Origin of the sequence: Roseovarius conchicola (assembly GCF_041403425.1) — a bacterium.
GTDB classification, from domain to species: domain Bacteria; phylum Pseudomonadota; class Alphaproteobacteria; order Rhodobacterales; family Rhodobacteraceae; genus Roseovarius; species Roseovarius conchicola.
In genome coordinates this window covers 55,405-148,242 of sequence record NZ_JBGEHK010000009.1, presented here as the reverse complement: position 1 = coordinate 148,242, position 92,838 = coordinate 55,405, and the positions used below count along the sequence as shown (strand labels likewise).

Genomic DNA, 92,838 nt, shown 5'->3' with positions numbered 1-92,838 from the left:
TCATCCCAACTGCCCCAGTCACGCAACATCGCCTCCTTAACTTCATAAGACGTCGTCAACGGACCAGGCGTCAGCAAATACGCCTCGCCCAATCGTGGAGAAGGTAACGGGGACTTGGTCATGAGAGGTATCCTCCGGCTGATCTCGCGGATAGAGATGGGGGCAATTGACTCATATGTAAAATCTTTGTTTTATATTGATCCATTAGTATTAGGTATAGATAACACGCCATGCGCTATAGCCAGCTTCGCGCCTTTCATCATGTCGCCTTGCATGGCGGCTTTTCCCGCGCAGCAGAGGCATTGAATCAGACTCAGCCAGCCTTGTCAGATCAGGTGCGCAAGCTTGAGCAATCCCATGACACGCTGCTGTTTCATCGCGACCACAAGCAGGTGCGCCTGACCGGGGCGGGCGAGGGCCTGTTCCGCCTCACAAAACAGTTTTTTGAGATCGAAAGCGGGATTGGCGAGTATCTGAGCCAGTCGCGTGCCTCGATCCATGGCACCTTGCGCATCGTGGCCGATTCGGCGCTGCATATCACCGATACGCTCAGCCGGTTTCGCGCCACCTACCCGGATGTGTTTGTGACGCTGCAAACCGGTAATACCGAGGACGTGGTTGCCAAGCTGCGCAACTACGATGCCGAAGTGGGCATCGTTGGCAATCTGGAATCGGGGCCAGACCTGACCACGCATCAACTGGGAGACTCGCCCATCATTGCCATCGCTGCCAGGAATTTTTTACCTAAGGGAACACGCGAAATGACCCTGTCCGCCTTGCGCGACTGGCCCCTGGTGTTTCGCGAGACCGGATCCTACACCCGCGCCGGCCTTGAGGCCGAAGCCGCCCGTCGCAAGCTGCGCCTGCGCCCCACGATCGAGGTGGACGGACGCGAAGCGATGCGCGAGGTGGTCGCCTCGGGGGCCGGCCTTGGTTTTGTCTCAGAGGCCGAATTTGGCCATGATACAAGGCTCAAGAGGGTGCCGATCACGGATCTCGACATTTCGATGACCGAAACACTGGTTTACCTCTCGGCGCGCTCGGATGTGCCGGTGATCCGGGCGTTCCTGCGCAATCTGGATGGCTGAAATCTGCATGAGCTCAGTCAAAAACCCACATTCTTGCCGTTTGCTCCCGAATTGGGCGTCCATTGAATCATTTCCGCATATATTCCCACAAAACCCACCATTCTTCTTGATCTGTCTCAGAAAAGCGGATTTGCTGCGGTCAGGGAGATTCTGGAGCGCAGCCGTATGACGGACAGTGCAAATACTTTTTTTGTGGTATTGGATCAGATCCTTTGCGATCTGACGGCACGGCAGACGGGCAGGTGTGCCCATACCGTGATTGCCACCAACGGAGCGCCAACACGGCGATGTCGCAGCGCAAGCCAATCCATATCGGCATTGGCAAACGCATCATGACACAGCAAACTGTCATTATACGGTCACATAACTTGGGCAATGAAAGCGGGCCCGGCGGGATCATATCGCCAAACAGCTTTTTCGGGGGGGGGGGAAGATACAGGCAATCACATAACCTGAAAGCAAACTTGAAACGGTCCAGCAGCAAGCCAGACATGTCGGCTACTCTGGTACCATTAGAGTCACTGATCGGGGTCCGTCTGAGACTCCGGACAGCACCAACGGGATGCATAAACGACATCCCGCAGAACCAACCTAAGTTCGACCAATAGGAGAGAAGATGAGAAAGATTTTATATAGTGGCGTGGCCCTGCTGGCACTTCCGGCAGCCGCCTATGCCAATTGCCCGGCGATTTCGGTCGCCGATATGGGGGGTATCGCTGCCGGCGCCTATCCGCATCAATTCGACCTTGTCGAATTCCAGGACGCTGCCGGGTGCACCATGGAGTTTTCCGAGCACCCCGACATCGCCAAGCTGAATGGCATGATCGTCGGCAATGGCGATCTGGCCCCCGTGGCCGAGCGTCTGCCGTCCGAGCCTTTGGTTGTCGTACCCTACGACAGCGTTGGCCAATATGGCGGCGTTCTGAACGTTCTATCGAACGCAACCGAGGCGGGCACATCCGACTTCCTGTCAGTGCGTCACGTCAACCTGGTGCGCTATTCGGATGACCTTCAGACCATCGTCCCCAACATTGCCAAGTCGTGGGAATGGAATGATGACTTCACCCAGCTGACCTTTACCTTGCGCGCAGGGCACAAGTGGTCGGATGGTGCACCGTTCACCTCGGCCGATGTCGCCTTCTGGTATGACAACCTGATGATGGACACGAATATCTTTGAGAAACCAAAGGATTACGTGCTTGTCGGCGGCGAACGCATGACGGTGGAAACACCTGATGACGTGACCGTAGTGTTCAACCTGCCCGCTCCCAAGCCGGGCCTCTTGACCCACTTTGCGACATCCTATGCGCAGGGCTTCCAGCCCAAGCATTTCCTGGGTCAGTTCCACCCCGACATCAATGCAGATGCCGACAGCCTAGCTCAGGGTATGGGTTTTGAGGATGGTTATGACGCGATCCGCGCCTATTACGGCAGCTCGGACTGGACGGACACGCCAACACCGATGTTGTCACGGCCTGAAATCGTTGGCGGTCTGCCCAAGCACACCCATCCGACGCTGGAAAGCCACATCTACATCACCGACACCACCGAAGGGCGCCGCCTTGTGGCCAACCCCTATTTCCACCAAGTGGATACGACCGGTCAACAGCTGCCTTACATTGGCGAGCAGGACGAGGTCTACATAAACGACAACGAAGTGCGGATCCTCAAGCTGGTCAACGGCGAAGTGGATTACAAATCGCAATCCGTGCGTCTGGAATCGGCCCCGCTGCTGTTGGAAAATCAGGAAGCTGGCAACTATTCTGTGCAGTTGAAGCCGACCGTGGGCATGCCCGCGTTCAGCTTTAACCTGACGTCGGAAGACCCGGCTAAGCGTGAGTTGTTCAACAACCTTGCCTTCCGCGAAGCGATGTCGATCGCGATCAACCGCGATGAGCTGAACGAGATTGCTTACTTTGGTCAGGGCACGCCCAGCCAAGTTGCACCCTTCAACCCCGAGCCGGATTTCGTTGATCCGAAATGGGCAAGCTACATGTCCGGGTTTGATCCCGACACGGCCAAGGCCAAGCTGGATGAAATCGGCATGGTCGATACCGATGGCGATGGCTTCCGCGAGTTGCCTAACGGCGACAAGGTCACTCTGAACATGCAGTTCTCCACCCAAGGCATCGCCGGTAAGGTTGTGGAACTGGTTGGCCAGAACTGGGCCGATGTGGGTGTGCAGACCACCGTTAAAGAGGTGACGCCGGACGAGTACCGCTCGGCACAATCCTCGAACAAGCTGGACGTGGGCTTGTGGCAGTACGGCGCGCCTCTGGCGATCCATCTGGGCCTGAACAGCTTCTTCCGTCCGCCGTTTGGCACCTACTTTGAGCACCGCACAGGTATGCTCTGGGGTGAGTGGCTGGACAGCGATGGTGCCACAGGTGTTGAGCCGCCTGACTATGCCAAGGCGCTGGCCGCAGACATCGACGCGTTCCAGTCGGCCGTTCCCGGCACGGACGAAAGCAACGCCCTTGGTGCGGCGCTCGTCGAGAACTTCGTGAGCAACCTGGTCATGATCGGCACCGTGAAAGCGCCCGAGCCGGTTTATTCCAGCAACAACCTCAAGAACTTCACCGAGTTCAAGACGTGGTCCTACGAGTATTACCGGACCTATCCGTACCGCGCCACACAATGGTGGCTGGACGAATAAGCACTTCTGGTGTGAAGTAGAAAAACGATCCGGGCGGAAGCTCTGCCCGGATCACAACAATCAAGACAAAGAGACACGGGGACAAACCCGCGCTCTTATCCAGACAGGGACAAAATATGCTGCAATTCAGCAAGTTCGTGGCGACAAGGGCGGTCATGGCTTTGATCACCCTGATCATCGTCTCGCTGGTCGTGTTCTCCCTGATGGAACTGGTGCCGGGGGATTGCGCCGAACGCTACCTTGCCTTCAAGAATACCCAAGGGTCGGGCATTTCGATGGCCGATATCGAAAACGAACGTATCCGCCTTGGCCTTGATAAACCGTTCCTGCAACGCTGGGGCTTGTGGATTTTCAATGCCTTCCAGGGGGATTTCGGCGACAGCTGTATCCTACGGGTCGATATTGCCCAGCTTCTTGGCGACAAGTTCTGGATTTCACTGGCGCTGTGCCTCGCCTCGCTGGCGCTGGCGTACACCATCGCGATCCCTGTCGGCATCATCGCTGCAGCATCCAGCAACGCAGTTCTGAATAACGGCCTACGCCTGTTCAGCTACCTGGGTCTGGCTTTACCAAACTTCCTGCTGGCACTGATGATCATGCTGATTGGCACTGTCTATTTTGGTGAGACGCTGACAGGGCTCTTTTCGCCCGAATTCCGCGATGCACCATGGAGTTGGGACAGGGTGGTTGATATGCTCGGTCACGCCTGGCTGCCAATTTTCATCCTTGGCTGGTCCGCGACGGCCTTTGCTCTGCAAACCGTGCGTGCGCTGATGTCGGACGAAATTGGCAAGCTTTACGTCACCGCCGCCGCGGCACGCGGGGTATCGGGGCGCAAGCTGTTGTGGCGCTACCCGGCGCGGCACGCGCTTGGCCCTATCGTTAACTCACTTGGTTTTGACCTCAACCGCATCTTCAACGAGCTTCCCATCGTGGCGCTGATCCTGACCCTGACCGAGGCCGGTGCCCTGCTGATCGAGGCGCTTGCCCGCTCGAACGATCAGCAACTGGCAGGCGCTATCATCTTCATGCTGACCGCTTCCATCGTGACGCTGAACTTCCTGACGGATGTTCTGCTGGCCGTGCTGGATCCGCGCGTACGCAAAAGCATCATCAGGTGAGCGATATGACAGATCAAACCACCATCCTTCCCGACAGCGATCAAAAGTCCAAAGAGGCGTATTTCACCGCCTCCCAAGGACAGCTGATCTGGGCCCGGTTCAAGAAACAACGCGCTGCCATGGTGGCCGCGATGGTTCTGGTTGTGCTGATCCTGTCAGGGATTTTTGCACCGTTCCTGTCACCTTATGATCCAACGATTGCGGGCAAGAACGATGAATACACCAACGGCGCGCCCCAAATCCCGCAGTTCTGCGATGATGCGGGATGTTCCTTGCGGCCCTTTGTTTACAGTGTGGAACGCGAGCGCTCGATGGCGACGAATTTCCGCTGGGTGACCAAGATCAACACTGAGGATCGCAAGTACATCCATTTCTTCGTCGAAGGCTGGGACTATAAACTGTTCGGCTTCATCTCGATGGACACGCATCTGTTCGGCGCACCGGAAGGCTTCGTACATATCTTCGGGACAGATTCCACCGGCAAGGACATCTTTTCACGTACGCTTCATGCGATCTGGACTTCAATGCAAGTCGGCTCGATTGGGGTGTTTATCGCCTTTGTCCTCGCCCTCGTGATCGGGGGGATATCAGGGTACTACGGCGGCTGGATAGACTCGGTCTTACAGATGATCACCGATGCGGTGCGAACGGTGCCCGCGATCCCACTGTTCATGGCCGTGGCCGCCTTCATGCCGCCCGAGATATCGGCCGAAGCCAGGTTCTTCTACATATCACTGATACTTGGGTTCATCGGCTGGCCCACGTTGGCGCGACGCGTGCGCACCCACCTTCTGACTGAACGCAATCAGGAATATGTGCTGGCCGCTCAGCTGTGCGGGGCATCCTCGGGCCATGTGATCCGCCGTCACCTGCTGCCCAGCTTCACCAGCTATATCATCGTCGATCTGGTGATTTCCTTCCCCTACATGGTGCTGTCAGAAACCGCGCTCAGCTTTATTGGCCTCGGCCTGAAAGACCCGGTGAACAGCCTTGGCGTCATGCTGCAAAACGTCACCAATGCCGATGTGCTGTTGAACTATCAGTGGTATTTCATCCCCGTCATTTTCTTCATCGCCCTCGTGATGGCCTTCGTCTTTGTCGGCGACGGGCTGCGTGACGCGGCTGATCCCTACTCGGATACGCATAAATGAGCGACCTGATTACCGTCCAGAACCTGACGCTGAAGTTCCGCACCGATGAGGGGCTGATCACTGCCGTTGAGGATGTCAGTTTTCGTGTCCGCAAGGGCGAGGTAATGGGGCTGGTGGGCGAGTCGGGCTCGGGCAAGTCGGTGACGGCCAAGGCGCTGATGCATCTCAATGCCAAGAACGCCGTCTACACGCCCGAAAGCAAAATCATCCTGCACACCGATGAGGGCGAGGTAGATGTACTGGCCCTGCGCAAAGCGTCGGAGATGAAGGTTGTGCGTGGCGGTGCGATCTCGATGATCTTTCAGGAACCGATGGCCAGCTTCGCGCCCGCCATTTCCATCGGCAAACAGATGATCGAACAGCTGATGCTGCACTCGGACATGACCAAAGCGCAGGCCAAGACCCATTCCATTGAAATGCTGGACCGAGTCGGTATTTCCGATCCGCATAAACGCGTTGATCAATTTGCCTTCGAACTGTCCGGCGGCATGCGCCAGCGGGCGATGATTGCCATGGCCCTGTCGACCCAGCCCAAACTGTTGATCGCGGACGAGCCGACCACAGCGCTGGATGTGACCATTCAGGCGCAGGTGATCGACCTGATGAAAGATCTTGTGACCGAGTTCGACATGGGCATCATCTTTATCACCCACGATCTGGGCGTGGTGGCACAGACCGCCGATTACGTTTCGGTCATGTATCTGGGCCGGTTGATCGAAAAGGGCCCCGTGCGCGAAGTGATCCGCGATCCGCGCCACCCCTATACGCAAGGGTTGATCGCCGCGCTGCCCAAGCTGGATGATCTGGAAAGCCCGTTGACCCCGGTTCCGGGTGATATCCCTTCGCCCCTGGAGCGCCCTGCGGGCTGTGTCTTTAACACGCGCTGCTCGAAAATCGTCGGTGATCAATGCATGAGTGAGCTGCCGGCAGACGTAAAAGTAGACCCCGTGCACCGGGTGGCCTGCCATATCTACAAGGAAGAGGGTCAGGCATGAGCAACGACATGATCATCTCGGCCCGCGACCTGTCGGTTGGTTTCCAGATCGGCAAGGGGATTTTCAACAAACATATCCTCAAGGCGGTGGATGGAGTCAGCGTTGATATTGAGGCCGGCTCGTTCTTTGGCCTCGTCGGTGAAAGCGGATCGGGCAAGACCACCTTGGGCCGCGCCTTTCTCAAGGCCGTGCCAATCACCAATGGCACCGCCACCTATGACGATGGAGAGGTCACGCTGGACTTGGCCACGCTGGATGGGTCCGATCTCAAGGATTACCGCAAGCGCGCGCAGTTGATCTTTCAGGATCCCTACGCCGCCCTGTCGCCCCGCATGACCGTCCGCGATATCATCGCCGAACCGCTTGAGGTGATGGGCCTGACGAACTCACGCGCTGAAACCGACGAACGCGTGCGCGAGATCGCCGCCAAATGCCGGTTGAATCTGGAACACCTGCGCCGTTTCCCACACGCCTTTTCCGGCGGGCAACGTCAGCGGATTTCCATCGCCCGCGCGCTGGTCTCTGGCCCTAAATTCGTGGTGGCGGATGAAAGCGTCGCGGCGCTCGATGTCTCGATTCAAGCCGATGTTCTCAACCTGCTGAAAGAGCTGCAGCGCGATCTGGGCATCACTTTCATGTTCATCAGCCACGACCTGTCGGTCGTCGCCCATACCTGCGATCATGTGGCGGTGATGTATCTGGGTCGTCTTGTCGAAAGCGCGCCCACGCGGCAACTTTTCGAGGCCCCGCGCCATCCCTATACCAAGGCGCTGTTTTCGGCCATTCCATCGCTTGATCCGGACGATGACAAGTCGGCGCAAAAGCTGGATGGCGAAATCCCGTCGCCAACCAATCAGCCGCCAGGCTGCAAGTTCCATACCCGCTGCCCTTTCGCGATTGATCGCTGCAAAACCGAAGAACCCAAGCTGGAACACGCCGATGGCACGGGCCACGAGGTTGCCTGCCATCGCTGGGTTGAGTTGATGGAACAGCACGCCCTTTAACGGAATTATTTTAGCAGGATTTTGCGCCCTATACGCAGTGTGATTGTGCCGGAAGCTCAAATCGTATATTATATGTATATACGTTTTCGCTTGCATCCGTGCGATAATATTGCTTTAATTGGTGAAATTTGCCCTCGCGCGTAAAAAAACAGATAAACCCACAGGCATGCCCATACTCGATTTTATCATACACCTTGCAGGGGCCACCATGCTGTTGCTCTTCGCTGTTCGCATGGTCCGCACCGGGATCGAGCGCAGTTATGGCAACCATTTCCAAAGCTTGATGACACGCCGGGCGGCTCCTCTGAGTTCGGCGGGGATCGGGCTTGGCATGGCAGTTGTGCTGCAAAGCTCGGCCGCCGTTGCCCTGCTCAGCGCCGGATTTGCGGGCAGTGGGGCGCTATCGTTTGGCGCGGGCCTTGCCATCGTGCTGGGCGGCGATCTGGGCTCGGCGCTGGTGGTGCGGCTGTTGTCCTTTCCATTGGATTGGCTGGTGCCAGTACTGCTGACGGTGGGCGGTTGGCTGTTTATCAAATCTGAAACCCGCAAATGGCGCCAGATGGGGCGTATCCTGATGGGCATCGCCTTTATCCTGATCGCCCTGCAATTTCTGCGCGCGGCCATGGATCCTATTCGCGACAGCGCCTTTCTGCCTGCCATCGCCGACTACCTGACCCAGGACTTCATAACCGCCTTCATCGTCGGCGGGGTTCTGGCTTTTGTGATGCATTCCTCTGTTGCCGCAATCCTGATGTGCGTCACGCTGGTGCAGATCGGCGCCCTCCCCTTTGAGGCGGGCTTGTCCTTGCTGCTGGGTGCCAATATGGGTGGGGCACTGATCCCGATCTGGCTCGCCCGCAGCATGAACGCAGCCGCGCGGCGTATACCCTTGGCAAATCTGATTGTCCGGGGCGGATGGGCCATCACAGCCTTGCTGGCAATCAACCTGTTGCCTACCGCCGATCTATTGACGACCTACGGCAGCGGCCCTGCGCTGATCTACGCGCATATCGCCTTCAACGCAGCACTTTTGCTAATCGCTCTGCCGCTTCTGACCGCACTTGACCAGCTCACCCAGGTCCTGCTGCCTGACGACGCGGATGCGCAGGACAACATCCTGACAGCCCCTCAATCCGCTCTCGATCCGGATGACACTGACACGCCATCCCTTGCGCTCGCCAACCTCAAACGCGAGGTGCTCCGGATGAGTGGGCTTTTGGAAGACATGTTCACCCCATTGCTCAGCCTCTATGACAAAGATGACCCGGACCGCATCAAGGCTCTGTGCGCCGCCGATATCGAGGTCAACAAGTGCTTGTCGGGCATCAGGGATTATGCGGCCTCCTTGCCAAGAGACACCTACAGCAAGGCGGAAAAACGCAACGCACGCGAGATGGTGGATTACGCCATCAGCCTTGAAAGCGCAGGCGATGTGATCGCCCACCGCTTTACCAAGCTGGCTGAAGAATTCCACCAGACAGGCGCGCAGTTCAGCCACGAAGGTTGGCAGGAAATCTGTGCACTTCATGCCAACATCACCAATAACCTGCGATTGGCCAGCAACGTGTTGGTTTCTGACGATCTGGAAAGCGCGCGCCTGTTGAACCTTGAAAAGGAAGAGGTGAAGCGCGCCGAACGGCATAGCCGCAAACGCCATGTCAAACGCCTGCAGAAGGGGACGCGAAACAGCGCCGAAACCAGTGATGTCCATTTGGAAACCCTCGTCGCCCTGCGCGAGTTCAACCGACATATCTCGGCCGTGGCCCATCCGATCCTGATGCAGAACGGCCAACTGCTGGAAACCCGCCTGATCGACGCTTTACCAGAGGCCGGATAGCGCCACAGGTTTCTTCTTGCCAGAAATATCCCCGCCGGAGGCTGCGCGACCGCACCACAAGACCAACCTGCACATTGCACGTCACATCGCAACTCGAGCCGAGGCGGGCGGCAAAGCCGGAAAACGATACAGCAAGCGCGCAGCCTCGCTGCGCTCCTTCAGGTCAAACCAGTATCGGCTCGGATCAGTTCAGCAAACCCGCATGGCGCAGGGCGTCATCGACCAGCCCCTTGGTCTCGTCCGTCAGCCCCGTCAGGGGCGAGCGCACTTCATCGCTGCACAGCCCCAATCGCGACATAGCGTATTTTGCCCCAACCAAGCCCGGCTCGGTAAAGATCGCCTTGTGCAGTGGCATCAGGCGGTCCTGATACTCCAGCCCTTTGGCAAAATCACCTGCCAGGGTTGCCTCCTGGAATTCAGAACACAGCCGGGGTGCCACATTCGCCGTCACCGAAATACAGCCGATCCCACCATGGGCATTGAACCCCAATGCCGAAGCATCCTCGGCCGAAAATTGCAGAAAATCCGTGCCACAGGTGCGACGTTGATCGCTGACCCGCACCATATCGGCGGTGGCATCCTTGACCCCGATGATCCGGGGCAGCTTGGCCAGTTCGCCCATCGTCTCAGGCGTCATATCAACGACCGAGCGGCCCGGAATATTGTAGATGAAGATCGGCAAGTCACAGCACTCATGCAGGGCCGTGTAATGCGCGACAAGTCCCCGTTGTGTGGGCTTGTTGTAATAGGGCGTCACCACCAGCGCGGCATTGGCCCCGACCTTGTGGGCGTGCTGCATCAGGCGCATGGACTCGGCGGTGTTGTTGCTACCGGCCCCGGCAATCACCGGCACCCGGCCCGCTGCGGCGCGCACCACTTCTTCGACCACGATATCATGCTCTTCGTGGCTCAGCGTGGGGCTTTCGCCGGTTGTGCCCACGGGAACCAGCCCATGGCTACCCTCGGAGATATGCCACTCGACAAGGTGTTTGAGCGTATCAAGATCCAGTTCACCGTTCTTGAACGGCGTGACCAGGGCAGGAAAAGATCCTCTGAACATGATACGCTCCTTTGCTGTTTCATCTCTCGGCGCGATGCGCGTTACCAGCGATCCCTCGCCCGTCTGCCACGTTTGTGAATGGACGATCCCGGCCTGCGCACCTAAGTTTCCAAGTGTCTATCCTTTGACTTGGCTGGAAATGCAAGAGATGTTGCGCGCCCTATTGGTGGTTTTGATGGTGTTTGGCACGCCCTTGCCCCTGCTGGCAGAGGATGTGCCACGCATTGCGCCCCGCCCTTTGGCCAGTGCACTGCACGCCATGCAAGACGGTCGGTGGGAAGCCGCGCGCGCCTTGGCTGCTCGGGATGGCCCCGCCGCCAGCACCCTGATCGATTGGCATTACTTCAGCGCAGGACTCGGCACACCGGATCAGGTTTTGACCTTCCTGCGCGATCATACCGACTGGCCCGGCCTTGCTGCCCTGCGCAAACGCAGCGAGGAAAAACTGGCCGAGGAAGGCAGCATCGAGCAAATCCTCGCCTTCTACGAAGACTACGCCGCCCAAACCGGCACCGGCGCACTCAGCCACGCCACCGCGCTTCTGGCCAAGGATCAGTTGGGCGAGGCCGAAGCCACGCTGGTGCTGGCCTGGCGCAGCATGGATCTGAGCACAGAAGAGCATGCCGCCTTCATGGCCGCTGATCCCGAACTGCTGGCCCCCCATCACGAAGCGCGCCTCGACATGACTCTCTGGCGGGGCCTGCGCGATGTCGAACTGATGCTACCGCTGGTTTCAGACGAAAAACGCGCGCTGGCGCAGCTCCGCCAAAAGCTGGATAGCCGCGTGCGGATGAGTGATGACGAGTTGGACGCGGTGACCGAGGCACAACGCCGGGATCCGGGCATCGCGCATGCGCTGTTCAACCGCTACATCCGTGGCGATGCCGACAAGGCAATTGATCTGGCCATCGCCCAAAGCCGGATCGAGGGGGGCCTTGGTCAGCCCGCGAAATGGGCGGGATGGCGGCGCGCCTTGGCACGCGATCTGATGCGCGATGGCAAGGCCCAGCGGGCCTATGATCTGGCCTCGGTGCATCAATTGGCGGAAGGGTCCGCCTATTCCGATCTGGAATGGCTGTCGGGCTATCTTGCCCTGACCTATCTCGACGATCCTGACTTGGCGCTGGATCACTTCCAACGGTTCCGGGCGGCTGTTGCCTCGCCCATTTCTCTGGGACGCGCCGGGTATTGGATTGGCCGCGCCCTGGAGGCCATGGAAGATGACGAGGCAGCGCAACTGGCCTATGCGCAGGGGGCCACGTATCAAACCAGCTTCTATGGTCTTCTGTCCGCCGAGCGCGCCAACATGCCACCTGATCGCACCCTCTCCGGTACCGAATTGTTTCCTCCTTTCCAGGGTTCCGAGCTGGCGCAATCCGATGTGGTTCAGGCCGCCATTCTGGCATTGGCCGCCGGACGGCCCAATCTGGCGGAACGATTCATCACCCATCTCGGCGCCAGCCTCAGTCGCGATGAAATCGGACAGTTGGGCAAAGCGCTGGATGAGATGGGCGAATCTCACTTGCAGGTCATGCTGGGCAAGGCCGCGGCCCGTCGCGGTATTATTGTCGCAGCGCCATATTATGCCCTGCATCCAATGTCAGATATAGCGCTGCCGGTTCCGGCCGAGCTGTCCCTGTCCATCGCCCGACGCGAAAGCGAATTTGACCCCATAGTGGTCAGCGGCGCAGGGGCGCAGGGGTTGATGCAGGTAATGCCCGGTACCGCCCGTGACGTAGCCCGCGATCTGGGGTTGGATCATGAACCCTCGCGCGTACTGTCAGACTGGGAATATAATGCCCGGCTGGGCGCGACCTATCTGGCCCAGATGGCAGACAAGTTTGATGGCAACATCATCATGATCTCGGCGGCCTACAACGCGGGGCCGTCGCGCCCACCGCAATGGATCGAGCGGTTTGGCGACCCGCGCAAGCCGGGGGCGATGGATATCGTGGATTGGATCGAACACATCCCGTTTCGCGAAACCCGCAATTACGTGATGCGCGTGGCCGAAAGCCTCGTGATTTATCGCGCGCGGTTGGGCAAAGAACCCCACCCCGTGCCATTCAGCGCCGAACTGACGGGCGCCACCATAGCGCCCGCCCCCCATTGATTAAGAACGCTCAGAAGGCTTTGGTCCAGCCGAGCGTCAGGGTCCAGTCGGTCTCCATTTGCGGGCCATTCAGATTCTGATAAACCGGCACACCGGCCTCGATCCCGAAACGGTGCCCACGCAGGGCCCCCTTCTGACCAACCAGATTGACCCCGGCATAAAGCGTGACGGTATCGCCGCCGTAATTCAGCGGATCGGCCGTTTGCACCGGCCCCATGATCAGAGGATCGCGACCGTCAATCGTGCCGACACTCTTGGCTTCAATCCGACCTGTCAGGCTGAAACCCGGCTTGGGTTGGTAGCTGGCCCACAGGCTGCCAGCCACTTCATCGCCCAGCGAGTAACCTTCGTCGTTGCTGCCCAGGCGGATCACGCCACGCAACTGCGCGCCATACCCAAAATCTCCGCTATGGCCCATGTATGTAAGCCCCGGCATCAAATCATAAGTGCCCGAACCAAGCTGCATCGCGTAAGGCAGGCGGATTGTCGGACGCATTCCCATCGGCGTCAGAACCTGGCCAGTTTCGGTGATCGAGCCGGTCGGCAGGCTAAGACCAATATTGAAGTTCAACTTATGATTACCCTGACTCATCACCCCGACAAGCGCCGAGACTTTCACGTCACCAATCCCTTCCGTTGAGGTGTGAAATCCACCGAGAACTGTGGTCCCTGCCCCACCCATATAGGTCAGGTGGTTCATGGATTTCTCGATATAGGGCACCATCGCCATCAGGGTCACCCGGTCACTGGCGGCATACATCGCGCCAAACATATGCATGTCCATGGTCATGTCCGTTGGCACAATGCGCAGCGTGGGCGGTTGCCCCGGCATGCCAAAAAAACTGTTGGGGATCGTCGTCGCGATCAGATCGTTTGGCACGTTAGATGACCCAATGCGATTGCCTGCCATATCCATGCGCATAAAACGATAGGACAGCATGACGCCGCCCTTCTTGTGGGCATGATCCCCCATCACACCGATTGGCCCGGGTATATGTCCGGCATGGCCCATCGCACCGTGATCCATACCGGCGTGGTCCATCATCTGGTGGCCTTCATGCCCGCTGTGATCGGCCATCGTGGCGGTTTCCATGGACTGCGCCATAGCGGTTGTTGCGCCGACCGACAGCCCCGCGCTCAGCATGAGCGCGCTGAATATCTTGAACGTCATTTTCACTATCCTTGCTTCGGAACCGTCGTTGAGGCGGCCCGTATTTCTGACTTGTCTTTTGAGAGGAGATCAGCCCAGCAAGGGGGGCGCGCGGGATTGGTTGTCGGTCGCACGTGTCAAACTGGCTGGCGCGACATCACCGATGGTGGACGATAGTTCGGTCACGATCAATGACCGGGGTGGCGCAATACTCAGTTCGGCCAGCGCAACCACGCTGGTGATACTGAAGAATGGGCAGGCGATGCTCGGGGCGTCCTCGCCCACCGGCTGGCCGTCTTCCATCGACACGTAAACGATCTGTCCGCCCGTGCAGATCGCCATCAATCCCGGCGCGGGGGCCGCCATGATCACTGGGGCGGCCACGATCCGCAATGCAAGGGTCATGGCAAGGATCAGGGCCATTGCCCCTTTCCATCCACACTTCACCTGACATCCCCAGCTACGCATCACGACCCCTCGTTTGCAGTCTGCTTAGGATGGCTTGGAGGGGGTCGCCTTGACGTAAGTCATATCAGATTGCCGTGGCCCTACCCGGCGCGTCGTTGTCGCCACAGGGTAAACAGGCCCGCCCCCACGATCATCGCTGCCCCGAGCGCTACGTTCAGCTGCACCGTTTCACCGAACACCGTTATGCCGATCACACTGACAAACATCAGTTGCAGATAGGCAAAGGGTTGAACCGCGCTAGCCTCGGCCACCTCGTAACACTTGATCAAAGTGTAATGCCCCAGTGCTCCGGTTATGCAGAGCGCACCCATCCACACCCAATCCGATGCGATCATCGGCTCCCAAAACCAGACGCCAACGCAAGTGACCGCCAAGGACCCCACTATGCCGGTCCAGAAAAAGCTGGTCGCGGCACTGTCCTTGCGCGCCACGTAGCGGGTCAGCAGGCCATAGACAGCAAACATCAAGGCGGCCATCAGGGGTACCACTGCCTCGATCTGGAACACCCCGAATCCGGGTCGCAGAATGACAATTACACCGATAAATCCGACCCCGATCGCCACCCATCTGCGCCATCCCACATGCTCGCCCAGGATAGGGCCGGAAAGGGCCGCTATCAGCAATGGGTAACAGGCAAACACCGCATGGCTTTCCACCAGCCCCAACAGGGTAAAGCCAAGCACCATCACGCAGATCTCGGCCACCAGCAACACTGCGCGAAACGCCTGTAGAAAAGGTTGTTTGGTTGCCGCAGCGGCCCGCACGCCCCCTGCCTTACGGCTGGCCACGGCAATCACGAAGGCCGCAAAAAACCAATAGCGGATCATCACCACCATATAGACGTTGTATTCCCCCGCCAGGTGGCGCGAGATGCCATCCTGCACCGCAAAAACGAAGGTCGTCGCGACCATCAGCCAGATGCCAAGGCGGGTGTCTTGTTCGGTCATGGGTTGGGCTTTCTGGCGGTGGTCATGTGCCGTTTACGGCCATAGCCCGGCTGCCGGGTCACGTCAAAACCTGCCTCGGCCAATCCACGCCGCACAAACCCCGCTGCTGTATAGGTCGCGGCCGTGCCGCCGATAACCGTGTGCGCACCCACCTCGGCCATCAAATCCGCATCCCACAATTCGGGGTTCTTGGCCGGGGAAAATCCGTCGAGATACCACGCATCGGCCAGCCCGTCCCACACCGGCAAGGTCTGACGGGCATCACCGATGATCAGGTGCAATTCGAAGTCCGGGCCGTGAATGAGCGGCGTCAGTGTGGCTGTGTCGGCGTCGCCCTCAAACACGTCAATCGGCAGGTCGGGAAACACCCGCACCGCGCGCGGCAAATCTTCCATCGCCATCGGAAAGGCTTCAAAACTGGTGAAACTCAGTTTGCCTTGCGTTCCGTGATCGCGAAACGCCTTCAGCGTGGTCAGAAAATTTAAACCTGTCCCGAAACCCAGTTCGGCCACGTGAAATCCATTACGGAACCGCGCGGGCAAGCCGTTACCGGCCAGAAAAACATGGCGCGTTTCCTCCAGCCCGTTCTCAAGGCTGAAATACGGGTCGTCAAACCGGGTCGAGACCGGCACATCGCCATCGCGCCAGTCCAGCTCTGCCCGCTGGTCCTGCATCCGTCAATCCTCTAAACGTGGAGTCACTCACCGCGACCATGCAGAGGAGCGCGCGTTTTGGCAATGCCAGATGTCACAGTGATGGGCGCCGGAATTTTTGGCCTCTCGATCGCGTGGTCCTGCCAATCGCTGGGCGCGAAAGTGCAGGTGATCGATCCGGGCGGGCCGGGCGCGGGGGCCTCGGGCGGGATCGTCGGGGCACTGGCTCCGCATGTGCCGGAAAACTGGAACGACAAGAAAGCGTTTCAATTTGACAGCCTGATCATGGCAGAAACCTTCTGGCGCGATGTCGAACAGGTCTCGGGCATCTCACCGGGCTATGCCCGACTGGGACGGTTGCAGCCCATCGCGGATGAACATGCTTTGACATTGGCCAAGGCCCGGGCTGAAACAGCCAAGGCGCTGTGGCAAGGCAAGGCCGACTGGACCGTGGTGCGCGCCGAGGACCACGATTGGGCGCCGCTTTCCCCTTCCGGCTGGCTGATTCACGATACGCTCAGCGCCCGGATGCATCCACGCCGTGCCTGCGCATCGCTGGCCGCGGCCATCACGGCGCGGGGGGGCGATATCCTACCCTCGGGCACCGCCAGAGGACGGGTGATTTGGGCCACCGGTGTCGCTGGCCTGGAAGAACTGACGGCCAGCCATACCCGGATCGTCGGCAATGGGGTCAAAGGCCAGGGCGCGTTGCTGCATTTCCCAGCCCATGATCTGCCACAGCTTTTTGCCGATACGGTTCACATCGTCCCACACGAGGATGGCACCGTCGCCATCGGCTCGACCAGCGAACGCGACTATGACAACCCAAGCACGACAGATGCCCGGTTAGACGATGTGATCGAAACGGCCATGCGTGCCGTCCCGCTGCTGCATGGTGCACGGGTGGTGGAACGCTGGGCCGGGTTGCGCCCGCGCACCCGATCCCGCGCCCCAATGCTGGGCGCCCACCCGCTGCATAAAGGCGCGTTCATCGCCAATGGCGGTTTCAAGATCGGCTTTGGCATGGCCCCGAAAGTGGGGCAAGTCATGGCGCGACTGATATTGGAAGGGCAGGACGATATCCCCGAAGGGTTCCGCCCGGAGGCATCGTTCTAACCTGCCTCGGCCTCAAGGCATTGTCGCCCATCAGGGCCTCGCACCCACATCCGGCCCTCGTTCCAGCACAGCTCGGCAATTTCGTAATCCATCAGCGGGGCCGTGGCACGAAACCGAAAGCTGTTCAGCTTGCCCATCCGACGCTCCGCCATTTGCATCAGCAGCTGGGCCAGTAATGGACCATGGACCACCAGCCCGTCATAGCCTTCCACATCCCGCGCATAGTCGCGGTCATAGTGGATGCGATGACCATTGAAAGTCAGCGCCGAATAGCGAAACAGCAAGGTCGTATTGAAACTGGCAGTTTCGCATTGTGTCTCATCCGTTGCTGCCAGCGGCGGTACCGGCCTGGGTGCCGTCAGATCGGGATCTTCACGATAAACCACGTCTTGCCAGTCGGTCACGCATAGCCGCCCGTCCTGCCATATCTCGTGGCGCAGAGTGACAAAGGCCAGAGGCCCGGTACGCCCGGTCTTGCGTGTGGCCCTTTCACAGACCGAACGTTTCTCGGCGTCTAGGCCAACGCGCAAGGCTGCGTGAAACTCCAACCGTCCGCCGGCCCACATGCGACGTGGCAATCCCATCTCAGGGATCAAACCACCAAGCTTTGGATGGCCATCCCGTCCCAAGCGTTCAGGCGGTTGCGGCTCCCAGAAGTAAAGCTGGTGGAAAAAGGCAGGCAATACATCACCGGCCGTGATTTGCGGTGTCTGACCCAAAGTCGCCTGCATTGCACGGGCACGGTCCGGGTCCATCACGTCGCGGATGGTTTGCATCTGTTCCCTCATGGCGGCAAGCTAGGCCTGAAGTCATGGAGGAACAAGACCATCATGCCCACAACCCTTTCGGCCCTTGATCACCTCGTGCTGACGGTCCGCGATCTGGACAAGACCCTGAGCTTTTACACCGACGTACTTGGCATGACGCCGATCTCGTTCGGCGAAGACGCAGCTCGCTGGGCGCTGGGTTTCGGGGCGCAAAAGATCAACTTGCATGTCGCCGGAGCCGAGTTCGAGCCAAAGGCCGAGTGCCCAGCCCCCGGATCGGGCGATCTGTGCTTTTTGTCCACCACCGCGCTAACGGAGTGGCAGACCCATTTAGAACGTCTGGGGATCACAATCCTTGACGGCCCCGTCCCCCGCACCGGGGCGACAGGGCCTCTGATGTCGCTTTACATCCGCGATCCGGATGGCAATCTGATCGAGATTTCCAACCCGGTTTAAGCAATCGCGGCGCGCAAATTGCTCATCTGGGCGTTCAGCATCTTGACCGACCCTTCGTCTTTCAACGCTCCATTTTCGTCAAAAGCGTTCATTGCCCCAGCGATCAAAACAGCAGGCCCCGGCACGATACGGGCCTGTAGTTGCAACAGGTTGCTCATCACCATGAAACGCGCCGTTTCGCCGCCGGTACGCCCGGCAGCAGCCGCGACAATCGCGATCGGTTTACCTGCCAGAACGCCACCCGGCACGCGGCTGATCCAGTCTGTCGCGTTCTTCAAGACGCCAGACATGCCCTTGTTGTATTCCGGCGAAGCGATGACGATAGCATCGGCTTGGGTAATCTGATCCGCCAACAGCTGTACAGCCCTCGGGATACCGCTGGCCTCTTCCAGATCGCCGTCATAAAGCGGCAATGCCAAATCTGCCTGCAGCACCTTGGCGGGGCCAAAAGCCTGTACGGCCTCGGCCAGCAACATACGATTATATGATCCTTTGCGCAGGGATCCCGAAATGGACAGAAGCGTAGGTGTGGACATGGATTTTCCTTTGATGCCGTGCAGTTTCTGGACGGAAATCTGGCGTGATGGCCTGTTAAAAGCAATCTGCACCCACACACATTAAGGTGCTTTTTTCCAAACATACTTACACTATCGCACAAAAAACCCCGGACGTATGACGCCCGGGGAAAATCCAGTTGGCCGTTACCGGCAGGGGAGGAATTCTTACCAGTCCGTTGGGCCTTTTTCGGCAAAGGCATGAACCAGGAAATCAATGAAGGCGCGCACCTTGGGCTGGGTAAAACGACCGGGCGGGTAAACCGCATAGATGCCTTGGGTCTCAACCGGAAGATCGGGGATCACGTCTTCGATCAGGCCCTTCTCCAACGCCTCAGCGTAGAGGAAGCTGGGCAAATAAGCGATACCAAGCCCGGAAATCGCCGCATTCAGAAGCGATTGACCGTCATTAACCGACAGGCCGCCAGCGGTACGCACCTGGCGTTTTTCACCGGATGGCGCGGTCAGTTTCCAGACCGAGCCATTGGACTGGCTGGAGTAATGCAGCAGCTTGTGATCGCTGAGATCGTCGATTTTCATCGGGCGCCCATGCTTTTGCAGATAATTGGGGCTGGCGATCATACGTTTGGTGGTCTCGGTCAGCTTGCGGGCCCGCAGGGAACTGTCTTCCAGCTCGCCAATGCGGATGGCCATGTCAAAGCCTTCGGAAATCAACTCAACATAGCGGTTATTCAACACCATATTGACCGTAATATCCGGAAATTCATCAAGAAATTCGCCCAGAACCGGGCTGAGGTGATTAACGCCGAAATCGGTTGCGACGGAAATCCGCAGAAGTCCGGAGGGATCAGATTGCATCGAGCTGACCAGCGCATCTGCCTCGCCAGCATCATTGAGTACACGCAGGGCACGATCATAATAGGCCAAACCAATTTCGGTCGGGCTGACACGACGCGTGGTGCGGTTCAGCAACCGTGCACCCAGACGGGCCTCAAGCGATGAGACGTGCTTGGAAACGGCGGATTTTGAAATCCCCATTTTGCGGGCCGCGTCGGTGAAGCCCCCCTGATCCACCACGGTGGCAAAGGCTTCCATTTCGGTCAGGCGATCCATTACTCGATACCTCTTCTCATATTTGAAACATGTATCGCGACAAAATCGGGCACAACTGCGGCGCATGCCCGACAATATCTGGGTTTTGTGAGGGATCGTTGAAGGCATGGAAACATGTCGCACCAAACCAGCGGTGCTTTTGCCAGATCGACAAGATGCACTACCCTTATCGACTCAACGATGGGAGGAACCAACAATGAAACATATTCTAAGCGCCACTGCGGTCGCCCTGACGCTGGGCCTGAGCCCGGCCTGGACTGGCGGTACACCTGCGCCCGAGGGGGCCGAAGTTTACTTTGTGAATATTGAAGATGGCTCGACTGTGTCTTCTCCTGTCACCGTGGTCTTCGGCCTCAGGGGAATGGGCGTGGCCCCTGCCGGTACCGAAAAGGAAAATACTGGCCATCATCATATCCTAATCAACCGAGCCGCTTTTGGCGAGGGCGCGGAAGACGCTGACATGATGGAAAACGGCCTGATTGCCGATGAGAACCATGTGCATTTCGGTGGCGGTCAGACCGAGGTCACACTTGATCTGGAGCCGGGCACCCACACCCTGCAGCTGGTTCTGGGTGATCTGAACCATGTGCCGCATGATCCCCCGATTGTCACCGAGGTAATCACCGTCACTGTCGAATAGGCGTTACAGGCTGGCCGCCAATCGCGTGCCTTGGTCAATCGCGCGCTTGGCGTCCAGCTCGGCAGCCACATCGGCCCCGCCAATGACGTGGGGCGTGACACCTTTGGCCTCCAGCGCGTCGGCCAGACTGCGCTCTGGCAATTGCCCTGAACACAGTACAATCGTATCGGCTTCGATCAGCTGCGGGTTTTCACGCGCCTCACCATGGCTGATATGCAGGCCGGTGGTGTCGATATGTTCATAGTTGACGCCGCCTACCATCTTCACGCCCTTCATGCGCAGCGCAGCCCGGTGAATCCAGCCTGTCGTCTTGCCAAGCCGTTTGCCGGGCGCTTCAGCCTTGCGTTGTAACAACGTCACCTGACGCGCTGCCGCCTCGGGCTTGGGTCCGTCGGCCGCCAAGCCGCCGCGATACTCCTCCGGGTCGGCAATCCCCCATTCTTCTTTCCACTCTTCCAGGTTCTCGGTCGGGCTGTCGCCGTCCTGTACCAGGAACTCGGCCACATCGAAGCCTATGCCACCCGCGCCGACGATCGCCACGCGCGGCCCGACCTCAGCACCATGGCGCAACACATCTATATAGCTCAGCACGTTTGGGCCATCCTGCCCATCAATGCCCGGATCGCGTGGGATCACACCTGTGGCGATAATCACTTCTTCAAAGCCGGTCAGGTCCTCGGCGCTCACCTCTTGGCCCAGCCGCGTCTCGATCTTCAGCGCGGCCACCATGGTTTCAAACCATGCGACCAGCCCACGAAACTCTTCCTTACCCGGGATCACCCGCGCCATGTTCAACTGTCCGCCCAGACGATCCGCACGATCAAACAGGATCACTTTATGGCCGCGTTCCGCTGCCGTCATCGCCGCTGACAAGCCCGCAGGCCCAGCGCCGACGATGCCAATGGTCTTGGTCGTCGTGGCCGGGGCGACAACCAGTTCGGTTTCATGGCAGGCGCGCGGATTGACCAGACAGCTGGACAGCTTTCCACTGAACGTATGGTCCAGGCAGGCCTGATTGCAGGCGATGCAGGGCGCGATCTGAGCGCCACGCCCCTCCGCTGCCTTGGCAACGAAATGCGCATCGGCCAGAAACGGGCGTGCCATGCTCACCATATCCGCCGCCCCCCCGGCCAACACATCCTCAGCCACCTCAGGGGTGTTGATGCGGTTCGAGGTGATCACCGGAATGCCCACCTGCCCCATCAGTTTCTTGGTCACCCAGGTGAACGCAGCACGTGGAACAGAAGTGGCAATCGTCGGTATGCGCGCCTCGTGCCAACCAATCCCGGTGTTGATGATCGACGCGCCCGCCGCCTCAATCCGCTTGGCCAGTTCCACCACTTCGTCAAAAGTGGAGCCGCCCGGAACCAGATCAATCATCGACAACCGATAAATTACGATGAAATCCGTACCCACCGCCTCACGCACCCGGCGCACGACCTCGATTGGCAGGCGCATCCGGTTCTCATAAGACCCGCCCCAGCGATCCTCGCGCTTGTTGGTATGGGTGACAAGGAACTGGTTCAGGAAATACCCTTCACTGCCCATAACCTCGACACCATCATAGCCTGCCTGCTGGGCGCGCACCGCCGCCGTGCCGATATCGGCGATCTGTTTCTCGATCCCTTCCTCGTCCAGCTCTTCCGGTGGAAAGGGCGAGATCGGAGACTTCACAGCACTGGGGCCAACGCAGTCCGGACTGTAAGCATACCGTCCCGCATGCAGGATCTGCATCGCAATCAGCCCATCGGCCTCGTGCACCCGGTCAGTGACGACTTTGTGGTTGGCGATATCCTGATCCGAGAACAGCCCCGCTGCGCCCGGAAACACGCCACCTTCGCGATTTGGGGCCATGCCACCGGTCACCATCAGGCCAACACCGCCGCGCGCGCGCTCGGCATAGAACTCGGCCACCCGGTTCCAGTCCTTGGTCTCCTCAAGCCCGGTATGCATAGACCCCATCAGAACGCGGTTCTTCAAAGTCACGTGGCCCAGATCAAGCGGGGCAAGAAGGTGGGGATATTGGCTCATGGCTGGCTCCTCTTCGCGCGCCACCATGCCCAAGCCTGCCGTCCTTGTCACCCCGGACGCCACGTTACGGTTTCTTCTGGCCATAAATATCCCCGCCGGAGGCATCCCGAGGCGGAGGCGCAGCCGACAACGAGACAAATATGCGCGGGCCGCAGGCACGCTCCTTTAGGAACCACACACCTCATCAAGCGCCGCGCGCAGGGCATCCCACTGGCGATCCAGCGGATAATGGTGGTTGCCAATAAACAGTCCATTGCGGTCGATATCGTCCGCATGTCGCAACTCACTGTGAATACAGTGTGGCATGTGTTTGGTGACCACCTCGTTTTTCGTAAAGTTTCCCGCCACGATAGGACGGCATTCCACTCCATGTTTGCCCAAGGCCGCAATCAGCCCTGCACGGTCAAATCCGGCATCGGGTTGCACCACCATGGCAAAGCCGAACCAGCTGCTTTCCCCAATCTCACGCTGGATGCGAATCTGCGGATAGCCCTGCATCAGCGCGCGGAAACCTTCGGCATTGGCGCGGCGTTCGCGTACGATCATCGGCAGCTTGGCGATCTGTTCCTGACCGATCGCCCCGCTCATTTCCAACGGGCGCAGGTTGTAGCCTGGCAGCACAAACTTGAAACTCTCCTCAAATGGATCGTCGCTTTTGGTGCCCGTTACATGATTTTCTTTCGGCAGGTGGCGCGTCCAACCGTGAGAGCGAACCGAGAGCATGATATGGTAAAGTTCTTCATCATCGGTCACCACAAGGCCGCCTTCCATGGTGGCGATATGGTGCGAGAAGAACGAAGAATAGCTGCCCACGATCCCGAATGTACCCGCCTGGCGGCCATCAAAGGTCGCGCCAAGCGATTCACAGTTATCCTCGATCACCACGATATCGCGATCCCCGATAATGGCATTGATCCGCGCGAAGTCATTCGGATTGCCCAACAGGTTCACCACCATGATGGCCCGCGTTTCTGGCCCGATGGCCGATTCCAGCGCATCAAGATCATAGTTTAGCGTCTCGACATCGATATCGACGAATTTCTGGATCAATCCATATTGATGCAGCGGGTAGTAAGTGGTCGACCAGCTGACTGCTGGCACGATCACCTCGGCGCCCTCGGACAAATTGTATTTCGAGTGATACCGCAGCGCTGCCACCATCAGCAGGTTCGCGGAGGACCCGGAATTGACCATCACCGCGTGGGCCGATCCCATCGCCGCTGCAAATTGATCCTCGAACTTGCGCACTTCGACGCCCATCGAGAACATGCCCGACTTCACTACCCGGTCGATGGCGGCATATTCCTTCTCGTCCCAGCTGGTGGTTGCCAGCGGGAATTGGATCTCGCTCATGCGTGATGCTCCTTGAAATGGGCGTAGGTCAGGGAAATTCCTTCTGACAGGCTCGTCTTGGGCGACCATCCAAACGCCTCTTGCCGCGCCACCGACACCAGCTTTTGTCTCATGCCGGTGGGTTTGGTCAGGTCATGGGTAAAGTCACCTTCCCAGCCGATCACGCGCGCAGCCTCGACGTAATAGTCATTCACCGAATGATCATGCCCCAGCCCGATATTCATGAAGTCGGGCAGGTCTTCGAACCGCTCAGCCGCGCTCCAGATGCCGTCTGCCAGATCACCGGAAAACATGAACTCGCGCCGTGCGGTGCCATCGCCCCAGATCTCAACCGTCTCGGCACTGCTTTCCTTCGCCTCATGCACCTTACGGATAATCGCGGGCACCAGATGGGACACGTTTGGGTCGAACTTGTCATGCAGACCGTAAAGATTGCAGGGCATCAGGGTTTTGTACGCCAGCGCAGGATTTTCCTCGCTTACAAAAGCACAGAGACGCGCAACACTAAGCTTGGCCAGCCCATACCCCTCGTTGGTCGGCTCCAACTGACCCTTGCCAAGGCTTTCTTCCTGCAATGGGTTGGGCGCATCATGGGGGTACATACAGCTTGACCCCAGATTGATCAGCCTCGGTACCCCGGCCGCCTGCGCCGCCTTCACAGTATTCACGCCCATATCCAGATTGTCGGTCAGAAACCCGGCTTTATGTGCCATGTTGGCCTGAATTCCGCCGACGCGCCCAGCAGCATGGATCACCAGATCGGGTTGCTCTTCTGCCACGAATGCCACTACAGCGGCACGGTCCAGCAGGTCCAGATCATCCGATGTCGGCGCTGCAATCTCATGCCTTGCGGCACTGGTATGATCCTGAATGGCACGGCCCACCATGCCGCGCCCTCCGGTCAGCAAAACCTTCATGAATGTTCTTGCGCGCGTTTCTGCGCTTCGGCCTCGGCTAGGTCCGAGGCAACCATCTCATCGACCAGTTGTTCGAAACTTGTCTCAGGCTCCCAACTCAATTGCTGGCGCGCTTTGCTGGCATCGCCCAACAATGTCTCAACCTCGGCTGGGCGGAAATACTGCGGATCGACGCGCACAACCACGCGGCCGTCGGCGTCTTTAGCGATCTCATCAACACCCTCGCCCTCGAAACTCAGGTTCATACCCAACTTCTCGGCGGCGCGCGCCACGAATTCACGCACCGAATACTGCTGACCGGTGGCGATCACGTAATCCTCAGGGCGATCCTGTTGCAGCATCAGCCACATCATCTGCACATAATCCCGCGCGTGACCCCAATCACGTTTGGCGTCCATGTTACCCAAGAGCAGTTCGTCCTGCATACTCAGCTTGATCCGCGCAAGAGCACGCGTAATTTTACGGGTCACAAAGGTTTCCCCGCGAATGGGGCTTTCGTGATTAAAGAGAATGCCATTGCAGGCATACATATCGTAGGCCTCGCGGTAGTTCACCGTGATCCAGTAAGCATAGAGCTTAGCGACTGCATAAGGGCTGCGTGGGTAAAACGGCGTCGCCTCGCGCTGCGGGGTTTCCTGCACCAACCCGTAAAGTTCAGAGGTCGAGGCCTGATAGAACCGGGTCTTGTCGCCCAACCCCAGAAACCGGATCGCCTCGAGCAGGCGCAGGGCACCCATGGCATCCGAATTGGCCGTGTATTCCGGCTCTTCAAAACTTACCGCCACATGACTTTGTGCAGCAAGGTTGTAGACCTCGTCAGGTCGCACCTTTTGTAAGACGTTAGTCAGCGACGAACTGTCGGTCATATCACCATGATGCAGCTGAAACTGACCGGTCGTGCCCGGCTCTCCTTCAAACAGATGATCAATGCGCGCGGTGTTGAACAAGGACGTGCGCCGCTTGATGCCATGCACCTCATACCCCTTGTCCAACAGGAATTCCGACAGGTAGGCTCCATCCTGTCCAGTCACCCCAGTGATCAGTGCTTTTTTCAATGCCGTACCCTCATACTGCTTTGCGCCCTCAGATACCGGATTGCCGCAACGTTGAACAGGCCCTCAAATACACCGCCCGCCATCCACTTCCATACAGACGCCGGTGATCATACTAGCCTCGTCGCTGCACAGATACGCAGCCGCATTGCCCATATCCTCAGGCGTTGAAAACCGCCCGAGTGGGATGGTCGACAGGAACTTCTCGCGCATCTCGGGCGTATCTTCGCCCATGAAGCTGGCCAAAAGCGGCGTTTCGCCTGCTACAGGGTTGAGTGCGTTTACTCTTATACCCTCAGGGGCCAGTTCCACCGCCATCGCTTTGGTTGCGGTGATCATCCAACCCTTGCTGGCGTTATACCAATTCAGCTTTGGTCGTGGGCTAACTCCCGCGGTGGAGGCCACGTTCAGGATCACGCCGCTGCCCCGAGCCTTCATTCCCGGCACAAAGGTGCGGGCGGTCAGGTAGACCGATTTGCAATTCACGGCAAAGACGCGATCGAAATCCTCCTCGGTGACATAGTCCAGCATCTGCGGCAGGTGGGTGATACCCGCGTTGTTCACCAGAATATCGGGCAGACCAAACGCCACTTCCGCGGCCCCGGCCATCGCCTGCACGCTATCTCCGTTCGAGACATCGACAGTGCAGGCCACGGCACCAAGTTCCTCGGCCAGTTGGGCAGCGCCGTCACCGTTCAGATCTGCAATCATCACCCGAGCACCTTCTGAGATGAATTTGCGCACGATGCCTGCGCCAAACCCGCTGGCACCGCCCGTTACAATCGCTGTTTTTCCCTGCAGTCGCATGAACACTCTCCTCTACGCCCTGTCATGCTCGGGCAGCGTTGGGCCAGGTGCAAGATTTTTCGTGAGAAACCCCTTGGCCTTCAGGCCTGGCGCGGGGCATCCCACGTAATCTGGTCAATACCCACCATGCGGGCAAAGCGGATTAGTTCAGCCTCGAATTTCTCCAGCCGGTTTGCACTCCATTTCACATGCGGTTCGGGCCAGAAGCCGGTCACGGTCAACTCACCTGACTTGCGATCGGCCTTAAGTTCGCATCGTCCGACAAAGCGATCCCCTTCAAGCAACGGATAGACGTAGTAACCCCAAATGCGCTTGTCCTTGGGCACGAACATCTCGTTTCGATAGTCAAAGCCAAACAGACGCTGCAATCGCATACGGTCCCGTATGGCAGGATCAAACGGATTTAAAATACGCAAGCGTATGGTTGGGGCCTGCGCTTGCGACAAACGCTGTTCAATATCGGGGACGGCCCAAGCCTCGCGCCATGTTCTGTCGGCGGATTGCACCTCAACCGGCACCAGCTTGCGTCGGTCCAGCCAACTGCGCGCTTCTTTAGCATTCATGGCGTCCCAGAACTTCTGAACCTCGCTGCATGTCCCGACACCAATCAGATCAAGCGCTTGATTACAAAGAGTATTTGCCTGATCCTCCGCGCTTGGCACATCACGTGGATCATAAGAGAACACCCGCTCGCCCAGATCATAGAACTTCACAAAATTCTCACGATGGCAGGTCGCCAACTCGCCTGCATACCACATCTGGTCCAGGGCTTTCTTATGCGGTGGGCGGGCCCACATCTCGCGTGGGCCTTCGATTTTTGTCTCGAACGCATGTGTCGACAGCGCACCTTCACTTTCAATACGCTTCCGTATGTTTTGAATCTCTTCCTGACCCAGACCAGACCGATACCAGTCTGCTGCCGCCACCTTATCCCCCAGACGGCGGAACTGTCGTTGCCAATTGGGCAGCACTTCGGACGGGATCAGAGACGCATCATGAGTGAAGTGTTCAAACAATTCTCGCTTGCGCAACAACTCCCAAACCATGCCTTCGCGATAGTTCTGATTACGGGTCCACAGGATGTGGTTATGCGCACGTGTGACATTGCGGATGGTATCGATCTGCAGAAATCCAATCTGACGGATCAGGGCCATCACATCGAGACGGCCCACCGGGGTCGGCGAGAGACCGGTACTCGACAGCCACAGACGGCGCGCGTCGCGATTGGTGATGCTGAGCCGCGCCAAGGGTCAGGGGGAGCTGAAATAGATCAGCGCATCGCGCAGCTCGCGGCCTTCCAGCGTCATCACCGTCTGCATAATCGTCCGCCCGGCCTCGCAGGCCTGACGATTGGTCACGCCTCTCGGATTTTCGAACATCCGGATCAGATTGCGCGCCTCGCCATCGCCGGTTCGCTTGAAAAGCTCTTCGCCAATCCTGGCTTCAATCTGCGCTGTCCTGTCCGGGCTCAGCCGCACGGCCTCTCGGGTCAGCCCCAAACGGGCAGCGTTGTATTGAATGCGGTAGTACTCTCTCAACGCGGGCGTATTCAGCCGTGCCGCGGCCCGTGCTGTCGCATCCGCCAGCCGACGATCAGACAGGCGTTGCTTAACGGCCAACCCGCATTCACGATAGGGCAGCGCTCGAAAGACGGTGTTCTCAACCCGATAAAAATATACCAGATCGCGGGTGGGCACATGCCCAATGCCACGATCAATCAGCGGCCCCAAAAGGCCCCCTGTCTCGGCGGCCCCTGGCAGGCTTCCGGAAAAAGCTCCAATCAGGCGATCCGCAACGAATCCCCCGATATCCCGGTCGCCAAAGACGCGGGCGTGCTGATCCAGGGCCAGTTCAAGATTCTCCCCCTGAAACCCCATTCGAATAAAATCTTGGCGCAGTGGCACAAACTCATCCATCCGTGCCAAAAGTCGGATGATGTCTTCGCGATTGGGTGCAACTTCCTGCGCATAAGCAACCGGGGTCAGGGCAAGAAACATCGCTGTCAGGCAGGCAAAAAGGCGCATTTCAGACTTTCATCGGGCATGAGACACGTCCGGCCGATCCAGAGTGCATCATCAGTTAAGGTGTAGCGTATTTGACCGGAATGGGAAGGCAGCGTGGATGTAGACCACGACCTTGTTATGCCGACAATGGCCGCACCCGGGGCAAAACAGGCACCGCATCAATCAGTTGTTGTGTGTAAGGATGGTGGGGATTCGCAAACACATCACCGGTCGCGCCTTGTTCCACGATCTTTCCCGCGCGCATCACCAGCACCCGGTCGGTGACATTACGTACGACGCTGAGATCATGGCTGATGAATAGATACGTCAAGCCGAACCGATCACTCAGATCCGCCAACAGATCAAGGATCTGCGCACGCACTTGCACATCCAGTGCGCTGACCGCTTCATCCAGAATGATCAGTTCGGGCCGGATGATCAGGGCACGGGCGATGGCAATACGCTGACGCTGACCGCCGCTGAACTCATGGATGAATTTACCTGCGTCCCCTGCTTGCAATCCCACGCTCTCCAGCGCTTCGGCCACCGCCTTGTCACGCTCGCCCCCCTGCGGGGGGTCGTCCAGAAGGTGGAACGGCTCGGCCACCGACCGGCCCACTTTGTGGCGCGGGTTGAAGCTGCCGTATGGGTCCTGAAACACCACCTGCATGTGGCGTCTGACCGCACGGCCAACCCCGGCATCAATGACCTGCCCCATCATCTCGATCTGCCCGCCCTGCAGCGGATCAAGCCCGAGAATGGCGCGGGTCAGCGTGGACTTCCCACAACCGGATTCACCGACAAGGCCAAGATTCTCGCCCTTATGAATATCAAAGCTGACCCCATCCACGGCCCGGAATCGCCCAGGTTTGCCCAGCCACCCAGCCCGCGGCACAGAATAGTCACGCACCACGTTGCGCAGGCTAAGCAAGGGTGTCGTATCGGCCTGAGCTTCACGCTGCGGCACATGGTCTGAGGCCTCCAGCAACGTTCGCGCATAGGGATGCTGCAAGCTATCGAACCGCCCGGTTTCCAGCACCTCGCCGTAACGCATGATCACGATCTCATCGGCCATATCGGCGACCACACCCAGATCATGACTGATCAGCATAAGGCCCATACCGTCCTCGGCCACAAGGCGTTTCAGCAAGGTCAGAACCTCGGCCTGCGTTGTAACGTCCAAGGCCGTTGTCGGCTCATCGGCGATCAGCATTTTGGGACGCAGCGCAATGGCCATAGCGATCCCGACCCGCTGTCGTTGTCCCCCGGAAAGCTCGTGTGGATAGCGTCCTAGCGGGAACTGGCTTTGCGGCAACTCGACCCGCTCCAACGCCTGGGCGGCGCGCGCCATCGCCTCAGATTTGCTGACATCCTCATGGATCAGAATGGTCTCGGCCACTTGCTTGCCAATGGTGTGCAACGGGTTCAGCGCCGTCATCGGCTCCTGAAACACCATGCCAATCTCACGCCCGCGCAGGGCGCACATCTCGGCCTCGCTCAATGATGTCAGGTCCTGCCCATTCAGACTGATCTGGCCTTGCATGTCAGACCCCTCGGGCAACAGGCGCATCGCGCTGAGTGCTGTCATCGATTTGCCCGATCCGCTTTCGCCGATCACCCCGGTGATCTGACCCGCCTCGACGCTCAGCGACACGTTCTTCAGAACCGGGAATCCGCCGATCGACAGGCGCAGTTCTTTGATCTGCAACAGGCTCATGGCGTTTGTTCCCGCAACCGTGGGTCCAATCGATCGCGCAGCCCATCGCCCAGCAGGTTCAGCCCCAGCACAGTCAGCAAGATCGCCATCCCCGGGAACAGCGCCATATGCGGCGCAAAGGAGATCATCGTCTGGCTGTCGGCCAGCATGCGCCCCCAACTGGGCAAGGGCGGCTGGGCTCCAAGTCCGACGTAACTCAGCCCCGCCTCGGCCAGAATACCAAGGGAGAACTGGATGGTGCCCTGCACGATCAGCAGATTGGTGACGTTGGGCAGGATATGCTCCCACGAAATCCGCAAAGGGCCTTTGCCCGCCACCTGCGCAGCAAGCACGTAATCACGGGTCCACAAGGACAGTGCCGCACCGCGCACCAGACGGGCAAAAACGGGGATGTTGAAAATGCCGATTGCGATGATCGCGTTCACGGCACTGGCTCCAAAGGCGGCAGTGATCATGATCGCGATCAGTAGGCTGGGAAAGGCAAAGATCAGGTCGTTGCCACGCATGATCACTTCATCCCACCAACTGCCGCGATTGGCGGCAGCGGCCAGACCCAGAGGCACGCCCAGCCCCATGCCAATCCCCACCGCCACCAGCGCAACGGCGATCGAGGTGCGCGCGCCAACCATGATCATGCTCAGGATATCGCGGCCAAAATGATCCGTGCCCAGTGGGTGCGCGATAGAGGGCGGTTTGATCTTGTTGGCGATGTCCACGGACGTGATGTCATAGGGCACCCAGAGGAACGAAATCAGGGCGGCCCCGGCAAAAAGCGCGGTCAGGGCGATGCCGATAATCAAACCAACTCTCATCGCCGCCCCCTGAGCCGGGGGTCAACCCAGGCATAGGCCAGATCAACGGCGAAATTCACCATGATCACCGCAAAGACCAGCAGCATCACAACCGATTCCACTACGATCAGGTCGCGGGCGGAAATCGCTTTGAATACCAACTGCCCGAGCCCGGGCAGAAAGAACACGTTTTCAATGATGATCGCGCCGGCCAGCAGGAACGAGAATTGCAGTCCGATGATGGTCAGCACCGGGATCATCGCGTTGCGCAGGGCGTGGCGACGCAACGCCTGTCCCCGGTTCAAGCCCTTGGCGCGGGCCGTGCGGATGTAATCCTCGCCCAGCGTGTCCAGCATGGCCGAGCGCATGACCCGCGCCAGAATGCTGGCCTGCGGCAAGGCCAGCGCGATGGCGGGCAAGGTCAGGCTTTTGAGGCCAACCAGCAGGCCATCCTCCCACCCGGCAAAGCCCCCGGCACTGAACCAGCGCAGGTTAATGGCAAAGACCACCACCATCAGCATGGCAAACCAGAAATTCGGAATCGCCACGCCCAGTTGCGTGGTGCCCATGACGGTGACATCCACCCAGCTGCCACGTCTGGATGCCGCCCAGATGCCCGCCGGAAAGGCGATCAGCGTGCTAAGGGCGAGGGCATACAGGGCCAGCGGCAGACTGATCCACAATCGCTCGCCAATCATCTCTGCCACAGGTGTGCGATAGGTGTAGGAAATACCGAAATCACCGACCAGCATGCCGCTAACCCAACTGACGTAACGCTCGATCATGCCTTTGTTCAGACCCAGTTCGTCCCGCAGGGCGGCCAGCGTATCCTCTTGCGCGTTCAGGCCCAACATGAAGGACGCCGGATCGCCCGGCACCACCTCAAGGCTGAGGAAAATCACTAGGCTGGCCACCCAAAGGCTGACGATCAGTGATCCGATCCGGTTGAGAAGATAGCGCGCCATGCGCTCACGTTAGGCGCGAGTACTGGGGTGGTCCAGCCTTGGTGGGTTGCCGGGATGTCACTGTTCCCAATAGACGCCGGTCAGATCGGTGGCCTGCGTCGGCAGATCGCTCCACAATCCGCGCAGCTTGGCGTTGGCGACTGTGGCGGTGGCCAGCTGAAACAAGTACCCGTTCACGTAATCCTCGGCGATAGTGCGCTGCATTTTCACAAGGATATCCGAGCGCATGGCCGGGTTGGTTTCTTCCGTCAGCGCGGTGTTTAACGCCTGAAAATCGGGATTGTCATATTGGAAGTAATAGTCAGGCCGTGCATAAATCCCGATATCGAAGGGTTCGGTATGGCTGACAATGGTCAGGCCGAAATCCTTGCCTTTGAACACTTCTTCCAGCCATTGCGACCATTCCAGATTAGTGATCTCGGTCTCGATCCCCACTTCGCGCAGCTGGGCTGCGATAATCTCGCCTCCGCGCCGTGCATAGGAGGGGGGCGGCAGCTTCAGCGTGGTGGTGAAGCCATCCGGGAACCCCGCCTGAGCCAACAACGCCCGCGCCAACTCGGGATCATGCTGGGAGACACCGGTCAGGTCCACGTAGTCCGGATTATGCGGGGCGAAATGCGTGCCAATCGGCGTGCCAAGGCCAAACATCGCGCCATCAATAACAGCCTGTCGATCAATCGCATGGGCAATCGCCTCGCGCACTTTGACGTTATTGAGCGGCTCCATCTGGTTGTTCATCGCCAGAATGGTTTCGCCCTCGGTCGAGCCAACCAGAACCTGAAAGCGCGGATCCGCCTCAAACTGCGGCAGGTTTTCCGGGGCCGGGAAGGTCGGGAAAGCATCGACATCCTCGGCCATCACCGCGGCAAAGGCGGCTGTCGGATCACTAATGAACTTGAAGGTCACGCGATCCAGTTGAGCAGGGGTGCCCCAATACTCATCATTGCGCACCAAAGTGATCCGGTCGCCCTGCACCCAATCGTCAAATCGGAACGCCCCTGTCCCAATGGGCTTGGATTTGATCTCGCCAATACTTTCGGGGGCCACGATCACCGCATCGCCCCAGGCAAGGTTGAACAAAAGGTTGCCATTGGGCGCCCCCAGCGTGAGGGTCACCGTCAGGTCATCGACAACCTCAACATTCTCAATCCCCTCAAACAGGGCCTTTTGAGCATTCTGGCTCATCTCGTCCCGGGCGCGGTCAAGCGTGAATTTGACGTCCCCCGCATCCATCACTGTGCCATCGTGAAACGTCACCCCGGAGCGCAGCGTGAAGGTGTAGGACAGTCCGTCATCTGAAATCTCCCAGCTTTCCGCCAGGCCGGGATTGACTGATCCGTCCGGACCAAACCGGGTTAAACCCTCGAAAATATTGGCGTAAACCACTTGATCAATCGCGCCGGCGGCAGCACTTGTGGGATCAAGATGCGGCGGCTCCAGCTGCTGACCGATCACCACTTCGCCCTCGGCCTGCGCCATCCCGGTCAGCGCAAAAGTAACCCCAAGCAAAACAGGTCCTACCAAGCGTATCATCACATCTCTCCTTCGTGACTGGGACGGGCCATGCCGGTGGCGCTCCGTCTACTCTTTCCGCAAATTCGAGCGCGATCAAGGGGGCGTATGCTATGCCAACGGTGGATTTCCCGCGTGGGGCTTGGTAAACGACGCGGCAATGCAGCATTAGACCCGGAGGGCCCCATGAGTGCCACCGCCCGCAAAACCGCCCCTATGCCCGATGATATTCGGGCCATGAAGGGCGGTGCACCGATCGTCAGCCTGACTGCCTATACCACGCCTATGGCACAAATGATGGATGGGGTCTGTGACTTCGTCTTGGTCGGTGACAGCGTTGGCATGGTACTGCACGGCATGCCTTCAACCCTTGGCGTAACGATGGAGATGATGACCCTGCATGGGGCCGCCGTGGCGCGGGGGCTGAGCCGCTCGATGCTGGTGATCGACATGCCGTTTGGCTCCTACGAGGAAAGCCCGGCACAGGCATTCCGCAACGCCGCTGCCCTGATGCGCGACACCTCGGCGGCTGCCGTGAAACTGGAAGGCGGCACCCATATGGCAGAAACCATCGCGTTCCTCGTGGCGCGTGGTGTTCCGGTGATGGCCCATATCGGTCTGACCCCGCAATCCATCAACACGCTGGGCGGCTACAAGGTGCAAGGCCGCGATGACCAACGCGATCAGCTGATGGCCGATGCCCATGCCGTGACCGAAGCTGGTGCATTCAGCGTCGTACTTGAAAAAGTGCCCGCCACTTTAGCCGATCAGATCACGGATGATATTGCCATCCCAACCATCGGCATCGGAGCCTCGCCCAATTGCGACGGCCAGATTCTTGTCGTCGACGACATGCTGGGCCTGTTCACCGAGTTCAAACCGAAGTTCGTCAAGCGTTTTGGCAATCTGGGGGAAGATGGCAAAGCCGCTATCCAATCCTATGCCGACGAGGTCCGCGCCCGCAGCTTTCCGGCGCCCGAACATACATTTTCCGACAAGGCCCCGAAATGATTCCGCCGATTATCCGCACTCTGAGCGAGCTGCGCGCGATCACCAAACCCTGGCAATTGGCGGATCAGCGCATTGGCGTGGTCCCCACCATGGGCGCGCTACATGACGGACACCTGTCCCTGGTGGCCGAGGCCAAGAAACATTGCGACCGGGTGATCGTGACGATCTTCGTGAACCCCAAACAGTTCAACTCGGAACAAGACCTTAAGAATTACCCGCGCACCGAGAATGAAGACGCCCGCAAGCTGGAGCGCTTTGATATCGACGCGATCTACTGCCCCGACGGCCCACAGATTTATCCGGACGGCTTTGCCACCACCGTCTCGGTCGCCGGGCTGACCGATGTTATGGATGGCGTCCACCGGCCCGGGCATTTTGACGGGGTGGCCACGGTGGTGACCAAGCTGTTCACCCAAACCTCGGCCACCGATGCCTTCTTTGGCGAAAAGGATTACCAGCAGTTGCAGGTCGTCACGCGTCTAGCTCGCGATCTGGACATCCCCATCACGGTACACGGCTGCCCCACGATCCGCGAGATTGATGGGCTCGCCATGTCGTCACGCAACCTGCTGCTCTCGGGCCGCGCCCGCACCAAAGCGCCGACCCTGTTCGAGGAAATGGAACGCATTGCCGAAGGTCTCAACGACGGTCAGCCCTTTGGTGATCTTCATACCGCCGCGCTGACCCAACTGGAAAAGTCCGGCTTCACGGAAGTCGAATATCTCGACCTGCGCGCCGCCGATGATCTGAGCATGCTAGACGCCCCCGACCGCCCGGCCCGCCTTTTTGCGGCTGCATGGCTGGCCGGTGTGCGCCTGATCGATAACATCGCGGTGGAATGAAACCTGCGGTTTTTCAAGATTGAGTCAGAAGATTTCGGTTCAAAGCCTCCACTTCCGGATGCAATAACGCTCGTCGGGAGTTGGAACGCGCAGCAACCAATCATTTCCTCGGACAGTCTAAAGAACTCGTTGCCTCCTTTTCGCGATCCTGGACATTTCCCGAGTAGCCAATATCGCTATCTTTGATGTAAGCTGAACTTAATAAAAACTGGAAAAAATCATCATTATCGACAGATTTTCTTCAGGTGTGGTGGAGAGAGTATGACCATTCGAAGGCTTCGCACCTTGGTGGCAATCGCCGAAGCAAGAACGTTCAGCGCCGCGGCTGATATCGTACACATCACGCATGCTGCCGTCAGTCAGCAGATGCAGTCGTTAGAGGCTGATCTGGGTATCACCTTGTTTGATCGACGTACCAGAACACCCCAACTTACCCCCGTCGCCCACCAAATCGTCGCAAAGGCCCGTACGCTGATTTCTGACTATGACAATTTGGTACCTTCCGTCTTGAACGATGGTGGATTGCACGGAGTGATCACGCTGGGGGTCTTGCGCACGACCCTCACTGGGTTGACGCCACGGGCGATGGCTGCTTTGAAATCCAAGTATCCTGAAATTGGCTTGCATATACGGCCGGGCCTTACAGCCACGTTGCTTGCCGAGATCGAGCGCGGCAACCTTGATGCGGCGATCACAACCAAGCCTCATCTGATGCCTGCGGGCCTCGTTTTTCGGGAACTTGCGCATGAACCGATGCAGCTGATCGCGGCCATGGAGGAACCTGGAAACGACCCGATCAACCTTCTGAAGACGCGACCCTTCATCCGGTTTGATCGCACCGCAGTGGTGGGGGCATTGATTGACAACTGGATCTTGTCACATCGCATTCAGGTCACCGAAACCATGGAATTGGACAGCCCCGAAGCCATTGCCAGCATGGTCCATGCCAATCTTGGCGTCTCGATTGTTCCGGACCTCGCGGTCAAACCACAGGATGCCGTTGCTGTGAAGCGCGTGAGCCTTGGGCCGGATGCCCCTCACAGAACGCTGGGCCTTGTGCATCGCGAAAACCAACTCAGGATGCAGGCCATCGACGAGCTTTACGAGGCACTCGCAGGTGTCATTCGTGCAGCAGCCCCTGACAAAGACGCGACCCTTACATGAGTTTCGAGTTCGCTTTCTACCTTGTGATAGGTGCATTGGCAGGCGGCTTCATCAATGGGTTGGCGGGGACTGGTACGGCACTTTTTGCTCTGGGGTTCTATCTTGTCGTTCTTGACCCGGTCAGAGCCGTTGCCATCGTGGCCTTCATGTCTGTCCTGGTCGGTCTGCAAGGCCTCTGGATTGTTCGGAGTGAAATCAGGGCTCAGCCAAAAAGGCTTTTGCGGTTCGTCTTACCAGGCCTCTTGGGGGTACCGATTGGCCTCGCATTGCTTGAAATGATCGATGCGGGAACGCTGCGCATCGCAGTTGCGGCATTGCTGATCCTCTATGGCTGCTATTTTGGCTTCCGCGCGTCCCTGCCATCGTTTTCCCGGCACACACCCTGGATTGATAGCTTGATCGGCTTCACTGGTGGATTCCTTGGCGGCGCCGCCGCTGTCTCGGGGGCTGTCCCACAAATGTGGCTTTCGATACGGCCCTGGACCAAGTCGGAAACCCGTGCGGTTCTCCAACCCTTCAACGTCACGATCCTCAGTACAACAGTCTGTCTGCTATTCTTCCAAGGCGCCTATGACCACACGACGCTCAGTGCCCTGCTTATCACCGTTCCCTGCGGACTGATCGCTGCACAAATCGGGATCACGGTTTTTGGCCGATTGAGTGACACTACATTTCGGCGTCTGCTCATCATCCTCACACTGATGATGGGCATCGGGATCATGGTAAGTGAAGTGATGTGAGCATTGCCTCACCGGGCTCTCAAATCACTTCATCGGTGCGGTCGTCACTTTCGCCATAGCGCTTCAGGACAGCAGGCTTTGTTCCCTCATAGACCCGTGCAACATTCTCGGCGATCTTGGCGTTTTCCCTTTCGAACAGGCAGTCGCCATTGAGATCAGAGGCGACGATAAACGGTCCCATCTTGTTACACTTGATCACCCACATGGCCTGCGCCAGACCCAGTTCTTCGTTCCAATGCACGGCCTCGACGCTTTCAACCCCGCGCCCCAGTAATGCGCCTGTGCCATAGCCCACTGTTGAAAGATAGACTGCGCCGTTTGGCACGAAATACTCTTTGTAGTCTTTCGACGTCATCCCGCCTTTGCCAACGATCAGCTTGGCCCCGGTTCTGGCCATCCACTCGGGTAACCACTTGGCAAAACGGAACGAGGCTGTCGCCGTAACAGCCCCCATGTCAAAGCTGCCATCTGCATTGATCCGCGCGGCAGGTGAGCAGTGGAAATTGGCCGCAGATTGCGATGGCAGTTCCATCGGGATGTTCGCCTGGTCTTCGAGCGCGCGCATGTAAACGCCCTCGCGCGCGGTGTACATGAGGCCATCGAGGTAAACGACATCTCCGAGGCGCAAGTCTGCGATGGCTTCGGGTGTCGGGGTCGTGGACAGGCGGACTTCACGTATTTTGCTGGTTTGGTGGCTCATTCCGCGGCCTCCTGTACGGGGTCCCAATCAATCGTTTCCCGGCGTTGATAGTCCGTGAACCAATCAGGGTCTGTACGGTGTTCAACGCGGCCATCCGCGTGAATACGCGCCACCGCGCGACGGGATGACAGGCAGAACGCATGTACCGACATCGGCATACCGCCGGTGTGGCAATACCCAACCTCGATGTTGCAATCGATAACCATGTTCTTGCCGACAAAGCCCATGGCCCCCATGCCAATGGAATTGCCAAGCTCTTTGAACTCGTCCTCCATTTCCGCGATGCGCGGGTCCGAGTTGCGCGAGCCAACAACGCGCAAGGTGGAGGCGCGCTTGCCAAGCGTCATACAGATGTCTTTCGATCCGCCCAGCCCGATTCCTATGATCGCAGGCTGGCAAGCCAAACCCCGCTTACCAAAGGCCATCAGGCTATCAAGATAGAACCGCTTGATCCCTTGAATGCCATCAGACGGAAACAGCATCCGGTAGTCGGTGCCAAAAAGACCACCCTTATGAACCGTGATCAGATCAACCCAAGCGCCATCCGGTTCAAAGCCATATTCGATCTCGGGCGCGCCGATGCCGACATTGTTGTTATGGTCGGTGCGCCAAAGGGGATGCACGCGATTGGGACGTAACGGCACGCCGTTGGTGGCATTGGCCGTGGCACGGCGCAAGGCAGCCTCAAGGGCGATCATGCCACCCTCGACCTGCGCTTCGTTCCCCATCTTTACAAACCACCGCGGCACGCCCGTGTCCCCGCACATCGCACGGCGGTCTTCCTTGGCGGCTTCATAGTTGTCGAGCATGGCTTTGAGGACGAAGGACGAAAGATCCCCATCCTCTGTTCTGGCCGCTTCCTGAAGCCCGTCAAGATAGTCTTGAGGGATTTCGATGGCCGCCTTGTCCATCAAGGTCTCGGCCGTCTGTTGGATCAGGTTTATCGGTATCATTGTGTTGCCACCAATGTTTCGGGTGCGTCTTCGGGCAAAACCGTCTCGCCCGGTCTGACGATTGTGAACTGAACGGGCGCGCGTCTGACTGCGATTGCACCATCCCGAAGCTGGGCGATGGTGAATTCACTGTCTTCCATTGGCCCCGGATCGGGAAAATCCTCGCGAAAATGTGCCCCGCGCGAATTCTCGCGTGCAATGCCCGCCTTCGTGATGACTTCGGATATATCACAAAGCGACCGCAGGTTCAGCCAGTCGTGCCACGTAAGGTTGAAGGCCAGGTTGCTGCCGTCAACGCCCACATCTATAAGCGCGTCGGACACTTCTTTGATCCCTTTCAGGCCTCGTTCCATGCCGGCCCTGTCGCGCATCACACCAACATTGTCCCACATGCAGTCCTGCAGCTGCTTGCGCGAAGGCAGCACAAGATCGGGTTTGCGGGTCAGCGGGTGAATCGCGCGCTCCAATTCTGCGGCAAGAACATCTTGATCGGGGTCGCGCAGCATCATGCGGCTCACATCGGCGCCCATGGTATCACCCGCAATCCCGCCATAGACCGTGGAATTGGCCACGCCGTTGCCACCGAGCCGGTTTGACCCATGCGCGCCACCCGCATCTTCGCCTGCCACATACAGCCCTTCCATCGCGGTGCGCGTATCGACATCAACCACCACGCCGCCCATGAAATAATGCGCCGTTGGCACCACCTCAACCTTACCTGCGGCCAGGTCAAAACCACTGTCAGCACATCGGTTGACCATGCCTTTGAACTTTTCGCGCACATTTTCCGGCCCCAGATGCGACATGGAAATGAATACGCCCTCCTGGTCGGGATTGTTGTTCTTGCGCATCTCGGCATAGATACCCCGGCTGACCACATCGCGGGTCGCACGTTCACCTTTGCCATCATAGTCAAACATAAAGCGCTGGCCTGCATGGTTGATCAGCTGGCCACCGGCGCCCCGCAAACCTTCCTCCAAAACCGTGCCGGTCATCCGCGTGTGATCGCCGGCAAGCAGACCGGTGGGGTGGAATTGCACCATCTCCATATCGCGCAGTTGCAGACCGGCCCGAAGCGCCATGGCCAACCCATCCATCGTCTTGTCACCCGATGGCGTGTGGTACTTGTACATGGTAGGCCCGCCACCCGTGCCCATCATGACGGTCTTGGCGCGGACAAGTCGGAACCTCCCCGTACGCATGTCGATCATCAAAACGCCTGCCAGCGCAGAACCGTCTTTCGTCGGGATAAGCCCGACCGCGCGATGTTCCTGCAACTTCTCGACACCGGAGGCGAGCACCTTTTCCATCAGCCGGTTGATGATCTCGATCCCCGTCAGATCGCCCTTGTGCACGGTGCGGTCAGCGGTTTGCCCGGCGAAGGCCTTCTGATGCAGTGATCCATCGGCGTTACGGTCAAAGAAGCAGCCGACCTCGTTTTCCAACTCGCGTATGCGCACGACGGCCTGCTCACAAAGCCGCCACGCCATATCCTGATTGGGCAGCCATTTGCCGCCATGGATCGTGTCCATGAAATGCCGCTCGACCGTATCACCACCGCCAAGGGCCACATTATAGCCACCCTGCACCATGCGCGTGCAGCCGCATTTCCCGATCAATCCTTTGACGGCGATGGTGATCTTGGTGCCTTCAGGTGCTGTCTGCTGCGCATGCAACGCCGCAAAGAGCCCGGCACCGCCGGTACCAAGGATCAGGATATCGGTATCGTGTCTTTCGATGTCTGATACGCGCATCTCAAATCGCCTTCAGGAAAAAAAGCGCGGCGATCAAAAAGGATGCGGCCGCGGCCCCTGCCGCCAAAGTCTTGTGTGGTGCCGACCACGGCAGCCACTCCATCGCCATCAGCCGCAGACCACCGAACATGTGGACAGCAAGCAGGAAGACCAAACCGAATTCAGCCAGTTTCATGATGCCTGCTTCGGTCAGATGCAAAACCCCATCCAACCGCGCAGGATCCTTCAGTGCCAAAGCCAACACCCAGAAATGCAGGGGCAAAAACAGGGCCAAGGCCAACCCTGACAGCCGGTGCAATACATAGGCCACCCATAGAGGATGCGCGCGCGATGTGATGCCCTGTGCCACCCTCATGCGAATGTCACGGCCCAGACGGCACGCGCTCCCATTGCGAAAAGGCCAAGCCCGGTAAGCCACATGAAAGCGTCAAGTACCGTACCTTTCAGCCCACCCCACTCAAACGCAATCGTACGCAGGCCGATGGCACCATGAATCGCAACGGCCACAACGAAAGTGCCATAGAACAGGAACCACCAGACCGACCCTTGCGTACGCCCGAGGATTTCTGCCGCGCTCAACCCACCCTGGACGGCGTAGATAATCACTGCGAGATGCCCCAGCACCAATGGTGCCATCAGCAAGGCCGTCACCCGTTGAAGCATGTAAAGGCGCAAGTTCAGCATCAGCGCCCCCTTCCGAAGAATGATTTTGCAGTGGCGCGTTTAAGGCCCGCGATCGCAGACATCGGATCAAGGTCGTTGGGGCAGTACGCCGTGCAGGACCCTATCGAATGGCAGTTGTGACAACCGCCCTTATCTGAAACGGCATCCAGAATGGCGCTACGCCCTTCATCCTTGGCATCGTTCAAAAGTGTCCAGGCGCGCTGCAATGCGGCCGGTCCAAGATAGTGTTCGTTCGCCGCTACGGTGTCGCACGCGGCATAGCAGACCGAACAATTGATGCATTCAATCCCTGCATTCGCTTCAACCCTCGCGGGGGCCGTCGCGTCGATAGGAGCGATTGGATCATCGCGGGTCAGCGTGCCGTGATGCACCCCTTCTGCTGCGACCCATCTGTCAAAGAAAGGGTCCATATCTACGGCCAGGTCCTTGATGACAGGCAGATTACGCAGCGGGCCAATGGTGACCGAGTTCCCATCCAGCACCTTGGAAATATGTGTCCTGCAGGTCCAGCGCGGGACGCCGTTCACCATCATCGCGCAGCTGCCGCACATGCCCACCCGACACGCGAAACGATAGCTGAGCGTGGGGTCGGCATTTTGCTGCACCCAGGATACTACATCGAGAACTGTCTGATTATCATAGGCAGGCACATCAAAAACGGTCTGAGAGTCCTGCGCGTTGCGACCACGATCAATCGTTACTTTGAACGTTTCTTCCGTCATAACGGGTGATGTCTTCCAGATGCCGTAAATGATATGAGACATCATAGCTGATAGCGGCCCCTAATAAACGCGAATAAAGCTTTCGGTTTTTGTTAGCACTGCTTGCACAAAGCTCGGGATAGAAAGGCAGACATGACAAAACAGCCTGAGTCAAACCTACAACACGTATTGGCCGCGCGTTATAGCGACGCGCCTGCGCTGGATGGAACAGAGCCGAACAACGGCTTGCTGCAGAAAATGGCGGCACGCGGGTCTTGCCGGGCATTCCTGGACCAGCCCGTTCCATCTAACTGGGTGGAAATGCTTTGTGCGATCGCGTTGGCTTCACCGACAAAAAGTGACCTGCAACAACGCGATATTGTGCTCCTCCAGTCGTCCGAAGTCCGACAGGGCCTCGCCGGTCTCGTGTCAGGTCAGGCTTGGATCGCAGATGCGCCGATGATGGCTGTCTTTTGCGGAAACAACCGCCGTCAAAGGCTTTTGCACGATTGGCATAGCATTCCATTCGCCAATGATCATCTTGACGCCTTTTTCAATGCGACGGGTGATGCCGCCATCGCCATGGGAGCGTTTATCACAGCGGCCGAGGCGCTTGGTCTTGGGTGTTGCCCGATCAGTGCCGTGCGAAACGAGGCCGCCGCCATTTCAGCGCTGCTTGGCCTTCCGGATCATGTCTTTCCTTTCGCCGGTCTCGCGTTTGGATTTCCGGCGCAGGCCCCCGTGGTTTCAAAACGCCTGCCTTTGCGCGTCACCTGTCACATTGACCAGTTCACAGAAGAAAAACTGCAGAACGCGGTGATCGATTACGACCGCGCGCGTGCCAAAGCCCAGCCCTACACCGACCAGCGCGCGACAGAGATCTTTGGCAAAAGCGATAGATATGCGTGGTCTGACGACAAGGTCCGGCAATATAGCCAACCCGAGCGTGAGGGTTTCGGCGATTACGTGAAAGCACGCGGATTCAAACTGGATTGAGATGCTGAAGCCGCGCGTGAGTGAGTGCAGTGATCTGTTGCACAAAGCTGCCATCGAAGCAGACGCTCTGCCTCATCCCAGCAGGTCATGCAGCGCCAGCGTCATCACCTGTGCCGATTGGACCATATCCTCGATGCCCACATACTCATCCGGCTTGTGAGCCAGATCCAGAATCCCCGGACCATAGGCGATACAATTCTTCAGCTTGCCAATCCGATCGATATGCTTCTGGTCATAGGTGCCGGGGCTGACCACATAGTCAGGCGCGCGCCCAAAGACCTTTTGCACCGCCTGCGCGACGGCCCCCACCACCGGTGCATCTTGCCGGGTCATCGTGGGCAGCACCCGGTGCAGTTCGCGCAGGTCATATTCAAACCCCTCGCGCCCGGCGCGCACCCGTTCCAGAACTGCGCGCATTTCGGCCTGAACCTCATCGATATCTTCTTCAATCAGAAAGCGGCGATCCACCACCATGCGGCAGCGGTCCGGCACGCAGGGCGAGGGCAGGCCAGTGTAATCCGCATCCTGTTCCGGCTCACCGCCATGAACCGAGTTGATATTGAGCGTCGATTGCTTGGCCCCGTCGGGCACCACCGGCATATCGGTGCGTTTCTGCGCAAGGGCCGGAAACAGGCTTTCCTCCATTTCGGCCATCACGGCCCCCATGTGACGGACCGCACAATCACCCAGAAACGGCATGGAACCATGTGCTATCTCGCCCTTTGTTTCAATCTCTGCCCACCACACGCCGCGATGGCCCAGACAGATGCGATCCTTGTTCAGCGGCTCGGGGATGATCACGTGATCGACATGGGCGTAATGCCCCTGCTCGGCCAGATAGGCAACACCGCCAAAGCCACCTGATTCCTCGTCTGCGGTGCCGGAAATCTCGATAGACCCGGCGAAATCGGGGCATAGGTCGATAAATACCTCGGCTGCAATGATACTGGCGGCCAGCCCGCCTTTCATGTCGCAAGCGCCGCGCCCATAGACGCGACCCTCCCTGACCTCACCACCAAACGGATCGGTGGTCCAGCCATGGCCCACCTCGACCACGTCGATATGGCTGTTGAAATGCACGCATTGCCCGGCGCGTTTGCCCTCGCGACGCGCCACTATGTTCCAGCGCGGATAGATGTCACTGTCGCCAATCGCCCCTTGCGCGCGGATCAACCGGGTTTCAAAGCCCGAGCGCAGCAAGCGCCGGTCCAGATAGTCACAAATCTCGCGATAGTTCTGCCCCGGCGGGTTCAGCGTGGGGATGCGGATCAGATCCTGAGTCAACGCCACCAGACCGCTTTGACGCGCCGCAATCTCTGATCTGAGCCTGTCTGCGATATCCATCTGATCCCCCATGACGATGACTATAGCGTCATGCTGGCCCGCCACGAAAGTCTAGTCATCAAACGGGGTTACCTGCGCCACGATCACGGCGTTTTCCTCTAACGCACGGGCCATCAGGGCGCGTTCATCCTCGCCAATCTCGTGCCCCTCGGCTTCACGCTCGGTCAGCGTGCCATAGCCCGTGACATCCAGCGGGGCCATATCGGCCTGTTTCAGGATCGCCACGGTTTCACGCACCGCTTCGGCTTCGTCCACGCCACTGGCGTAGATCATCAACGCCGCGCCCGTAGCGCCATCTGGCAAGCCATCTCCATCTTTACGACCCACCTCGACAAGCAGAGTATACACCTGTTGGCGCGAAGGTTTCTTGGGCTTTTTCTCACTCACGCCTGTGTCTCCACATCATCCAACGTACATCGCGCCTGCCTGCCAAATCTGCGTCCCGATGACAGGGTAGGCACAGCCGACAGCCTATCATGGCAACCCGGCTTCTTCTGGCCCCAAATATCCCCGCCGGAGGCTCCTGCCTGTTGCAGCATGCTCCTCCGGTTAGGCAATGATCAGTCGCGCAGCAGTTCGTTAATCCCCGTTTTCGAACGGGTCCGCTCGTCAACGCGTTTCACGATCACGGCGCAGTAGAGGCTGATGTTGTTCTTGGTGGGCATCGAGCCTGCGACAACAACTGAATAGGGCGGCACTTCGCCATACATGACTTCGCCGGTTTCGCGATCCACGATCTTGGTGGATTGGCCGATGAACACGCCCATGCCCAGCACTGAACCTTCACGCACAATGCAACCTTCAACAACTTCCGAGCGCGCGCCAATGAAGCAATTGTCCTCGATGATGGTTGGCCCCGCCTGCATCGGTTCCAGCACACCACCAATGCCAACACCACCGGAGAGGTGCACGTTCTTGCCGATCTGTGCGCAGCTACCCACCGTGGCCCATGTGTCAACCATCGTGCCCTCGTCCACATAGGCCCCAAGGTTTACGAAGGACGGCATCAGCACCACGCCCGGCGCGATATAGGCCGATTTGCGCACCACACAGTTGGGCACAGCGCGAAACCCGCGCGCAGCCCATTCATTGTCACCCCAGTCTTTCCACTTGCTGTCGACCTTGTCCCACCAGGCCCCGCCCTGGGCCGAGCCTTCCTGGCGCTCCATATCCTTCAGGCGGAAGCCCAGCAGAACGGCCTTCTTGGCCCATTGGTTCACATGCCAGCTGTTGTCATCCTGCTTTTCCGCGACGCGCAGCTGACCCATATCCAGCGCATTCAACGTATCCTCGATCGCCTCACGCGTCTCACCAGTGGTGGCTGGGGTGATGTTGTCGCGCGCCTCCCAGGCGGCTTCGATGGCGGTTTCCAGTTGACTGTTGGACATGAGGGGCCTCCCTAGCGTGTCATGATATCTCTTGTTGGCATGACCTATATGGGCCAGCCCCGCACAGCGCAATGCGGCAATGGCGATATCATCTGCGTCAAATCAATTGCACCGCGCGACCGCTGCTTTCATAGTCGCCCCATGACGCAGGCCTGCCCCACGCTTTTCTCGCCCCTCAAGATCGGGCCTATGACGGTGAAGAACCGGATCGTCTCAACCGGGCATGACACCTGCCTGCCCCATGATGGCAACGTCAATGAGGCGCTGATCGCTTATCATGCGGCGCGCGCAAAAGGCGGTGCCGGCCTGATCGTGACGCAAGTGGCCGGCGTGCATGAAACCGCGCGCTATACCTCGCATTTGCTTATGGCGACCGATGATGCGTGTATCCCCGGCCTGCACCGCCTGGCCGATACGCTGCACGCAGAAGGCTGCAAGCTGATCGTGCAACTGTTCCATCCGGGCCGCGAGATCATGGAAGTCGCCGATGGGACCGCCGCTGTGGCCTATGCGCCTTCAGTCAGCCCCAGTGAAAGGTTCCACACGATCCCCCGTGCGCTGTCGGTTGAGATGATTGACGAGATAATCGAGGGCTTTCGCGCGGGTGCCAAGCGGGTCAAGGCCGCCGGCGCAGACGGGGTCGAGATTATCGCCAGCCAGGGCTATTTGCCCGCGCAATTCCTCAGTGCGGCGATCAACCAGCGCACCGATGACTACGGTGGCAACCCCGAAAACCGCCGTCGGTTTCTGGTGCAGGCGATTGAGGCCGCAAGAGCAGGTGGAGGAGAAGATTTCGTCGTCGGGATGCGCATTTCGGGCGATGAGAAAGACCCGAACGGGCTAGAAGAACCCGAGGCGCTGGAGATTATCGCCGCCGTTGAGTCCAAAATTGATTATGTCAGCGTGGTGGCAGGCAGTTCGGCCACTCTCGGCGCAGCCATTCACATCGTTCCGCCGATGTTTGAGGCCAATGCCTATCTCGCCCCGTTCTCAGCCGCCGTGAAACAACGCGTTAACATCCCGATCGTCGTGACCGGCCGTATCAATCAGCCGCAAGACGCCGAGGCCGTACTCGCCTCGGGGCAGGCTGATATGTGCGGGATGACCCGCGCGATGATCTGTGACCCGAAGATGCCGGCCAAAGCCAGGGCCGGAAAGCTGGACCATATCCGCGCCTGTATCGGATGCAATCAGGCCTGTATCGGGCATTTCCACAAGGGCGTGCCGATTTCCTGCATCCAACATCCCGAAACGGGGCGCGAGCTGATCTATGGCGAGCTGATGCGAGCACCGAAGTCCAAACAGGTGTTGGTCATCGGTGGCGGCCCTGCCGGGATGAAAGCCGCCTCGGTCGCGGCGCGGCGCGGGCACAATGTAACCTTGGTTGAAGCCGAAACGCAGTTGGGCGGACAGGCCCGACTGGCACAACTGCTTCCCGGGCGGGCTGAATTTGGCGGAATCATCACCAACCTCACCCGCGAAATGGAACTGGCCGGGGTCGATATCCGCACCGGCACCCGGGCAGATAGGGAGTTGGTAGACCAGCTTGATCCGGACGCGGTCCTGTTGGCCACCGGCGCCAAGCCGCATTGGCCCCACGGGTTCGAGGCAGACGACGAGGCCCATGTGGTGGATGCCTGGTCGGTGCTGCGCAACGAGGTCAATCCCGGAGGTTCGGTCGTGATTGCAGATTGGCGCAGCGACTGGATCGGGTTGGGGCTGGCCGAAATGCTTGCCAGCGCGGGCAGCCACGTGCGACTGGCCGTAAACGGCACCCATGCAGGCGAACTGATCCAGTCTTATGTGCGCGACAGCATGGTCAGCCGTCTGCACAGGCTTGGGGTGGAAATCACACCCTACGCACGCCTGTTTGGGGCCGATGGTGATAGCGCCTATTTCCAACACTCCGCCAGCGGTGAGGCGATGGTCATGGAAGGGGTCGATACGTTGATTCTGGCTCAGGGTCACGCGCCCGAGGACGACCTAGCCGAGTCCTTGGCGGAGCGGCCGTTCCAGATGATTGGCGATTGTCTTGCCCCCCGCACGGCGGAAGAGGCGGTATTGGAAGGGTTGAAAGCGGCAGCCGCTCTCTGAGAGTTACGCCAGAGGATCAGGCGCGATATTGCCGCCACAGATCAATACGGCCACGCACTCACCCGGTTCAGGCTGATAGGCCCCGCTCATCAGGGCAGCAAGCGCGGCGGCACCCGCTGGTTCCACCAATTGCCGTGCCTCACGCCAAAGGGCGTGCTGGGCGGTTCTGATGGCATCGTCACTGACCAGAACGGTTGGAACACCCTTGGCCAGATCAAAGCAAATCCTGCCGATCTTCCGGGCGCCCAGCGCGTTAGCGGCCACGCCCGATACATCGACATCAACGGGTGTGCCCGCCTCCTGCGCGGCATGCAACGCGCAGGCTGTTTCCGGTTCCACTGCCACCACTTTGCGCCGCCCTGACAACCACGCCAAAGCACCCGCGATCAACCCGCCACCGCCAACGGCGATCAGCACGGTGTCGGCCTCCAACCCCTGATCTTCCCATTCCGCCATGCAGGTGCCCTGTCCGGTCACGGTGGCGGGGGCGTCATAGGCATGAATTTGCATAGCGCCGGTTTCGGCCTCATGTTGTTGCGCAGCCTCCAAAGCGTTCGAATAGGCCCCCGGCACCACCTGCAAATCAGCACCTAGACCTTTGATCAACGCGATCTTGGCAGGCCCTGCCATTTCCGGCACGTAAATCCGTGCCTTGTGGCCCAGTTGAGCGCCGGCATAAGCCACCGCCGCGCCATGATTGCCACCCGAGGCGGCAACCAGCCCGGCCTTGGGCACGGGGCAGGAAAGAAGCGTATTGAACGCTCCCCGCGCCTTGAAACTGCCCGTATGTTGCATCTGCTCCAGCTTCATCTCGATCGGATAACCGAGGCCAAATCCACTGGCCTGCATCACAGGGGTTTGCCGCGCATGTCCTGCAATGCGCGCTTGCGCCGCCCTGATCTCAGCTATCCAATCCATCCCTCACGCCCCTTTGTCTGGCAAATGCCTGCTCAAACCTATACGCCTGAATAAAACAGGCCAAAAGGGACAGATGATGAAAGACGACCGCAACAGCCAGTTCCGCGATGCCGGAACCGACCGCACCACTGCCGAACAGGTGCCTGATACGCCCCAAACCCGGGCCCCCGCTTACCGGCTGGCCTTTAACGACCCGGATTTCATGTGCCGGGAAGAGCTGCGGCCCGTGCGTCTCCAGTTGGAATTGCTCAAGCCCGAGATGATCCTGAACGAGCGCGGCATTGAAAGCACCGTTGTGCTGTTTGGCGGCGCGCGTATCCCAGACCCTGCGCACAAGGAAACCGCGCGCACTAAGACACTGGCCGATCTGTCGAAATACTATGACGAGGCGCGCGAATTCGCCCGCCTGATGACCGAGCGCAGCATGGCCAGCTATGGGCGCGAATTCGTCGTGGCCACGGGCGGCGGCCCGGGCGTGATGGAGGCAGGCAATCGCGGCGCGGATGATGCGGGCGGCAGTTCCATCGGCCTCAACATAGTGCTGCCCCATGAACAGGCCCCGAACGAATATGTCACCCCGGGTCTGTGTTTCAACTTTCACTATTTCGCCATCCGCAAGATGCATTTCCTGATGCGCGCCAAAGCGATCTGCTGCTTCCCAGGCGGCTTTGGCACGCTGGACGAGTTGTTCGAGGCCCTGACGTTGATTCAGACCGATCGGATGAACAAGGTGCCGTTCCTGCTGTTTGGCGAAGAATTCTGGCGCAAGATCATCAACTGGGACGCACTGGCCGATGCCGGAACGATCAGCCCCGAAGATATCGAGCTGTTCCGCTTTGTCGAAACCTCGTCCGAAGCGATTGCGATTATTGATGACTGGTATAGCGACACGGAGTGCTAAGCGTCGGACGCGGTGATACGCACACCTCCGTTATGCAGATTTCCATAGCCGTGCGAGATAACAGAAGTTTCTGGCATGCAATGGTCACTATGCGGGACAAAGCCGACCTTTCGAAACTCATGGAAGCGGTTTCTTTGGTGCATGATCTCTCCACAGGGAGCGCACTTCAGCGCTTAGTCGGTTCCAGACATGGCTCGGCACAGTATTTGTCTCTTTGCTTTGCAACCCACTCTGATCCGCAACGGTTAGGAACCACCAAAACACCTCAAGACCAACCTCAGTTTCGATGAACTCCATCCACCCTTCGGCAATCAGCCCGCGGTTATTGTTAAGAACAGCGACACCTGAAAAGTTTTCGATTTCGCCGTCGAGCCAACAAGTTCGATGGCCTTCAACACAGCTTTCCAACCAATCAAAGTGGACGTCAGATCGATGATATGTCTGTTGCCTCGGTAAATATCAATTTAAGTCAGCAACGAGCTGTTCTTCGACAAACGCCCGAAGTTCGGGGCCCATACAATCTGAGAAGCCGAGTTCTTCCAAAACGTCATCCGATATTTCTGCTCTAAACGCGATACTTTCTAAATAGTCTTGCAGATCCTTCAAGTTCCCTACGTAGGTTTGGGCTCAAAACGGTCATTGCGGACATAGTACCGATGCTAAGTGATTTTCCTAAGTCCGCAGGGTCAATCCAGCAGGGACACCGCGTCGCGGGTCAGCCGGTTCGGATCCCAGTCTTCCAGCACCTTGGAATTGTCATCACTGTCATATTCGCGCAGCGTCCGGCTGCTGACTCCGGGTATCTGCTGGAACTGTTCGGCCAGCTTCTTGGGATACCAGCCGCGGCTGATCTGTCCGGGGAAGAATCCTGACAAAACGGTCGACGTGCTCAGCGCGCATTGCGCAGACGGCACCGCGCCGTACTCCATCACCGCGCGCATCATGCCCTCGGCCAGCTCGGGCGAGACATCCAGTGTCTGCACCCGCACGTGGAAGGTTTCACGCGCGTGATAGCGGGTATAACCATCGGCCACCGCCGGGGTAATGCCAAAAACCACGTCGTTCCGCTCGGGGATGGTTTCATGTTTGAACGACCCGGCCGGATCAAAGATCACCCGCTGTGATGCGTTGATCATCAGGGAGGTGTGTGCACCTGCGCCTGTCTTGTTGTTGATCATGGTGAACAACGTGATCCGCGGCGGGCCATCATGCTTGTACGCTCTTTTGCGAACGAATTCATCCGAAGCCCAGGTCGATTCTGCGGCGCATCCTGCAAGCAAGAACAGACCGCAAAGTGCAGCAATAATTGTACGCATGGCGTTCCCCGATGACATGCTTAAAAGCAGCGAAAATATCGTTAGCTGTTAAACAGCGCCAGGAAGATGAGAATGCCAATGGAAACGCCAGCCACCCACATAGAGGCCTTCACAAAGCCCGCAAAGGTTTTTTCCTGAACGTCGGTGTTCATTTCGCCATGTTTATGTTCGGCCATCTTAATCTGTCCCCGTGGTCGATCTATCTGAACTTGTTGAACTGGTTACTGCATTTGCAAAGCGCTGTCACCCTGTCACGCGGCATATTCTTTGCCCGTTCCCCGCGCCAAATTGCAATGGCTCAGCTACGCTCCAGATCCTGCGCAAGACGAAAGCCAATCCGCGTCGGTTCGGCCTGTTCCACCTGCTTTGGCAAGGCGCGCAGCATCACGTTCAACTGGCCGTAATGCTGCACCAACTGAGTTTTGCCACCCGCCGGATCGCTGCCGTAAAACGTCACGATGTCTGGGTCGAAAAACCCCATACCTTCGATCCGCATCACCCCGGCTTCCGCCCCGGTAAAACCCATCGCAACTTCATGCTCGTTATCCAGCGTTTTCTCAAAGTTCTGGATATAGATGATCAGGCGCTCATAGGCCCATTCTGCCGGGCTTTTCTGGGTGATCGGTTCATTTGTCACCGCTTCGGGAAAATCATCGGGCGCCTGGGTGTCGGGGCAGGCATGCACCTCGTGACAGCGTGGCAGCGCTGCGCCTTCCACGGCTTCCGCCGTCGTTCTGATTTCATCGTCCATCACATTTCTCCCTTTGCCTGCCAAAGCCACGCACCATCGGCACGGCGTTGACGGGTAATCGCACCAGATTGGTGTAGATGATTGAGGTGTGCAACCGTCTCGACAAGGGCCAAACCGTACAAGCCCTGATCAATTTTCCGTTTGAACAGCGGTGCAAAGCACCCGGACGCCACTTTAGGTTGGTCCAAATGTGCCACCAGCCGCTCAAGGCATCCATGGTGATTCTCGATCAATTGCTGCATCCGAAACGGCAGCCCGGTGAAGGGCAACTTGTGCCCGCTCAAAACCAGATGGTCGTCATGGGCCAGCGTGCCCAAACGCTCGCACGCCTCAAGCCAGTCCGTGACCGGATCGGCCTCGGGCTCGGTCGGATAGACGCCGATATTGGGGCTGATCGAACTGATGATCTGATCGCCTGCGATCACCAGGTTATCGTCCCGACTCCAAAGGGTCATATGCTCGGGCGCATGTCCATTGCCGATATGCACGTCCCAGTCGCGCCCACCTATGCGGATCACATCATCCTGTTTGACACGGGTATACCCCACCGGGATGGGATGGCAGACATCGGCGAAATTATACGGGCGGTCATTTTTACGGGCTTCGTAAATCTCAGCATCCATGCCCGCACTGCGCCAATAGGCCAGCGCCTGTTCGGTGGGGCGCTCTTCTTCATCCAGGATCAGCATCCGCGCCATCAGCCATGAGGTGCGCGTCGCCATCAACTCGGCCCCGAACCGCGCCATCAGCCAGCCCGCCATACCAACATGGTCAGGGTGATGGTGCGTGATGATCACGCGGCTCACCGGTTTACCTTGCAACGGACCGTCCAGCACACTTCCCCATAGGGCGACGGACCGGCGCGAATGAATGCCGGTATCGACGATGGTCCAGCTGTCGCCCTCGTCCAGCGCATAGATGTTCACATGATCCAGCGCCATGGGCAGGGGCAGGCGAATCCACAGGACGCCAGCGGCCACCTCGATCGCCTCGCCATGCGCCGGGGCGGTCTCCCACGGGGTGTGTATCTTTGCCAATGCGGGCGTCCTTCTTGTGGCGGCTCACGAAACCCGACCTGCACTTTGCCGGGTCGAAGGTCAACACCACGCATGCTTGGCATTGAGACAACGGGCCAGTAAGGATGCCGGTCATGACTCAAACGCTCTCATCCAACCCAGCCGACATAGCGCGCGCCGCCACCCTTCTGGCGCAAGGCGATCTGGTGGCGATCCCGACCGAGACGGTCTATGGCCTTGGCGGAGATGCCCGTAATGACACGGCTGTGGCGCGGATATTCGAGGCCAAGAACCGCCCGCAGTTCAACCCGCTGATCGTGCATCTGGCCAGCATCGAACAAACAAAGGCACTGGTCGAGTGGCCCGATCTGGCCGACCGGCTGGCACAGGCCTTCTGGCCCGGACCGCTCACGCTGGTTCTGCCCCTTAAACCCGGCCATGGCCTCTCGCCCCTGGTCACCGCTGGCCTGCCTACCGTGGCTATCCGCCTTCCGGCCCATCCGGTGGCAAAAGCTGTGCTCAACGCCTTTGACGGCCCCATCGCAGCCCCGTCTGCCAACCCGTCGGGCCGGATCAGCCCCACAACGGTTGACCACGTCCTGCAAGGCCTATCCGGGCAGATCGCGGCGGTTGTCGATGGCGGCCCCTGCGATGTGGGTTTGGAATCCACCATCATCGGCCTTGCGGATCAGCCCACTCTGTTACGCCCCGGGGGTCTGCCTGTTGAAGTGATCGAAGCCGCATTGGGCCAGACGCTTTCACATCACGGGGCCAATGACCCTGTCACCGCCCCGGGCCAGATGCGCTCGCACTATGCGCCCGGCGCACCTGTTCGCTTGAATGCAACGGATCATAAATCAAACGAGGTGCTATTGGGCTTTGGAAAGGTCGATTGCGATCTCAATCTCTCGGCGGCGGGCGATCTGGTTGAAGCCGCGGCCAACCTGTTTGGCCATCTCCATGCGTTGGATGAGATGGACCGACCCATCGCCGTTTCTCCCATCCCCGACACCGGGTTGGGCCGTGCGATCAATGACCGTCTTCAGCGTGCGGCCGCACCACGACCCGAGCAGAGCAACCAATAAAAAAATGCGCACCCAACGGCGCGCATCTTCTAAGCGATCTGATTTGGTGGTTACTTACAGCGCTTCTCGGCCTCTTCCACCGCAGCCGTATAGCCCATCAGCGAAAAAGAATCCTTGGTTTTGGTGCCGCGCGACGATTGTGCGGTCAGCACCGCATCAGCACCGCGTTTCAGCGCCGCGATGATCTTGGCATCATCCGCCGCACTGGCTGGCCAGGCCCATTCACCCTCGCTGAATAGCTCGAATGAATTGCCGCTGATGTTCAGATTCACGGTCGATCCACCCGCAAACGGATAGCCACCGGTAAAGGCCACCTGACCCTGCACACCCGCGTCGGGGCGATAGAAGGTCATCAAAAGGATATCCCCGCGCCGCACCGCAACCACGCGCCCATCGCGCGTGTTCACTGTTTCAGTTGGCGACGACACCGCCCAGCACTCGCGCGGATTTTGATCTTCAAACACACTCCAGGCGGTTTTTGCCGCCACTTGATTGGTGCTTTCTTCCTGTGCTGCCGCACCGGTTGCCGCACATGCCAATGCGGCCCCTGCGATCAGACATGAAAAACGTGATACCATATGTCCAGCCTCCAAGCTGTCCTTTAGCCTCAATTGTGCCGACCGTGCGCATCCTTTGCGGATTTCTTCTTGGCGACGGCCTGTTCTTACTCGACATTGCTACAATAGCCTGAAACAGGCGAGGCGCGAAAGATAGAATTGGCAGATTTTCGCACATTATGAAGCGTATGGAAGGTCACAATCATGTCAAACCCGGTTCCTCTGACTGAAATCTGGCGCGGGCCGATGATCGAAAGCCTCCATCTGGGCCATGCGGTGATCTGTGATGACAGTGGTCAGATCGTGCAGGCATGGGGCGATCCGGACATGGCCGTCTACCCGCGGAGCTCGGCCAAGATGATCCAGGCGTTGCCGTTGATCGAAAGCGGAGCGGCGGATGCACATGGTCTGACGACCGAACAACTGGCGCTGGCCTGTGCGTCGCATAACGCGGCGGCGATTCATACGGATCGCGTACAAGCCTGGCTTTCGGATCTGGGGCTGACCGACGATGATTTTCGCTGTGGCCCGCAGGAACCTGATGACATTCCGGCCCGCGATGCCCTGATCCGCGCAGACCAAAGCCCGTGCCAGTACCACAACAACTGCTCGGGCAAACATTCCGGGTTCCTGACACTCACGCGCCATCTTGGCGCTGGCCCGGACTATATCGACATCGACCATCCCGTGCAGCGCGCTTGTCTCGAAGCATTTGAGTCGGTCACAGGGCAGGACAGCCCCGGCTATGGCATTGACGGATGTTCCGCCCCCAATTTCATCACCACGCTGCATGGTATGGCACGGGCCATGGCCTATTTCGCCGCTGCACAGGACGATGCCGATACCCGTCAGAACGCAGCCGTGAAGTTGTGGCAGGCGATGGTTGCCCATCCCGATCTGGTCGCCGGAGAAACCCGCGCCTGTACCTTACTGATGCGCGCTTGTTCTGAACCAGTCGCGCTCAAAACCGGGGCCGAGGGGTTTTTCATCGCCATCCTGCCCACCAAGAAGCTGGGCATCGCCCTGAAGATCGCCGATGGCACCACCCGAGCAGCGGAATGTACAATTGCCGCCCTCTTGGTGCGCTTGGGTGTTCTGTCTCCCGTTCATCCGGCCACAAGGCGATTCATGAACGCGCCGATTCTCAATCGTCGCGGCCTTGAGGCGGGCGTGATCAAACCAGTCGCCGAGCTTCTTTAGGCCGGTTTTCGTCATAGTCTTGCCGATTGGCCCCCACACTGTCGGCAGCGTCCCGCCGAGCGGCGATCCACGGCAGGCAATCGCGCAGTTTTTACCCCTCTATCGGCCCGTTTTCGCGGCTTTTCGGTCTGTATCTACGCGAGGTGCAGACAATCCCCGGTCCTGCCCCCACGTTCCAGTCACAGAGGCGCAACCGCCCTCTGCAACCTCCATAGGAAGGAGACCTAACATGACTAAGGAACTGATCGCTGCAAGCTTCGCTTTTGCCCTCTCGCTGCCCGTTGCCGCCCTTGCCGGGGATGCAGCCTCCATGGACGCCGATGGTGATGGTGCCGTTACCATGACCGAGTTCCAGGCCGCGTATCCGGATGCCGAAGCTGGCACATTCAGCCAGGCCGATGCCAATGCCGACGGTATGCTGACATCGGACGAGATTTCCGAAGCACAAGCGCAAGGCGTTCTGCCTGCCACAGACGGCTAAACCCAGTTTGGATGGGGCGGGATGACGTATCCCGCCCCACACCTGTCGCAAAGCCCTGCTTTACAGCGGGGTTTTTCTCCTTAAATCTGTTTCATGTTCTCAGGGCGGGGTGAAATTCCCCACCGGCGGTAAGGGGTGCAAGCCCCAAGCCCGCGAGCGGTCTTGGCAGAGCCGGGATGTCTAGCAGATCTGGTGCAATTCCAGAGCCGACGGTCATAGTCCGGATGGAAGAGAGCGGTAAGGACCAGCAGGGGCCAGCGCCCCCTATGGCGCCTTTTCGTTTGATGCTCTGGGTGACGTGTCAAAAGGAAAAGGAGCCATGTTATGACACTTCCCCATTACGCCTTTATCAAAGCCAACTGGCATGCCGAGATCGTGGATCAGGCGCTTGTTGGATTTTCTGAATTGATCCCGACGTCCCAAATCGATGTTTTCGACGTACCCGGCGCGTTTGAGATGCCCCTACTGGCGCGAGATCTGGCCAGTTCAGGACGCTACGCCGCCGTTGCGACAGCCGCCTTCGTGGTGGATGGTGGTATCTACCGTCACGACTTTGTGGCGCAGGCCGTGGTCGATGGATTGATGCGCGCAGGCCTGGACAGCGGTGTGCCCGTCCTGTCCGTCTCACTGACCCCGCATCAGTACCAGGAGACCGATCACCACACGGCGATTTATCGCGATCACTTCGTTGAAAAGGGCCGCGAGGCCGCCCGCGCCGCGCTGATGATTGGCCAAACGCGGGCCAGCCTCGCCGCCTGAGCCCTACATTTCCACAATGGGAGCAATCTCGACGGTGCCTTTGCCGCCGTCGAGAATTGGACACCCCTTGGCCATCTCACACACTGCCTCGATGCTGTCCGCTTCAAGAATGGAATAGCCCGAAAGCGGGTTGGAACCACCATTGTCTGCCACACCATCGGCACTGACGGTCTTGGACATCCCGACTGGGTTTCCTGGGTCGACTGCTGCATCACCGAGGCCAGTCAGCCAGCTGATCCATTTCGCCATTTCCTTTTCGCCCTCTTCGGGTGTCTCTGGTTTTCCGCCGCCGTGATAGGCCAGCATGAATTTTGTCATTTCATTTCCTCCATTTTGTGAATGCTTAGTCCGTGAGCGTCGCAACGTAGCGTTCCAGCCTTGCAAGTGGCCCATGGGTCCAGCCGCCTTCGTGGCGGGCGGCAATCTCGTCGCTGGGCAGATCACGATGGTCGATGGTCAGGCGCGCGCGGCCACCCTCAAGCGCATCAACTGTGAAGGTAACGTGGCTTTCAGCACCCCGCTCATCCGCATCATCATGCCAACCCCAAGTGAAACTGACGCTGCGCGGTGGGTCCACCTTGGTCACTTGCCCGGACATCTTGAAGACCGTGCCTTCTTCGCTGACCAGGCGCGAAAACCACGGGCCCCTGCGTGAAAAATCCAGCTGGTATTCGGGCAAGGTCATCCCGTCATGGCCCCACCAATTCAGGACATCAGACTGGGTGGTGATCACCTCGAACAGCCGTTCGGCCGTGGTGTCAAACTCGCGTGTCAGGTGCAGATCCGCCATGTTCAGTCCTTTTCATCCAATGCCAGCATAGCATCCAACCGCTCCAACCCCGCCTCCCAGAAGGCGCGATGATCCATTGTCCAGTCGGCCACCGCTTTCAATGCCTCGGGGCGCACGGAATAGAGCCGCTTCGTGCCTTCGCTGCGCTGCATGATCAGCCCGGCTTCTCGCAACACCTTCAGGTGGCGAGACATGGCAGGCGCGCTCATCTTAGTGCCTTCCACCAACGTCCCAGCAGGCAACTCACCCTCGGCCATCAACCGCTCAATCACGGCAAAGCGGGTCTCATCGGATAAAGCAGAGAAGGTGCGAATCAAGTCAGGCATGAGATACTGATTAACATATTTGTTAATTAACGGATAGATTAAAAAGATACGAAGCGTTACACGCCACATCCTGACCCCAAAACTGACGCAATGATCTGCCTTATCTGGACAGCTCAAACCAAGGACTATTGGAACCGTGAAATTACTGCGTAAACATGACGGCCACCTTCAGGTGCAGCAATTGCGGCTGGTGCGGCGCGGTGGACCCAGTTTTACGCTGTTTCCGATGGTCCACATCGCCGATCACGCGTTCTTCCGGCAAGTCGCAGCCACCGCCGATACCCATGACATGGTGCTGAAGGAAGGATCACGGACAGCCGCCGGGCGCACAGCAAACCGCACCCATCGTATCGCCAGCACCGCTAATCCGGGCCTAGCTGCACAGGGTACATCCATGCGCGAAAGCGCGGGCGCGCATTGGGTGAATTCCGACCTTGAACCAAAGAGGTTCAATCGATTCTGGCGGCGCATTCCTGTCTTGCGGCGGATACTTTTTCATCTGCTCATGCCTGTTCTGGGCCTCGCCTTGCGCCTTCCCCACGCGCGTCGCTGGCTGATTGATGCAATGGCCGAAGGCCCAACATCCGCAGACGACAGCCTTGATGATATCTTTGGTGAAGGGTTCCACGACGTGGTGGTAAAGCAGCGAGACAAGGCCCTGATCGAGGCCTGCACTCATACGATAAAAACATGGGACGATGGCGACGTGGCGGTTGTCTGGGGTGCAGCGCATATCCCCCCGCTGGTGATGTCCCTGATTGGTGAGCATGGCTATCGCATCACCGAACGAAACTGGGTCACTTTGCTGTCCGCGCCCGGGAAACCGGCTCAGCCCTCGACAAACTCATCCCGTGAATACCCTTGCAAGTAAAGCAGCGCGGTGAGGTCCCCGTGATTGATCCGCACGTCACATTGGGCAGCCACCGAAGGCTTGGCATGCAAGGCAACACCCGTGCCTGCCCGGCCCAGCATCCCAAGATCATTGGCCCCGTCCCCTACGGCGATAACATCAAGCTCGGTTAGACCGCGCCGCGCGCTGATTTGCTCCAAAGCCGCCACTTTGGCATCACGCCCCAGAATGGGCCGCCCGACCTCACCGGTCAGCTTACCATCCTCAATCAACAGCGTATTGGCCCAGTTTTCGTCAAAACCCAGCGTCTCGGCCACCCGCGCGGTGAAGGCCGTGAACCCGCCCGAAACCAGCGCGGCATGCGCCCCGTTCGCGCGCATCGTCGCCAACAGGGCGTGGCCCCCCGGCATATAGGTGATCCGCGTGTCGAGAACATGCTCGATCACCGCCTCGTCCAGACCTTTCAGAAGATCAACCCGTTCGATCAAAGCGCCCTCGAAATCCAGCTCGCCGTTCATCGCCCGCGCGGTGATGTCTTTGACATGGTCCCCCACCCCGGCCTCATCCGCCAATTCATCGATGCATTCCTGCTGAATCATCGTGCTGTCCATGTCCGCCAGCAGCATATCCTTGCGCCGCCCTTTAGCCGGTTGAACGATCAAATCAACGCCAAGACCCTGCATCTCGGCCCACACGCCCCAGCGATTGCCCGGCACTTCAGCCATCGCAAACTCTGCCGCCTCATCCGGCGCCAGCCATTGTAAATTTCCCCCGCCCCAGGCGTTGCGAAGGCTTTCTGCAAGGGCAGGCTGCAACCCGCCAGCGGGCGCTATCAGGGTGGTTACAAACATTTAAGGAAGTTTCCGATCGTGGTCGTCAGGGTCGTATTTGAACACTCAAGCGGCGTTCTAGCGCCATTTCCGCACTTGCACAATGCACGGAACCCACGTAGCCAAGTAAGTGGGACACCCTTCCCCAACGAAGGGCGCATATCTGGAAGGATAGCAGAAATGGCTATTGAACAACCGGCGACGCGGCCGGCTAACCCGCGTTTTTCCTCTGGCCCCTGTGCCAAACCCCCCGCATTTGATCTGACCAAACTGGCCGATGCCCCCCTGGGCCGCAGCCACCGTGCCGCCGTGGGCAAGGCCAGGCTGAAGGCCGCCATTGAGGGCACGCGCGAGGTGCTGGGCATCCCTGCCGATTACAAGATCGGAATCGTGCCTGCGTCGGACACGGGTGCCGTTGAGATGGCGATGTGGAACCTGCTGGGGGATCGCAAGGTCGAGATGCTGGCCTGGGAAAGCTTTGGCGCGGGCTGGGTCACGGACGTGGTCAAACAGCTGAAGCTGGAGGCCGAGATTAAGACCGCCGAGTATGGCGAGATTGTTGATCTCAGCACGGTCGATACCGACAACGACGTCGTTTTCACCTGGAACGGCACAACCTCAGGCGTGCGTGTGCCCAACGGCGACTGGATCAAGGCAGATCGCGCCGGGCTGACCATCTGCGATGCCACCTCGGCCGCGTTTGCGCAGGACTTGTCCTGGGACAAGCTGGATGTGACGACGTTCTCCTGGCAAAAAGTGCTGGGCGGAGAAGCGGCCCACGGCATGCTGATCCTATCCCCGCGCGCGGTGGAGCGGCTGGAAAGCTACACGCCGCCCTGGCCGTTGCCCAAGATTTTCCGCCTGACCAAGGCGGGCAAACTAATCGACGGTATCTTTGAAGGGGCCACGATCAACACGCCCTCGATGCTGGCCGTCGAAGACTACCTGCTGGCACTGGATTGGGCGCGTTCGGTTGGCGGGCTGTCCGGCCTCATGGCGCGGGCCAATGCCAATGCGGTTGCCGTGGCCGAGTTTACGCAAGCGGAACCATGGATCGAAAACCTCGCCACGGATCCGGCAACACGGTCAAATACCTCCGTGTGCCTGAAGTTCAACGATGCGCGCATCACCGATGGCGCGACATTCGCCAAGGCCGTGGCCAAGCGGCTGGACGAGGCTGGCGTGGCCTATGACATCGGCGCCTATCGCGATGCTCCTCCGGGATTGCGCATCTGGTGTGGCGGCACGGTTGAGGCGTCCGACGTGGCCGCCCTGATGCCGTGGATCAAATGGGCATTTGAAACCGAAATCAATTTGTAAGGCGGGGTTCACTCCGCCGCTCTCAACATTTCTATAAAAGGACCAGAAAAATGGCTCCCAAAGTACTCGTATCCGACAAACTCAGCGAAACCGCCGTTCAAATCTTCCGGGATCGCGGCATCGATGTGGATTTTCAGCCCGACCTCGGCAAAGACAAGGACAAGCTGGCCGAGGTGATCGGCGACTATGACGGCCTTGCCATCCGCTCGGCCACCAAGGTGACCGAGAAAATCCTGAACGCCGCTGATAACCTCAAAGTCATCGCCCGCGCCGGGATCGGCACCGACAATATCGACAAGGAAGCCGCCTCGAAGAAAGGTGTGATCGTGATGAACACGCCCTTTGGCAACATGATCACCACCGCCGAACACGCCATTGCGATGATGTTCGCCGTCGCCCGCCAAATACCCGAGGCCAGCGCCAGCACCCATGCCGGCAAGTGGGAGAAATCCAAGTTCATGGGCGTCGAACTGACCAACAAGACCTTGGGTGTGATCGGCGCTGGGAATATTGGTGGAATCGTCTGCGCCCGTGCGCGTGGCCTTTCAATGAAAGTGATCGCCTATGATCCCTTCCTTAGCCAGGAGAAAGCCGACAAGATGGGCGTTGAAAAGGTCGAGCTGGACGACCTTCTGTCGCGCGCGGATTTCATCACGCTGCATGTGCCCCTGACCGATCAGACCCGCAATATCCTGTCAGCTGAAAACCTTGCCAAGACCAAGAAAGGCGTCCGGATCATCAACTGCGCCCGTGGCGGTCTGGTCGATGAAGAAGCGCTGGCCGACTTGTTGAAGTCCGGCCATGTCGCCGGGGCAGCGTTTGACGTTTTTGCCGTCGAACCTGCCACGGAAAACGCGCTGTTTGACCTGCCCAACGTGGTCTGCACCCCGCATCTGGGGGCCGCCACCACCGAGGCGCAGGAAAATGTTGCCCTACAGGTGGCTGAACAAATGTCGGATTACCTGCTGACCGGCGCCGTCACTAACGCGCTCAACATGCCCTCGGTGACAGCAGAAGAGGCCAAGGTGATGGCACCATGGATCAAACTGGCCGGGCATGTGGGCAATTTCATCGGCCAGATGACGGATGAACCGATCAAGGCGATCAACATCCTCTATGATGGTGTGGTGTCCGATATGAACCTCGATGCGCTGACCTGTGCGGCTGTCGCAGGCATCATGAAATCGGTGAACCCCGAAGTGAACATGGTTTCCGCTCCCGTCGTGGCCAAAGAGCGCGGCATCAAGATTTCCACCACCAAACAGGATAAATCAGGCGCGTTTGAGGGCTATATCAAGCTGACAGTCGTAACGGATCAACGCGAACGCTCGATCGGTGGCACAGTATTCTCTGATGGCAAACCACGCTTTATCCAGATCAAGGGCATCAATATCGACGCTGAGATCGGTCGCCATATGCTCTATACCACCAACAATGACGAACCGGGTATCATCGGGACGCTGGGCCAGATGATGGGTGAAAACAACGTCAACATCGCCAACTTTACCCTCGGCCGCTCGGCCGCTGGAGGCGAGGCGATTGCCCTGCTCTATGTCGATGCACCGGTCCCTGCCGAGATCATTGCCAAGCTTGAAGCGACCGGCAAGTTCCAACAGGTCCGGTCCCTCGATTTCGACGTGGCCTGATTGTCTTTCGTCCCCCCTCTGATCAGGGAGGGGGCGGGCCAATCACCTCATCAATAGGGCGCCGCGCCCGTTCAGGTGCGGCGCCGCTGGGCACACCTACGCGCAGGCAGGCAACTATCCTCGCCTGACCCTTCAGGCCAAACCTCGCTAGCCAATCCGCATGGGTGACGGCGTCATCCTTGATCACCGACATGGGCCATGTGGCAAAGCCCATCGCCGTCAGTTCCAATACCCTTCGGTAATAAAGCCGCCCGGCCTCGACCGGGTTCATGTCCTGCGGCACCGTCAGGAAACATACGCCCGCCACTTGCAGGGTTTTATCGCGTTCTGACAAAAGGCCTTGCGCCAGCCCCATCGCGCGCAGACCCCGGAAAACCGGACCCTTCATGATCAGGGGCATTGCCAGCGCCTCGATCCGCGACAACCCAAGCGCGCGCGCGTTCAGGCCGTCATGATCCCAGCGGGGATGGCGCGGACTCATGCGGCTCCACGCCATCAGCTCCTGGCGAAACGCCGATCCCCGAAACCAGCGCAACGACAACGTATCATTCTGTTCGCTCAACTCGCTTAACCCGTCACGCTCCGTAATCAATCGGACATCTTGCGCGGCCCGGGCCCAGCTTTTCAGGGCGCGCATCTGTTCAGTGCTGACCGGTGAAAACCCGGCACGGCAGGTGAATCGTTTGGTCACCCAATCGGCGAGCGGATCAGGAGTCGCCCCACCGCCCACGACGCTGACCGTCGCCAAGACGCCGTGCCCAACGCCGCCATCGCCATAGTGAACGTCAGCCCGCAAACCGTGGCGCGACAGCGCGATCATCATTCCTTCCAGTGCCGTGCCACAGCCAAACAGCGTGTCGTGATCCGTCGGATCAGCGACCGGCAAGGTCGCCTCTGCGGCACAGCCCAAATGCATCTGTTCACCGTCCACCACCCAGCGGGCGGGCTGTGTGTTGTGGGCACTGGGGGCCAGCGCCGCCTCCTCGACCAAAGCGTGAAACAGGGCGTCCTCCATCACAGGTCCTTTCCGAACAGATGCAACTCCTGCAGCCGCCGCGCGCCGGTCTTTTCCATCTGGCGCAAGCTGGCGCGGTTTTCATCGGCGATCCATGTCCCGCCCATCGAAGTGTATCCCGCCGCCAAGGCCGCGCGATTGACGCTATCCACCATATAAGGTGCCAATCCTTTGCCCTGCCAGTCCGGCACCACCCCGTAGTAGACAATCACCGCACGGCGGTTGCCCATCAGATGGCGCAGAACATGCCAAGGCGTGCTGAGGCCAAGACGCCCCCGCATTCTTCGCAACAACGGGTTGAGATCGGGGATGCCGATCAACACGCCGACCGGACGACCCGAAGCGTGCAGCACCACCGACAACCGCTTGTCCATGATCCACTTCAGGTCCTTCGCCTGAAACATGTACTCTTCCTGACTGACCGGAACGAACATCGGATTGGCATCAAAACTGGCGTTCAGGATCTGCCTTGCATCCTCCAGCCGTGCGCCCAGTGTGGCGCGGGTCAACAGGGCCACGCTCACCCCGTCGGGCAAAGACCGGGGCGACCCGGCTTGCGCCTGCCAGACATTCAGATCGGTCTCATGCGTGGCCATTGGAAAGCGACGCTTATACCCGTTCGCCTCTAACAGACCGGCCAACCACGGCGGACTCCACATACAGTCCGAGTAAACCTGATGCTCGAACCCGCCGGTGGCCACGCCCACCATCTGCATCGCAGTCAGGTTGAAATTCCCCCCGATCCGATCGAACCCGCGTGCCCGCGCCCAAGCCTCGGCAGCGTCCAGAAGAGTGCGGGCAACTTCGCCATCATCGGCGCAATCGAAAAATCCGAAATGGGCCGCGTTTTGGCCATGGCGCGTGTTACTGGCGCAATGCACATGGGCCGTGATCCGTCCCACCGGACGGCCGGTGCGGTGACAGGTGAAAACCGCGATGTCATCGGCGCGCTCAAACAGAGGATTATCCTTGGCGCACAAAAACCGGCGCAAATCGGATTTCAAGGGCGAGACATAAGGCTGGCCGCGATAAACCTCAAACGGCACCTGGAAGAAGGCATCAACATCGCCTTGCCGCAGTTCGACGGTCATGGCGCAGACTCGCTACTCATCCGCCGCCCCAGCGCTTTCAACAGGGTCTCGACCTGACCACCCATTTGTGACGGGCCAAGGGTGAACCCGATCAATCGCAAAGGTGCCTGACCAACCGCCACCATATGGGACACCCCGGTGCGCCGGGCGAGTGCCGCCATTTGTTCGTCAAGGTCACGACCCCTCCCTGGGGCTGCCCAGAGAGGTTGGTTCCGAAACTCCTCGGCCAAGGCAGCGGCATCGAACCCCTTCAAATCCGCCTCGGAAAGAAGCACTGCATCCCGACCAGACAGGGTCTCGGCCAGGTGCGCCTCGGTTAAATCGCCCCGCGGGCGCGCCAGAAGCTCAGCCAGCGCGGTGCCAAGGCCCCCTGATGCCAGGCGTGCCGCATCGGCCAAAAGGGCCGCAAAGATCAAGACCGCCAGTAACGTGACCCACATCACCCAGCCGCCATTCAGCGCCAATGCTCCAAGTGCCGCCAGAACCGCAAGGCAGCCAACCGCGCAAACCGCAGGGCGCACGCCCGTCATCCAGCTGCCCGAGGAAACTGCCAGCCAAACAGCGATCAGAACGACCAACGCTGACAGATGCAGCGCTGAACCGGTGCCAAGCATGATGAAATCGGTGGCCACAAGGGGCAGGCTGAGCAATGCCAGGCCCCCGAAAGCGCGCATCTGTTTCGCCTCGGCATCACTGAGCGCGGCGGCAAAGTGCCAGACAAACCAACCGATCCCGGCGATGAACAGCAATTGAAAACCTAACAGGACAGGAAGGTAGGTGCCCGCCGCCGAAGACGGCGCCAAAATTGCTCCGATCACCAATAGCGGCGTTCCGATCAGCAATCCCCATTTCATGACCGGGGGCGCATGGCGGCGCAACGCTGCTTCGGCCACAAGGACCAACGAAAGCGGAATAAAGGCGGCAACGGCCAGCAACAACCGATTACCAAGATCAGCCTGCCCCATCCATGCCGGTATACGAAGCAGATAGAACACCCCCCAAAGTCCGGTTGCCAATCTCAGGGTGCGCATCAGGCGTGGGGTTAGTCCCACGCGGCGCAGGCGCACACGCAGCCCCAAAAGAGCCAGCCCGGCAAGACCGGAGATCAGGCAATCGGCCAGCAGCGCGGTGCTCATCCCGCCTCCATCATCTGTTTCAGTTTACGGCGCACGATCGGACGCAGGATCGCCGCCACCAGCGCGTTGCGCGGCCGTTCGACCCGGGCGCGATAGGGATTGAGAAACCAGCCTCGGTAATCAGTGGCTGTCTTGGTGCCGGTGATCAGGCCCAGTGCCTCGTATCCCATCAACATGCCCGAGGTGATCACCATCGGTGCAAACGACATCCGGCTGCGCGCGCCTGCCGCCACTTCGCCCGCCAGCTCAAGATCAATGTGAAAGGCCGAGGCACTGTGGGTCATCACGTACTCCGCCTCGCCCAGAAACGCGCGGGCGCACTGATCGTCGTTCAAGGCGTCCCAGGCCACGCCTTGCGTCGGATAACGCAACCGTTCCTCCGGCATCGGATCACCGGGGCGGGTCACATAGACCGATGGCAGGGGCGAGGCATAGCTGTCGATCAACGTGCGTCCCCGCGCCCTCGCCGTTCGGTACAGCAACAAGGACGCGCCCAGATCGTCGGTGCCATTGATCACCACATCGGCCTCGGACACGATCCGATCCACATGGCCGGTCCAGTCGTCGTCCAACACCTCAAGCTCGAGTCCGGGATTAATCTGGCGCAGCTGTCCGGCGGTGGCATGGGCTTTGTGCTGATCCACGGTATCCAGCCAGCAAAACACCTGCCGGTTCAGATTGGACACCTCGAATGCGTCGATATCGCAGATGGTCAACCGCCCAACACCCGCCCGGGCCAGCGCAAGAAGGGCGGCACCGCCCATTCCCCCGGTGCCGCAAACGAACACATGGGCGCGACGCAAAGCCTCTTGCTGCGCCTCGGTGACAAATCCCAGATTGCGGGTGGTGAACTCGGCGTAATCAAACATCACGTCTGCTCCGATAGGGCTGTAACCCGTCCCAGTCACGGGCAGTGTCCAGCCAGCACAGCAGCGGGACGATCCACGTCTGCAAAATCGCAAAGCCAGCGGTCATCAACACGGCACGACGCGATTCCCTGGGAACATCGCGCAGGAAGTAGGCGCGCGCGGTGGGCAAATCCATCTGCCCCACCTGCAACAAGTCATCACCGCGCGCATAATCCAGAACCTGCGCGCAATGATCGTTCACATAAGCCTCGCGATGGTGGGCTGCCTCTTCATAGGTTTTCTTCATCGCATCCGACCCACCGGTGTACGCGTTGCGGATCACGAACCCATCTTCTTCAAACCACGCATCGTCGCCTACGCCAAAAACATCCCGATGGTCGCGCATGATGGCCCGCGCGATGCTGAGATGGCGAAACCGGGGGCGATCCTGTTTGGCATCCGGGTAAACATCAGCAAAACTCAGCGCCACACGGCCGATGATGGCTGGCACCTGGCTGACGCTGGTGATCCGCAGGGGCCGCATTCCACCTCGCAGAAACAGCAACACGACGGTAAGACCATAGAGAATCCACGACACCCCGTGCGATTGATAGTCCGGGTCCACCATGGCCAGCCCCAGATGCAGAACCGGAGCCTCGGACACGTCTGTGTCGAGTTCGATCCAGCGCAACGCGTTGAATGCGATCAGCGCGCCAGTCTCGCGGTCATAGATAAGCGTCAAAACGATCGAGCCCCAGATCACCGGATCGTCCAGAAACACGCCGTAATCCAGACTCCCGCGCGGTTCCACTTTCATCGCCAAGGCCGAGACCGCTTCTCTCAGCGCGGCTTGTTCGGAGGCAGGCAACGACAGGCCAGGACGATCCAGAATGCGAATGCGATGCGGGCCGCTGGTAAACTCCAACTGCATATGCCGCCGGGTTAGCGACCGGATAAGCGCAAGGGGTCTCATGCGCCGTTTCCAATCTGTCGCAGGTTAAGGCGCAATGGACCATCGGGACGCAACGTGAAAGTGACAACCGGACGGGGGACCGTGCCTGCACCCGGCAACACCTCGATCTGACGCAGAATCGAGGCCAGCAAAATCATGATCTCGGTCCGGGCATATTGCGCACCGATACAGACACGCGGTCCATCCCCGAACGGAATGAACTGTCCGCGCGGGGGAAGGTGTTCCAGAAAGCGGTCCGGGCGATAGGCTTGCGGCTCGTCCCACAGCGCCTCGTGCCGGTGCAACGCATAGATCGGCAGGAACAGCGCATCACCCTTGCGCAGCGCCACATCGCCCAAAGCCCCATCCTGCGCCACATCCCGTGCGGTAAAGGCAGCGGCGGGATAAAGCCGCAGGGTTTCATTAACATGGGCGGCCAGCAGGGGCATCTTCTCCAACGCCTCGAACGGGACGGGACGGTCGCCACACGCAGCCCGCACCTCGGCGCGCAGTTGTTGCTGTGCCTCGGGATAAATCGACAACAGGTAAAGGCCCCAGGCCAATGTGTTGGCGGCTGTTTCATGCCCCGCGACAACAAAGGTCAGAAGGTTATCGATCGAGGCTTCGATATCCTCGCCATCCTCGTTTAACGCAGCAATCATCAGGTCGAGAAAATCGCGGGGTTCGGAACGGGCCTCGGCCTGCCGCCCCTCAATCACCTGCCGCGCCAGATCACGCATCCGCGTCACCGGTGCGCGGCTTTTTAGCCATTTCAAACGTGGCACCCAAGCAGGCAGACCCATCAGATCAAACAGAGACATATCCCCGACATAGGTATTGTAGCGCCGCAGGCCCTCGCGCACCTCGCTTGGGTCGACCCGATCATCACCGGAAAACATCGCCCGCGTGATATTGGTCAACGTCGCCTCTTGCGCCAGTGCCGCCACGTCGACCTCGCCCCCGGCAATCCCATCGGCCAAGGCCTGCCCGGTGCGGGCAAAATGCCGGGTAAGAACCGGCAGGTTACGCGCGGCGAACAGGGGCGCATAGCGTTTACGCTGCGCCTTCCAGACATCCCCTTCGGACAGCAACATACCATTGCCGATGGCCGACCCGAGAATGTTCTTGGTGACCTGTGACTTGGGAAACTCAGCGGCGCGGGTGACCAGCATCTCACTGATCATGGCAGGGTCACAGATATAGTGAATGCGCGCCGGGCCTTTCAGATAGGTCTGGTGCCGCGTTTCTTCAGGTATCACCGACAACAGGTCCCGCCCGGCGCGGCGTGCAAATCCTATCAGACCCACAGGCTTCTCGGCCATGTCGGCCCGCACAGGTATCGGCAGTTCTGTCGGCTCAATCTTCACAGTACTCATCCTGCCCTTGGGTTGCGGGACAGGATTAACCTAAGCAGCAGCACCCGAAACACCACCGATAATCACCGTAAGGTAGGGAATACCCTACCTATTCACCATACGGCACCCAGATGGTTTTGACCTCGGTCGCAGTCTCCAAAAACGCATGTGAGTCAGCCTTTCGCCAATCTCGCGCCTGGCCGTTGTTGACCCATGTGCGCTTGAGGTTGCCGGCGCTTTCCCGCTCGATCACCGCCGAGATATCAGACGAAGAAAAGCTCCAAACGGCGTCCACATCCGCATGGGCCGCCAGGTCCTTGGCCAGATCGCCATGGGTACCTGTCAGGATGTTGGCCACGCCTCCGGGCACATCCGAGGTTTCCAGCACCTGGATGAAGTCCAATGCCGCCAGCGGGAACGGCTCGGACGCCACCAGAGCAGCACGGTTGCCCATCGCCATGGCCGCGCCCAGCACGGTGACCAGCCCCAGCAAGGGCGCCTCGTCCGGGCAGAACGCACCGATCACCCCCAAAGGTTCACGCATTGCGAGCGCAACGCCTCGCAAGGGCACACCGCGCGTGGCCCCGTCAAACTTGTCCGCCCAGGCGGCCCATGTGAACAGCCGGTCAATCGAGGCGCTTACCTCGGCCTTGCCGTTGCGACCTCCGGTCATAGCGTTCAGACGGCCGGCAAACTCGGCCTCGCGTGCTGACAGGTTCTCGGCCATGAAATACAGGATCTGCGCACGGGTATGGCCGGTGCTTTTGCCCCAGGCTGCAGCCCCGCACGCCGCTTCGACCGCGTTGCGGATATCCTTGCGGTTGGCCACGGGTGCCTGCCCCAACAACTTGCCGGTTTTGCCGTAGATATTGCGGGAATAGCCACCGTCTGGCCGCGCCTGCTTGCCCCCGATATAGAGCTTCGGGGTCCGGTCAATGCCCTCAGCGGCCCCTTGCCCCGTTTGCGCGTCGACTTTCTTAAGTGTCTTGGGTTTTCCTTTGATCCGCGTATAGGCCCGCAGGCCCTCCCAGCCGCCTTCGCGACCGAACCCGCTTTCGCGTACACCGCCAAACGGTGCGGCTGCATCGAACATATTTGTCCCATTCACCCAGACCACGCCACTGGCCAGCTTGGGCGCGATATCCAGTGCAAGGTTCACATTCTCGGACCAGACCGACGCGGCCAGACCATAGCGCGTGTTATTGGCCAGTTGCACCGCCTCTACCGGAGTGCGGAAGGTGGTGCCCACCAGAACGGGGCCAAAAATCTCTTCCTGCATCAACGGATCAGACGGGGCGAGGCCGGTGATCAGGGTGGGAGGATAGTATGACCCTTCCGCGGGCATCTGCATCTCGGGGCTGAAGTGGTCTCCGGCATCACAGCCCTCTACCATTTTGGCCACGCACGCCAACTGAGCCGGGTCGATCATCGCGCCGATGTCGATGCTTTTGTCCAGCGGGTTGCCGATGCGCAGCTTTCCCATCCTCTCGCGCAGTTTTGCATGGAACCTTTCGGCCACGCCTTCCTGCACCAACAGGCGCGATCCGGCGCAACAGACCTGTCCCTGATTGAACCAGATCGCATCAACCAGCCCCTCGACGGCAGAATCCAGATCAGCATCTTCGAACACGATATAGGGGGATTTGCCGCCCAGCTCGAGCGTCAGTGCCTTGCCTTGTCCCGCCGTGGCGCGCCTGATCTGACGACCCACATCGGTTGAGCCGGTGAACGCCACCTTGTCGATGCCCGGATGTGTGACGACCATTTCGCCTACGGCCCCATCGCCGGTTACGATATTGACCACCCCCTTGGGCAGCCCCGCCTGACGACAGATATCAGCGAATAACAGCGCGGTCAGTGACGTCCATTCCGCCGGTTTCAACACCACCGTGTTGCCCGCCGCCAAGGCCGGCGCCACCTTCCACGCCAACATCAGCAAGGGGAAGTTCCACGGGATCACCTGACCACAAACGCCCAGCGCCTCGGCCTCCGGCAGTTCTGCCTCCATCAATTGCGCCAGACCCGCATGATAATAGAAATGCCGCTGGGCTAAAGGCACATCAATATCGCGGGCCTCACGGATGGGTTTGCCATTGTCCAGCACCTCCAGCACCGCAAACAGCCGCGCATGTTTTTGCAACAGCCGCGCCAGGGCATAAAGGTATTTGGCACGTCCATGCCCGCCCAACCGTTGCCACTTGCCCTGCGCCTTGCGGGCGGCGGCCACGGCAGCATCAACATCCTCCTGCGTCGCTTGAGTCAGGGTTGCCAGGGTCTCGTTCGTGGCCGGATTCCTCGACAGAAATCCCTCGCCCGGATCGGTAAAGACCCCATCAATGAATTGACCAAACCGATCCCCCTGATCGACCAGCCAGGCGAAGGCCTCGGCCGCGTTTTCGGGTGCATGTCCATAATCCATGCTCTCGTATATCTCGCGCACGCTCATGTCTTCATCTTGCCCCAAATACTCAAATTATCCCGCCGCATGACGCCACCCCGCTGAATAGGCGCCGGTCACATGATGCTCCAATTGCCGCTCGATATCCCCCAAAAGCGAGGAGGCCCCGAACCGGAACAAGGCCGGAGACAACCACTCATCCCCCAACTCTTCCTTGATCATCGCTAAGTAAACCAGCGCATCCTTGGCCTTGGAAATCCCGCCCGCGGGTTTGTACCCGACGCGCGCGCCGGTGCGGGCGTGATAATCGCGGATCGCGCGCAGCATCACCAATGTGACCGGCAGCGTGGCGTTCACGCTTTCCTTGCCCGTCGACGTCTTGATGAAATCCGCCCCCGCCATCATGCAGATCAGGCTGGCTCGGGCGACATTGCGCAAGCTGCCCAACTCTCCCGTCGCCAGAATGGCCTTCACATGGGCCGCCCCACAGGCCGCACGAAAGGCACACATCTCGTCATAAAGCGCCTTCCAATTACCTTGCAGAACATGGCGACGAGAAATCACGATGTCGATCTCGGCGGCCCCGGCGGCGACACTGCGTTCAATCTCTTGCACGCGCAGATCAAACGGCGACAGTCCGGCGGGAAACCCGGTGGACACGGCGGCCACGGGAATGCCCGATCCGGCCAACGCCTCAATCGCGGGGGCGATCATCTCGTGATAGACGCAGACGGCCCCGACCGTCAGGCCCTCCATCCCCAAAGCGTCTAACATATCCGGCCGCACCGGTTGACGCGCCTTCGCACAGAGCCGCGTAACGCGGTCCGACGTGTCATCGCCCGACAAGGTGGTCAGGTCCATGCAACTGATCGCCCGACACAGCCACGCGGCCTGATAATCTTTCTTGACGCTGCGCCGCCCCGGCAGGGTTTTGGCCCGCCGCTCAATCGCCGAAGTGTTGGCCTGAACACCCCGCACCCAGTCCAAATCAAGCGCCATACCGGGGTTGCGCGCCTCGGGGGCCAGCGGCAGGTGCAGGGTTTGGTCGGGGGTGGCAGTCTGCATGGGAGGCCTCGTGCAAAAGCGGTCGCGGCAGGGTCGCATGGCGCAGCATCCTTGGCAAGAATGCCGCCGGGTGATCCGCAATGATCTGCACAAAAACTGCTGAACCCCTCACCGCCCCCTGCACCCTACCCTCCTAAAGCTGCTTCAAGGGACATAAGAATGTGAAGGAGCAGACCCATGAAAATCTTCCTCGTCAAAGGCGTACCTGCCTCGATCCAGCGTGACAGCTGGTGGATGGACGGCCCTATCCACAGGCGGCCTACACCGCCCAAGGGCGGCACCGCCAAACCGGGGCGTTGGGATCGTCCGGCGTTGTTAGTGGCGCTGATACTGCTCGCCGATCTGTTGCTATGGGGAACCGCACCCGGCCTGTCGCTGGCACTGTTTGGTCTGTGCCTTCTGCTGGCTGCATTCGTTCTGACGCGTGGACGGGGATGGGGAGGGTTGATCCTTGGCGAGGCGATGTTTTTGCCCTTGATCGAACAGGTTCAAACGCTCTCATTGCTGTTCTGGGCCGCAGGCCTGTTGCTGGGAGGGACATGGATCGCGCTCGGGGGCTGGCCCGGATTGCGCGCAGCGGCACTTGGTGCAATTCGCTTTCTGGCCCTTGGCCCATTACAATCCTTATACGATTTGCGCGCTGGATTAGCGCTACGCGCTCCGGAGCGCCCGATCGCAGAAAAAATCGGCAGCCTGACCTTGGGCTGGGCCCTGCCGGTGGGGCTGGGCCTGATCTTTCTCAGCCTGCTGTTCGAGGCAAACCCGGTGGTCCAGTCCTGGGCTGCACAGCTCGAAACGGTGCGTACACCAACCCTGAGCCGCGTGTGTTTCTGGTTTGGCATGGCCCTTCTGATCTGGCCGTTTCTGCGCCTCGCGGTGCTGCGTCAACGCCTGACTATCAGCGCACCCGCGCCTCTTATTGGTCCCCGCTGGCGGCCCGGCATTCTGAATCCCGATGCGGTGCGTCGTTCATTGATCCTGTTCAACCTGTTGTTCTTGGCCCAGACAACGATGGATGCGACCTATCTTCTGGGGGGTGCTGCGCTGCCCGAAGGCATGAGTTATGCGCAATATGCCCATCGCGGAGCATACCCATTGCTGCTGACCGCGCTTCTGGCCGGGGCGTTTGCCCTGATCGCCCGGCCCTTCACGGATGTGGACCGGACCCTGCGGATGGCCCTGCTGTTCTGGATTGCCCAAACCATTCTGTTGGTGCTGTCGTCTCTCTTGCGCCTCGACCTTTACGTTGAGGCCTATGGGTTGACCCGCCTTCGCATGGCGGCGGGCATCTGGATGGGCGTGGTGGCCACGGGGCTGGTCCTGACCCTGTGGCAGATCGCTGCAAAACAGGGCACCAGTTGGTGGTTGAAACGTTGTGCGATGCTGGGGGCGGTCACCCTTTATACCTGCATGTTCTTCAGCTTTGATCGTCAGATTGCGCGTTACAACCTGACCCATGGCTTCACCGAGGATGCCCATTACATCTGCACCCTTGGCCCCGCGGCGTTGCCGGAAATCCGCCGCCATGCGCCGGACCTGTGCGATTACTATCGCGGCCCCTACGCTCCCTTTGTTACCGACTGGCGCGAATGGGGCTTTCGCGACTGGCGGGTTTTACGTAGCCTTGCCGCATTGAACACGCAGGCAGCAGATATCTGACATGGCCGATATTCTGATCATCGATGATGACCCGCAAATCCGCGACGTGCTGCGCATTGCACTCAGGCAGGCCGGGCATAAGGTAGCCGAGGCAGGCGACGGCGCCGAAGGGTTGGCCAAGGCAAAGAATGGCAAGGCCGACCTGATCGTGCTGGACATCGGCTTGCCGGAAATGGACGGGCTTGAGCTGTGCCGCCGTTTGCGTGCGGATCGCGAGACGCCGATCCTGTTTCTGACCGCGCGCGATGACGAGATTGATCGCGTGTTGGGGTTCGAACTGGGCGGAGATGATTACGTCACCAAACCGTTTTCGCCGCGGGAATTGATCGCCCGGATCAGAGCAATCCTGAAACGCGTCGGCGCAACGCCGACTGCGGGAGAGGCGATGTTGCAACGCGGGGCATTACGCCTTGATCCCACGCGCCACCTTTGCCAGTTCGCCGACACAGCGATCACACTGACAGGGCGTGAGATGGCGCTGCTGGAACATCTGATGCAGCATCCCGATCACGTGGCCACCAAGGCGCAACTGACCGATGCAGTCTATGGCCATGCGATCCATGTTTCCGACCGAACGCTGGACAGCCATTTGCGCAACCTGCGTGCCAAGCTTTCCGAGGCCGGATGCGACGGGGCCATCGAAACGGTCCACGGCGTCGGCATTCGGATGGGCCCATGCCCGAGCGCATAAGGCAAAAGTGGCGCCCCCCCCTGGCGCTGGTGATCGGGGGCACACTCGCCTCGATCCTCGCGGTGCCAATGATCGGGATCGGGTATTTCAAACTGGCCGGGTTTATCCTGGGCTGGGGCGAGACGACGTTGATGATGTTTGTGCTGGCGTTGGTCTCGACCATCATCCTGGGTTTTCTGCTGTGGCGGCTGGTGCTGAAACCGGTCTACACCCTGACCGCCCATGCGGACGCGATCAAGGAAGGGCGCACTGACATTCCCCTGCCGCCACAGTTCGGCACGCCCGAGATCACCGCACTGGGGCAAGCGGTACTGGAAATGGGCACTACCCTGCGTGATCGCGAGACGGGGTTGCGCGCCTATACCAATCACGTCACGCACGAATTGAAATCACCCCTGACCAGCCTGATCGGAGCTGCGGAATTGCTGGAAGAGGCCGATGACAAGGATCGCGACCAACTGATCGGCACCATCCGCACTTCGGCCCGCAACATGGAAACCCAACTGGACGCCCTGCGCCGTCTGGCCGTGGCCCGCGAACCTGTGGGCAAAGGGCCTGTGCAGCTGTCACTGGTTGTTGCAGCCATGCGCAACAACTCCCCCCTGCCCATAACCCTGACGGGCGATGCGGTGCTGCCTATTGACGAAACCGCCATGGCCGCCGTGCTGGGGCATCTGGCGGGCAATGCAGCGGCCCATGGCGCGGACAGCCTGAACCTGACTGGTTTTGAGCACGGGCTAGCGATTGAGGACAATGGAACCGGCATTGCGCCCGGCAATCGCGACCGAGTGTTTGATCCGTTTTTCACCACCCGCAGGGGCAGTGGTGGTACCGGTATGGGGCTGGCTATTGTGCGCACCATGCTACAAGCGGTTGGCGGCGAGATTGAACTGGAACCCTCCGATACCGGTACCCGGTTTCGCATCACCTTTTAGCTGTTAAGGCGCAACCCCAAGCGCAGCGCCCAACGCCTCAAGCCCGGCAGGGATCAGATCGGCACTGTCATGGCAGGTCACCGGGCATCCTTGTGACTCGATCGCCTTTTCATAAGTCGTGATCAACGGGCCGTCGCCGATCACCGCCACCTGCTGTCCCAGCCAATAAGGCCGGGCAGCGGCCAGTTCTGCGCCGATCAGGTGGCCGGTGATGGCAGTCGGCTGACCTGACACCTCGGCGATACGCAAATGCCCGGCAAGGCGTTCGGGGCGGCTAAGGCTGTCGGTGATCGCCTGCGTATCGGCGGTCTGCGCACCATTCAGGGAGGCAATCAGGCGGGGCGACAGAAAGCTTTGGCTGCTGACCACTTCGATTGCACTGAGGTGAATCCAGTGGCTGACATCGCCGTGCAAGGCACAAATCACCCCATCCCATGGCCCTTGCCGGGCCAGGAAGCCCGCAATCCAGATACGCACCCAGGCGCTGATCACATCGGCAGGACTGTCTTGGGTCAGGCCGGGCAGGACGGCCCCACCATCGGGCAACAGGGAGGCTGGCAGGTTGTCAGGTTGACCGTCACCTACGCGGACCACCACCACGCCCGTAACATCCTGATCCGCGGCCAGCACATCACCTTGCATCACGTAGGATTGGTCGCCGCCGATGGCTGCCCAGCGTTCGGCACTCATCCGCGATGCTGGTGAAGCTGATGCAACAGGCCAGACATGTCATATCCTGCCGCCTGAGTAGCGCTAAGAATATCAGCATCCGGCAAGGTGCCATACTGCGTAATCGTCCAGAGCATCGCGCAGCGTGTCCCCGACCGGCAATATGCCAGCATCGGTCGCGGCATTTCCTCCAGAGCCGTGCGAAACGCATCAAGATCGCTTTGGTGAACACTACCCGAGATGATAGGTACCCAGCGCACCTCAAGCCCTTCGGCCTTGGCCACCGCCTCGATACTGGCGAAATCGGGTTGTCCCAGCTCTTCACCGTCCGGACGGTTACACATCACCGATTTGAAACCGGCCCCGGCAAGCTCATGTATGTCCTCGGGCGTGATCTGGGGCGACACCGAATAACTTGGAGAAAGCGTGCGCAAGTCCATGACAAAGGCTCCTCTGTGATGCCTGCTGATATATGGGGCCAAACCGATGCGAATTTCAATCCGTGACGGCGTTGACAATCTCTTTGCCGATGCCAAACGTGGCGCGGTGTAACATGCGGGGTACGGCCATGAGTGGAGCGTGGGAATTCTGGATCGACCGGGGCGGCACGTTTACCGATATCGTGGGGCTGACACCGACGGGTGAATTGCGGACCCACAAGCTGCTCTCGGAAAATCCTGACCGTTATGCTGATGCTGCCGTACAGGGCATTCGCGATCTGATGGAGGTTAGCGGAGAATTCCCGGATGCTGCGATCAAGGCGGTCAAGATGGGCACCACGGTGGCCACCAATGCGCTGTTGGAGCGCAAGGGTGAACGTGTTCTGCTGATGATCACCCAAGGTTTCCGCGATCTGCTGCAGATCGGGTACCAGGCAAGACCGCGCCTGTTCGATCTGGAGATCAAACGACCCGATCTTCTGTATGAAGATGTAGGCGAGATGATTGAGCGGTTGGATGCGGACGGTAAAGTCATCACCCCGCTGGACGTGGAGGCGGCCCGGCAGACCCTGCAAGCCGCCTATGACACAGGTCTGCGGGCTGTCGCCATTGCCGGGCTGCATGCCTATCTCAATCCCGCGCACGAAATCGAGGTTGCCAAACTGGCAGAAGACATCGGTTTCACCCAGATTTCCACCTCCGCCGAGGTCTCGCGCTTGGCCAAACTGGTGGGTCGGGGCGATACGACGGTGGTCGATGCGTACCTATCACCCATCCTGCGGCGCTATGTTGATCAAGTGGCAGGTGCGCTTGATCTGGGCCGGGCCTGTGAGGCGCTGCTGTTCATGCAATCCTCAGGCGGGTTGACCGATGCACAGTTGTTTCAGGGCAAGGATGCGATCCTGTCGGGGCCAGCGGGCGGAATTGTCGGCATGGTCAAAACCGGCGCAGCAGCAGGGCATGACAAGCTGATCGGCTTTGATATGGGTGGCACCAGTACGGATGTCAGCCATTACGCGGGTGAATATGAACGCAGCTTTGAAACCGAAGTGGCAGGTGTGCGGATGCGCGCGCCAATGATGGATATTCATACCGTTGCCGCCGGGGGCGGCTCGATCTGTTCGTTCCGGGATGGCCGGTTTCAGGTCGGTCCGGAAAGTGCCGGTGCCGATCCCGGACCGGCCTGTTATCGCCGGGGCGGCCCGTTGGCGGTGACCGATTGCAACGTCATGCTGGGCAAGCTGAACCCCGATCACTTCCCGCATGTGTTTGGCCCGGATGGGGATCAACCGCTGGACGCCGATGTGGTCCGTCAGAAATTCGCGGCCCTCGCCGAAACGGTCGCGCAAGAGACCGGTGAGGCCCCCCGCTCGCCCGAGGATATGGCCGAAGGATTCCTGCGCATCGCCGTCGACAATATGGCCAACGCGATCAAGAAAATCAGTGTGCAACGTGGCCATGATGTGACCGGCTATACCCTGCAATGCTTTGGCGGGGCGGGTGGGCAACATGCCTGCCTTGTCGCCGATGCCCTTGGGATGACCCGTGTTCTGATCCATCCCCATGCCGGGGTGCTCTCCGCCTATGGCATGGGCCTTGCCGAGATACGCGCCCTGCGCGAGGTGCAGCTGGACGCGCCGCTTTCGGAGATCGAGACAGCAACAGCAGCCTTGGACAAGATAACCAAGGACGCGCATGGCGAGGTCGCCAGTCAGGGCATCACCCGGATCACGCCCGTGCCTCGCGCACATCTCCGCTATGACGGATCGCATCAGGCCCTTGGCGTCCCCTTTGGCAGCACCGAACAGATGTTGGCCGATTTTGAACAAGCGCATCGTCAGCGTTTTGGCTTTATCAGCCCGGAACGCGCCGTGCTGTTCGACATGCTCAGCGTCGAGGCGGTGGGCGAAACCGGTCAGGCCCCCGTCGCCGATGTCCCCAAGGGCGACGGGCAGCTACTTGCCCATATCTCCATGCATGTGGAGAATGCCTGGCAGGATGTCCCGCTTTATCATCGCGATGCCCTTGCCCCCGGGATCACCGTGCAGGGCCCCGCCGTGATTACCGAACCCACCGGCACCAATGTGGTTGAACCCGGCTGGTCCGCCCGACTGGACAAGATGGGCAACCTGTTTTTGGAACGCACCAGTGCCAAGGCGCGGGACCATGCGGCAGGCACCAATGCCGACCCAGTCCTGCTGGAAGTGTTCAACAACCTGTTCATGTCCGTGGCCGATCAGATGGGCGCGACGTTGGCCAATACCAGCTGGTCGGTAAACATCAAGGAACGGCTGGATTTCTCCTGTGCGATCTTTGACGAGGTGGGCGATCTGGTGGCCAACGCCCCGCATGTGCCGGTGCATTTGGGGTCGATGTCGGACTCGGTCAAGACGATTATGCGGCTCAACCCCGATGTGCGCCTGGGCGATGCCTATATGCTCAATTCTCCATATAATGGCGGGACGCATTTGCCGGATGTCACGGTGATCACCCCGGTCTTTGTGGGCGACACACCTGCCTTCTGGCTGGGCAGCCGCGGCCATCATGCCGATATCGGCGGGCGCACACCGGGCAGCGCGCCGCCCGACAGCACACATATCGACGAAGAAGGCGTGCTGATCGAAAACGTCAAACTGGTGGATCAGGGCACATTCCTTGGCGATGTGGCCGAGCAAACCCTCGCCACCGCCAAATACCCCTGCCGCAACATCCCGCAGAACATGGCCGATCTGAAGGCGCAGGTGGCGGCGAATGAAACCGGGCGGCAGGAACTGCTGAAGGTCGTCGACAGCTACGGCATCGACACAGTGCGCGCCTATATGGGCCATGTGCAGGACAATGCCGAGGAAAGCGTGCGCCGAGTGATTGACCGGCTCAAAGACGGTAGTTTCAGCTATCCCATGGATATCGGGACTACGATCAACGTGCGCGTCAGCGTCGATCACGCCAATCGCGCGGCTACAATTGATTTCACCGGCACCTCGCCCCAGAACGCGGGCAATTACAATGCCCCCCGCTCGATCTGTGACGCGGTGGTGCTTTATGTGTTCCGCACGATGGTCGGGGCCGATATTCCGCTCAATCAGGGATGTTTGAAACCGCTCAAAATCATCGTGCCCGAAGGCTCGATGCTGAACCCGGCCTATCCGGCGGCGGTGATTGCCGGGAATACCGAGGTGTCTCAGGCGACGTGCAACGCCCTTTACGGTGCCCTTCATGTGATCGCCGGATCGCAGGCCACAATGAACAATTTCGTCTGGGGGAATGAGGATTTCCAAAACTATGAAACCATTGCGGGTGGCACCGGTGCGGGGCCGGGATTTCACGGCTGTGACGCAATACAATCACACATGACCAACACCCGCATGACCGATCCCGAGGTCTTGGAAAAACGCTTCCCGGTGCGCCTGGAAGAGTTCGGTATCCACCATGGCTCGGGCGGCGCAGGCAAATGGAGCGGCGGTAGCGGTGTGTTGCGCCGCATGCGGTTCTTGGAGTCCGTCACCGTGACCACGCTATGCTCGCATCGGATCGTGCCATCCTTCGGGGTGGATGGCGGTGCGCCGGGTGCGGTTGGACTTAACTGGGCCGAACTGCCCGATAGCACGCATCGCGACTTGAAAGGCAATGACGAGATTGATCTGCCCAAAGGCGCAGTCTTCGGGATGCAGACACCCGGTGGGGGCGGCTGGGGCGACGCTCAATCATAGCGCAGCTCGGTCGCCTTGCCGCGGAAGATCACGTAGGACAACACCGAGTAAGCCCCGATCATTGGCAACACGAACAGCGTTCCCACAAAGATGATGAACAGGCTATCCGGCGCGCTGGCGGCTTCGTAGATCGTCAGGGTTTCCGGCACCACGTAGGGGTAAAAGGAATAGGCCATTCCGACGAAACCCAGCGCGAAGAGAACCGTGGTCACCGCGAAAGGCGCCCAGGACAGCCGATCATCCGATTTCGGCAGGTCACGCAAAAGCAGCCACAGGATCAGCACCAGCCCGCCCGCCATCAATGGCAGGGGCAGTAACAGAAACATCTCGGGCACCGAAAACCACTTGTCGAAAATCCGCGGACTGACAAAGGGTGTGGCCAGTGACACAGCCCCCATGCCCAGCACAACGCCCCAGATCCCGCCTTTGGACCACGCCACTGCCTTTTGCTGCAACGCGCCATCGGTCTTCAGGATCAACCAGGTCGCCCCGATGAACGAGTAGGCCACGGTCAGGAACACCGCCGTCACCACGGAAAAGGCAAAGGTGAACCAAGTCACCTGCAAGCCCATGACATACATGCCAAGCATGTACCCCTGAGATAGCGAAGTCATCAGGCTGCCATAGTAAAACGCCCGGTTCCACATCGGCTTTTGCGGCGCGGCGCATTTGGCGCGAAACTCAAACGCCACGCCGCGCAGGATCAGCCCGACCAGCATCACCGCCACCGGCAAGTACAACACGGTCAGGATCATCCCATGCGCGGCCGGGAACGCCACCAGAAGAATGCCAACAGCCAGCACAAGCCATGTTTCATTGGCATCCCAGAACGGCCCGATCGAGGCGACCATGCGGTCCTTCTCGGCGTCTTCGGCAAAGGGAAACAGCAGCCCGACGCCCAAGTCGAACCCGTCCAGACAGACGTAGACCAGGATCGACAGCCCCATCAGCGCGGCAAACGCGACGGGCAACCATTGTTCAGAGGGGCCAAACCAATCCATAATCTACTCCGCTGCTACAGGCACCGGGCGCGCCATTCCGGGTCGCAAAGGACCACGGTCATCGCCCGGCGTAGCCCCGGCATTACGCGCCAGGAAGAACAGCACACCAATATAGGCCACCAAAAGCGCGACATAGATGGTCAGATAGATCGCCAAGGTTCCGGCCACCATCGGCGCGGGCACGTCGGCCACGGCCTGTTCGGTGGTCATCACTCCTGTGACCAGCCACGGCTGCCGCCCGATCTCGGTCGTGTACCAACCGGCCAGCGTGGCCACCCAGCCGGAGAAGCCGAACGGCACCATCGCCCACAACATCGAGCGTGGCAACGCCTCGACCCCGCGGCGACGCCACAGCATCATCCCCACAGCCATCCAGCTGAGCAACAACATGGCCATGCCGGTGCCAACCATCACCCGAAAGGCATAGAACACGGGGGCGACGGGCGGATGCAGTACCTCACCATCCGCGGTGACAAAGTCATTCAGGCCCGGCACAACGCCGTCCCTCTTGTGAGTCAGGATCAGGGACGCACCATTGGGAATGCCAATCTCGTAGGTGTTCTCGCGCGCGGCTTCGTCCGGAACGGCAAAAAGCAACAACGGTACGTTGCCCTGCGTTTCCCAATTGCCCTCCATAGCCGCCACCTTGGCGGGCTGATGCTCCAACGTGTTAAGCCCATGGAAATCGCCGATCAGAATTTGCACCGGTATCAACATCGCTCCAAGGCCAAGACCTGTTACCAGTGCAGCGCGCACATCATTGCTGCGGTCTTCACGCAGCCAACGATAGGCACTGATCCCGGCCAACAGGAACGCCACGGTCAATCCCGACGCAAGCAGCATATGGATCAGCCGGTAAGGCATCGACGGATTGAAGATGATCGCCCACCAATCGGTGGCAAAAGCCACGCCATCGCGCATCTCGAAACCCGCAGGTGTGTGCATCCAGCTGGACAGAACCAGTATCCAGAAAGCCGACATGGTTGTACCAAACGCCACAAGGAAGGTCGCCAGAGTGTGCAGCCACCCTGGTACGCGCGAAAAGCCAAACAGCATGATCCCTAGGAACACCGCCTCGAGGAAAAACGCAGTCAGAACCTCGTAGGCCAAAAGCGGCCCCGCAACATTGCCCACGGTTTCCATGAACCCCGGCCAGTTGGTACCGAACTGAAACGACATAGTAATGCCGCTGACCACGCCCAACGCGAAGCTAAGCGCGAAGACCTTCACCCAGAAGCGATAGGCTTTGATCCATTTCTCGTCGCCCGAACTGTTGAACCGCAGTTTGAAATAAAACAGCACCCAGCCCAACGCGATGGTGATCGTCGGGAACAGAATGTGAAACGAGATATTGGCCCCGAATTGAATCCGGGAAAGCAGAAGGGTGTCCATGGCGTCCTGATCAAAGCTTTTTCTACCGCCCTAAGATAGCGCAAGTGAGGTTGCTTTCCGGCCCCTGCGACCGCAGACCGCAGGTAAGGCCAATATGATCACTCGGTCAGATCGCTCAGATGATACCCTTTGAATTCCTTGACAGTTGATAGGCTTAGCAGGGTCTTGGTCTGTGACACGGTGGGAATCTGCGACAGTTTGTTGCGGTAAAGTTCCTCGAAATCCGACGGGGTGCGCACGGCGACGCGGATCAGGTAGTCGAATTCACCCGAGATCAGGTGGCATTCCAGAATGTCGGGCATTGCCGCAATCGCCGCCTCGAAGGCCTCGATATCCTCGCGCCGCTGCGAGGCCAGTTTGATTTCGATGAACACCTGCATCTCAAGGCCAAGGGCCTGGCGACTCAATCGCGCGGCATAGTGCGAGATGACACCGCTGGCTTCGAGCAATTTGACCCTGCGATGACATGCTGACAGCGACAACCCAACCTCTTCGGACAGCCGCGCCATCGAGATTTGGCCGTTCTGTTGAAGCCTAGAAAGAATTTGGCGATCCAAACGGTCCATCAGGAAATAATCCTATTAGTAAGCTAATTTCAGGATCATTTCCGAAAATTTTCCGAAACTCAATAACCTTCGCGATTTTTTATTGCGCAACCTCTGTTAGTATCAAGAGGCCTGACAAGGCGTCTGACACCATAAGGGAGTATTAAAATGTCTGGAAAATTCGTCGTCGGATACGACGGCAGCGCCGCATCACGTCGTGCGCTGGATTTCGCCATCGATCGCGCCGCGGCGCAGGGCGGTTCCATTGTCATTGCACATGTCTTGGAATGGTCGCCCTATTCCTTCTTAACGCCAAACGAGCTTGAGGAGCGCCACGCGCGCCGCAAGGACGAACTTGCCCGCGCGCAAAGCCAGCTGATGGATCCAGTTGTAGAAGAGTACTCGGGCAAAGGTGCCGGGGTTGAAGGCACAATCAAATACGGCAAAATTGTCGATGTGCTGTGTGACATCGCCTCAGAAAGCGGTGCAACTCAGGTGTTTGTGGGCCGTGATGGGGAATCCTCGCTCAGCTCACGGGTGTTCGGGTCGGTTGCCAGTTCGCTGGCGCAATGTGCCCCCGTGCCATGCACCATCGTTCCATAAAAAACAAACCAGTAGGGATAGTAGAATGTATCACAAATTCGCATGTGCAACCGGCGTTGCAGCGGCCACGAGCCTGCTGTCGACCCCCGCGTTTGCCCAATCGCTGGACGAAAAGGTCAATCAGATCTTTTCCAACTCAACCGGCTGGTTCGTCAGCCTGATCTTCAGCCCTTTTCCAGGCACCTCGTTCCCGTGGATCGTGGCATGGCTGGTGATCGCCGCCACAGTCTTCACGCTCTATTTCGGCTTTATCCAGTTCAAAGCCTTCAGACATTCGATCTCGCTCGTGAAGGGTGACTACTCAGACCCCAACGACGCGGGCGAAGTAAGCCACTTTCAAGCCCTCGCCACGGCGCTTTCAGGCACTGTTGGCCTGGGGAACATCGCCGGTGTGGCGGTGGCCGTGGGTATTGGTGGCCCCGGTGCGACGTTCTGGATGATCATGGCGGGCCTGATGGGCATGGCCTCGAAATTCACCGAATGTACGCTGGGCGTGAAATACCGGAATGAATACGAAGATGGCACCGTTTCGGGTGGTCCGATGTATTACCTGTCAAAAGGTTTTAAGGAACGCGGCGTTGCCGGCGGCGGCATTCTGGCCGTTCTGTTCTCGATCTTCTGTATCCTTGGCGCGCTCGGCGGCGGCAATATGTTCCAGGCCAACCAGGCGCATCAGCAGATTGCAGGCATCGTGGGTGACTATCCCGGCTGGATTACGGGCGTCCTGTTCGCGGCCGTTGTATTTGCTGTGATCGTCGGTGGCTTGAAATCCATCGCCAAGGTGACCGAGAAAGTCGTGCCGTTCATGGGCGTGATGTATGTCGCGGCTGCTCTGATCATCATCCTGATGAACTTCGACAAGATCGGTTGGGCCTTTGGTCAGATCTTTGAAGGGGCCTTTACCGGCCTTGGCGTTGCCGGCGGCATGGTCGGTGCCCTGATTCAGGGCTTCAAACGTGCTGCGTTCTCGAACGAAGCTGGCGTTGGTTCGGCGGCGATCGCCCACTCGGCGGTGCGCACCAAGGAACCGATCACCGAAGGCTTTGTTTCGCTGCTGGAGCCGTTCATCGATACAGTCGTGATCTGCACCATGACCGCGCTGGTGATCATCATCACGCAACAGATGATCATTGATCCGGAAACCGGCAACTACATGCTGAACGAAGCAGGCAATGCCATTGCGACTGTCGATGGCAACTCGGGCGTCAGCCTGACCTCGGCCGCCTTCGGGAGTGCCTTCAGCTGGTTCCCCTACATTCTGGCGATTGCGGTGATCCTGTTTGCCTTCTCAACCATGATCAGCTGGTCCTACTACGGCCTGAAAGCCTGGACCTATCTGTTCGGTGAAGGCCACACCAAGGAACTGGTGTTCAAGATCATCTTCTGCATCTTCGTGGTCATCGGTGCCGCCGCCAACCTTGGCCCGGTCATCGACTTCTCGGACGCAGCGATCTTTGCCATGGCGGTGGTTAACATCATCGGCCTCTACTTCCTGATGCCCATCGTCAAACGCGAGCTGGACAGCTACATGTCACGCCTCAAGTCTGGCGAGATCAAGAAGTTCAAGTAATCGACGATCTCGACAAAACGGAAGGGCCGGGATTCCCCGGCCCTTTTGATTGCGGTTAAACCGAGAGTATCGCGGCACCAGCCAAAGCAGATTTGGGTGTTCCCCGACGAGCATGACTGTCCCATTTGCGGGACACAGCGGTCCTTCGCCATGTGCTCGCCACCGGAGGCGATCGTCAGCCCCTGGGGTGGCGACCAACATTTGCTTCGGGGCGCTTTATGCTCGCAAAGCACATCCACAGAACGAGCGCAGCGCCTTGGTCAGAGTAATCGCCAGCCCAAGGGAGGGGCTGACGATGGCCGGGCCGCTGCGCGGCTGTTAACCGGCTGGGCTCATAACCTTGGCGACCGCTAAGGTCTCAAAGCGACCACGCCGCACAACTCGGAAGGTCTCGCGGCCTCTCCAGTTTGGCAACGCATAGGCTTGGCCTGATTAATGATCCAATTTGCAATGGGCCATCCGTACCAGACCCTACGTTCTGAAACGGCGTTGCCGCTAAGCAGCCGCAAACCCGGCATCCAGAGACGCGATGATCCGATCTACCTCGGGCTCATTGATCGTCAAGGGTGGGGACATCAATACGTTATGCGCCCCCAGCCGGACCATGGTGCCAGCCTCATAGGTTGCCTGGTGAATGCGCTTCATTGTGTCAGCGTCCATCGGGGTTTTGGCGGCTTTGTCCGAGACGATCTCGATCCCGTGCATCAGCCCATGCCCACCGCGCACATCCCCGATGATGTCATGTTTCTCGGCCAGCTTCAGAATGCCCTCGTGCAATTGTGCACCCCTTGCCGCAGCATTGGCCTTGGTGTCCAGCCGCAGGGTCTCGGACAGGCAGGCCACAACCGCCGCCGCGCCCACAGGGTGGGCTGAGTAGGTATAACCGGTCCAGATCGCCCCGTCCGCGGCGGGGGCGTTTTCAAACACATCGGCCACCTTGTCGCCGACCAGCACGCCACCGACAGGGAAATACCCGCTGGTGATGCCCTTGGCGATGGTAATCATGTCGGGCTTAACCCCCCAATGGCGCGCGCCGGTCCAGTCGCCGGTGCGGCCAAAGCCACAGATCACCTCGTCGCTGATCATAAGGATGCCATAGCGATCACAAATCTCGCGCATACACTTCATGAAGGATGCATCCGGCACGATCACCCCACCGGCGCCCTGAATGGGTTCCATGATGAAAGCAGCGATCGTGCTGGGGTCCTGGAATTCGATCTCATCCACAAAAGCCGCAGCGATCTTCTCGGCCAGCTTAACGGGGTCAGTTTGGTCGTAGGGATTGCGATAGGTATAGGGGCTGGGCAGGTGGAAACAGCCCGGCAGCATTGGCTCATAGGTGATGCGGAAGCGATTGTTACCATTGACCGAGGCACCACCCCAATGCGTGCCGTGATACCCTTTCTTGAGGCTGATGAACTTGGTGCGCGTATGCTCGCCCCGCAGGCGGTGATATTGCCGCGCCATGCGCAGGGCAGTGTCAACCGCATCCGAGCCACCCGAGGTAAAGAACACCCGGGTCATGCCATCTTCGGCAAAGAACTCCTGCACCGCATAAGAGGCCTCGATGGCAGGCGGGTTACTGGTACCGGCGAAGGCAGAATAGTAGGGCAGATCAAACAACTGATCAGAAATTGCCTGTTTCACCACATCGTTGGAATAGCCAAGGTTCACACACCATAGGCCGCCAACCGCATCGACAACGCTGTGACCGTCGATATCGGTGATCTCAACCCCTTTGGCCGCCTTGATGATCTTGGGCGCATTTACCTGCTGATCACCGGGGTGACCCATCGGATGCCACAGATGGCGGGCATTCATCTCACGCAGGAAATTATCGTCTTTCATAGCATCGCCTCCGATTGTCAGGATTTGATCAAAACCCTGACAGGGGCCGCACAGGCTGTCCAGAGGTTTCGGACACCTATACCCCTTTTGGGACAGCACCTCGGATGGCATGAAAACCGCAGCGGGCGGCGTATCGCCGCGCATGGTTTGAAAACCCATCCCAGCCGACTATCTGATCGAGCGAGCGACAAACAATACTCCGCTCCCGGAGTTTTTCATGAGTAATCTCAGCGATCTCTGCCTTGGTCTGGCTGCCGCAACCGCATTGGTCACATCACCGGCCACCGCCCAACAGCGGACCGGTTGGGGCAGCGAAGTTAGTGGGTTCGTGGCGCATCAATGGGCTGCCGATCTGAGCGGGGGTGGCGATGTATCGACCACACGCAGCCTGCTCGGGCTTGGAGGGCTTTACACGTTCGACAACGGCAATTCGGCCGGTGTCGCGCTTAGCTTTGGACAGCAGTCTTATGACTTTGGCGGCGGCGCAGCCCCGCTTTGGAACGACATCAACGGTTTGGCCATCTCAGCGCCCATGCAATTCCAGGTTGGGCAAAGCGCCAATGTCTTTATCGCCCCACAAATTCGACGCGCCTATGAAAGCGGGGCCAGCACCTCAGACAGCACCACCTACGGCGTCTTTGCCGGGGTCAGCTGGCAGATGAGTGACAGCTTGCGCATCGGCCCTGCCTTTGGGGCGTTTTCCGAACTGGAAGGCAGCGGGATCAACGCGTTTCCCGCCGTGATTGTCGATTGGGACATCAATGATCGCTGGAACCTCAGCACGGGGTCCGGCCTGGCCGCCACGCAAGGGCCGGGGCTGCAGCTGTCTTACGCCTATAGCGATGCGCTGGATATCGGGCTTGGTGTGCGCCTGGAACGCGCCGAGTTCCGGTTGGATGACTCCGGGCTGGCCCCTGGTGGCGTCGGTGAAGATCAAAGCATCCCGGTCGTCCTGTCGGTGGATTACGCCCCCAACCCCGGCTTTACGGTCAGCGGGTTTGTCGGCGCAGCCTTTGACGGGGAACTGACCGTCGAGAATGCTGCCGGAGCGCGCGTGAGCAGGCAAAGCTATGACACGGCGCCCGTGGCCGAGTTGGCGATACGGGTTCGGTTTTAAACGTAAGCCGGGCCATCGTCAGAGCGTGGGATGGCGATCCAACAATCGCTTCGATACGCTTTATCTTTGCAAAACCCGCGCTCAAACCGAACGGAGCACCAAGCCCAACCAAATCGCCAGCCCGTCGGGGCGGTCTGACGATGGCCCGGCGCCTTCGGCTTGATTCCGGTCTGGGTGTTTCTCAGAACCCCGGCGTCCCTGCATCCTCGGGGTGATCCCGCAAATGGCGAGCCTTGATCCCAGCCGAGGTTTCGCGGCTGCCATCATGGCTCCACCCAGGCGGCATCACGCAATACATCAGCCGATCCCGCCAGCTTAGGCCCGGCTGACGGACGTCCCGCCAGATGCCAACCCATTCGTGAAATGCCACGCGGATCGGATTGAACGTCCCCAGATTGCGCACCAATCCATAATCCGGCTTCTCGTCCTCCAGTTCGGGCACATAGGTGCCAAACATCTTGTCCCAGACGATAAACACACCCGCGTAATTCGCATCCAAGTAACGCGCGTTGCGCCCGTGATGGACGCGGTGGTGGCTGGGCGTGTTCATCACGGCCTCGAACCACTTTGGCATCTTGCCGATCGCCTCGGTGTGGATCCAGAACTGATAAATCAGGTTCAGTCCACCGCAAAAAAGCACCAGCGCCGGGTGAAACCCCAAAAGGATCAGCGGCGCGCGCACCACCATCATGAAGGTGAACGTGCCTGTCCATGTCTGGCGCAACGCGGTGGTCAGATTGTAATGCTGAGACGAATGGTGATTAACGTGGGATGCCCAGACCCAGCGGATGCGATGCCCAAAGCGGTGCACCCAGTAATAGCGCAGATCATCCAGCACAAAGCACAGCAGGATCACGCCAACAGACGTTCCCAGATCGAGCGGTGTAATCTCCCACAACACCATGAAGAACGCCCAGGCGATGAACCCCAGCAGAATACCACTGGCCACATTGCCCGCACCCATGATCAGGCTGGTCAGCGCATCGCGCGTCTCATACCGCCCGCCGCGACGCTTGATCACGATCCAGACCAGTTCGATCAGGATCGCGGCGATGAAAAACGGCACCGCCATTTGGGTGACGTCCGGAAAGCTGATCATATCGGTCATGGGTCGGTCTCCATCAGCTGAGGCCAGCGTGCGACTTCCTCGGCGTCCAGCTCAAGGTCAATCCGCGGGGCCGTATAATCAGGCAAGTCGATCCTGAGGCCCGTTGCCGTGCGCGCCACCTTTGCGCCATCCAGATACCGCGCCGTGCTGTCCGCCCCCATAGGCCAGACGATGCCATGGCCCTTCGCAGTATCTATCAAAGCCGCGCGATGATCATGGCTCAGCACCAACCGGATTGGCATATCTTCGGGAAACTCATGCAGCCATGCCGTACGCGCCTCGGCCACATCGCCAAACAACTTGCGCTGTGACAGGCCCAGCACATGCAGCAACAGGGCAATCCCCGCGATGCCCAGCAAGACCATCGGCACAAGGACGGTTAACGGCATGATACGTTCCTCATACCGTCAGTTACGCAAAATCATACGGTGGTAATCAAGGGTGACGTTACGCCCCCGCGCGTTCCAGCGCCTGATCCAGATCACGGATCAGATCGCCTGCATCCTCAATCCCGATGCTGAGGCGCAACAACCGGGGATGCACCGGAAAGCCCTCGCCCGAGACCGTCTTGCGATGCTCAATCAGGCTTTCCACCCCACCGAGGGAGGTCGCGGGATAAAACACTTCGCAGAACCGAGTCACATCAATCGCGGTCTGTTCGCTGCCCTTGACGATGATCGACAGCATTCCGCCATAGGCACCGCCCGTTTGACGCTTGGCAATCTCGTGACCCGGATGCGAGGGCAGGCCGGGATACATCACCGCCTCGACACCGGGATGTCCCTCAAGATGCGCGGCCACCTTCAACGCATTTTCGGTTGCGCGCTCATAACGCAACAACAGCGTGCGCATCCCGCGGATCAGCAACCACGCATCAAAGGAATGCAGCACCGTGCCATACAGTTTGCGGATATGTTCAATCTCGTCCCAATACGTTCCGATCTCCTTGACCGACAGCACCCCGGCCGTCACATCCGAATGACCGTTGAGATATTTGGTCGCCGAATGAAACGAGATATCCGCACCAAGGTCTAACGCCCGCACCGCGCAAGGCGGCGTGCCCGTGCAATCGGTGAACAGCTTTGCACCCGCTTCGTGGGCAATCTCGGCGGCTGCCGCGATATCTGTCACATCCCAATTGGGATTATTCGGCGTCTCGGCCCAGACCAGCGCGGTTTCACCCGGCCGCAGTTTGCTGGTCATATCATCCAGATCACCGGCAGCATAGTAACTGACATCCAGCCGATCCTTGGCGGCGAAGGTCTGAAACTGATCCAGCACGCCGTGATACATCACCTCGGGCACCACCACATGGGCATGGGCTGGTAAATGTTCGATCACGGCCGTCGCCGCGGACATGCCAGACGCAAACAGCATCGCGCTTTCGGCCCCTTCCAGATCAGCGATGATCGCCTCGGCCTGTTCGGTCGTGGCATTGCTGTCACGGCGATACATGTAGGACTTGCGCAGCTCGTAATTGGCATCCCGCGCATAGGTGGCCGACGGTTGAACAGCGGGGACAATTGCGCCGGTTTCTTCATCAAGATAGCGCAGGGCCTGCGCCAGTTTTGTGGCAGGCGACAGGGTTTGATTGCTGCGGGGCATAGGGCATCCCTCCGGGGGTCAGACTGGCCAAGCCTAACCGTCAATCACCGCGCCTTCAACCGGCCCTCGCGCCATGCCAAAAGCCCGGCACCTGCCAGAATGATCATCGCCCCGATCACCGAGATCGCATCAGGGATCACTGCAAAAATGGCAGCGTCATAAAGGGCTGCAAAGACAAGCGCGGCATAGAAAAACGGCGCGACAAAACTGGCATCTGCGCGGGCCATGGCATTCACAAAACAGGCCTGCGCCCCCGCCATCAGAAAACCGATCCCGGCCATCGCAGCCCATTGCTCCGGCGTGGGCATCTGCCAGACAAACATCACTGCAACAGAGGCGATAACCAACCCGATCACATTGTTGATCAGCAGAATCTGCAACGGGTTCTCACGCCTCGACAACAGCTTGATTGCAATCAGCTCGGCCCCCAGCATCACCGCCGCCCCCAGCGCCAGCAAGGCCCCCAACTCAAGCGCGCCACCGCCGGGGCGGGTCAGCACCGCTGCGCCGACCAGCGCAATCACCGCCGCGCTCCAGCGCACCGGGCCGACACGCTCGCCCAGCAACGGGATTGCCAGCATCATCCCAAAGACCGGGTTGAGAAAGCTGATTGCCGTCGCATCCGACAAGGGGATAAAGGCAGCGGCAGCGAACATCAGGCTGACTCCACCCCAGCCAAGCGCCGAGCGCGTCACGTGCAACGGCAGATGCGGTCTGGAAAACCTGGGCCTCATCACCGCCGTCGCCATTCCGATTGCGATCAGCGCAAACAGAAACCGCCCATGGCTGATCTGAAGCGCATGCATCTCCGGGCCCAGCGCACCGGCACCCAAGGCTTTTGCCAACAAGGTGGTACCCGCCGCAAAAGCCGCTGCGGCCAAGGTCAACAGAGCGGCAAGCCCGGAGTTCTGATCGCGCGGGGTGTACATGACCTGCCCATCGCACAGCGCTCGGGTTCTGGCAATCGGTC

At 59.3% G+C, this 92,838-nt stretch carries 88 protein-coding genes and 1 riboswitch; of the genes, 32 read left to right on the top strand and 56 right to left on the bottom strand.

The genetic code is table 11. The features are described from left to right. Positions 1–230: 230 nt before the first annotated feature. The 7 genes from V6N02_RS19665 (at position 231) to V6N02_RS19635 (ending at position 9,852) form a co-directional block, all read left to right on the top strand. Positions 231–1,088 carry a LysR substrate-binding domain-containing protein gene (locus V6N02_RS19665; RefSeq protein WP_371228519.1) on the top strand — a complete coding sequence of 286 codons (858 nt, stop codon included), beginning with the start codon at positions 231–233 and terminating at the stop codon, positions 1,086–1,088. 616 nt (positions 1,089–1,704) lie between these two features. Beyond that, entirely contained in the window at positions 1,705–3,744 is a 2,040-nt protein-coding gene (locus V6N02_RS19660) for an ABC transporter substrate-binding protein (protein WP_371228516.1), read from the top strand. A gap of 116 nt (positions 3,745–3,860) precedes the next feature. Beyond that, positions 3,861–4,865: an ABC transporter permease gene (locus tag V6N02_RS19655; RefSeq protein WP_371228514.1), complete on the top strand. Its 1,005-nt coding sequence runs from the start codon at positions 3,861–3,863 to the stop codon at positions 4,863–4,865. Between the two features lie 5 nt (positions 4,866–4,870). Continuing rightward, positions 4,871–6,016, top strand: a complete 1,146-nt coding sequence (locus V6N02_RS19650; RefSeq protein WP_371228511.1) for an ABC transporter permease — start codon at positions 4,871–4,873, stop codon at positions 6,014–6,016. Further along, complete coding sequence (locus V6N02_RS19645; protein WP_371228508.1) at positions 6,013–7,011, top strand: ABC transporter ATP-binding protein; 999 nt, start codon at positions 6,013–6,015, stop codon at positions 7,009–7,011. The genes V6N02_RS19650 and V6N02_RS19645 overlap by 4 nt, the downstream gene beginning before the upstream one ends. Further along, entirely contained in the window at positions 7,008–8,015 is a 1,008-nt protein-coding gene (locus V6N02_RS19640) for an ABC transporter ATP-binding protein (protein ID WP_371228506.1), read from the top strand. Before V6N02_RS19645 ends, V6N02_RS19640 begins: the two co-directional genes overlap by 4 nt. Before the next feature lie 166 nt (positions 8,016–8,181). Further along, positions 8,182–9,852 (top strand): Na/Pi cotransporter family protein, encoded by a 1,671-nt coding sequence (locus V6N02_RS19635; protein ID WP_371228504.1) that lies wholly within the window; start codon positions 8,182–8,184, stop codon positions 9,850–9,852. Between the two features lie 184 nt (positions 9,853–10,036). Here the strand turns inward: V6N02_RS19635 and dapA are convergent, their stop codons facing one another. Beyond that, positions 10,037–10,912 (bottom strand): 4-hydroxy-tetrahydrodipicolinate synthase, encoded by an 876-nt coding sequence (dapA, locus tag V6N02_RS19630; RefSeq protein ID WP_371228502.1) that lies wholly within the window; start codon positions 10,910–10,912, stop codon positions 10,037–10,039. Between dapA and V6N02_RS19625 the strand changes: the two genes are divergently transcribed. Continuing rightward, positions 10,911–13,025, top strand: coding sequence for a lytic transglycosylase domain-containing protein (locus V6N02_RS19625; RefSeq protein WP_371228499.1), 2,115 nt, complete (start codon positions 10,911–10,913; stop codon positions 13,023–13,025). The genes dapA and V6N02_RS19625 overlap by 2 nt on opposite strands. Before the next feature lie 10 nt (positions 13,026–13,035). Here the strand turns inward: V6N02_RS19625 and V6N02_RS19620 are convergent, their stop codons facing one another. From V6N02_RS19620 to mnmC2, 4 genes are all read right to left on the bottom strand, one after another. Next, positions 13,036–14,196, bottom strand: a complete 1,161-nt coding sequence (locus V6N02_RS19620) for a transporter family protein (RefSeq protein ID WP_371228496.1) — start codon at positions 14,194–14,196, stop codon at positions 13,036–13,038. Positions 14,197–14,265: 69 nt separating this feature from the next. Beyond that, complete coding sequence (locus tag V6N02_RS19615) at positions 14,266–14,598, bottom strand: DUF2946 family protein (protein WP_371228494.1); 333 nt, start codon at positions 14,596–14,598, stop codon at positions 14,266–14,268. 125 nt (positions 14,599–14,723) lie between these two features. After that, positions 14,724–15,590 carry a DMT family transporter gene (locus V6N02_RS19610; protein ID WP_371228491.1) on the bottom strand — a complete coding sequence of 289 codons (867 nt, stop codon included), beginning with the start codon at positions 15,588–15,590 and terminating at the stop codon, positions 14,724–14,726. Next, entirely contained in the window at positions 15,587–16,264 is a 678-nt protein-coding gene (mnmC2, locus tag V6N02_RS19605) for a tRNA (5-methylaminomethyl-2-thiouridine)(34)-methyltransferase MnmC2 (RefSeq protein WP_371228489.1), read from the bottom strand. The genes V6N02_RS19610 and mnmC2 overlap by 4 nt, the downstream gene beginning before the upstream one ends. 63 nt (positions 16,265–16,327) lie before the next feature. Here mnmC2 and V6N02_RS19600 point away from each other — a divergent pair, with 63 nt between their 5' ends. Beyond that, positions 16,328–17,359, top strand: a complete 1,032-nt coding sequence (locus V6N02_RS19600) for an NAD(P)/FAD-dependent oxidoreductase (protein WP_371228486.1) — start codon at positions 16,328–16,330, stop codon at positions 17,357–17,359. Here the strand turns inward: V6N02_RS19600 and V6N02_RS19595 are convergent. Then, positions 17,356–18,135, bottom strand: a complete 780-nt coding sequence (locus V6N02_RS19595; protein WP_371228484.1) for an HTD2 family dehydratase — start codon at positions 18,133–18,135, stop codon at positions 17,356–17,358. The genes V6N02_RS19600 and V6N02_RS19595 overlap by 4 nt on opposite strands. Before the next feature lie 54 nt (positions 18,136–18,189). Here V6N02_RS19595 and V6N02_RS19590 point away from each other — a divergent pair, with 54 nt between their 5' ends. After that, the gene (locus tag V6N02_RS19590) at positions 18,190–18,582 is read left to right on the top strand and encodes a VOC family protein (protein ID WP_371228482.1); all 393 of its coding nucleotides are present in this window, start codon (positions 18,190–18,192) and stop codon (positions 18,580–18,582) included. On the opposite strand, the gene V6N02_RS19585 is transcribed toward V6N02_RS19590, so the two are convergent. Both V6N02_RS19585 and V6N02_RS19580 read right to left on the bottom strand, forming a co-directional pair. Continuing rightward, positions 18,579–19,118, bottom strand: coding sequence for an NADPH-dependent FMN reductase (locus V6N02_RS19585; protein WP_371228479.1), 540 nt, complete (start codon positions 19,116–19,118; stop codon positions 18,579–18,581). The two genes, V6N02_RS19590 and V6N02_RS19585, sit on opposite strands and share 4 nt — an antisense overlap. Positions 19,119–19,304: 186 nt before the next feature. Beyond that, positions 19,305–20,210, bottom strand: coding sequence for a LysR family transcriptional regulator (locus tag V6N02_RS19580; protein ID WP_371228476.1), 906 nt, complete (start codon positions 20,208–20,210; stop codon positions 19,305–19,307). A gap of 196 nt (positions 20,211–20,406) precedes the next feature. Here V6N02_RS19580 and V6N02_RS19575 point away from each other — a divergent pair, with 196 nt between their 5' ends. Then, entirely contained in the window at positions 20,407–20,850 is a 444-nt protein-coding gene (locus V6N02_RS19575) for a DUF4399 domain-containing protein (RefSeq protein WP_371228473.1), read from the top strand. Between the two features lie 3 nt (positions 20,851–20,853). Here the strand turns inward: V6N02_RS19575 and V6N02_RS19570 are convergent, their stop codons facing one another. The 11 genes from V6N02_RS19570 to V6N02_RS19520 all read right to left on the bottom strand — a co-directional run bounded on the left by V6N02_RS19570 (position 20,854) and on the right by V6N02_RS19520 (position 34,019). Further along, positions 20,854–22,881 (bottom strand): oxidoreductase, encoded by a 2,028-nt coding sequence (locus tag V6N02_RS19570; protein WP_371228471.1) that lies wholly within the window; start codon positions 22,879–22,881, stop codon positions 20,854–20,856. A 165-nt stretch (positions 22,882–23,046) separates the two neighbouring features. After that, entirely contained in the window at positions 23,047–24,234 is a 1,188-nt protein-coding gene (locus tag V6N02_RS19565; RefSeq protein WP_371228469.1) for a DegT/DnrJ/EryC1/StrS family aminotransferase, read from the bottom strand. After that, complete coding sequence (locus V6N02_RS19560; protein ID WP_371228467.1) at positions 24,231–25,151, bottom strand: GDP-L-fucose synthase family protein; 921 nt, start codon at positions 25,149–25,151, stop codon at positions 24,231–24,233. The genes V6N02_RS19565 and V6N02_RS19560 overlap by 4 nt, the downstream gene beginning before the upstream one ends. Next, positions 25,148–26,206, bottom strand: coding sequence for a GDP-mannose 4,6-dehydratase (gene gmd, locus V6N02_RS19555; protein ID WP_371228464.1), 1,059 nt, complete (start codon positions 26,204–26,206; stop codon positions 25,148–25,150). Before gmd ends, V6N02_RS19560 begins: the two co-directional genes overlap by 4 nt. Before the next feature lie 63 nt (positions 26,207–26,269). Then, positions 26,270–27,010, bottom strand: coding sequence for an SDR family oxidoreductase (locus tag V6N02_RS19550; protein ID WP_371228461.1), 741 nt, complete (start codon positions 27,008–27,010; stop codon positions 26,270–26,272). Positions 27,011–27,090: 80 nt separating this feature from the next. Then, complete coding sequence (locus V6N02_RS19545; RefSeq protein WP_371228458.1) at positions 27,091–28,257, bottom strand: winged helix-turn-helix domain-containing protein; 1,167 nt, start codon at positions 28,255–28,257, stop codon at positions 27,091–27,093. Positions 28,258–28,260: 3 nt separating this feature from the next. After that, positions 28,261–29,034: a hypothetical protein gene (locus V6N02_RS19540; protein WP_371228456.1), complete on the bottom strand. Its 774-nt coding sequence runs from the start codon at positions 29,032–29,034 to the stop codon at positions 28,261–28,263. A 115-nt stretch (positions 29,035–29,149) separates the two neighbouring features. After that, positions 29,150–30,730, bottom strand: coding sequence for an ABC transporter ATP-binding protein (locus tag V6N02_RS19535; RefSeq protein WP_371228453.1), 1,581 nt, complete (start codon positions 30,728–30,730; stop codon positions 29,150–29,152). Further along, positions 30,727–31,542, bottom strand: coding sequence for an ABC transporter permease (locus V6N02_RS19530; protein WP_371228450.1), 816 nt, complete (start codon positions 31,540–31,542; stop codon positions 30,727–30,729). The genes V6N02_RS19535 and V6N02_RS19530 overlap by 4 nt, the downstream gene beginning before the upstream one ends. Then, positions 31,539–32,486, bottom strand: coding sequence for an ABC transporter permease (locus tag V6N02_RS19525; RefSeq protein ID WP_371228447.1), 948 nt, complete (start codon positions 32,484–32,486; stop codon positions 31,539–31,541). Before V6N02_RS19525 ends, V6N02_RS19530 begins: the two co-directional genes overlap by 4 nt. 57 nt (positions 32,487–32,543) lie before the next feature. After that, positions 32,544–34,019, bottom strand: a complete 1,476-nt coding sequence (locus V6N02_RS19520; RefSeq protein WP_371228444.1) for an ABC transporter substrate-binding protein — start codon at positions 34,017–34,019, stop codon at positions 32,544–32,546. A gap of 165 nt (positions 34,020–34,184) precedes the next feature. Between V6N02_RS19520 and panB the strand changes: the two genes are divergently transcribed. The 4 genes from panB to V6N02_RS19500 all read left to right on the top strand — a co-directional run bounded on the left by panB (position 34,185) and on the right by V6N02_RS19500 (position 37,755). Beyond that, positions 34,185–35,009, top strand: coding sequence for a 3-methyl-2-oxobutanoate hydroxymethyltransferase (gene panB / locus V6N02_RS19515; RefSeq protein ID WP_371228441.1), 825 nt, complete (start codon positions 34,185–34,187; stop codon positions 35,007–35,009). Beyond that, positions 35,006–35,851 carry a pantoate--beta-alanine ligase gene (panC, locus tag V6N02_RS19510; RefSeq protein ID WP_371228438.1) on the top strand — a complete coding sequence of 282 codons (846 nt, stop codon included), beginning with the start codon at positions 35,006–35,008 and terminating at the stop codon, positions 35,849–35,851. Before panB ends, panC begins: the two co-directional genes overlap by 4 nt. Positions 35,852–36,112: 261 nt before the next feature. Then, positions 36,113–37,015 (top strand): LysR family transcriptional regulator, encoded by a 903-nt coding sequence (locus V6N02_RS19505; RefSeq protein WP_371228436.1) that lies wholly within the window; start codon positions 36,113–36,115, stop codon positions 37,013–37,015. Further along, positions 37,012–37,755, top strand: a complete 744-nt coding sequence (locus V6N02_RS19500; protein WP_371228433.1) for a sulfite exporter TauE/SafE family protein — start codon at positions 37,012–37,014, stop codon at positions 37,753–37,755. The genes V6N02_RS19505 and V6N02_RS19500 overlap by 4 nt, the downstream gene beginning before the upstream one ends. Positions 37,756–37,774: 19 nt before the next feature. Here the strand turns inward: V6N02_RS19500 and V6N02_RS19495 are convergent, their stop codons facing one another. Genes V6N02_RS19495 through V6N02_RS19470 form a run of 6 tightly spaced genes read right to left on the bottom strand, consistent with a single transcriptional unit; the run spans position 37,775 to position 42,568 of the window. Continuing rightward, on the bottom strand, positions 37,775–38,455 hold the full coding sequence (locus tag V6N02_RS19495) for a fumarate hydratase C-terminal domain-containing protein (protein ID WP_371228430.1): 681 nt from the start codon (positions 38,453–38,455) through the stop codon (positions 37,775–37,777). After that, complete coding sequence (locus tag V6N02_RS19490; RefSeq protein WP_371228427.1) at positions 38,452–39,408, bottom strand: fumarate hydratase; 957 nt, start codon at positions 39,406–39,408, stop codon at positions 38,452–38,454. Before V6N02_RS19490 ends, V6N02_RS19495 begins: the two co-directional genes overlap by 4 nt. Beyond that, a complete protein-coding gene (locus V6N02_RS19485) occupies positions 39,405–41,162 on the bottom strand; it encodes an L-aspartate oxidase (protein ID WP_371228424.1) in 1,758 nt (585 codons plus the stop codon). Before V6N02_RS19485 ends, V6N02_RS19490 begins: the two co-directional genes overlap by 4 nt. 1 nt (position 41,163) lies before the next feature. Beyond that, positions 41,164–41,517, bottom strand: coding sequence for a succinate dehydrogenase/fumarate reductase transmembrane subunit (locus tag V6N02_RS19480; protein ID WP_371228422.1), 354 nt, complete (start codon positions 41,515–41,517; stop codon positions 41,164–41,166). Beyond that, positions 41,514–41,846: a succinate dehydrogenase/fumarate reductase transmembrane subunit gene (locus tag V6N02_RS19475; protein ID WP_371228419.1), complete on the bottom strand. Its 333-nt coding sequence runs from the start codon at positions 41,844–41,846 to the stop codon at positions 41,514–41,516. Before V6N02_RS19475 ends, V6N02_RS19480 begins: the two co-directional genes overlap by 4 nt. Next, positions 41,846–42,568: a succinate dehydrogenase/fumarate reductase iron-sulfur subunit gene (locus V6N02_RS19470; protein WP_371228416.1), complete on the bottom strand. Its 723-nt coding sequence runs from the start codon at positions 42,566–42,568 to the stop codon at positions 41,846–41,848. The genes V6N02_RS19475 and V6N02_RS19470 overlap by 1 nt, the downstream gene beginning before the upstream one ends. A gap of 132 nt (positions 42,569–42,700) precedes the next feature. Here V6N02_RS19470 and V6N02_RS19465 point away from each other — a divergent pair, with 132 nt between their 5' ends. After that, positions 42,701–43,543 carry a nitroreductase family protein gene (locus tag V6N02_RS19465; protein ID WP_371228414.1) on the top strand — a complete coding sequence of 281 codons (843 nt, stop codon included), beginning with the start codon at positions 42,701–42,703 and terminating at the stop codon, positions 43,541–43,543. Between the two features lie 72 nt (positions 43,544–43,615). Here the strand turns inward: V6N02_RS19465 and V6N02_RS19460 are convergent, their stop codons facing one another. From V6N02_RS19460 to dapD, 3 genes are all read right to left on the bottom strand, one after another. Further along, positions 43,616–44,887 (bottom strand): acetylornithine deacetylase/succinyl-diaminopimelate desuccinylase family protein, encoded by a 1,272-nt coding sequence (locus V6N02_RS19460; RefSeq protein WP_371228526.1) that lies wholly within the window; start codon positions 44,885–44,887, stop codon positions 43,616–43,618. Positions 44,888–44,938: 51 nt separating this feature from the next. After that, positions 44,939–45,274 carry a hypothetical protein gene (locus tag V6N02_RS19455; RefSeq protein WP_371228411.1) on the bottom strand — a complete coding sequence of 112 codons (336 nt, stop codon included), beginning with the start codon at positions 45,272–45,274 and terminating at the stop codon, positions 44,939–44,941. A gap of 173 nt (positions 45,275–45,447) precedes the next feature. Then, complete coding sequence (dapD, locus tag V6N02_RS19450) at positions 45,448–46,275, bottom strand: 2,3,4,5-tetrahydropyridine-2,6-dicarboxylate N-succinyltransferase (protein WP_371228409.1); 828 nt, start codon at positions 46,273–46,275, stop codon at positions 45,448–45,450. Between the two features lie 21 nt (positions 46,276–46,296). Here dapD and V6N02_RS19445 point away from each other — a divergent pair, with 21 nt between their 5' ends. Beyond that, positions 46,297–48,369 (top strand): oxidoreductase, encoded by a 2,073-nt coding sequence (locus tag V6N02_RS19445; RefSeq protein ID WP_371228406.1) that lies wholly within the window; start codon positions 46,297–46,299, stop codon positions 48,367–48,369. 3 nt (positions 48,370–48,372) lie between these two features. Here the strand turns inward: V6N02_RS19445 and V6N02_RS19440 are convergent, their stop codons facing one another. Beyond that, complete coding sequence (locus V6N02_RS19440) at positions 48,373–49,287, bottom strand: threonine/serine dehydratase (protein ID WP_371228403.1); 915 nt, start codon at positions 49,285–49,287, stop codon at positions 48,373–48,375. Between the two features lie 76 nt (positions 49,288–49,363). On the opposite strand from V6N02_RS19440, the gene V6N02_RS19435 reads away from it, so the two are divergent. Further along, the gene (locus tag V6N02_RS19435) at positions 49,364–50,188 is read left to right on the top strand and encodes an LOG family protein (RefSeq protein ID WP_371228524.1); all 825 of its coding nucleotides are present in this window, start codon (positions 49,364–49,366) and stop codon (positions 50,186–50,188) included. A 686-nt stretch (positions 50,189–50,874) separates the two neighbouring features. On the opposite strand, the gene V6N02_RS19430 is transcribed toward V6N02_RS19435, so the two are convergent. The 4 genes from V6N02_RS19430 to V6N02_RS19415 form a co-directional block, all read right to left on the bottom strand. After that, a complete protein-coding gene (locus V6N02_RS19430; protein WP_371228401.1) occupies positions 50,875–51,366 on the bottom strand; it encodes a hypothetical protein in 492 nt (163 codons plus the stop codon). A 179-nt stretch (positions 51,367–51,545) separates the two neighbouring features. Further along, on the bottom strand, positions 51,546–51,680 hold the full coding sequence (locus V6N02_RS19425) for an aa3-type cytochrome c oxidase subunit IV (RefSeq protein ID WP_371228398.1): 135 nt from the start codon (positions 51,678–51,680) through the stop codon (positions 51,546–51,548). Positions 51,681–51,802: 122 nt separating this feature from the next. Next, positions 51,803–52,255, bottom strand: a complete 453-nt coding sequence (locus V6N02_RS19420) for a hypothetical protein (RefSeq protein ID WP_371228396.1) — start codon at positions 52,253–52,255, stop codon at positions 51,803–51,805. Further along, entirely contained in the window at positions 52,255–53,292 is a 1,038-nt protein-coding gene (locus V6N02_RS19415; RefSeq protein WP_371228393.1) for an MBL fold metallo-hydrolase, read from the bottom strand. Before V6N02_RS19415 ends, V6N02_RS19420 begins: the two co-directional genes overlap by 1 nt. Positions 53,293–53,396: 104 nt before the next feature. Between V6N02_RS19415 and V6N02_RS19410 the strand changes: the two genes are divergently transcribed. Then, a complete protein-coding gene (locus V6N02_RS19410; protein WP_371228390.1) occupies positions 53,397–54,356 on the top strand; it encodes an L-threonylcarbamoyladenylate synthase in 960 nt (319 codons plus the stop codon). A gap of 50 nt (positions 54,357–54,406) precedes the next feature. Here V6N02_RS19410 and V6N02_RS19405 read toward each other — a convergent pair whose 3' ends face one another. After that, entirely contained in the window at positions 54,407–54,934 is a 528-nt protein-coding gene (locus V6N02_RS19405; RefSeq protein WP_371228388.1) for an invasion associated locus B family protein, read from the bottom strand. A gap of 183 nt (positions 54,935–55,117) precedes the next feature. On the opposite strand from V6N02_RS19405, the gene V6N02_RS19400 reads away from it, so the two are divergent. The 3 genes from V6N02_RS19400 (at position 55,118) to V6N02_RS19390 (ending at position 57,353) form a co-directional block, all read left to right on the top strand. Next, positions 55,118–56,113: an asparaginase gene (locus V6N02_RS19400; protein ID WP_371228385.1), complete on the top strand. Its 996-nt coding sequence runs from the start codon at positions 55,118–55,120 to the stop codon at positions 56,111–56,113. 229 nt (positions 56,114–56,342) lie between these two features. Further along, positions 56,343–56,594 carry an EF-hand domain-containing protein gene (locus V6N02_RS19395; RefSeq protein WP_371228383.1) on the top strand — a complete coding sequence of 84 codons (252 nt, stop codon included), beginning with the start codon at positions 56,343–56,345 and terminating at the stop codon, positions 56,592–56,594. 91 nt (positions 56,595–56,685) lie between these two features. Further along, positions 56,686–56,834: riboswitch (FMN riboswitch) on the top strand. Between the two features lie 84 nt (positions 56,835–56,918). Next, complete coding sequence (locus V6N02_RS19390) at positions 56,919–57,353, top strand: 6,7-dimethyl-8-ribityllumazine synthase (RefSeq protein ID WP_371228380.1); 435 nt, start codon at positions 56,919–56,921, stop codon at positions 57,351–57,353. Between the two features lie 3 nt (positions 57,354–57,356). On the opposite strand, the gene V6N02_RS19385 is transcribed toward V6N02_RS19390, so the two are convergent. Genes V6N02_RS19385 through V6N02_RS19375 form a run of 3 tightly spaced genes read right to left on the bottom strand, consistent with a single transcriptional unit; the run spans position 57,357 to position 58,469 of the window. Then, positions 57,357–57,671, bottom strand: coding sequence for a YciI family protein (locus tag V6N02_RS19385; RefSeq protein ID WP_371228378.1), 315 nt, complete (start codon positions 57,669–57,671; stop codon positions 57,357–57,359). 25 nt (positions 57,672–57,696) lie between these two features. Continuing rightward, positions 57,697–58,143: an SRPBCC family protein gene (locus tag V6N02_RS19380; RefSeq protein ID WP_371228376.1), complete on the bottom strand. Its 447-nt coding sequence runs from the start codon at positions 58,141–58,143 to the stop codon at positions 57,697–57,699. A gap of 2 nt (positions 58,144–58,145) precedes the next feature. Next, positions 58,146–58,469 (bottom strand): ArsR/SmtB family transcription factor, encoded by a 324-nt coding sequence (locus V6N02_RS19375; protein WP_371228374.1) that lies wholly within the window; start codon positions 58,467–58,469, stop codon positions 58,146–58,148. A gap of 136 nt (positions 58,470–58,605) precedes the next feature. On the opposite strand from V6N02_RS19375, the gene V6N02_RS19370 reads away from it, so the two are divergent. Then, positions 58,606–59,340, top strand: coding sequence for a hypothetical protein (locus V6N02_RS19370; protein ID WP_371228372.1), 735 nt, complete (start codon positions 58,606–58,608; stop codon positions 59,338–59,340). On the opposite strand, the gene serB is transcribed toward V6N02_RS19370, so the two are convergent. Next, positions 59,298–60,170 (bottom strand): phosphoserine phosphatase SerB, encoded by an 873-nt coding sequence (gene serB / locus V6N02_RS19365; RefSeq protein WP_371228370.1) that lies wholly within the window; start codon positions 60,168–60,170, stop codon positions 59,298–59,300. The genes V6N02_RS19370 and serB overlap by 43 nt on opposite strands. A 159-nt stretch (positions 60,171–60,329) precedes the next feature. Here serB and V6N02_RS19360 point away from each other — a divergent pair, with 159 nt between their 5' ends. Then, positions 60,330–61,469 carry a phosphoserine transaminase gene (locus V6N02_RS19360; protein ID WP_371228368.1) on the top strand — a complete coding sequence of 380 codons (1,140 nt, stop codon included), beginning with the start codon at positions 60,330–60,332 and terminating at the stop codon, positions 61,467–61,469. 50 nt (positions 61,470–61,519) lie between these two features. Further along, positions 61,520–63,115 carry a phosphoglycerate dehydrogenase gene (serA, locus tag V6N02_RS19355; protein WP_371228366.1) on the top strand — a complete coding sequence of 532 codons (1,596 nt, stop codon included), beginning with the start codon at positions 61,520–61,522 and terminating at the stop codon, positions 63,113–63,115. 22 nt (positions 63,116–63,137) lie between these two features. On the opposite strand, the gene V6N02_RS19350 is transcribed toward serA, so the two are convergent. The 8 genes from V6N02_RS19350 to deoC form a co-directional block, all read right to left on the bottom strand. Beyond that, complete coding sequence (locus tag V6N02_RS19350; RefSeq protein ID WP_371228364.1) at positions 63,138–64,130, bottom strand: hypothetical protein; 993 nt, start codon at positions 64,128–64,130, stop codon at positions 63,138–63,140. After that, positions 64,130–65,221, bottom strand: a complete 1,092-nt coding sequence (locus V6N02_RS19345; RefSeq protein ID WP_371228362.1) for a GNAT family N-acetyltransferase — start codon at positions 65,219–65,221, stop codon at positions 64,130–64,132. The genes V6N02_RS19350 and V6N02_RS19345 overlap by 1 nt, the downstream gene beginning before the upstream one ends. Next, a complete protein-coding gene (locus V6N02_RS19340; protein ID WP_371228360.1) occupies positions 65,218–66,357 on the bottom strand; it encodes a hypothetical protein in 1,140 nt (379 codons plus the stop codon). Before V6N02_RS19340 ends, V6N02_RS19345 begins: the two co-directional genes overlap by 4 nt. Continuing rightward, a complete protein-coding gene (locus V6N02_RS19335) occupies positions 66,354–67,226 on the bottom strand; it encodes a HesA/MoeB/ThiF family protein (protein ID WP_371228358.1) in 873 nt (290 codons plus the stop codon). The genes V6N02_RS19340 and V6N02_RS19335 overlap by 4 nt, the downstream gene beginning before the upstream one ends. Beyond that, positions 67,219–68,178, bottom strand: coding sequence for a hypothetical protein (locus V6N02_RS19330; RefSeq protein WP_371228356.1), 960 nt, complete (start codon positions 68,176–68,178; stop codon positions 67,219–67,221). The genes V6N02_RS19335 and V6N02_RS19330 overlap by 8 nt, the downstream gene beginning before the upstream one ends. Next, positions 68,175–69,533: a cytochrome P450 gene (locus V6N02_RS19325; RefSeq protein WP_371228354.1), complete on the bottom strand. Its 1,359-nt coding sequence runs from the start codon at positions 69,531–69,533 to the stop codon at positions 68,175–68,177. Before V6N02_RS19325 ends, V6N02_RS19330 begins: the two co-directional genes overlap by 4 nt. Before the next feature lie 88 nt (positions 69,534–69,621). Next, positions 69,622–71,958, bottom strand: a complete 2,337-nt coding sequence (locus V6N02_RS19320; RefSeq protein WP_371228352.1) for an aldehyde dehydrogenase family protein — start codon at positions 71,956–71,958, stop codon at positions 69,622–69,624. A gap of 27 nt (positions 71,959–71,985) precedes the next feature. After that, on the bottom strand, positions 71,986–72,975 hold the full coding sequence (deoC, locus tag V6N02_RS19315) for a deoxyribose-phosphate aldolase (protein WP_371228350.1): 990 nt from the start codon (positions 72,973–72,975) through the stop codon (positions 71,986–71,988). A 177-nt stretch (positions 72,976–73,152) separates the two neighbouring features. Here deoC and V6N02_RS19310 point away from each other — a divergent pair, with 177 nt between their 5' ends. The 3 genes from V6N02_RS19310 to V6N02_RS19300 are packed head-to-tail and all read left to right on the top strand — an operon-like array spanning position 73,153 to position 76,260. Further along, positions 73,153–74,634 carry a DUF4153 domain-containing protein gene (locus V6N02_RS19310; RefSeq protein ID WP_371228349.1) on the top strand — a complete coding sequence of 494 codons (1,482 nt, stop codon included), beginning with the start codon at positions 73,153–73,155 and terminating at the stop codon, positions 74,632–74,634. A gap of 1 nt (position 74,635) precedes the next feature. Next, positions 74,636–75,325: a response regulator transcription factor gene (locus V6N02_RS19305; protein ID WP_371228347.1), complete on the top strand. Its 690-nt coding sequence runs from the start codon at positions 74,636–74,638 to the stop codon at positions 75,323–75,325. Then, positions 75,310–76,260 carry a sensor histidine kinase gene (locus V6N02_RS19300; RefSeq protein ID WP_371228345.1) on the top strand — a complete coding sequence of 317 codons (951 nt, stop codon included), beginning with the start codon at positions 75,310–75,312 and terminating at the stop codon, positions 76,258–76,260. The genes V6N02_RS19305 and V6N02_RS19300 overlap by 16 nt, the downstream gene beginning before the upstream one ends. Positions 76,261–76,263: 3 nt before the next feature. On the opposite strand, the gene V6N02_RS19295 is transcribed toward V6N02_RS19300, so the two are convergent. Continuing rightward, complete coding sequence (locus V6N02_RS19295; protein WP_371228343.1) at positions 76,264–76,950, bottom strand: 2-dehydro-3-deoxygalactonokinase; 687 nt, start codon at positions 76,948–76,950, stop codon at positions 76,264–76,266. Beyond that, a complete protein-coding gene (locus V6N02_RS19290) occupies positions 76,947–77,369 on the bottom strand; it encodes a protein tyrosine phosphatase family protein (RefSeq protein ID WP_371228341.1) in 423 nt (140 codons plus the stop codon). The genes V6N02_RS19295 and V6N02_RS19290 overlap by 4 nt, the downstream gene beginning before the upstream one ends. 128 nt (positions 77,370–77,497) lie before the next feature. Between V6N02_RS19290 and V6N02_RS19285 the strand changes: the two genes are divergently transcribed. Beyond that, positions 77,498–81,079, top strand: coding sequence for a hydantoinase B/oxoprolinase family protein (locus V6N02_RS19285; RefSeq protein WP_371228339.1), 3,582 nt, complete (start codon positions 77,498–77,500; stop codon positions 81,077–81,079). Here the strand turns inward: V6N02_RS19285 and V6N02_RS19280 are convergent. The 3 genes from V6N02_RS19280 to V6N02_RS19270 form a co-directional block, all read right to left on the bottom strand. Beyond that, positions 81,070–82,080, bottom strand: a complete 1,011-nt coding sequence (locus tag V6N02_RS19280; RefSeq protein ID WP_371228337.1) for a cytochrome d ubiquinol oxidase subunit II — start codon at positions 82,078–82,080, stop codon at positions 81,070–81,072. The two genes, V6N02_RS19285 and V6N02_RS19280, sit on opposite strands and share 10 nt — an antisense overlap. A gap of 3 nt (positions 82,081–82,083) precedes the next feature. Then, positions 82,084–83,472, bottom strand: coding sequence for a cytochrome ubiquinol oxidase subunit I (locus tag V6N02_RS19275; RefSeq protein ID WP_371228335.1), 1,389 nt, complete (start codon positions 83,470–83,472; stop codon positions 82,084–82,086). A gap of 98 nt (positions 83,473–83,570) precedes the next feature. Continuing rightward, complete coding sequence (locus V6N02_RS19270; protein WP_371228333.1) at positions 83,571–84,038, bottom strand: Lrp/AsnC family transcriptional regulator; 468 nt, start codon at positions 84,036–84,038, stop codon at positions 83,571–83,573. 147 nt (positions 84,039–84,185) lie between these two features. Between V6N02_RS19270 and V6N02_RS19265 the strand changes: the two genes are divergently transcribed. Further along, a complete protein-coding gene (locus V6N02_RS19265) occupies positions 84,186–84,620 on the top strand; it encodes a universal stress protein (protein WP_371228331.1) in 435 nt (144 codons plus the stop codon). Positions 84,621–84,645: 25 nt separating this feature from the next. Further along, positions 84,646–86,190, top strand: coding sequence for an alanine/glycine:cation symporter family protein (locus tag V6N02_RS19260; RefSeq protein WP_371228329.1), 1,545 nt, complete (start codon positions 84,646–84,648; stop codon positions 86,188–86,190). Positions 86,191–86,685: 495 nt separating this feature from the next. Here the strand turns inward: V6N02_RS19260 and V6N02_RS19255 are convergent, their stop codons facing one another. Next, positions 86,686–88,038 (bottom strand): aminotransferase class III-fold pyridoxal phosphate-dependent enzyme, encoded by a 1,353-nt coding sequence (locus V6N02_RS19255; RefSeq protein WP_371228327.1) that lies wholly within the window; start codon positions 88,036–88,038, stop codon positions 86,686–86,688. A gap of 217 nt (positions 88,039–88,255) precedes the next feature. On the opposite strand from V6N02_RS19255, the gene V6N02_RS19250 reads away from it, so the two are divergent. Then, the gene (locus V6N02_RS19250) at positions 88,256–89,155 is read left to right on the top strand and encodes a hypothetical protein (RefSeq protein WP_371228325.1); all 900 of its coding nucleotides are present in this window, start codon (positions 88,256–88,258) and stop codon (positions 89,153–89,155) included. A gap of 181 nt (positions 89,156–89,336) precedes the next feature. On the opposite strand, the gene V6N02_RS19245 is transcribed toward V6N02_RS19250, so the two are convergent. The 4 genes from V6N02_RS19245 to V6N02_RS19230 are packed head-to-tail and all read right to left on the bottom strand — an operon-like array spanning position 89,337 to position 92,797. After that, on the bottom strand, positions 89,337–90,263 hold the full coding sequence (locus V6N02_RS19245) for a sterol desaturase family protein (RefSeq protein ID WP_371228323.1): 927 nt from the start codon (positions 90,261–90,263) through the stop codon (positions 89,337–89,339). Continuing rightward, a complete protein-coding gene (locus V6N02_RS19240) occupies positions 90,260–90,652 on the bottom strand; it encodes a hypothetical protein (RefSeq protein WP_371228321.1) in 393 nt (130 codons plus the stop codon). The genes V6N02_RS19245 and V6N02_RS19240 overlap by 4 nt, the downstream gene beginning before the upstream one ends. A gap of 58 nt (positions 90,653–90,710) precedes the next feature. Further along, the gene (locus tag V6N02_RS19235) at positions 90,711–91,868 is read right to left on the bottom strand and encodes a trans-sulfuration enzyme family protein (protein WP_371228319.1); all 1,158 of its coding nucleotides are present in this window, start codon (positions 91,866–91,868) and stop codon (positions 90,711–90,713) included. A gap of 44 nt (positions 91,869–91,912) precedes the next feature. After that, a complete protein-coding gene (locus tag V6N02_RS19230; protein ID WP_371228317.1) occupies positions 91,913–92,797 on the bottom strand; it encodes a DMT family transporter in 885 nt (294 codons plus the stop codon). Positions 92,798–92,838 lie beyond the last annotated feature (41 nt).

What these genes read in the sequence shown, in the direction of transcription:
- serB (WP_371228370.1), bottom strand. Translation starts at nt 60,170, where the DNA reads ATGTTTGTAACCACCCTGATAGCGCCCGCTGGCGGGTTGCAGCCTGCC.
- V6N02_RS19635 (WP_371228504.1), top strand. Translation starts at nt 8,182, where the DNA reads ATGCCCATACTCGATTTTATCATACACCTTGCAGGGGCCACCATGCTG.
- V6N02_RS19480 (WP_371228422.1), bottom strand. Translation starts at nt 41,517, where the DNA reads ATGAGGGTGGCACAGGGCATCACATCGCGCGCGCATCCTCTATGGGTG.
- mnmC2 (WP_371228489.1), bottom strand. Translation starts at nt 16,264, where the DNA reads ATGCAGGACCAGCGGGCAGAGCTGGACTGGCGCGATGGCGATGTGCCG.
- V6N02_RS19285 (WP_371228339.1), top strand. Translation starts at nt 77,498, where the DNA reads ATGAGTGGAGCGTGGGAATTCTGGATCGACCGGGGCGGCACGTTTACC.
- V6N02_RS19540 (WP_371228456.1), bottom strand. Translation starts at nt 29,034, where the DNA reads ATGCGCCTTTTTGCCTGCCTGACAGCGATGTTTCTTGCCCTGACCCCG.
- V6N02_RS19600 (WP_371228486.1), top strand. Translation starts at nt 16,328, where the DNA reads ATGCCAGATGTCACAGTGATGGGCGCCGGAATTTTTGGCCTCTCGATC.
- serA (WP_371228366.1), top strand. Translation starts at nt 61,520, where the DNA reads ATGGCTCCCAAAGTACTCGTATCCGACAAACTCAGCGAAACCGCCGTT.
- V6N02_RS19390 (WP_371228380.1), top strand. Translation starts at nt 56,919, where the DNA reads ATGACACTTCCCCATTACGCCTTTATCAAAGCCAACTGGCATGCCGAG.
- panC (WP_371228438.1), top strand. Translation starts at nt 35,006, where the DNA reads ATGATTCCGCCGATTATCCGCACTCTGAGCGAGCTGCGCGCGATCACC.
- V6N02_RS19520 (WP_371228444.1), bottom strand. Translation starts at nt 34,019, where the DNA reads ATGATACGCTTGGTAGGACCTGTTTTGCTTGGGGTTACTTTTGCGCTG.
- V6N02_RS19335 (WP_371228358.1), bottom strand. Translation starts at nt 67,226, where the DNA reads ATGTTTGATTACGCCGAGTTCACCACCCGCAATCTGGGATTTGTCACC.
- V6N02_RS19640 (WP_371228506.1), top strand. Translation starts at nt 7,008, where the DNA reads ATGAGCAACGACATGATCATCTCGGCCCGCGACCTGTCGGTTGGTTTC.
- V6N02_RS19590 (WP_371228482.1), top strand. Translation starts at nt 18,190, where the DNA reads ATGCCCACAACCCTTTCGGCCCTTGATCACCTCGTGCTGACGGTCCGC.
- V6N02_RS19535 (WP_371228453.1), bottom strand. Translation starts at nt 30,730, where the DNA reads ATGAGCCTGTTGCAGATCAAAGAACTGCGCCTGTCGATCGGCGGATTC.
- V6N02_RS19530 (WP_371228450.1), bottom strand. Translation starts at nt 31,542, where the DNA reads ATGAGAGTTGGTTTGATTATCGGCATCGCCCTGACCGCGCTTTTTGCC.
- V6N02_RS19460 (WP_371228526.1), bottom strand. Translation starts at nt 44,887, where the DNA reads ATGGATATCGCAGACAGGCTCAGATCAGAGATTGCGGCGCGTCAAAGC.
- V6N02_RS19310 (WP_371228349.1), top strand. Translation starts at nt 73,153, where the DNA reads ATGAAAATCTTCCTCGTCAAAGGCGTACCTGCCTCGATCCAGCGTGAC.
- V6N02_RS19305 (WP_371228347.1), top strand. Translation starts at nt 74,636, where the DNA reads ATGGCCGATATTCTGATCATCGATGATGACCCGCAAATCCGCGACGTG.
- V6N02_RS19405 (WP_371228388.1), bottom strand. Translation starts at nt 54,934, where the DNA reads ATGGTATCACGTTTTTCATGTCTGATCGCAGGGGCCGCATTGGCATGT.
- V6N02_RS19650 (WP_371228511.1), top strand. Translation starts at nt 4,871, where the DNA reads ATGACAGATCAAACCACCATCCTTCCCGACAGCGATCAAAAGTCCAAA.
- V6N02_RS19485 (WP_371228424.1), bottom strand. Translation starts at nt 41,162, where the DNA reads ATGCGCGTATCAGACATCGAAAGACACGATACCGATATCCTGATCCTT.
- V6N02_RS19345 (WP_371228362.1), bottom strand. Translation starts at nt 65,221, where the DNA reads ATGACCGTCGAACTGCGGCAAGGCGATGTTGATGCCTTCTTCCAGGTG.
- V6N02_RS19375 (WP_371228374.1), bottom strand. Translation starts at nt 58,469, where the DNA reads ATGCCTGACTTGATTCGCACCTTCTCTGCTTTATCCGATGAGACCCGC.
- V6N02_RS19595 (WP_371228484.1), bottom strand. Translation starts at nt 18,135, where the DNA reads ATGCAAACCATCCGCGACGTGATGGACCCGGACCGTGCCCGTGCAATG.
- V6N02_RS19240 (WP_371228321.1), bottom strand. Translation starts at nt 90,652, where the DNA reads ATGCCGTTAACCGTCCTTGTGCCGATGGTCTTGCTGGGCATCGCGGGG.
- V6N02_RS19560 (WP_371228467.1), bottom strand. Translation starts at nt 25,151, where the DNA reads ATGAAGGTTTTGCTGACCGGAGGGCGCGGCATGGTGGGCCGTGCCATT.
- V6N02_RS19495 (WP_371228430.1), bottom strand. Translation starts at nt 38,455, where the DNA reads ATGAGCCACCAAACCAGCAAAATACGTGAAGTCCGCCTGTCCACGACC.
- V6N02_RS19565 (WP_371228469.1), bottom strand. Translation starts at nt 24,234, where the DNA reads ATGAGCGAGATCCAATTCCCGCTGGCAACCACCAGCTGGGACGAGAAG.
- V6N02_RS19380 (WP_371228376.1), bottom strand. Translation starts at nt 58,143, where the DNA reads ATGGCGGATCTGCACCTGACACGCGAGTTTGACACCACGGCCGAACGG.
- V6N02_RS19400 (WP_371228385.1), top strand. Translation starts at nt 55,118, where the DNA reads ATGTCAAACCCGGTTCCTCTGACTGAAATCTGGCGCGGGCCGATGATC.
- V6N02_RS19245 (WP_371228323.1), bottom strand. Translation starts at nt 90,263, where the DNA reads ATGACCGATATGATCAGCTTTCCGGACGTCACCCAAATGGCGGTGCCG.
- panB (WP_371228441.1), top strand. Translation starts at nt 34,185, where the DNA reads ATGAGTGCCACCGCCCGCAAAACCGCCCCTATGCCCGATGATATTCGG.
- V6N02_RS19660 (WP_371228516.1), top strand. Translation starts at nt 1,705, where the DNA reads ATGAGAAAGATTTTATATAGTGGCGTGGCCCTGCTGGCACTTCCGGCA.
- V6N02_RS19490 (WP_371228427.1), bottom strand. Translation starts at nt 39,408, where the DNA reads ATGATACCGATAAACCTGATCCAACAGACGGCCGAGACCTTGATGGAC.
- V6N02_RS19625 (WP_371228499.1), top strand. Translation starts at nt 10,911, where the DNA reads ATGATACGCTCCTTTGCTGTTTCATCTCTCGGCGCGATGCGCGTTACC.
- V6N02_RS19425 (WP_371228398.1), bottom strand. Translation starts at nt 51,680, where the DNA reads ATGGCCGAACATAAACATGGCGAAATGAACACCGACGTTCAGGAAAAA.
- V6N02_RS19610 (WP_371228491.1), bottom strand. Translation starts at nt 15,590, where the DNA reads ATGACCGAACAAGACACCCGCCTTGGCATCTGGCTGATGGTCGCGACG.
- V6N02_RS19360 (WP_371228368.1), top strand. Translation starts at nt 60,330, where the DNA reads ATGGCTATTGAACAACCGGCGACGCGGCCGGCTAACCCGCGTTTTTCC.
- V6N02_RS19440 (WP_371228403.1), bottom strand. Translation starts at nt 49,287, where the DNA reads ATGGATTGGATAGCTGAGATCAGGGCGGCGCAAGCGCGCATTGCAGGA.
- V6N02_RS19250 (WP_371228325.1), top strand. Translation starts at nt 88,256, where the DNA reads ATGAGTAATCTCAGCGATCTCTGCCTTGGTCTGGCTGCCGCAACCGCA.
- V6N02_RS19325 (WP_371228354.1), bottom strand. Translation starts at nt 69,533, where the DNA reads ATGAGTACTGTGAAGATTGAGCCGACAGAACTGCCGATACCTGTGCGG.
- V6N02_RS19275 (WP_371228335.1), bottom strand. Translation starts at nt 83,472, where the DNA reads ATGGACACCCTTCTGCTTTCCCGGATTCAATTCGGGGCCAATATCTCG.
- V6N02_RS19465 (WP_371228414.1), top strand. Translation starts at nt 42,701, where the DNA reads ATGACAAAACAGCCTGAGTCAAACCTACAACACGTATTGGCCGCGCGT.
- V6N02_RS19300 (WP_371228345.1), top strand. Translation starts at nt 75,310, where the DNA reads ATGCCCGAGCGCATAAGGCAAAAGTGGCGCCCCCCCCTGGCGCTGGTG.
- V6N02_RS19255 (WP_371228327.1), bottom strand. Translation starts at nt 88,038, where the DNA reads ATGAAAGACGATAATTTCCTGCGTGAGATGAATGCCCGCCATCTGTGG.
- V6N02_RS19645 (WP_371228508.1), top strand. Translation starts at nt 6,013, where the DNA reads ATGAGCGACCTGATTACCGTCCAGAACCTGACGCTGAAGTTCCGCACC.
- V6N02_RS19580 (WP_371228476.1), bottom strand. Translation starts at nt 20,210, where the DNA reads ATGGATCGCCTGACCGAAATGGAAGCCTTTGCCACCGTGGTGGATCAG.
- V6N02_RS19475 (WP_371228419.1), bottom strand. Translation starts at nt 41,846, where the DNA reads ATGCTGAACTTGCGCCTTTACATGCTTCAACGGGTGACGGCCTTGCTG.
- V6N02_RS19570 (WP_371228471.1), bottom strand. Translation starts at nt 22,881, where the DNA reads ATGAGCCAATATCCCCACCTTCTTGCCCCGCTTGATCTGGGCCACGTG.
- V6N02_RS19525 (WP_371228447.1), bottom strand. Translation starts at nt 32,486, where the DNA reads ATGGCGCGCTATCTTCTCAACCGGATCGGATCACTGATCGTCAGCCTT.
- V6N02_RS19655 (WP_371228514.1), top strand. Translation starts at nt 3,861, where the DNA reads ATGCTGCAATTCAGCAAGTTCGTGGCGACAAGGGCGGTCATGGCTTTG.
- V6N02_RS19575 (WP_371228473.1), top strand. Translation starts at nt 20,407, where the DNA reads ATGAAACATATTCTAAGCGCCACTGCGGTCGCCCTGACGCTGGGCCTG.
- V6N02_RS19505 (WP_371228436.1), top strand. Translation starts at nt 36,113, where the DNA reads ATGACCATTCGAAGGCTTCGCACCTTGGTGGCAATCGCCGAAGCAAGA.
- V6N02_RS19350 (WP_371228364.1), bottom strand. Translation starts at nt 64,130, where the DNA reads ATGGAGGACGCCCTGTTTCACGCTTTGGTCGAGGAGGCGGCGCTGGCC.
- dapA (WP_371228502.1), bottom strand. Translation starts at nt 10,912, where the DNA reads ATGTTCAGAGGATCTTTTCCTGCCCTGGTCACGCCGTTCAAGAACGGT.
- V6N02_RS19420 (WP_371228396.1), bottom strand. Translation starts at nt 52,255, where the DNA reads ATGGACGATGAAATCAGAACGACGGCGGAAGCCGTGGAAGGCGCAGCG.
- V6N02_RS19290 (WP_371228341.1), bottom strand. Translation starts at nt 77,369, where the DNA reads ATGGACTTGCGCACGCTTTCTCCAAGTTATTCGGTGTCGCCCCAGATC.
- V6N02_RS19395 (WP_371228383.1), top strand. Translation starts at nt 56,343, where the DNA reads ATGACTAAGGAACTGATCGCTGCAAGCTTCGCTTTTGCCCTCTCGCTG.
- V6N02_RS19665 (WP_371228519.1), top strand. Translation starts at nt 231, where the DNA reads ATGCGCTATAGCCAGCTTCGCGCCTTTCATCATGTCGCCTTGCATGGC.
- V6N02_RS19295 (WP_371228343.1), bottom strand. Translation starts at nt 76,950, where the DNA reads ATGAGTGCCGAACGCTGGGCAGCCATCGGCGGCGACCAATCCTACGTG.
- V6N02_RS19230 (WP_371228317.1), bottom strand. Translation starts at nt 92,797, where the DNA reads ATGTACACCCCGCGCGATCAGAACTCCGGGCTTGCCGCTCTGTTGACC.
- V6N02_RS19550 (WP_371228461.1), bottom strand. Translation starts at nt 27,010, where the DNA reads ATGCGACTGCAGGGAAAAACAGCGATTGTAACGGGCGGTGCCAGCGGG.
- V6N02_RS19270 (WP_371228333.1), bottom strand. Translation starts at nt 84,038, where the DNA reads ATGGACCGTTTGGATCGCCAAATTCTTTCTAGGCTTCAACAGAACGGC.
- deoC (WP_371228350.1), bottom strand. Translation starts at nt 72,975, where the DNA reads ATGCAGACTGCCACCCCCGACCAAACCCTGCACCTGCCGCTGGCCCCC.
- V6N02_RS19410 (WP_371228390.1), top strand. Translation starts at nt 53,397, where the DNA reads ATGCCGGTCATGACTCAAACGCTCTCATCCAACCCAGCCGACATAGCG.
- V6N02_RS19585 (WP_371228479.1), bottom strand. Translation starts at nt 19,118, where the DNA reads ATGTCCACACCTACGCTTCTGTCCATTTCGGGATCCCTGCGCAAAGGA.
- V6N02_RS19500 (WP_371228433.1), top strand. Translation starts at nt 37,012, where the DNA reads ATGAGTTTCGAGTTCGCTTTCTACCTTGTGATAGGTGCATTGGCAGGC.
- dapD (WP_371228409.1), bottom strand. Translation starts at nt 46,275, where the DNA reads ATGTCCAACAGTCAACTGGAAACCGCCATCGAAGCCGCCTGGGAGGCG.
- V6N02_RS19280 (WP_371228337.1), bottom strand. Translation starts at nt 82,080, where the DNA reads ATGGATTGGTTTGGCCCCTCTGAACAATGGTTGCCCGTCGCGTTTGCC.
- V6N02_RS19620 (WP_371228496.1), bottom strand. Translation starts at nt 14,196, where the DNA reads ATGACGTTCAAGATATTCAGCGCGCTCATGCTGAGCGCGGGGCTGTCG.
- V6N02_RS19260 (WP_371228329.1), top strand. Translation starts at nt 84,646, where the DNA reads ATGTATCACAAATTCGCATGTGCAACCGGCGTTGCAGCGGCCACGAGC.
- V6N02_RS19235 (WP_371228319.1), bottom strand. Translation starts at nt 91,868, where the DNA reads ATGCCCCGCAGCAATCAAACCCTGTCGCCTGCCACAAAACTGGCGCAG.
- V6N02_RS19445 (WP_371228406.1), top strand. Translation starts at nt 46,297, where the DNA reads ATGATATCTCTTGTTGGCATGACCTATATGGGCCAGCCCCGCACAGCG.
- V6N02_RS19320 (WP_371228352.1), bottom strand. Translation starts at nt 71,958, where the DNA reads ATGAGCGTGCGCGAGATATACGAGAGCATGGATTATGGACATGCACCC.
- V6N02_RS19265 (WP_371228331.1), top strand. Translation starts at nt 84,186, where the DNA reads ATGTCTGGAAAATTCGTCGTCGGATACGACGGCAGCGCCGCATCACGT.
- V6N02_RS19615 (WP_371228494.1), bottom strand. Translation starts at nt 14,598, where the DNA reads ATGGCCCTGATCCTTGCCATGACCCTTGCATTGCGGATCGTGGCCGCC.
- V6N02_RS19340 (WP_371228360.1), bottom strand. Translation starts at nt 66,357, where the DNA reads ATGAGCACCGCGCTGCTGGCCGATTGCCTGATCTCCGGTCTTGCCGGG.
- V6N02_RS19385 (WP_371228378.1), bottom strand. Translation starts at nt 57,671, where the DNA reads ATGACAAAATTCATGCTGGCCTATCACGGCGGCGGAAAACCAGAGACA.
- V6N02_RS19330 (WP_371228356.1), bottom strand. Translation starts at nt 68,178, where the DNA reads ATGAGACCCCTTGCGCTTATCCGGTCGCTAACCCGGCGGCATATGCAG.
- V6N02_RS19430 (WP_371228401.1), bottom strand. Translation starts at nt 51,366, where the DNA reads ATGATCAACAACAAGACAGGCGCAGGTGCACACACCTCCCTGATGATC.
- V6N02_RS19470 (WP_371228416.1), bottom strand. Translation starts at nt 42,568, where the DNA reads ATGACGGAAGAAACGTTCAAAGTAACGATTGATCGTGGTCGCAACGCG.
- V6N02_RS19435 (WP_371228524.1), top strand. Translation starts at nt 49,364, where the DNA reads ATGAAAGACGACCGCAACAGCCAGTTCCGCGATGCCGGAACCGACCGC.